Source organism: Aeromonas sp. D3 (assembly GCF_027705025.1).
GTDB classification, from domain to species: domain Bacteria; phylum Pseudomonadota; class Gammaproteobacteria; order Enterobacterales; family Aeromonadaceae; genus Aeromonas; species Aeromonas salmonicida.
On record NZ_JAPDBE010000008.1, the window covers coordinates 1 to 115,343 of the forward strand.

Sequence of the window (115,343 nt, forward strand, 5' to 3'; positions counted from 1 at the left end):
ATGTTATTCACGCTGGCCAACCTGTTTCGGGCGGACCAAATGATACGTCAGTGGGAGAGATCTCACTAAAAACTGGGGATAACGCCTTAAATGGCGAAGAAACGGTCTAAATAGGCTGATTCAAGGCATTTACGGGAGAAAAAATCGGCTCAAACATGAAGAAATGAAATGACTGAGTCAGCCGAGAAGAATTTCCCCGCTTATTCGCACCTTCCCTAAAAGCAGGCTTTGACTGGGCTAATCGTGAGGATTGCCGTATTAAATTTGTCGGCTTGTTCGATACCGTTTGTACTGCAATGTTCAATAAGCGAAACGTAACGTTAGCCCCCGACTGTGCCGAACGGGTAGTCCATCTCATTGCAGCCGATGAGTGGCGCTATTTCTTTGCCTTGACCCGGATCACTGATGATGTTGCTGGTAACCAGATTGCACCCAATTTTACTGAGGTGCTCATTCCAGGATCTCACTCTGATGTGGGTGGTGGTTACTACAGCCGATGGAGTTTGAGCAATCCCAATAGCGATCCCGCGATTACAGAGCAAGTCTCCATCAAGGTTTGTAGAAGTGAAGCATCTGCTATGACATATGACCCTAAAGATAGCAGCGCCTATCGACGAGCTAGGCAGTATGCCGAAGAGCAGGTGGTAAAGGGGTGGGGTAACGAGGTTGTTGACTTACCTAATGTGGCGAGTGCTCCGGTGAGGAATAAGGTCAGCTTGCGAGTGAGGAGCAGCCGACATCCCAAGACAGATAAAATGAGTGTCGAGGTTGAAGTGCTGCTCAATCGCGTAGTCGAAGGTGAATACTCACGAATTCCACTTCACATGATGGTCGCAGCAGCTCAGGATGTTGGAGTGCCATTTATCACATGGAAACCAGATGAACGGGCGCTCATGTTGGAAAGTGGTGCACCTAAACTCCCTCGTACCGATCTGGCCAAACTTGATATGCTCTGGGTCAATGCCGCCAAAGAGCGGGGGGTGTCCAAGGATTTAACTAAGCAACTCGATGCTGAGGCCTACCGCCAACTGCGTTTTGAATATCTTCATCACAGCGCTGATACAGGATTGGTGAATAGGCCACATCACCACCGAGGCAAAGAAGCACGTCATATTTACACTAACCAGGAGGGGGGATAATGAAATTCCGTTGGATCGGCTTGTCACTACTGGTTATGGCTCTACTTGGGTGCAGCAGCAAAGGTATAGCCAATAGCCAAAACACTATGGACTGGCGTTATATGGTGGGTACCAATGCGGATGAAATTTGGAGCAGCAAAGCCAATTTTTATCGAGATGGAAAACCTATTCATGGCTCATCAAATGGGGCGGTATCATCGGTTAGCAAGGAGTCATTGAGGGACAAAGACTACAGTTGGACCATCGGCAAGGGAAGGAGTGCTGAAAATCAACCGATACCCAATGAAGTACAAATAGAGTGGGTCTCGTACCATGATAAAAAGCGCTATGGTATTACTCTGAAACTACCTGTAGACATTGGCACTCAGATGGCCCAGCGTTACTTCATCTCAAATGGCAAAAAACGCGAAGAAACGCAGCGTAATATCATTGCCGTAGGGATGGCTCCGGGCAGTTATGTCGAGGTGTTCCTGACACAATACAACGTCAAACCAGACATTCTGCTTGTTAGGGGTTTAGCCCATGAAGTAACCGATGATTATTATGACAAGCGAGTTCCCTTGAGCAAGCAATACGGGTTTGACGAGTTTTATCAAAAATATGGTGTAGCCTACCAACAGTACCCAATTCCCATGGGCATGGACTGGGTCCCTATCATGGACGCTTACCGCGCAGCACAGCCTAAGACGGATACCAATCCAGTCAATTAATTTGGATAGCGGTTTTAAGAGGTATCAATGAAGCAGTACCAAAACTGGTTGGCCCAGTATCTAATCTGTCGTCGTGATAACGACCATGCCATGGCCGCAGAATTGGCAGAGAGTATCTGTGATTTCTGGCAGGCCAGAGGTGATAAGGCTGAGCATACCAAGTGGCAGAAGGTCTATCAGGATCACCGACAGAAAACCACCTGACAGGCAGGGCTAATGGCCAGGGAAGGCGCCGCATCAGCTTTATGCCCATCAGGTGGCTGCGTAGCATAACGGATCAGCTAGAAAGACAGCAGTGCCTCACCCGTCACTTTTTCACTCAGCGTAGATTCTCCCCATGAAATACCGTGCCTTATGGCTGGTGCTGGCGACCAGCATACTTGCAGCCTGTACTTCCACTACGTCACTCACTGACGCCGAGCTATCCCAAGCCGCAAAGCAGGGGAATGGCCGAGCTCAATATGAGCTGGCCAAGCGCCTAGCCAAGCAACCTGATTACCCCAACGCCATGCACTGGATGCAGCAAGCGGCAGAGCAGTCGGGCCCTTTGGCCGCCGATCAGCAGATCCGCGCCAGCGCCGCGTGGCAAGTGGGTGACTGGTACCAAGCAGGGCTCGGTGAGCCCAAAAGCCCTGTGCTTGCTACACAGTGGTGGCAGCGCTCGGCTCGTCTTGGCAACACCAATGCCAGCTATCGGTTGGGACTAGGCTGTGTTCTCAAAATGCTGGTTTTCTGTTCACCAATAGTTCCCGTAAGTAACGAAGGCAGAAAGCCAGCTTGATAAAGGCTGCAAAACTTCCCGCCAGCTTTTCATACCTCGTTGAGAATCGGCGAAACTTCTTCAGCCATCCGAAGCACCGTTCGACCACATTTCTCCTACGGTAACGAGCTTTGTCTAACACCAGCGGACGTCCCTTATGGTGCCGTTGCTGGTCGCTGCGTTGCGGGATAACCGCTTTTATCTTTCTGCGCCGGAGTTCTGCCCGCAGAGCCCTGCTGCTATAGGCCTTATCTGCGGCAAGATGCGTTGGTCGCGTGCGATAACGGCCTGATGACGTCGGGATCCTTGCCATGGCCAACGCACTTGTCGCATATCTGATTTCCGCTGATTGCCCCGGCGAAAGGCAGAACCCTAGCGGTAAACCATTACCATCAGTGACCAGGTGAATTTTGCTGCCAAAACCACCACGAGAGCGACCAAGTGCTTGATTCACCGGAGTGTTTTTTACGCGCTCCGGCAGCATCTTTGGATGCCCTGACATTGGAGCCGTCAATGCACCACAGGTCGAAGTCGATAAGCCCTTCTTCATTGAGATGCAGTTGCAGCGCCGCAAGGATGGCATCGATGCGGCCTGTGCTTTGCCAACGTCGAAAGGAGTTGTAGACCGAGTTCCATGGGCCGAAACGTTCTGGCAGATCTCGCCAAGGTGCACCGGTGTGAAGTATCCAGAGAATGCCATCAAGCACTTGGCGTGGCTCACGAGTAGGGCGTCCGCTTATGCGGTGATGTGGAAACAGGGGCTCGATAAGCCCCCATTGTGCATCGGTTAACTGATAGCGACGGGACACTATATAGGTCTTAAGCTGCTGAGAAGATGTGAGATTATATCTTCATCACTTTAAGAACACAGCCTAGCAATACTTGTCTTCATTTTGTTTTCACTTAGTTAACCATCAGTCCCAGGGGGTAACCTTGGCGTACTTGTATTTGGCGTAGACGGGATTGCCATTGAAGGAGCTTGGCGGGAAGCTCGGATTGGCACTGATCCAGTTGTTCACAAATGTCTGCATCCTGCTCGTGACAGGACGACTTTCGCGGCGCACGCCTACCCATCTATTCTGGACTCGACTAAATACCTGCCAGGTGACGCCAGCTTCATCAATGTTGAAGGCGTAGCGCTCCATGTTCCAGATGGACATGCCGTACTTGCCTAGATCGATGTCTTGGGGATACTGGCGCCCCTGGATCCAGATGTTGGTATGGAGCAGGTTGGTGCCGCCCATCAGCTCGATGTCGACTTCATAGTGAGAGCTGGTGCCCGCATCACCGGTATAGGTGAAGAATGAGCTGATGGTGCCGGGCACCGATCCTGCCTGCATCTGCACCTCATAACGTCCCTTGCGGGTGTAGTTGTAGGTTCGTAGCTCAGCGCAACTCTTGCTGCCCCGGTCCGATTTTGCATGGAGGATCGCCATGCCGGACTCCATCCATACATTGGCCGCGCGCCAGGTGCAGTCGAATTCCGACCCATCATTGCGCCAGCCGTCAGAGACCTGCCAATCTTGATTGCTCCACCACCATGCAGAAGCCTGGGGTGAATATAATTCACCCGCCATCAGCAACACTGAAATTAGTCCAAAATTACGCATATTCTCGACAATCCTATGTGTTTTTAATTAGTGTTTATATTGATAACTACAAGCAGTATCAGAATAACCATAAATTATTCTCTAAACTAATACTGATATCGCGTCATGACAGTTTCATATTTTTGAAACTACTTGCGAAAAGTATGAAAGATATGATGGAGGAAGGTAAAGCCAGAATAAAAAAGCCACCGTAATATTACGGTGGCAAAAGCACGGACTCCCGATCCGATGAGATGAATATCAGCTGGCTTGGCGGCGATAGATCTCGACCAGTTCGGTGGCCAGCTCACGGCACAGAATGGAGGTCATCAAATGATCTTGGGCATGCACCATGACCAGCGTCATCTTGGTCTTGCCCTCACCCTCATCGGCTTCAATCAGTTTGGTTTGTACGGCATGGGCTGCCTTACCTGCTTCGGTGGCCTGGAGCAGCAAGGCATCCGCTTCGCTGAACTGGCCGGCGCGGGCCTGACGCAGGGCTTCGAAACAGAGACTGCGAGATTGGCCAGCATTGACGATGATGCCCATGACTGCTTCTTCAAGATCCATCATTTATGACTCCTTAAAATCCATTATTACGAGAGACGTCGGCGAACCATTCACCACTCTTCTTGACGGTGCGCTGCTGGCTTTCCAAATCAAGGCTGATGAATCCATAACGGTTTTTGTAGGCATTCATCCAGGACCAGTTGTCAATAAAGGTCCACAGGTGATAACCACGGCAATTACTTCCTTCGGCAATGGCGGTATGAATCCACTGGAGGTGGCCACGAATGAAGTCGATACGATAATCGTCTTTTACCTGGCCGTCTTCACCAATGAATCTGTGTTCCCCTTCGACACCCATGCCATTCTCGGAGATATAGCTTGGAATATTTTCATAGTTGTCGCGCAGGTTGATCAATATGTCATAGATACCGCGCTCATATATTTCCCAGCCACGATAGGGGTTCATTTTTCGGCCCGGCATTTCGTAATTCTCGAAGAACCAGTCCGGCAGGAAAGGGGCGCCCGGGTTGATGGCCGTCATGCGCGCCTTCACTCGCCGCGGCTGGTAGTAGTTGATGCCGAGCAGATCGATCTTGCCGGCGGCCAGCAGCTCGCAGTCGCCGCTTTGCACCACGGGCATCTGATCGTGTTCGCGCAGGATGTCGATCAGCTCCTGGGGATAGACCCCCTTCACTGCCGGGTCGAGGAAGGCGCGGTTGAAGAACAAGTCGGCAATGAACGAGGCCTTCAAATCCGCCGGGTTTGAAGAGCGCGGATAGGAGGGGGTCAGGTTCAAGACGATTCCGATCTGGCCCGGCAGGGAGAGTGCGCGATAGCGCTTCACCGCCAGGCTGTGGGCCAGCATCATGTGATAGGCCACCTGGGCTGCCCGCTTGAAGTCCATCAGGTTCGGGTAGTGGAAGTCATACAGATAACCTCCTTCCACCACCACCACGGGTTCGTTGAAAGTCATCCAGCAGGCGACGCGATCGCCAAACAGTTTGAAGCAGATGTCGGCGTACTCGGCAAAGGCCGCCACCGTCTCGCGGTTCTCCCAGCCACCCTGCTCTTGCCAGTACATCGGCATGTCGAAGTGGAACAGACCGATGAAGGGCTTGATTCCCTTGGCCAGCAGTTCGTCGATCACCTTGTTGTAGAAGTCGACGGCCTCCTGGTTGACAGTACGGCCATCCGGCAGCAGACGGGCCCAGGAAATAGAGGTGCGGAAGCTGTTGTGGCCAATCTGCTCCATTAACGCGATGTCTTCACTATAGCGATCATAGAAGGTCGAAGTGTTGGTTGGGCCTACTTGGCCGTGAAAACGGTGCGGCTCCGTCTCAAACCAGTGATCCCAAATGGTCGGTGCCTTGCCGCCCACGTTTGCAGCTCCTTCCGATTGTGCGGCCGACGAGGCACTACCCCACCAGAAGCCTTCGGGGAATGTGTATTGCATTGCAGTTTCCTCTTGATAACTGGGCTGCGGACATCACTGCATCCGCAGCCTGTGGTGCTTATGCTTGACTCTGAACCGGTGTGATCATTGTTGATTTTTCTGCTTCTGCTTCTGCTTCTGCTTCTGCCTCATCGGCCTCTTGTTTGAGAAGGGTGCGCTCATAGGCCCGAACGAAGGGGTAATACATCAGGGCGGAGATCCCCATGCAGATGAAGCACAAGATGACCGGACTGAATGCCCAGTTGGTGGCCCAGGAGGCACCGATGGGCGCCGGAGTGGTCCAGGCGGTCAGCATCACAACCTTCTCCACCAGACCCAGATCCACGGCGAACCAAGCCAGGATGGCGTTGATCACAGGCACCAGGGTGAATGGCAGAAAGAAGACTGGGTTCATGATGATGGGGGCACCAAACAGGACCGGCTCATTGATGTTGAAGAAACCGGGGACTACGCCCATCCGCCCTATGGTGCGCAGGTGTACGGCTCGGCTGCGCATCAGAAGGAATGCCAGGGGTAGGGTAGAGCCCACACCGCCGATAAACAGGAAGTGATCCCAGAAACCGGGCAAGAAGGTGTGAGGAATGGCTTGGCCGGCGGCCAGTGCAGCCTGATTGCTGGCTAGGTTTGCCATCCAGAATGGGTTCATTATGCCTGTGACGATCATGGTGCCGTGGATGCCGGCAAACCAGAGGATCTGGCACAGCAACACCGCCAGCAGGACGGCAGGCAGACTGTCAGAGGCCGCCACCAGGGGTTTGAGCATGGCCATGATCGCCTCGGGCAGGATCATGCCTGTGGTTTCCTGCAACAGCATATTGAGGGGGTGCAGGGTCAGGATGATCGCCAGTACCGGTATCAACACCTCGAAAGAGCGCGCAACCCCCATCGGCACTTGCTCGGGCAGACGTATGGTGATGTTGTTGCGCTTGAGCCAGGCATACACTTCAGTCGAATAGATGGCGCAGATGAGGGCGGTGAAGATGCCCTGTCCGGAGAAATACTGGGTGGAGATGGTGCCATCTTTATATTGCGCCGCCACCAGCATGAACGACATCAGCGACAGCAGGCCCGTGGTGATGGGGTCCAGGGAGTATTGCTTGGCCAGGCTGGATGCGACGCCCACCGAGATGAAGACCGTCATCAGCCCCATGCTCATGTTGAAGGGCAACATGAGCTCGGCACGATAGGTGTTGGAAAAATCGAGCCAGGCTCTGGCAAAGCCCCAGGTGGTTTCGCTGGAGATGGGGGGGAAGATGAAGACCAGCATGAAACTGCCGACAATCATGAACGGCAGCGCGGCAATGAAGCCGTCACGGATGGCCAGAACATAGCGTTGCTGGCCCAGTTTTCCTGCCAATGGGCCGATCCGTTGTTCGATCAACTTGACCAGCATCCCATAGAGTGAACTCATAGTGTGTGTCCTTCCTTGTGAGCACGCTTAACCGATCAGGGACAGGGCGTAGTCCAGCACCTTGTCGCCGCGCTGCATGCCGTAATCCATCATGTCGATAGGTTGTACCTTGATCCCGTGAGCCGCCGCCTTGGCTTGCAACTCCGGTTGCATGTACTTGATCTGCGGTCCCAGCAAGACCACCTGGTAATGGGGCATCTGGTCATCGAACTCCGATGCGCCAAAGGCCTTGATCTCGGCAGCCAGACCCCGCTTCTCGGCTTCTACCAGCATTTTTTTCACCAGTAGGCTGGTGGACATTCCGGCAGAGCAGCACAACATGATTTTTTTCATGATTATTCCTCAGTTATTAAATTGAGCTCACTATAGAACGATGAAAAAAAATAGGAAATCGATTTCACGTTATGAGGTTTGCAATTGTGATCTCGATCACTTTGGGGGCGACCTACGTAAACAAACTTAAACGTATTGCATTGAATAAAAACACTTTATTTATTTGTTGTTGATTGGTTGTATCGAATGGGTATCAGGCTTGACTCTATGAAATATCGATTTCAAATTTGTCGTGGTTTTCATGCTGTTGCTGCGTCCCTGCCGGGCAGGTTCCCCACATGGTGCACAGAGCACTCTCCCGGCGATGCGCTGACGTGTGGAGGACAAAGGCCGCAAGGCTGGACAACAGATACCCGCCGCTGCGATGTCCTGCGCTTCACTGCTCTCTGCCGTTTGCCGCCCCCCCTTGATGGCAAGGCCCCGTTCCCGGCCAAATCCGTTGACGCGGCCTCTTCTGGGCCATGGCGAGGTGCGACCTGCCAGAAGTAGGATGGTTGCAAGATTTCATCGCAGAGGCTCGCTTGCCCGGAGGCAAAGTCCTGTGCCGGTGGAGACGTTGACCTGGTGCTTGCCGTACAGCCCGAAGGGATGATGACCGTACCGACTTCAGATGCCAGCCACGGCTTCCCTGCTTTCCGGTAGAGCAGCGTTGCACCGCAGGATAGGCTGGAGATGAGCGGCGGTCATATTACGTCAGCAAGCCTAATGGCACGGCATAACGGCAGAAAATCAGAAGTGCACAAAGGTGGATGAGAGGCAATCAGAAAGTATGATTTGGTCGTGGAGGCTGTGGAGAGGGGAAAGAAGCAATAGTTCTAGGAGGCCCTTGTCTGTCCACCCGGTAGCAGTTGCATGATGGCGGGAAACGGGAAACGGGAAACGGGAAACGGGAAACGGGAAACGGGAAACGGGAAACGGGAAACGGGAAACAAAGGACGGACACCGGCCCGGAATCGGCCTTGAGGCAAAGTCGGGGGGGGGGGGAGGGGAAAAATGCTCCGTCAGGGGACGGAGCATCGAGAGGGCACTTAGCGGGTTAATCCGCCTTCATCCAGCACGCTGACAGCCCAGAAGAAGGGAGCATTCCAGTTGATGGTAACTTCGTTCAGTGTCCAGGCTCCTATCTCGTCTTTCCAGCAGGTCTGGCCGGTGCACTTCCCTTTCATAGTGGATGCAACGGGATCGCTGAAGTTGATGGAGTTGGGGCCCCCAGACATTACTCCTGGCGGAACCAGGGGGGACGCGGGATCAGCTGGGTGTGCCCAGAACCTGTGGTGCGGATTCTTCAGCGGACGACTGCCGTAGCCCGACACATAGGACTGGTCGAGCGGGTTGCGGCCCAGCACGTAGTCCATGGCGTCAGACATGGCCTGCAGGTATTTGCGCTCCCCCGTGAAGTCATGCGCCAGCCCGAGGAAGATGCTGCGATTCATCAGGTTGGAGTTGGAGCCCCAGGGGTATTCGGTGGCCTGATAGGGGATAAGGTAACCCTCTGTCGCCACGCTCTTCTGGTAACCGTCGGCGGCGGCGATGATGGCGGCACGCGCCTTCTCCACGTCCTGCTTGCCCAGCTTGTTGGGCACCATGGCCAGGGTGATGGTTCCTGCGCTGCTGAGATCCTGCCAGTAGAGATCACCGCTTGCGCTGCGATCACCCTTGGGGGCGGCCAGATAGAGAGGGGACTGCTGGACGGCCTGCTTGTACTCGGCCTTGCCGGTGGTGGCGAACAGCTCGGCGGCAGCCCAGTAGAATTCGTCCTTCAGGTTGGTGTCATCGTAGGGACCGGATCCCACAAAGTTGTCATAGGCATAGACGTCCGGATGATGGTTGGCCGCCTTCCAGGCTCGCTCGGCTGCCTGCAGGCTGCGCTGTGCGAAGGCCGGATCCAGATCTTTCCATACGCGGGCAGACTGGGCGGCTGTGGCAGCCAGATTCAGGGTCGCAGCCGTGCTGGGGTGGCTCAGGAAACGGGGCTGTGGATCCTTGTGGGGCGGGAGCGGCATCCCGGTCCAGGCTTCATCAGCGACCTTGTGGAAGACCATGCCTGAGGCATCGATCTCGGTCAGTTTCAGGCTGTCGAGCTGCTTGGACTGATCTCCTACCGGTACCCAGGCCTTCTTGCCTTCGGGTACCTGCATGGCGAGGAAGAACTCCATCATCCAGCGGGATTCGTCCAGCAGATCGTTGTGGCCGTTGTGCTGTTCCGGGATTTTAGCCTTGCCGTCGGCAAAGGCGCTCTTGTCACCCTCTTTCGCCAGTTGCTCTCGTTCATAAAGGTTCATCAAGGTCCATACCGAGATGCCGCCATTGACCACGTACTTGCCCTGATCGCCAGCGTCGTACCAGCCGCCGGTCACATCCAGCGTGAAGTCACAACCTGGCCACTGGTTGCCCTTGGCATCCTGTTTGTTGAAGCAGGTCACTTTCTCGGGCTTGTGTCCTGCCGGGCGAGCGAGATCGGGGCGCTGGACATATTTGGCCTCGATGTCGATGCCGCTACGCTGCTGATAGAAGAAGGAGAGGGCATCGAATTTCATGGTGTGATAGATGTCATCACCGATGCTGAACGGGTGGCTCTTCTGGCCGGCGACCTCCAGCACCAGGCCGGTGGCCGGGGCGGTGACCTGGCTGAAGTCGGCGATCTGCACGTTTTCCCCGGATGGGGCATTCAGGCCAAAGGGTGTGGTCTTGCCTTCGGCGATGGCCTCACCCTGGGCATTGCGCAGGGTCCAGGGGAGCGAGTCCTTACTGTCGGTGGCGATGGTCGCACGTTTCAATGCCTTGCTCAGGTAGCCGACTTGGTTGACGCGCACGCTGGCCAGATCAGATTTCTTGACCAGGGATGGACCCGAGAGCGTTGCTTCACCGATGCAGACGGTGGTCGGTGTCTGGGTGCCCATCTGGAGTTGAAACTGGGTCTTCTCGTCCGTGGAGGAGGGCGTGAACTGGATGTCGAAAGGTTTGGGTGTGCTGCTGAGGGCGAGGTCCTGCACCATGTGGTTGGTGTAGGGGGCGCCATCATGCTGGATCAGGGCCTTGACGTTGATGTCGCTCTTGGCCATGGCAGTGAAATGGAGCTTGTAGGTTTGCCCCTGAACCAGGCCGAGGTTGGACTGGCCCAGGATGACATCCCAGGGATTGGATCCCGACTCGGTGAAGGTGATGCAGCCCATCTGGTTCTCGGCGTTCAGGGTGCCCCCAGCCGTCCACCAGCCATCGGTTCCCTGGAAGCCCCCGTTGGTCAGCAATTCACCCACAGGTCCGGTAGATGCCGAGGAGGCACCGGAGCCGGATGCCCCTGCGCTGGGCAGGGAGCAGCCATGCAAGCCAATGACGCAAGACATGGCAAGCGTCAGGGCACTAAGCCGAGATATTTTCATTGTTACCCCTTTGATCACAGACGGAAATAATGGCGTCGATTTTCGCACTCGCGCTGAAAATGACCGAGTCATCCTGCGACCCGCATTTCACTGTCAAGATTTACATACAACCCTTGAGTGGAAATCGATTTCACGAGTTAGGTAATAGTAAAGTTTGTGGCAAATCAAGTTTGCCTTTATGAACTGTGATGTGGGCGACAAATTTTCGTTTATTGATATGTAGATCTACGTGATTTGAATTCTATTGAATCCTTATCATCCTCTCTTCATTTCCCGCCAGTTTAACCAAACGGGTGCCGTTCTCGGTAAAATATGCAGTGGCATGAGATGATGGGTATATTTTATATTTATGATTTTATTGTTTTTTCTCTCCGAGTGCTTTTCCGTGTGCTCCACCCCCTCCTGGATATTTTGCTGGCGCGAAACAGTCTGATCTTTGTGAGCTACATCACTATTTACTCTCTCGGTGGGATTTTTACCGTTGCAGGGCAAAGATACTGCTGGAATGGTGAAGAGATTTCTGTTTACCATTAAATATTCTTGCAATCGATTTCATGTTTGAGCTGTTTTTCAAGACGGATCCCCATGATCGATGCGTCAGGCGATGAATGAGAATATCCGGAGAGTCATAAGGAAAATGCGTAAAACTACAGGTCTCACCAGGTCTATGATCTGCCTATTCGTGGGGTGCGGCATCTGGAGTGCCGGGATGGCGGATGAGCTGTCGACCATGCCCTATTTTGCCACTTGGCCGCAGATCCACAGCGCCATTGCCAAGGACGAGGGGATGGAGCGCCAGATCCAGTCCCTGCTCTCCCGGATGACCCTGGAGGAGAAGGTCGGGCAGATGATCCAGCCCGACTTTCGTGAAGTGACCCCAGAGGAGGTCACTCGCTACAAGATTGGTTCCGTCCTCAACGGGGGCGGCGGTTGGCCAGGCAACAACAAACACGCTTCAGCGGCGGACTGGGCACGCCAGGCCGACACTTACTGGCAAGCGGCGGAAGCGGGCTTTGAGGGCAGGGGCTATCGTATTCCCTTCATGTGGGCGACCGATGCGGTGCACGGCCACAACAACGTCTTCGCGGCGACCCTGTTCCCGCACAACATCGGCCTTGGGGCGGCACGGGATCCGGGGCTCATCTACCGTATCGGCCAGGTGACGGCGCGGGAAGTGGCCGCCACCGGGCTGGACTGGACCTTCGCTCCGACGGTGGCGGTTCCCCGGGACGATCGCTGGGGCCGGACCTATGAAGGCTATTCCGAAGATCCCGCCATCGTCTATCACTATTCCGGCGAGATGGTGCGCGGCCTACAAGGGTCGGCGGCGGATCTGCGCGGCCAACGCCACGTCATCTCGAACGTGAAACATTTCGTGGGGGATGGCGGCACTCAGGACGGGGTCGATCGGGGCCAAAGTTTCTATTCGGAAGAAGACCTGCGCAACCTGCACGCGGTGGGCTACTTCTCGGGGCTGGATGCTGGCGCCCAGGTGGTCATGGCCTCGTTCAACAGCTGGCACAACGAGCTCAACCTCGATGTGTTGCCAGAGGACGGGGTTGAATACAACGGCAAGCTGCACGGTAGCCGCTATCTGCTGACCGACGTACTCAAGGGCAAGATGGGGTTTGATGGCCTGGTGGTATCGGACTGGAACGGCCACAGCGAGATCGCCGGTTGCACCATGGGGAGTTGCTTACCCGCCGTGCTGGCCGGGGTCGACATCTTCATGGTCACGGCGCGCAAGGACTGGATGGAGTTTCGCCAGAACCTACTCGATGGCGTGGCGAACCGGCAGATCCCGATGAGCCGGATCGACGATGCCGTGGCGCGCATCCTGCGGGTCAAGATGCGGGCCGGGCTGTGGGAGAAACCCATGCCGTCGGCACGAGAGCTGGCGGGCAAGCAGGGCGAGCTTGGCGCCGCACAGCACAAGGCGCTGGCCCGGGAGGCGGTGCGCAAGTCGCTGGTGCTGCTCAAGAACGAGGGCAAGATCCTGCCCTTGAGCCGGCAGAGCCGGGTGCTGGTGGCGGGCAGCGCCGCCAATGATCTGGGCAAGCAGGTGGGGGGCTGGAGCCTGACCTGGCAAGGCAGCGAAAACGGGCGTGGTGATTTCCCAGGTGCCCAGAGCGTACTGGATGCGGTCACGTCCACCGTCGGAGCGGATCATGTGCAGGTGGGTACAGGGCCTAGGGAGCTGGAGGGGGCCAAGCCCGATGTCGCCATCCTAGTCATGGGGGAGGATCCCTATGCCGAGTGGTTCGGTGATATTCCCGACAACAAGACCCTCTCCTATGGGGATCTCAAGAACAGCTATCACGAGGATCTGCTGACCCTCAAGCGTCTGAAGGCGGCCGACATCCCCGTGGTGACCGTGCTCTTTTCCGGGCGCCCGCTCTACGTCAACGAGGAGATCAATCTCTCTTCCGCCTTTGTCGCCGCCTGGTTGCCGGGCACCGAGGGGGAGGGAATCACCGATCTCCTGTTCAAGGATGCGAAGGGCAAGGTGGCCCATGACTTCCAAGGGCGGCTCTCCTTCTCTTGGCCCTTTGGCAAGTGCGCCACCACCATCAATCGCACACCCACCCAGATCCCGGGCTGGCAGCGTCCCACCTTCGAGCAATCCCTCGAAGGGGAGAATGCACCGCTCTTCCCCTATGGTTACGGGCTCAGTTACGGCAAGCCTTCCCCTGTAGCGGCCCGGGTCAGTAACCTCAATACCCTGGTCCTGGATAACCGTACCTTCGGCTGCAACGAGAGCGATCCCGCCAAGCTGAGCGCCGCCGACAAGGTGCTTGAGCTGTTCGGGCCCAAGGCGGGTGAAGAGCACCGTCTGCGCATGGGAGATGCCAGCAACTGGACGGGGACCGAAGTCTCCGGCAACAGCGTGACCGAGATGACCTTCATCAAGGTGCAGCCCATCGACTACCTGCGCCAGCAGGATGCGCGCGCGGTCACCTTCCTTGGGACGGACAAGCCGGGTGTTGACTCTGGGGCCACGATCCAGTTGCAGACCACTCAGGTCAAGGGGGCGGATCGTCGCACCTACCTGAAGGGTGAGAGCGAGCTGCAGGTGACGCTGCGGGTGCAGCAGGCACCAGCGGGCAACATGACGCTAGGTCTGCAGTGTGGCTGGCCCTGTGGCAAGTCCATCGAGATCGCACCGGCTTTGCGCCAGTTGCCCCCGCAGAAATGGGTGACCCTGAGCCTGCCTCTGCGCTGTCTCGAAGAGGGCATGGATTTCGCGAAGGTCAACACGCCCTTCATCTTGGGCACTAGCGGCAAGGCACGCATCGACGTGGCGACCGTGCGCTGGGTGCCGGCCTCCCTGTTGGGAGCTGCAGGGGAGGCGGCTCGGCTCGATTGCCAGGGACAGCTGACCCGATAATTCCGTCAGCCAGATGCACCAGGATCCCTGTCGGGCTCCTGGTGCTTTGATAACCGGCTCCGCCCATGTGCGGAGGGAGAGGTGGGAGAGAAGGATGTCGATCGTACAGCGGATCAGATTGGGTTTTACGCTGCTGTTGGTGCTGCTGCTGCTGCTCGGGGCCATCAGCTACCTGAAGACGGCCTCCATTCACGGCCGTTTCCAGCAGGTGACCGAGGAGGCGACGCCCCTAGCCTTGACCGCCAGCCGGTTGCGCGCCGCCTTGCTGATGGTGGACAGAGACAGCCTGGCGCATCTCGCCATTTGGGAGGGCTCGGCGTTTCCCCAGTCCCGCCAACGTTTTGTGAATGACAAGGCCCGTTATGAGCAGCACATCAAGGAGTTCAAGGTCCTGACGCTCGATGCCGAGAGTGAACGGCAACTCTTCCAGGTCACCAACCAGGCCCCTCAGCTGTTCACCATCTCGGAGCAGTTGATGAGCCTGCACGAAGAGTCGGTCGAGCTAGATCGGGGACTTTCCCGGATGCGTGGCGATCTGCTGCGCCTGGATGACAACTACCGATCGGCGGCGGAGCTGCTGGTGCGCTATGCGGCGGGGCGGCGCTCATTGCAGAACAAGGCAGAACTCATCACCAGCGGTATCGCCCGGGATCTCAAGCTGATCCTGCGCGCCGACGGCAATACGGATCTCGTGGCGCTGCAGGCGGTGCTGGCCAAAGACATCGACATTGCTAACCAGCGTCTGGTGCGGATTGTCGTGCCCGACGACGTCAAGACCAGGTTTACCCACCATGTGACGCGCATTCCCCAGCTGGTGTTCGGCGACAAGGGGCTTATCGCCACCCTGGTGCGCCACCAGCAGATCAATCAACAACTGCACAATCTGCGTGAGCAACAGGAGGCCGAGAGCCAGCAACTGGGAGAGGCGCTTGACAGGCTTATCGCCATTAGCAACCGAAGCATGCAGGAGGACAGGCAGAGTGCCGACATCGCAGTTGAAAGCGCCCGCACTTGGATAGTGTTAGTGGCCCTGTGTTCCGTGCTCATCGCACTCATTGTCGCTTGGAGTACGGCCCGCAGCATCCAGGTGCCTCTGGTACGGATCAACCGCGTCCTCTCCCTAATGGCGCAAGGGGACATGACGCTGCGGGTGTGCTACCCGGCTAGAAACGAGCTCGGCGAGGTGGCGAACTCCATTGACCTGCTGGCCCACCACACCAAGGCGCTCTTGATGGAGGTCCAGACCGGGTCTGAGCACCTGGTGAGCGAGACGCGCAAGACTGCGGAGATCGGCGAGCAGGTGATGTCGCGGGTACAGGAGCAGAAAGCTCAGACCGATCAGGTGGCGGCCGCCATCTTCGAGCTGGAGACCAGTGCAACCGAGGTGGCGCGCTCCAGCGATCATGTGCGTCGGGAGGTCGGTGAAGCCAATGACGAGAGCCAGCGTGGACGCCATCTGATGCAGGCAAACCGGGATGGCATCGAACAGCTGGCAACCGACATCGCCGGGGCCATGGCGATCACCCACAAGCTGGAAGGCTACAGCAGCAACATTGGCAACATTCTGGAGGTGATCCGTGGCATGGCTGAACAGACCAACCTGTTGGCCCTCAATGCGGCCATCGAAGCGGCCCGTGCCGGGGAAGCCGGGCGTGGCTTTGCCGTGGTGGCCGAGGAGGTGCGGGCGCTGGCTACCCGTTCACAAGGGGCGACCCAGGAGATCCAGGTGATGATCGACAACCTGCAGGGATGCGCTCGCGATGTGGCGAGCGTGATGGCCCAGAGCCATGAGCAGACCCAGCAGAGCGTGCAGCAGACCCGGGATGTTGAGAGAGCCCTAGCGGGGATCGCCTCGCGTATGGAGGCAATCAAGGAGATTGCGGATCACATGGCTTATGCCGCTGCGGAGCAGATTTCGGTGAGTCAGGGAGTGGCCCAGCACGTGGCGGCAATCGCCGACGTGGCTCACGAGACCGAGCTGGCCTCCAGGGTTTCGGCGAGCAGTGGCGAGGTGTTGTCGGGGCTGGCCAGCCAGCAACAGAGTCTGGTGGCCCGTTTCAAGGTGTAGGAGAGAGGCAATGTGGAAATCAGTGAGTGCCCTGTTGGTCTGTGGGCTGAGTACTGCTGCGGTGTCCCAGGAGCTGGTGCTGGAAACCTGGCGCGTAGATGACGAGCCGCTGTGGAAGGAGCAGTTTCTGCCCCGTTTTCAGGCGCGCCATCCCGAGATCACCCTTAAGCTGCAACCGCAGCGTTCGGCCGATTACGATCAGGGACTCGCCGAGCGGCTGGCGGCGGGAAAGGCGGGGGATCTCATCACTTGCCGTCCTTATGATCAGTCCTTACGGCTGTTCCAGCAGGGGTATCTGCTGGATCTGACGGACCTGCCCGGCATGGAGAACTTCCCGAGCTTTGCCAAGGCGGCATGGCAGACCGACTCCGGGGCCCAGACCTTCTGCCTGCCCATCGCTTCCGTGATCCAGGGTTTTTACTTCAATGTCGACATCTTCAACACCCTGGGGCTGACGCCGCCCCGAACCCGTGCTGACTTCTTTGCCGTGCTGGAGAAGGTGAAGCAGGACGGCCGCTACCTACCGCTGGCGCTGGCGGCCCACGACAGCTGGGTGGTCTCCGAGCTTGGCTACCAGAATATCGGCCCCAACTACTGGCATGGGGAAGATGGTCGCCTGGCGCTGATCAACGGCCAGGCAAGGGCCACCGATGCCCCTTATATGGCGGCGTTTCGCGAGCTGGCGAGCTGGCGACCCTACATAGGCGAACACCCGGCCGATGCCACCGAAGCCCAGGCGGTGAATGCCTTTGCAGCCGGCAAGGCGGCCATGATAGTGGCAGGCTCCTGGTCCTTGGCCCAGTTTACCGGCAAAGTCAATTTCGGCGCCTTCCCGCCTCCCGTCGCGCGGGAGGGAGACACCTGCTACTTCACCGATCACACCGACATAGGGATCGGCATCAATGCTGCCAGCCCCAACAAGGAGGCGGCCCTGAAGCTGGTGGAGTGGATGGCGAGCGCCGACTTCGCCGAGCGCTTCTCCAACTCGGTGCCGGGCTTCTTCTCCCTCTCCAACCACTTCTTCGAGCTCAAGGATCCGGTGGCTAGCACCATGATGGGCTGGCGCGATACCTGTGATTCCACCCTGCGTCTGGGGGCCCAGTTCCTCACCCGGGGAGAGCCCTCGCTCACCATCGAGCTCGCGGAGGTATCGCAATCCGTGGTGCTGGGCACCATGACGCCGGAAGCGGCCGCCGCGCGTATACAGCAGGGGCTGGCAAGCTGGTATCCCCCCCAAAAGGCGGCGGCAAGAAGAGCCCGTCTGTGCGAAGCGGACGAGCCTCTCCCCACGGCGGCGGCCAGCGCTTCCACCGGGGCGGAGACCCCCTTCGCTACCCCTTGACGGTGGCCGTGCCCACCGGGAAAGGCATTGTCCGATGGTGATCTTCATACTTCCCAAGGCGCCTTCAGGGCGCCTTTTTTCATCAAGGCTTATGGCCGATGAGAAGGAGCCAAAGGCTTGTCATTTCACCCAGGGTGGATGCAATGTGGTTCCCCGGTCCTGGCCAATCCAGATTGGGGGCGGTGTCTGGCGGTGTTGGCCGCGTTATGTACCTTTGCGGACCCAAGACAGACTAGGTGGAAGGGACGATATGAAAAGCACGGGGTCCCTTGCTGGGCAGGGCTGTGTCTACGTGACATCGGGGAGGGGAAAAAGAAAAGCGGCCCGCAGGCCGCTTTTATCTCATGTCGGGCGGGGATAACCCCCATCGGCGTTCATCCCTTGTACGGCAGTGTAGTATCACGCACCACTATGCTCAATTCGGGCAATTCGTTCGAGTTTAGTTCCGTATTCTCGATCAATCCCAGAAGGGTCTTGACCATCTTGACCCCCATCTCGTAGATGGGCTGGCGCACCGTAGTCAATGGCGGGTTGGAATAGGTGGAGAAGGGCAAGTCATCAAAACCGATGAGTGAGACATCCTCTGGCACCCGCAAGCCGCAATGCTTGAGCCCCAGAATGGCACCGTAGCAGGTCTGATCGTTGGCGCAGAATATGGCGGAGAATTTTCGACCACTCTCCACCAGTTTCTTCACGGCATTGAGGCCGCCGACCTCGGCGAAATCCCCCTGGATGACCAGGGATGGATCATATTCGATGCCCGCGCTGACTAGGGCCTGGCGATAACCATGATGACGTTCGATGGCATCGTTTTGATCCGGTAAGCCGACAATATGGGCGATGTCACGATGACCCAGATCCAATAAATAGCGAGTAGCCATGTAGCCACCCAGCCGGTTATTGATGCTGAAAGAGTGTACCCGCTCGGTCATGATATTGTGGCCGGTGGCAACAATCGGTATTTGCTGTGAAAACTCGAGCAGCGTTTGTTGATTGACGTGGCCGGTCAAAATAATAAGGCCATCAACCCGACGTGCCACCAGTAGGCGCAACCGTTCGACCTCTTCTTCCGCATTCCAGTGACCGCTGACAATCAGCGGCACATACTCCATGCCCTGAAGGGTATGTTCAACACCACGCAACATTTCGTTGGAAAATGGACTCTCCACATGTTGAGTCAATACCCCAAGGGTCATGGACTGACCTGTTTTCAAATATTGTGCCATCAGGTTAGGACGAAAATTCAATTCTTGAATCGCATCTTCCACAGCCTGGCGTTTATCTGCGGCCACTTTTGCCGAGCCGTTCAATATCCGGGATACAGTGCTTGCCGAGACACCTGCTCGGCGGGCGATATCATAGACAGTGGCTTTTTTCTCCTGAGCTGACTTCGACATCCCCCCTCCGTACTCTACTGTGAAAACACCTGGTCATGGCCAGAATTATATAAATATCTTCTTAATAAATCAGCAAGTTAGGGTACCCCTTTCCCCTGATGGTGACAAGCAATGATGCACCTCTTCAGGGGGAGGGAACACTACTGCTGGGCTGCAAAAAAGACCTCTCTTGCCTTGGTAAATCCGGCCTGTTCGGCGGCCTTGACCCAAGCGAGGGCCTGTTCATAGTTTTTGCTCTCAACCGCTGTGCGAATATGCTGATAATAATCCAGTTCACCCAGCGATTTGTCTGGTATGACCATTACGGGTGATATGATTTTTGCCATTGGTGTCGCATTTTCAGCAGCCTCTGCGTCCAGCGTCAGATATAGGCGTCCGGTGACCGAATGGGGCACTTCCACATTGATGAGGCGGGCGACATCCGTGGTGCGATCATATTGCATGGCGCGCTGGAGATCGTCGGGGTTGAGCCGGGTGCTACCTTGCATGTCCTGCGCCGTGGAATAGATCACCATATAGGCCACCCGTACGCTGCCGATGGGGGCCGGAATGGTGAATTCCCCCTGGATGTTCTGCCCTGAAATTAACGAACGGCCATCGTAACTGAACGTGGAGCTAGGAATGGTTTGAACTGCCTTGTGATTCTCGTCCAGCAACAGGATGCTGGGCAGGAAGACGGTATAATCAACCGGAATGGTTATTTTGACGTGGGTAGCCTGAGTGAGGGCGGGCAATGAGAAGGCCATCACATAGCTTTTACCCGAATCGAATGCATAGACTTGGCTGTCGGCACCCACATCGACCCATAGGCTCTCCTGCCCAAGGGGCTGGAAGCTAAGATCCTTGAATGCTTCGACTACCACTTTGTTCGACAACTGTTCCCGAGCATGTTGAATCTGCTGCTGCAGGGTGGAGGCGGCTGATCTTGGCGGATGTTCCGGGCCTCCGTTGGCGCACCCTGCAACCAGCAGACTGACCAGGAAAGGTAGGTACTGCTTCGTTCCCTTCATCGTGTTTCCTCGTATGCAATGCGGGTCCCCCAAGGGACCCGAGATTATAGTGCTGATAAGTATCTTGGCCTAACTTACCACCACATGTCCGCTTGCACACCGACGAGGAGATCTTCCCGATCTTCCTGCCAAGGCGTCTCGTTATTGTGATCGACATAGGTCGTCAGAATGCGGATCTCCGGTGAGGGACCCATGCCGGTATTGACGGTAAAGGTTGGCACTATGCTGACCTTCTGGGAGGTGCCACCACGCTCGACGTTGTCGATGATCAGATTGTTTTTCACATATCCGACTTCAGTCTGGATGGAGAAAAACTCATTGATTGGGAACACGGGACGCAGGGATGCGGCATACCAGGAATCATGACCACCCATTTCATAGTCGTTGTACTGATATGACAGGGTTGGTAGCAGATGCACATTGGCGCCATACCAGCCGCCCCAGAGGAAGGCGCGATAAGATTGATCGCCCTCCATTACCTTGGATTGATAGGGTTTGTAACCATTTGCCTGGTCCTGCAGGGTCTTTTGGTACAGGGAGCCCTTGCGATACATGGCGGTATTGGTCAGGTTGGCCCCCAGCAAATCGCCGGAACCCAATCCACGGCCCGCCTGGACGATGAACTTGGAGAAGCCGCCCGGCATGAAGAAGAAGTCATCGCGGGAATAGATGACGGTGCCTTCAGCCCCCTTGGTCGCATATTGCTTGTTGTCGCCGGTGAACTCGTTGCTGGGCATCTGTTTCAGCGCGACTTCCATGTCCCAGGCTCCGTACAGGGCGCTGGTATGGAGGGTGTGCATGGTGGCGTCTGTGCCGTTGGCGCGATCTGAGTGGTCGGTATCATTGCTGTTGATATAAGCAAAGTCCCATTTGCCGCCTGCAATCTCCATGCTTTTTACGCCGACGCCGGTACCCGAGTAGTCAGTGTAAAAGTAGTCGGTAGTCCAGATGTAGTTCTCGCGATCGTAATAGCGCAGGCCGCCCCACATAGTACCTGTCGGGGTGATGCCGCCAAGTTCCACATAGGTTTCCGACACGCCGCTCTCGCGGGGGGCAGCACGGGTTTGCAGGCCATCGGCATCGGACTCCACCTTGAAGTGGATGTTGACCGACTTGTTGTTGCCCAGATCCCACAGCTTGTTCAGGCCGGCTTCCCAGCTGTTGTCCAGCTCGGAACCCAGGCGTCCCATGGCCTTGTCCATCTCATATTCGTACCCCGCCTTGGCGAAGTTGTCCTTGGCGTCAAACAACGAGCCGGCACGAATATATCCGTGGAAACCAAAACTCTCGGTAGCATTCGATACGGCGGGTAATGCAAGCCCGCAACATGCTCCGACAAATAAGGCAACAGACTTCAATTTCATGTTATTGCTCCAATCCGTAGAAAAGTCTTCAAAAAGTTATTTGTTTAAAAGTTAAACTTCTTATAAATCAATCTTCTGACAGGGCTGATTGATGTCAAAGTCTGCTGGGATAGCCGTTTTTAGGGCTACGTTGGTGAACGCGAACCTCAGACCAGCCATCGAGTCCCATGCCCCGCTCATGTAGATCGCTTTTTGTACTGAATTGGTATTGGCGCCCGGGATCAGAGCTGCGACCGGCAAGGTGCAGCGGTACCAGCTGTCGTCATCGGGAACGATGTTGCTGTCCATGGTAAAGAAGGTGCCGTAATCCGGGCCTGCGGTGCCATCCATCCTGATCTGGATGTTGGGGGAGTCACCATAGCTAGAGACTTTCAGGTCGATTTGTAGGGTGCCAGCCTGGTAGGCAGAGAGGTCGGCACTTGCACTGTCGGAGCCCAAAAAGACGCCACCATTTCCCGGTAGATCGATGGTGATTATTTGGTTCTCATCGGTCAGGGGGCCGCCAAACCCTGCAGCGGGATAGTCGGTGCTACGATCGACTGCCTGACCCTTATCCCCTGAGTAATAGAGCGCGGTGTCGGTGGTGACCAGTGCAGGGGCGTTGTTGACGCCAGAGCCTGTAACGGGGTCAGTACCAGGATCGGTGTCGGGGTTAGTACCAGGATCGGTGCCGGGGTCAGTACCGGGATCGGTGCCTGGCGCTTCACAGGTGATGGGATCGACAACCGGTTTTGCCGTTGTGGTCAGCAAGTACTTGATATTGGTGATTTCGTAGCTGAAGGCATCCTTCGTAGCCAGATGGAATGGTGTGCCCACGGTGGCGAGGTTGATCGCCGTGGCACCAGGGAAGGGCTTCATGCAGTTGATGGGCAGGGTCAGGGTCTCCCAGTCGCCGGTGTTGGCCAGAGCACTTGCAATGGGCAGGCTACTGCGATTGGGGTATTCGTTGTCGATGGAGACATTCAGGACTTCAGGGACCGTGCTCTTGGTCCGTAACTGAAACTCGATGAAACCGGAAGCATACTTGCTCAGATTCAGCGGGGTGTCGGATTTGAGCATGAAGGTGCCATCACCATCGCCGGGTACCTGTACGTCGGCAGTGTCGTCGGTACCAGCATTGTTGATGAGCACCGCGCTGATGCTAGTCATGGCGACGGGAGTGGCCGTGACTGGCTGAAGGTTCCAGTTATCTTTCTCGGACTGGATATTGGGAGTGACACTTGCGTTCGCCCCAACACCAAACAGCAACAATGCACCATCTCCACCACCTGGCGGTGTTTCACCAGGTGGCGTTTCACCCGGAGGGGTTTCACTGCCGTTGCTAGAAGAAATGTTCTCGTCACCACCGCATCCGCTGAGCAAAGCTGCGGCGATCAACGATGCTAAAAGTCCTTTTTGGGTTGCATTCATACTGACCACTCCAATCAATGGGAAAAATGTCCATCGCGATGAACTGTCGAGACTCAAACAGCTGCCATGCAATCGATGCCAAGGCAAAATCATGCTGTGCTCATTTTCTTGAAATCGATTTCCAATGCAATGTTTATCCCTTGTGATATTCGAAGTTTGTGTTGTGAATCACAAAACAACCATTATTGATTTATGGCTTATTATGCATTTTTGATTACGAGGTAAGAGGGTAATTTATTGATTTGGTGTGTTTGTTTCTGTTTTTACAACAGGGGAGGCTTTTGCTGTGTACTGAGGAAACAGTGAAACTGTCCAAACGATTAGGGGGGGGTATGGATTGGTACGTTGTTCCTACTTGTGTGGATTAGTCTATTTTTGGTTTCGATTTCATGTGTGAGTTATCTGCCTTATGGAGCGCCTCAGCCTCCCCAAAACACGAGTCAACGCAGTCAAAATCGGGGAATGCGCACTCATGGAGAGACAGTTCAGGGAAGTGGAGAGACACCTCTGAGTAGTTCGGGAAAAACGGTCAATTGGATGAGCTTTTTATCTGAGCGGAGAATAAAATGCCGGGGCGTAGACAGGCTAAGAAGTTGTTGAAGCACTGTTTTGGCAAGATGACATCAAACGGTGCTGAAAGAGTTAAAAAATATAGAAGGAAGCGGCCAGATGGCTGCTTCCTTCTTGTTCTGTCAGCTAATAACCATCCACAAAGCTTGCCCATGCATCCATCATGGGCCGACGTTGGTCCAGCAAGTCCGTACGGTGGTACGCAGCTTCTACCTTGTTTTGCACCGTATGAGCTAACGCTCGTTCAGCAAGATCCCGCGCATAGCCTTGCTCACTACACCAGTCTCGAAAGCTGGAACGAAAGCCATGAGCAGTTGCCATTCGGCCAGGAGTACAGCTCTCAGCTTTGGCTCTTCTCAGAAACATCGTCAGCACTGTGTCTGAGAGCGGTACCTGATCTCTAGGGGATGGGAATACCAACTCGTCATGCAATCCCCTTAACCCCATCAGTATTTCGACGGCACGAAGAGATAACGGAACACGATGTTGTTGCTTGGCCTTCATACGCTCGGCAGGTAGGGTCCAGACCCTTGCTTCCAGATCGACTTCAGACCATTTCATTGCTCGGACTTCACCTGAGCGGCATGCAGTCAGGATCAAGAACTCCAGCATGGAGCGTGTCACATCAAAACGCTGGGTCGTTCTTAGATGCTTTTGTACAAATGCAGGGATATCACGCCAAGGCATAGCGGGTTGGTGTTCTATTCGTATGGACTTGCTTGGTTGAGCCGGGAGTAAGTGACTTACCACATCCACAGGGTTTGCAGAGGTATAGCCATGAGCCCATGCCCAAGACATAACGGCATGTAGTCGTTGTTTAACACGACTAGCAGTTTCTGGGATCGTCAGCCAGATCGGCTGCAGAACTGAAGCAATATGAGCAGGGGTAATCGCATCAATGGAGTTAGCGCCAATGATAGGAAAGGCATACTGCTCCAATGTGGTGATCCATTGCTTGCCATGTTTAGGGTTCTTCCAGCCTGGTAGCAAGCTTTCGTAGACCAGTCGGGCAGATGCCTCCAAAGTCGGGTTCTTAGGCTTGTTCTGCTCCTGTAGCCGGATCTCTAGCGGGTCCGAATTATTCGCCAGCTGTTCCCGCATTACCTGGGCGTCTCGAGCAGCATCAGCGATGGAGATCTCGGGGTAACTCCCGAGGCCGGCATTACGTCGTTTCTTCGTCAGTGGACTGACATAGCGGAACACCCACTTTCCTCTGCCCTTGATGGGGGAAGGATGTAGCGTCAACCCGGTGACGCCACCATGAGCAAGGGGCTTATCTTCAGGCTTGATGTTGCGGGCTTTGGTATCGGTGAGGATTGCCATTAGGTAACCTCCTTGAGAAGTGGATATGCCACTCAGTATGCCACCGTGCATGTGCAGTGGTAATATGTGATTGGGATGGATTGGACAATGTTTGTTTCTAATCTGCTGATAATAAAAGGCTTGCTGTATTAGTGTGGAGTTGGTTGGACTTAATAACGGCGGGCACCTCCTCCGCCATTTATTCAGCTCAAAAGGCCATCTGAAAGGATGGCCTTTTTGCTATGTGCCCAAGACCGTGCCCTGTGGACTTTCAACGGTATTTTCATACAGTTATGTCTGAATTTTCAGAATAAACTGTGGGCAGCCTCCGATTTTTTGACAGGTCCAAGTGTGCCATCTATTGACGCTTGTTAACATGCGGTACGTTTCCATGTTTGGCCACCCTATCTTGTGCATGATCCTCATACCGTAGAAATGAACACCCTGCATGCGCTGGATCTCATCGCTCAGTTTGAGATGGCCGATGATGAGCGCACCATAGTGACCCTGTTGCGTGAACTGACAGCGCGCATGGGGTTTGATTATTTCAGGCTCGGCCTGATCTTCCCCAGTACCATCCAGCGTCCCGACGTCATCATCTTCAACGGTTGCCCGCAAGCCTGGGTAGATACCTACACGGCCAGCGGCTTCTTTGCCATCGATCCCATCGTCAAACGCGGCATGACCCAAAGCACTCCCATTCTGTGGGCCGATGTGGCGCGCGATGACGAGAGTTGCGATGAGCAGGGCCGGGAAGTGATGCAACTGGCCAGCGAATTCGGCATTCGCGATGGTGTGACCTTTCCCTGGCACGGTGCCAACGGCCATGTGGGCCTGCTCTCCTTCATCACCAGTACACCACGTAGCAGCCAACAGTGGCTCTCTGCGGTGCCATTTCTCAGCTGGCTCTCCATGCATATCTTCGAGGCGGTAGCCCGGGTCTGTCTGGCCGGTCTGTCACCGCAGGATGCACTGAGCGTGCGGGAGCTGGAGGTGTGCCGATGGGCGGCGGAGGGAAAGCAGGTGAGTGACATTGCCCAGATATTGGGGATCACTCCTCGTACCGTGACGTTTCACCTGAACAATGTAGTGAGCAAGCTGGGAGCCAGCAGCAAGAGTCAGGCCATCTCATGGGCCCTGAAGCAGGGCGTCGTCAGACTGAATGTAGAGATGGCATTGGTTGCCAATGTGGATGAAGGGCAGTGATTCACTTTGTATCGCGCAACAAATTGCGCAATATGCGAAATATTCAGCTGGCAGGGCAACTATTCCCGGTGTAAACGGTGGTCGGGCGCAGCTTATTGCGTCATGTGAGCTGGCTGGTGCAAAGCTATGTTGTTAATGCATTGAAAAATATGAAATAAAAAGAGTGGCATGGTCGCTGCTAATGGTTTCGGTCGAGTGTCATTACCGTTCAACCAATCAGGAGCATACACATGCCAACTCCATGTTATATCAGCATCGAAGGTAAAACCCAGGGCAACATCACCGCGAGTGCCTTCACCTCCGATTCCGTCGGCAACATCTTCGTGCAGGGCCACGAAGACGAGATGCTGGTACAAGAGTTCCAACACGTTGTTACCGTACCGACTGACCCGCAATCCGGTCAACCGGCTGGTCAGCGTGTCCACAAGCCGTTCAAATTCACCGTTGCCCTGAACAAGGCCGTACCGCTGATGTACAACGCCCTGGCCTCCGGTGAAATGCTGCCGAAAGTGACCCTGAAGTGGTATCGCACCTCCGTTGAGGGCAAGCAGGAGCACTTCTTCTCTACCGTGCTGACCGATGCCACCATCGTCGATATCGACTGCCAGATGCCCCACTGCCAGGACCCGGCGAAGTCTGACTTCACCCAGCTGATCCAGGTCTCTCTGGCCTATCGCAAGATTGACTGGGAACACACAGTTGCCGGTACCTCCGGCTCTGACGACTGGCGCGCACCCAGCGAAGCGTAAGCTCCGCTCTCTTATTGACGTTATTCCTTGTTGCACACCCAGGGTTCTGGCACTCGCAGTGTCAGCGGTTGCCAGACCCGTGCAAATTTTCTCCGGCCTGTTCATCTGGATGTGGTCGGAGCTTTTGTGTTTTGCCATATGGCCCAGGATCTCGGCCTTATTGCAAAGCACAACAGAGGCCAGTCGAGATGTGTTCCGCTATTTTATTGCTCGGTGACACAGGCACCGACCACGATGGTTTTCACTCATCCCCAGTGATTGCCGCGAGCCCGGACGTCTTTCTCGATGGCAAGCCAGTGGCCCGTCAGGGCGATCAGCTGGCGCCCCATGACAAGCCCATCGCCGTGACCGGTACCGCCATCGGTTGCGGTGGGGTTGTGATTGGCTCGGGCAGCGGACAGGCAGGATAAGGAACAGCGTTATGGCAGACAGCACAGGATTACAATTTACCGTCAAGGTAGGGGCGCTGCCCGAGAGCACTTTCGTGGTGGCCGAGTTTGCACTGGAAGAGGCGCTGAACAGCCCGTTCCTGTTGCGATTGGAATTGGCCAGCCCCCAGCCGGATGTCGACTTTGCCGATGTGCTGGACCAGCCGTGCGAGCTCATGGTGTGGTACAACGGCGAGTTGCAGCGGCGGGTGTGTGGTGTGGTCAGTGACTTTGCGCAAGGGGACAGCGGTTTTCGCCGCACCCGCTACCAGCTGCGGGTACAGCCGGCGTTGTGGCGGCTTTCGCTTCGTCACAATTCCCGCATCTTCCAGGCGCAAAAGCCCGACGAAATCCTCTCCATCCTGCTGCAGGAGCACGGCATCACCGACTACGCCTTTGCCCTCAAGAATGAGCACGCCCAGCGGGAATACTGCGTGCAGTACCGGGAAACCGACCTTGCGTTCGTCAATCGGCTCGCCGCCGAAGAGGGGCTCTTCTATTTCCATGAATTCGACGCAGGCAAGCACCGCATCGTGTTTGCCGACGATGCGGCGGCGCTGACCGCCGGCCCCGAACTCTTTTTCAATCTCGGCAACCGCTCGCTGGAGCAGGGCCCCTATGTGCGTCAGTTCCACTACCGCGAGGCGGTGCGCCCGAGCGATGTGGAGCTGAAAGACTACAGCTTCAAGACCCCGGCCTACGGGCTCTCCCACAAGAAACAGGGCAGCGAGCTGGAGCACCAGCGCGATAGCTACCAGCACTTTGACTACCCGGGCCGTTACAAGCAGGACGGCAGCGGCAAGGCGTTTGCCCAGCACAGGCTCGATGCGCTGCGCAATGACGCCGTGGCGGGCAGCGGCAAATCCAACAGTGCAGCCCTGCTGCCAGGCCAGTTTTTCTCGCTGACCGAGCACCCGAACGGCAGCCTGAATGCCGACTGGCAAATCGTGCGTATCAGCCACACCGGCTTGCAGCCCCAGGCGCTGGAAGAGGAGGGGGGCAGCGGCCCGACCGTCTACCACAACGAGTTTGGGGTGGTCAAAGCGAGCACCACCTGGCGTGCCCGTATCGGCAGCCCGCAAGCCCCCCACAAGCCCATGGTGGACGGCCCGCAGATTGCCATCGTGGTAGGCCCCGAAGGGGAGGAGATTTACTGCGACGAACACGGCCGGGTGAAACTGCAATTCCCGTGGGACAGATATGGTAGCTCCAACGACCAGAGCTCCTGCTGGGTGCGGGTGAGCCAGGGCTGGGCGGGTGGCCAGTACGGCATGATGGCGATTCCGCGCATCGGCCACGAAGTTATCGTCTCATTTTTGGAAGGGGACCCGGACCAGCCTATCGTGACCGGCCGCACCTTCCACGCCACCAACCGGCCGCCTTACGAGTTGCCCGCCAACAAGACCCGCACCGTGCTGCGCACCGAAACCCATCAGGGTGAGGGCTTCAACGAGCTGCGTTTTGAAGACCAGGCGGGGCAGGAAGAGATTTATATCCACGGTCAGAAAGACCTGAACGTGCTCATCGAAAACGACGCAGCCTGGCATATCAAGCACGACCAGCACACCGACATCGACAACGAACGGGTGACTCGCATCAAGGCAAATGACCACCTGACGGTGGAGGGTGAGAAGCGCGACCAGGTCAAGGCGGACTATTCGCTGACCGTCGATGCCTCCATGCACCAGAAACTGGGTCGGTCCCTGCTGGTCGATGCTGGCAGCGAGGTGCATCACAAGGCTGGCATGAAGATAGTGATGGAGGCAGGCGCCGAGCTGACCCTGAAAGTGGGCGGCAGCTTCGTCAAGATCGACCCAAGCGGCGTCACCCTCAGCGGCGGCTCCATCAAGATGAACTCGGGCGGCAGCCCGGGTTCCGGCTCCGGCTGGGGAGGCCAGATGCCGATCCAGCCCGGTGAGGTTGAAGTGGTAGCACCGCCGCCGCCGATGGAGCCTGTGCGTCAGATTGCGACGCTAAAATCTGCCGAGCCAGTGTGTGAAATTTGTGAGCAGTTGGCCAGGCAGGAAGGGGGCGATTGATGGGAACTATCCCAATCGAGATGGCACCCGATATTGAGCTGGCCAACGCTGAGCGGCTCTATTTGCTGCTCGATGGTGCCCGTATTCCCGAGCTGGAAAGGGTTTTGTTCGAACAGGATGATGCTCCCGTTTATCAGCCTATTTATCTTTATGCTCCCTGGGACAGCCTGCGAGAGGTGAGCCCCTGTCTGGTGTGTGCAACGCCTAATCTGCTCGATTGGTTTATGCAAAACCGTGAACCATCATGGGGTTACCTGCTATCGTCCCAGCTTGGCTTGTTGCCTCTGGCTGAGCGACTGAGAGCGCTAATCGAAGTCGAAAGCCCTTACGGCAGCCGGATCCTGCTCAAACTTGCCATGCCTGAAACCATGTGGCGTTTGTTTATGGATGACGAGCCCTGGCTCTGGCAAGACGTTGAGCAGGTCTGGATCCCGGTGCGGCAAGCCAACCAGCCAGCGTGGTGGCACAAGACAGTGTCACCTGAGCTGGGCGAGCCGGTTGGCAAACGGTTCAGACTCTCGGATGCGCAGTGGACTCGTCTGGGGGAAGTCACCTGGTTGAGCACTCTGGATGCTATCTGGCGCCACATGGATAAATGGTTTCCCGAACGTTTGGCTGAGCAAACAGATGCCCCTCCGTGGATCGCCGAGTGGGCTGAGTGGGGCTATGGCAGGGGGTTCGAAAGCACAAGAGATCTGCTGTTTTTCTTCAATGTACTGGGCTATCTCGGCACGGCCTGGAAGGAGAGTGACGCTTATCCCGCCATCACGGCATTGATCATGCGCATTTCTTCACTCACCCCCTCACAGAGAATTGAGCAAGCCGCCGAACTCGCAGAGGTACAACACAGAATAGGAATTGGGATATGAGTGCGAATCATGATGCTGCTGCTGCCAGCAGTGCCAATGCTCAAGGGGGCGCCAAGGCTTGCCCATTGAAGAGAAACAAGATTCAACTATTGCCAGTTCGCTATGCGCTGGTTGAACAGAAAACGGTCCATCCGGCTATAGCCAGCAGCCATCAGACCAGCATCAAGTACCGCCCCGTCGGGATCCGATTGATTGATGAGACAAGTTATCTTTACCTTATCCACAGCAAGCGTCCCGATATCATCCATGCCTATCAACTGGCGGAGAACGGGGTCGTCGCCAAGCTGGAGCAAAAAGGTCTTACATCCGCCTCGGACAAGGAGGAGTTTGTTTATCAGGAATCGGATTCCACCATAGTGGTCAGCCGTTCCGGCTCTGTGCAGGTGCTTTACAGTCGCACCAAGATCTCGCCCAAGCTGCAAGGCCAGTTGCTGCGGTCCCCCAAATTGCGTCAAAAGATGATGCAGAGCTGCCAGCTGGGTAGCTTCGATTGTCAAAATGGATCTCGACATCTGCTGCCGCCTGAGCAGCTTGAGAACTATCTGGCAGAAGTACACCCGCAGCAAAGCACTCATGCCAAAACCGATCAATGGTGTTGGTTGACCCAAACGCCAAAAACGCGAAGTGCTAGCGTATTGACCAGCAAAATACTGCCTGCTTATCAGGGGGAAGCTGCCATCCTGCTGCTGGAGGATCCGATCGGTCTGATGACCGAGTTGGCCAGCGCCTATCAGTCGATGCTGGAGCAAGAAGAACAATGGATGGCCGAAGGCTATAACCGGGCTGATTACTTTGCCGCCGCTCAGTTGCTCCAGCTCATTGAGATGAGCGATGACCTCTTGTTGATGCAGTCGGCGGACAATCAAAAGTTGGCCGAGTACAGCAAGGCCCATCCCAACGCGTTGGAGAATCGCTATCGCGACTACTGGAAGGCCAAGCAGGACTATGAAGCCGCATTGGAGAAGATGAATCGCCCCAGTGCCTCGCCGTTTGGCGATAAAAAGACGTTCGAAGCCTATCGTTCCGAGCTGGCCAAGAACGACGTGATGGCAAAGGAAGCAGGCGTCTCCAGCCAAGAGTTAAAGGCGATGTTTGACCGCGCCGGTGAGCAGAAGGAAGACCTGCTCTACGGCGAAAGCTGGATGGGCATGCGGGTAGCTCGAGGGATCCTGGAGCGTATCGACGAGGATGCCATGCGCGCCTGGTACGGGCCAGCTCAGGCCAAGATGACCCATTGGCGGGAAACCTGTTTCCAGCTCGAAACCGACAGGGTTGCCATGCTGCCAGCGGCCTACACGGCCATTCCCGTCTATGACAAAGAGGTGCAGGAGCAGTTCAAACGTCGGCTGGATCTGGAGTATCACTGGTTGCTCGGGCTGGGAGACGATCCGGAACACAGGCAGAAAGTCAGTGCATTTTTCGCCACCCTGGGTGAGCAGAACACCCATTTCTGGGTCTCCAACGCCGACAATATCGCCACCGTTGAAGACTATGACGGGCTCGAGGGTGACATCAACAACGCGCTGGGGGTCAAAGACAGCACCAGTGCGCTGATAGATGGCCTGGCTGGCCTCAAGGAGTTTCAGGCGCAGATGGCAGGGGTGCATCTCAAGCTCATAGACAGCGTCCCTGTAGAGTTGCAAGGCTCCATGAGCAGGCTGGCGTCGGAACTCGGTCGTCTGGCGATCCCTGAGCTGCAAAAGATGGCCGAGCGGATACATGCGGCCCAGGGGCAGGCAGATAGCCTGCTGCGCCATGCCAGACCCGGCACCGTCGCCATGCTGCTGGGTCAGGCGAAGAACGCGGCCGTTACCCTGGATGTCGGCGTTCAGAGTGACGCCGATTATGTCAAGTGGCAGCAAAAAACCTTGGGTACGCTGGAGACGTTGCGCAATCGCGCTGAGTCTGCCACCCGCAAATACAACAAGGCGAGCAAGGGCACGCCCACCGATAGCAAGACTCGTGCTAGCGCCAATGCCGAGTGGGCAGCGGTGCAGCGCGAAAGTGCGGCTCTGCGCGAGCGGGTGTTTGCATACAGCCAGCCGGTGGCCCGCCCCGGCGAGCCACACCCCGTATCCCATATCGTGATCAAAGCCAGCGGCGCGACCCTGACCGAGATAGAAGAGCACTTGCGTTTGAGTCGCGCAGCCTTGCGTAATCAGGTGCTGTTTGGCAATGCAGCCAGACCCGCCTTGGGCGGGGCAACCCTCAGTGGCAGCCTGGGTTTGGTGGTGCTGGTAGCCAACTGGTTTAACTTTGCCAAAACATCGGGGGATCTGGCACATAAGAGCGAGAACACTATGACGCAGAACTTTGATGTATGGTCTGCAGCTCTGGGGTTGGTGGGAGCTGCATTGGCCCTCAGTATCGAAGTGGTGCGCACCGCCGCCTATTGTCGCTGGCTTAACGAGGGGGCAGAGAGCAGCCTGAAGGCGGCCGGCCGGGTGGTGACGCTAGGGACCACTCTGGTCGCTGTTTTGGGTACAGGGTCAGCTTTGTTTGATGGTTATAAGCAAGCCTCTCAGATAGGCCGTCATTGGCGCAGGGGGGAGTGGGAGCCCATGGTCGCCTCGGCCATCACCTTGAGTGGTGATGGCCTGCAAGCCTATGCCAGCGGAAAAATAATGTTGGCTGGGACCCGGCTCAGCATGGCCGCTATCGCCGGGGAGATCAGCTGGCAGAGGGCCGCCGCCGTCACGCTGCGCTTCGCGGTGCGCTTGAACCCTTATATGTGGTTGGCCAGCGCCCTGATCTTCGGCGGCGAGCTGGCCTATAACTTCCTCACCTCGACCCCGCTGATGCGCTGGGCCAGCGAGTCCCGCTGGGGCAAGCGCGGCATGCTGCCATTTCTGCATGCCAACCAAGAGTGGGAGTACGATATGCAACTGCGCAAGTGGCAGGAGGTGATGCAGACCCCGCGCCTGAGGATTAAGTACAACTCCGAGACCAAGAAGCAGCAGCGATTGATGGTGGGTACCATCGTCGATGTGCCGGTACAGCAACGGGTGTTGACCCAGCTGCGTATCCTGCTGCCCATGACAGCCCCCGAACAGGTTAAACTCGCCGTCTTGGTGCAAAGCGAGGGCAAGCTGGTCGATTTCACTGACCACTTTTGCCAGACCGCACCTGTGGCTCAGGAGGGGTTGTACACCCGCCTCGATTTCGACTGGCCCCAGGATGATGTCAGCAGACGCCGCATGGCGTGGCTGCATCTGGCGATCTCGGTCACTACAGCGGAGGGAAACAAATTGTTTGAGGAACAGGGGGGGCTGCGCTTTTCCCTTAATCTGCAGCGGCTTCAGGGGCTGGAAGAGGCCACGCTGGCCGGAGACGAGCCGGGCTGGAGCCAAGTGGAGGCACTCGACGAGGATGACAACTTCCCCCTGGCCCGTGGCAAGATAGTGGCCCAGTTGCAACCCCTGCTGAACTGATAACGAGGAAGTATGAAAAACTCAATATTGCCGTTTTTTGCCGGCCAGCACAGACAGGAACGCCTCGGCGCCCGTACCGTATTCAGCCCCCTGCCGGTGATGACCAATGTGCCACCTGTGCGCCGTGCCGACTGGCTGACCAAAAAGCACCCCCACTATATCGAGCTGGGAGGGGCGGGAGGCTCCCTCTTTCAAACTCAAATACTCTATTCGGTCTGGGTGCTTGGCCTACTCATCTTTGCTGGAATGTTTTGGGGGCCTCCTGGAAATGGGATGAGCAACGGGCAAGGCTGGGCTGGCGTCTGGACTGGATTGTATGAGGAGGTCTGGGTCGGGGCGAACCAATGGGTGATGGAGTTTAGCTGGGAGAATCTGCTTGGCACCATTTTATTACTTGGAACGATGCCTGGTTTAGCTTTGTTTTTGACAGTCAAGATACTGAGAGAGCACCAACAGCAACTTCGTCGAGTATTACCATTCCGCTTTCACCGCCAGCGCCGTGAGGTGATGCTGTCGCGCTGGGACAAGCGCACCAAGCGTACCGAAGTCCGGATTTTCCCATGGGAAGAGATGTGCGCCATGGTGGGGGAGGGCTCAGCGGTGTCGGTCAGCGGTGTCATGACCATGGCGAGCCTGTTCTTCGGTATCAACTCGGACGAGCGGCCCGGCCACTTCTGGTCTGGCATGAACGTCGGCACCCTCAGCAAGGAGGTGGGGGCTGGCGAGTGGGAGATGATCCGCCGCTATATGGAAGAGGGCCCCGAGGCCATCGACGAACCGGCCCCGGTCACCTTTGACGGCATGATTGAGGAGTTCTGCCGGGAACGAAAGATACCCCGCAGCGCCTTCTCCCCCCTGCACCGCCTCTGGTGGGAACTGAACGGTACCCGCTTTGGCATACTGCGCATCAATATCCAGAGCCGCTTGCAGCAACGCTTCGCCGAGCGTTACTTCGCCGCCCATCCCGAGCTGGCAGCCTGGAGTGAGCCATTGCCACCCGAGCAGTGGGCCAAACCGAGCGAGCAGCTGATCCGTTGCAACCAGCTGCTGGCGGAACAATATGCCCAGGGCCGCAACATCTTCACCGTGGGTGACGTGCGCGAGTTGCTGGGGGAGGAGATAACCCCGCAGGTCGCTCAGGCGTTGCCACCCTAATGGATACCATCGTTGGGCTGGATGTGACTGCCACCCACCTGGCAGCATCGATATAGAGCACGGATGAAACGCTCTACATTGCCATTTTTTGCCGGCCAGCACCGCCAGGAGCGCCTTGGCGCCCGTACCGTATTCAGCCCTCTGCCGGTGATGACCAATGTGCCGCCGGTGCGTCGCGCCGACTGGCTGACCAAAAAGTATCCCCACTATATCGAGCTGGGGGGGGCGGGTGGCTCTCTCTTTCAAACACAAATCCTGTATATGTTTTGGGTCATGGGATTGGTTGTTTTTGCTGCATTCTTTTGGGGACCCCCGAGAGATGGCATGAGCGATGGACAGGGTTGGGCCGGTGTCTGGGCCGGGCTCTATCAGGAGGTCTGGGTGGGGCCGGGGCAATGGGTCATGGAGTTTAGCTGGATGAATCTGCTGGGTGCCGTTGTGTTACTAGGAATGGGGCCCGGTCTTGCTTTACTTATCACGGTAAAAATGTTGTGGGAGCATCAGCAGCAGCTACGCCGGGTGTTGCCGTTTCGTTTTCACCGACAGCGCCGCGAGGTGATGCTGTCGCGCTGGGACAAGCGCACCAAGCGTACCGAAGTCCGGATTTTCCCTTGGGAAGAGATGTGCGCCATGGTGGGTGAGGGCTCAGCTGTCTCGGTCAGTGGGGTCATGACCATGGCGAGCCTGTTTTTCGGCATTAACTCGGACGAGCGACCCGGCCACTTCTGGTCCGGCATGAACGTCGGCACCCTCAGCAAGGAGGTGGGGGCCGGCGAGTGGGAGATGACCCGCCGTTATATGGATGAGGGGCCCGAGGCCATCGACGAGCCGGCTCCGGTCACCTTTGACGGCATGATTGAGCAGTTCTGTCGGGAGCGGAAGATACCCCGCAGCGCCTTCTCCCCCTTGCGCAGGCTCTGGTGGGAACTTAACGGTACCCGCTTTGGCATATTGCGCATCAATATCCAGAGCCGCTTGCAGCAGCGTTTCGCCGAGCGTTATTTTGCAGCCCATCCCGAGCTGGCAGCCTGGAGTGAGCCATTGCCCCCCGAGCAGTGGGCCAAGCCGAGCGAGCGGCTGACCCGTTGCAACAAGTTGCTGGCCGAACAATACGCCAAGGGCCGGAACATCTTCACTGTGGGTGACGTGCGCGAGTTGCTGGGGGAGGTCATCACTGCGCAGGCGTTGTCGCCTTAAGGCGATAGACCAGCGGGTGCCGCGTGGTGTCTGCTACCCACCCTGACCATGATATGCTTCTCAACTCAGCAGCATGCGAATATTGGCGGTATCACTGTGGTAGTTGTAACACCCGCCCTCTGTTTAATTGATGAGAGCGGTTTATATGTTGATATTGGCCAGCCCCCACCCGGATAGATGGTATGCAGCACTTCGAAGAACATTTGCTATGCGCTAGGAAATTCAATATTTTTGATACTCTCGGATTTCTTTCTGTATTAAATATGTTCGAATCGTGATATCTCAGTCCGTCCGCATCAGACTGCTATTCTCTCTTTCTCCAGTTATCGCATCAAGGAAAGCCATCATTGAACTATTTTATACCCATCTTAATGGTCATCTTCAATATCATGGCATTGCTTTGCTGGTGGTCAGATAACTCTTTGCGTCAGAGAGAAAGGGATGAGGCAATTGCTCGATTGAAGGTGCAGGGCATGACTGCCGATATGTTGTCTGAGGCGGAGCTGGCTTTGCTGAGAAAAGTATATAAGCGACGATTTACCGACGGCGCCATTTATCAACATGAAGGGGTTTATAACATCCGTCAACTGGCGCCTGGGTGGCGACAAAGGTGGCAAGATACCTGTGTTGGTGGCGTGAGGGTGGAATCCATTTATTGGCCGTCAGCTCTTTCCTGCAAGGAAGCATCCAATACTATTGGTATTCGAGGCATTATCTATAAAGATGCGCTTTACGCCATCAGTGTCGATGATACTCTCCTTATCCCTGAAGTCAGTAAGTCAGAGCATCTGTCCAGACAGTGGGTGCCCAGAGAATTTGATGTTGTCTATCTTGAAGCACTGCACTTCATTATGCCGATATTTTCAATATTTACTTTCATTTTTTCTTTGTCGAGCAGCGTTCACATTCTGTTGATATTGCTCACCCTCATTATAGGTATATTGAGCTGTTATTTATGGCTGGTCCAAAAGCTGCATCGCTTGTTCGTGCTTGATGGAAAGTGCTCGCTCTTGCCTGCCAATAGTGCATTTGGTGAAAGAAAAGTCATCAATGGATGTATGGTCAGTGATCCCGCAAAGAAGTTGCTGCCAGGGGAACATTACAGACTCCATTGCTTGCGCTCCCCCCATGAGTTGTTTTTCTCCCCAGAACGACTGGATAACAAAGAGTATGTAGATGGTACTAAATCCCTACTTTTGGGCTCTCGCCAATTAAACTGTGCCCTGGCATTGGGGTTCTTTGTCGCTCATTTTATTTCGCTTCACAGTCTATACCACTCGTCTGCGTACCAAGTTCATGCTGGATTCGCAGAATATGAAAGGGAAAAAGTAATTGATGGGGATCATTTTGCTAAATTATACGATTTGTCGCCAAAAGACTTTATTCACGTAAGCGGTATCTTGGCTATTACCAATGAGGCTGATGATATAGTTTGCCTTCGTGATAAGCATTCGGTGAATGTCGGCGATTTCAAGGATGCCTTTCAGCATATTATTGATATGGACTACAGTACAGGATTGGATTCTGGGGGTGTTTTATCAGAGCTTTATCCTGAGGCTTATGAATATATTGTGAACATAAAAAACAGTAAACAGTCGAGTTGCCCTGTCGCCATGAGTATGACTGGCGCGAATAAAAATATATTTAATACTTCGCCTGCGAATGTTCTCGAATACCTATCTAAAAATTTGGTCGATAATCCTGAGGCTATGGGGAGAAGGATTTATGAAAATTTTTATGGCCATACTATGCTTGACCAATTCCCATCTAAAGAAAAGCAAGAAGTAAAAAAACAATCAGCCCTGCAATTAGCTATGACTTCATGGTAAATAGTATATCAACGTATGTTTATGGTGGTGAAATACCAGATAAAAATTCTATTTCTGGCTTGGTTGTGAGCACGAAAAAAAATCCAGATGGAAATGTAGTTATTTTTTTTTGGATGATGGATTCACGCCAACTCCGGCAGAGGAAATTGAGAGTGTTTACTATAAGATACTGATTAATATCGTCTTGGCTCTAACCTATTTCGTTACGTTTCTGGGTTTCCTGATAGGCTGGTTCAAGGAGTCGGGGTCATCCCCCAGCATGCCTGCTTCAACCTCAACATGACAGCTCACTCGACAAGCCCGCGACCAGAGGAACTAATCAGATGATACCTGTGCGATCCAAAGAAGACCTGGATCGCTATCAGGTAGCCATGTAGCTAAAGATCCTGTATATCACGATGCCATTCCTGAGATGGCCTATACCCCAGTCCTTGGCTTGGTCTGGCTGGGATACACGTCATGATCAGGATAAAAAGTTGGGCGTGCGTGCAATCAAGCAAAAAGCGGCCCGGGAGCAGGCCGCTTTGTCTCTACCTTGTTCAATCAGACTCTGTTATTGCCCCGCCAGGGTAATGTCAATCCTGTGGTGCCCATCGATCAGTGGTACGCGAAATGGTGAGCCGCAAGGCTCCATCAGCACGCCATCGAGTCGGATTGTGTCTGCTTGCAGCCCCGATAACACCTCTGTATTCACCGCTATGTTGTAGTGGGCGGCATCAAGGGTGATGGCTGCGCTAAATCCGGGCCAATGCGCGGGCAAGTTGGGGGCGATGAGCAACAGCTGCCCCTCACGACGGATCCCCAATATGCCTTCGATACCGGCCTGATACATCCAGCCAGACGCCCCCGTGTACCAGGTCCAGCCGCCACGACCGTTGTGCGGCGCGACTGAGTAGATATCCGCAGCCATCACGTAAGGTTCAACCTTGTAACGCTCGACGGCCTCAGGATCCAGTGCATGGTTGATGGGGTTGAGCAGGCAGAACAGGTCATAAGCCTTGGTGCCTTCTTTGAGGCGTGCGAAGGCGAGGATGGCCCAGATGGCGGCATGAGTATACTGGCCGCCATTTTCGCGCAGTCCGGGCGGATATCCGCGAATATACCCCGGATTCTGGGTCAGCTTGTCGAACGGTGGACTGAACAGCAGAGACAAGCCCTGATCGTATTTGATGAGGTGTTGCTCCAGGGATTGCATGGCTATTCTGGCTCGGGTCGGGTTGGCCGCACCGGACAGGACGGCCCAGGATTGTGCGATGGAGTCTATCTGGCATTCGGGGCTCTCTTTTGAACCCAGCCAGCTGCCGTCATCGAAGGTCGCCCGGCGATACCAGGCACCATCCCAGGCTTTGCGTTCCAGCGCGACCCCGACCCGGTTGGCATGAGCCAGCCAGAGCTCGGCACGCTTATCTTGACGGGCGTGGGCCAGAGGGGCAAACAGACTGATGGTGCGCAGTAGCAACCAGCCTAGCCAGACACTCTCCCCCTTGCCTGCACTGCCGACCTGATTCATCCCATCGTTCCAGTCACCCGAGCCCATGAGTGGCAGACCATTGCTCCCGGTGAGCGCCATGGCTTGATCCAGACAGCGAGCGCAATGCTCATACAGAGAGGCTGACGTTTCGGATACTTGTGGCAGGAAGAAGGCATCCTGCTGATCCGTGCTCAGTGCCGGGCCTTCCAGAAACGGGATCTCCTCATCGAGAATGCTGTCATCGGCACTGCTTCGAACGTAGGTGGCCGTGGCGAAGGCCAGCCAGACCCTGTCATCGGAGATCCGGGTGCGCACACCCTGGCCCGAGTGGGGCAGCCACCAATGCTGCACATCCCCTTCAATGAACTGGCGAGCGGCCGTGCGCAACAAATGTTGTCGTGTGCTCCGGGGGTTGGCAAAGCTGAGTGCCATCCCGTCTTGCAACTGGTCGCGAAAACCGTAAGCGCCTCCCGCCTGATAGAAGGCAGAACGAGCCCAGATCCGGCATGCGAGCGTTTGATACATCAGCCAGCCGTTGAGCATTATGTCCATGGCCCTATCCGGGGTCTTGACCTGAACGGCCCCGAGCAGTGTCTGCCATTGAGCCTCCACCTCGTCCAGCACCACATCGAGATCATGACGATAGCGGGTGACGAGGGCACGGGCTTGTTCGGTTGAGCCTGCCTGACCGAGCAGGATCACAAGCTCAAGGCTCTGGCCCGGGGCAAGATCAACATGGGTTTGCAGCGCTGAACAGGGATCAATCCCGGCCCCTGTGCTGCCAGACAAGGCTTTATGGCTTGCCAGCGCCGCAGGAGAGGCGGGTTGACCACGGTATCCCAGGAACTCACTGCGATCGGCGGTCCAGCTCGTTTGCTGTCCCCCCAGATCGAGGAAGGCTACCCGGCCAGGGAAGGCGGCATTCCAGGGGTTGTGTGCCAGCATGGCCCCCGTCTGTGCATCTATCTGGGTCGTGATAAAGGGGGCTGTGACGCTGCGAGAGGCGCCCAACACCCATTCTACGTAACAGGTCACTGAGAGACGGCGGGGGGCATTCGTCTGGTTGCGCAGTGTCAGGCGGGAGATCTTGACGGGATCCGCTACCGGGACATATTGCAGCAACTCGCTATGGATGCCGTGAACCTGATGCTCGAAACTGCTGTAACCGTAACCATGACGAGCGATATAGGTACCGCCATCACGAATGGGCTGAGCGGTCGTCGTCCAGAGATCAAGGGTCTCTTCATCGCGAATATAGATGACTTCACTGACGGGATCCGTCACAGGATCATTGGACCAGGCGGTCAGCTGGTTCTCTTTGCTGTTGTCTGCCCAGGTGTAACCACTGCCTTCGGTGGATGCTTGAAAGCCAAACTGCGGATTGGCAATCACGTTGATCCAGGGGGCGGGTGTGGTGTGACCCGCGCTGAGCAAGGTGACATATTCACGTCCGTCTTTGGCAAACCCACCCAGCCCATTGAAACACTCCAGCTCGGGATGCTGTAAATGTTTGCTGGCGCCGATGTGGGGCGCCCTGAAGACAGGTGAGGGTTGCGGTGACTGGGATGTGTCTGGCAGACGGGCCAGTTGCTCCTGCAGGGAGCCACGGCGAGCGACCAGTACGACCCGCGCCGCCGCATACAGCAGTTGGCAAACCTCGGCATTCATCAGATCGGTGCGCACCGTATAGACGGAGCCGCGGGCCAGCTCGCTATGGAAGCGGGGTCGGGACTGGCTGCTGCGCACGGCTGTCTCTATGCCATTTTGCAGATCCTGCACATAGGTGGCGGCGTGCTCATTGACGATCACCAGGTCGACGGCCAGACGTTTCATGCGCAGATATTCATGGGTCAGCAGCAGTTCGCGTACCTGAGCCAGATCCTCTATGTCATCGATGCGCAGCAGCATGATGGGCAGGTCACCTGAGATGGCGAGCTGCCAGAGGGCGGATTGCAATGCCAGCCCATGCAATATGGTGTTCGATGAGGCGCGAAAGCGCGAGTCTGCGTAGAGCAGGGGAGCTGCGAGCCGCTGGAAGTTGGCCGCATCCGCCGCCTGAATATCCAGATGGTGCAACTGCACCTGTGCCTGGGTCCATGCCAGCGTCTTGGCCCGTTGGAAGGCATGGCGGTTGTGGTGCTGATCGATGAGATCGAGCAAGGCCTGCCGCGATGAAGCCACAAGCGTCCAGAATGCAACCTTGGTACTGCTGCCGGGCAAGACCTGCACCTGCTGGCGCAGCGAGAAAATGGGGTCGAGCACTGTGCCCGTTGTGTTGGACAGGGCAACATCCCGCTGCAAGGCATGGGCCGAGGCCAGAGTTCGACCCTGACCAATAAACCGGGCACGATCGGATTCATATTGAAGCGTACCGGCCAGCTGCTCCTCGACAATGATGAAGTGAGCGGCCCAGATCTCGCTGTCTTCCGGTGTTCTGGGGCGCCGGGTCGCAATCAGCGCGCCCAGCTCCGCCAGAAATTCGGTGACCACAAAGAGCTTGCTGAAGGCGGGATGTGCCCTGTCAGTTTCCGGTGTGGTCAGCACGACCTCGGCGTAAGAGGTGAGCTCGATACAGCGGGTGCTGCGACCACGGTTGTTCAGCGAGATACGTCGTACTTCGCCATCCGCTTCACCGGACACCAGGACTTCCAGTGTGGTGGTAAGGCGGTCGTGATGATGAATGAACTGTGCCCGATCCTCGGCAAAAACAACTTCCCCCTTGTGGTCGGAATTGCCCAGCGGGTGCGCACAAGGAGACCAGGTCTCACCACTGTGAACATCGTGCAAAAAGAGGAAAGAACCCCAGTGGTCCCGAGTAGCATCCTCATGCCAGCGGGTGATGGCAATGTTGCCCCAACGGCTATAGCCGGCTCCCGCACTGGTGAGCATGACGTTGTAGCGACCGTTGGAGAGCAGGTGGGTCACGGGGGCACCCAGGGTCGATGAGGACAAGCGGCGTACTGATCGCACGTCCTGTATGGTCCTGATCCGCGATGCCTTTATCTCGGCGGCACGGGGTCTGACAATGGGCATGTCCTGCGGGATCCGCTCTTGCAGCAGCAGTTCACAAGCCTGAATGATGGGCTCTTCATGAAATCTGGCGCGCATCAGCCCCTGATGCAGGGCATTGGCGAGGGCGACGATCGTCATCCCCTGATGATGGGCCATGAAGTTGTGCACTATGGCCACATCCTGGTTATCGGGCAAACGGGACGGGGTAAAGTCCAGCGCCTCGTAAAAGCCGTAACGCCCACCGCCACCCATGGCAGCCAGCCGTTGATAGTTTTTCAAGGCAGCGCCCGGGTTGACCATGGCGGCCAAACCTGTGGCATAGGGTGCTATCACCCGGTTTTCGGCCAGTCCGCGCTTGAGGGCAAGCTGGGGAATGCCGAAGTTGGAGTATTGATAGGTGAACTCCATGTCCCGGGCGTTGAACGCCGACTCCGATATGCCCCATGGAATGCCCAGCGAGTGGCCATAGCTTATCTGCAAGTCGACGATCAGGCGGTTGGTACACTCCAGCTGAGATCCGATGGGGGCCCTCATGACAAGGGAGGGCATCAGATACTCGAACATGGAGCCGGACCAGGAGATCAGGGCCGCAGCTTGGCCCAGCGGGGTAGCAGAGCGACCCAGCTTGAACCAGTGCTTGGTCACGACATCGCCTTTGGCGATGGCGAACAGGCTGGCAAGCCTTGCCTCCGAGGCGAGCAGATCATAACAACTGTTGTCGAGCCGGTTGTCGGAGAGGGAATACCCGATGGAGAGCAGCTGGCGCTCCGGATCCAGCAAGAATGCGAAGTCCATTCCCATGGCCAGGGTGCGTGCGCGTTCGGCCAGTGCCTGCAGCCGTGGCGCAAGCGCACCGGGCAGGCTGGCGTCATCCAGGCGATGTTCGGCCACCGTCTGACTGAGCGCCTCTGACCAGAAGATAAGCTCGGCCCCCTCTTTGGGATGCGCTGGCAGATCAATACGGTGTGCTGTCTCGACGCCTTGCTGCGCAAGCCGTTCGAGCTCAGCTAGCTGGCTTGTTACGGGCTGCTCGCCATAGAGCTGGTTGCGGATTGCTTTCAGGCAGGCCGTGAGCGCGTTCACCGGCTCGTTGTTTTTCACCGGGTAGGCTTGCAGGGCCTGACGCATCAGCAGATAGGTGTCTTGCAAGCCGCTACGTATCGAGCTGTTGTCGGCGGCTTGTTGCCAGTTTTCGCAGGTGCTCGCGACCACCAGCAGATGGCCCGCAAGATTGCCACTGTCAACGGAAGAGACATAGGCCGGTTCCAGGGTGAGCAGGCGCCGGGTGTCATACCAGTTGAAGAAGTGGCCCTTGAAGCGCGGCAAGTGTTGCATCACCTCCAGGGTGGCTTCCAGCCGTTTGATGACGGCCTCGCGCCCGGCCCAGCCAAAGTCATTGGCAGCCAGGGTCGAGAGCAAATAGAGCCCCATGTTGGTGGGCGAGGTTCTATGGGCAATGACCTCTGTCGGAACTTCCTGAAAGTTGTCAGGTGGCAGCTGGTTGTCGAGATCGGTCACAAAGGTCTCGAAATAGCGCCATGTCTTGCGGGCAATCAGCCGCAGCTCTACCGCTTCCCTGGCACTGCAGGTCATCTGTTTGCTCAGATAACGGGGCCGGCTGGTCCAGTACGCCACCAGGGGGGCCAGCAGCCAAAGGGTGCCAAAAGGCAGTACCAGCGGCCAGGCGGTGGGGGCACTGAACAGCGTCATGGCGCACACTCCCATTCCCAGTACCGCACCGCTCATCATCATTTGGTAAAAGCCCAGGCAGGCCAGTCGCGGTGCGCCCGAGGTTTGAGCCGTTGTGGTCCACTCCAGCAGGTGGCGATGTGACAGGGATAACCGGAACAGAGTACGGACTATGGCATCTGTCATGCGCCAGGTCTGGTCGGCCAGAAAGGTGAGGCTGAGCAGGGTTTGCATGACGGCACGCTGCAGGCTATTGCCAATCCTGCCCACATAATGGTGCCATAAAATATCCTGTTTCCGGGGGAGTATGGTGAAGATGAGGGGCAAAAATATCGGAAGAGCAAGACAGGCAAGCAGCATCAGATCCGCCGCCACGGCCGTGCCCAACGGCAGTTGCCAGGACGCCAGAAAAGCCAGCAGGGCACTCGGTGCCAGCAGTGAACGGCAGAGGTTATCAAACATTTTCCAACGCCCTATCAGGGGCAGTGAGTGCTGGCCGTGTTTGCGCTGGCAGATCCAGGCGAGCAGCTGCCAGTCGCCGCGTGTCCAGCGATGCTGCCGTTTGGCACTGACGTCGTACCGCGATGGAAACTCTTCGACAACTTCAATGTCCGAGGCCAACCCTGCGCGGGCAAAGATGCCCTCAAACAGGTCGTGGCTCAGGTGACTATTTTCCGGTACACGCCCTTCCAGCGCGGAGGTAAAAGCATCGACGTCGTAGATGCCCTTGCCGGTGAAAGAGCCTTCTCCGAACAGATCCTGATAGATGTCCGAAACGGTGGCTGCATAGGGGTCCATGCCGCCAGGCCCTGAGTAGAGCCGTTGGTAATAAGAGCCATCCTGACCCAGTGGAAGAGAGGGGGTGACACGGGGCTGGAGAATGCCATAGCCATGGGTGACGCGCTGCTGCTCGGCATCAAAATGCGCGCAGTTGAGGGGATGCGCCATCTTGGCAATCAGGCGACTGGCGGTATCCCGCGGCAATCGGGTATCTGCATCCAGGGTGATGACATAGCGCACATTGTGGGGGACGGCAGGGGGCTGACCATCGATCACCATAAAACTGGTGTCCGTTGCTCCTCGCAGCAAACGGTTCAGTTCATAGAGCTTGCCACGCTTGCGCTCCCAGCCCATCCAGCACTCCTCGCCCGGGTTGAACTGGCGGTGGCGATGGAGCAGCAGAAAGCGCGCCCCTGACGGCCCGGGGCCATATTTGCTGTTCAAGCGGGCGATGGCCTGACTGGCTTCGCTCAGCAGGGCCGCATCTTCGGGCATGTGTTCCTGGGCTGCATCCATCCCATCGGAGAGCAGGGCAAAGCTGAGGTCGCCACTGATCCCTGACAGGTGATGGATCTCCAGTTGCTCGACTTGTGCCAGCAGATCGGAGTGAGAGGTCAGCAGGGTGGGGATGACCACCATGGTGCGCAGGGATGAGGGAATGCCGTGAGTGAGATCCATGGCCGGCAGAGGCATGGGCACCAGATAAAAACTGATGAGATAGTTGACCAGCGAGATGGCTGCCGCCTTGACCGGCAAGAAGGCAAACAGGATGAAGAGCGGCATCCAGAGGGACCATGGCTCACCGGGCTGTGCGAGCTGCTGGTAGGTGAATGTCAGCAAAAGCAGCGTCAGCAGGGTAATGATGCCGACATAGCCGCCGATCCCGAGTCGGGAATGAAACCGGTGAAGTCGAAGGCGTAACGGGGGGCGAAAACCCAGATCGGTTTCCAGGGCGAGTCGGCCCTCGGCCATCAGATGATAACCGGGATCCTGCACCCTGAGTTTCATGTCATCTGGCAAGGTGTCGACATCTTGTCGGGTCGCCGACAGGACCCGCGCCGTGACATCCAGCTCATCGTGGGGGGAAGAGCGGGCCAGCAGCTCGATTGCCCGGCGATAGAGATTGCGGGTGGGAAAGTCCATCTCGGCGAAGTTGCTGCTGGCTCGTAACTGCTGATCCACCAGACTCATCTTTTCAAATTGCTCGCTCCAGTCGATGTTCGAGATGAATCGCATGCTGGTGATGATGTTGCGAATGGTGACGTTGGAGGCCCCCTGCCGCTGCTGTGCATGCTGGACCACTTCATCGATTGACCCCCCCTGCAGCGTCAGGCGCGCTTCCAGCCAGCCGAGTGCCGGTGTGATATCGGGATCCTGGTCACGCAGTTGTTTGACGAGTTGAGCGGCAAAAATCTCGGACAGTGGGCCTGTGGCACGGGAGGCAATGTCTTCGTTCAGCGCAGACAAGGCGCACCCTGCGGCGAGCAGGCGCGAGCAAAGGAGATCTGCATCGGCTCTGGCCTGGCGGGCCAGCGTGATCTGCTCAACCAGACGCCGCAAGTTTTCAATGAGCACGATCCTGAGGGTGATGGGGACAGCCCATAACTCACCAATGGTCAGCGGTTGCACACGCTGATAGGCCAGGATGAAACGGCTCAAGATCTCGGGGTCGAAGTGGCTGTCGTTGTGGGCAATGAAAGCCCAGGCGATGCCAAAAACTCTGGGATAACCGGCAAAGGGGCCTTCGGCCAGCTTTGGCAACTGGCGGTAGTAGCTGGTGGGCAGGCTGCTGCGGATCTCGTAGATCTGAGCTTCGACCAGGTGATAGTTGTCGAGGAACCACTCGGCCGCATGGGTCAGATCATGCCCCAGTTCGAGTTCAGCTGCATTTGCCTGATGGGCGGATGACAAGACGGCCTCGTTTTCTTTCAGGCGCAGATGCAATGATTGCACCGCCGCCGGTCTGGCGGTGACTGACTGGGCTTCTGCCAGCGTCATGGCGTGGGATTCCAGCCGCTCTATGCCGAACAACTCTTCACGAACGGGCTCCTTGTCCTGCCAAGGGTCATTGGTTGGCTTGAAGCCAAATAACCTAGCGCACCAACCATTCATGGATATCTCCCTGCTTGTTGTTACCGGACCCGGGTCCGCGTTCGTGGAACATCAATCCATCGTTGGATATGGGTAATGTCTCTCTGTTGTCGGCGGCTCGGTTGGAGCCATCTACATGCATGACTGATGAAGGGGCCAGTCTCGCCTGTCGCGCGACAGCAGACAGGCAAGGGCCCAGGTGTTGGGTAGCTAATGAACTGTTCAATGGAAGAACGGGGAAAGGTGAGTCCTGGCGGTTCTTCAAAGGCGGGCATAAATGACCTGCCGCCAGATCTGACAGTCGTGGTAATTAAAATAAAAATGCAGTAGCCGCGAAAACACTATGGCGGGAGGGCGGCGGGCTGTCTGTTCGTTAACGTACATATCAAGGTAGGCCGTACTGGTAAGGTCGAACCGTCCTGTTGCACCTTGCTCAACGATTCACTTGAGTTCGCTCATGCCTCGGGCCACTTCCTTGTCAGGGTTGCCAGTGACAGTCTGGTTGTCTCCTGGTCATGGTTGAAGGACAACGCAGACTAGGGAGTTGATATGACTGACAAGACAGCACCATCCCGTACCGGCACAGTGGTCTCGGTGCGTGGCAGCGTGGTGGATGTTCGCTTCGACACGCAATTACCCCCCATTCATTCACTGCTGAGAACGGGTGATGAGGGGGACATCGTCATCGAGGTTCAAGCCCAGCTTGATGCACAACGCGTGCGTGGCATTGCCCTGACTCCCACCCAGGGATTGGCGCGGGGCACCCTGGTGAACGACAGTGGTGGCCCCCTGTTGGCGCCGGTCGGCAAGGGCACGCTGTCACGAATGTTTGATGTCTTTGGTCAAGCGATCGATCGTCTGCCGCCCCCAACCGTGGATTGGCGTAGCGTACACAACACGCCGCCGGCATTGGCAAGGCGCTCGACGCAGCCTGAGATTTTCCTGACCGGGATCAAGCTGATCGATGTACTCATGCCCTTGGAGCGCGGTGGTAAAGCCGGCCTGTTTGGCGGTGCAGGCGTTGGCAAGACTGTCCTGCTCACGGAAATGATCCACAACATGCTGGGTCAGCATAAAGGGGTGAGCATCTTTTGCGGGATAGGTGAACGTTGTCGCGAAGGCGAGGAGCTCTATCGCGATATGAAGGCCGCTGGCGTGCTCGACAACATGGTGATGGTGTTCGGGCAGATGAACGAATCCCCGGGCGCCCGATTTCGTGTGGGTCACGCCGCGTTGACCATGGCGGAGTACTTTCGTGATGACGAGCATAGCGATGTGTTGCTGCTCGTCGACAATATATTCCGCTTTATCCAGGCCGGCATGGAAGTGTCTGGGCTGATGGGGCAGATGCCGGCTCGTCTTGGCTACCAGCCGACCATGGGCACTGAGCTGGCCCAACTGGAGGAGCGCATCGCCAATACCGATACCGGTGCCATCACGTCGATCCAGGCTGTTTATGTACCCGCAGATGACTTCACGGATCCGGCCGCCGTGCATACCTTCTCGCACCTCTCCGCATCGATTGTGCTGTCGCGCAAACGGGCGAGCGAAGGGCTATATCCGGCCATTGATCCCTTGCAGTCAAATTCCAAAATGGCGACGCCTGGCATCATTGGCGAGCGACACTACACGCTGGCACAGGCGATCCGCCGCACCCTGGCACAATACGCCGATCTCAAAGACATCATTGCAATGCTTGGTATGGAGCAACTGTCGAGCGAGGACCGCAACGTGGTGGCGCGTGCCCGGCGACTGGAACGTTTTCTGACTCAGCCATTTTTCACTACTGAACAATTCACCGGCATGCAGGGGCGACAGGTGAGCCTGGACGATGCCCTGGCGGGTTGCGAGCGTATTTTGCGCGACGAGTTCAAGGATGTACCGGAAAGTGCGCTGTATATGATCGGAGCCATCGATGAAGCGCTCGACAAACAAGCCAACAAAGAGAAAGCGAGTTCCCATGAGACTTAAGATTTTGTTGCCTTTCAAGGTGTTTGCCGAGAAAGCGGATGTGCTGCGCATCGTTGCCGAATCGACATATGGATCCTTTGGTCTGCTACCCAATCGGCTCGACTGCGCTGCCGTACTGGTGCCGGGCATTCTGGTGTTCGAGACGAGTACAGAGCACGAGGTCTGTGTTGCGGTCGATCAGGGGGTATTGGTGAAGACGGGTGACGAGGTGCTGGTGTCCGTGCGCAATGCCATCGGCAACCTGGAACTTGAACAATTGCGTGCCGCCGTTGAGAGAGAATTTTTAACGCTTGATGAGCAGGAAAAAAGCGCGCGAGCTGCGCTGTCAAAACTTGAAGCGGGTTTTGTACACCGTTTCGTGGCCATGCAACATGACTGAGCAAGGACGCAAGCCGGGCGATGGCAAACGCGGGTTCAGCGAGCTGATTGGCAACAAGGCTGAGCGAAAAGTAAAGGCGCAGCAACAAGTCACACGCACCGTCTGGTCGGGTCTGGGCATGATGGGTCTGATTGGCTGGTCGATCGCGATCCCCACATTGCTGGGGGCGGCACTGGGTCTTTGGCTTGATGAGCGATACCCGGGCGGCCAGTCATGGACGTTGGCGCTGCTGGCTGCGGGTCTGACCCTCGGCTGCTTCAATGCCTGGCGCTGGTTGGCAAAAGAAGACAGTGAAATTCACGATAAGGGAAAAAAACATGATGAATGAATGGCTCATTTTGAGTGGCAGCCTGTTTGCCGGCGTCGTGCTGGGCCTGCTCTTTTTTGGCGGCCTGTGGTGGACGGTTCGCCGAGGCGTCGCCTCTGCCCAGATAGCCCTCTGGTTTTTTTGCAGTCTGCTTCTGCGCTCGGCGATCGTGATGGTGGGCTTTTGGCTCGTTGGCGGTGCTGACTGGCAGCGCTGGGCGGCTCTGCTGCTGGGGTTTATCTTCGCTCGGCTTGTTGTCACACGAGTCACTCGCAAGATGCCAGTATTGATCGGTGCTCAATATGCACCTTAGCCCGGACGCCCTTGTTTTCTGGCAATTCGGCTTTGTCAAGCTCAATGCCACCATCGTCTACAGCTGGGGCCTTATGTTCGTATTGACGTTCGGTTCATGGCTGGTGACCCGTCGCTTGTCGAAAGGACTGGACCGTAGCCGCTGGCAGAACCTGTTGGAAATCATAGTCACCGGTATCGTCGATCAGATTGCGGAAGTCGGGCTGCTCAAGCCACGGCTCTACCTCGGCTTTATTGGGACGTTGTTTCTTTTTGTTGCCAGCGCCAACCTGGTCACCATCATACCTGGCTACGAGCCACCTACCGGCTCCTTGTCGACGACCACGGCACTGGCTATTTGCGTATTCTTTGCCGTCCCGATCTTCGGCATTGCCGACAGCGGCCTGACCGCGTATCTGCAAGCCTACGTCAAGCCGACCCTGATCATGTTGCCTTTCAATATTGTCAGCGAATTGTCGCGCACCTTGGCATTGGCCGCCCGTCTGTTTGGCAACATGATGAGCGGAACCATGATCCTTGCCATCTTGCTCACCATAACCCCCTTTATTTTTCCTGTAATCATGAGTGCGTTAGGGCTGCTGACCGGCATGGTGCAGGCCTATATCTTCAGCATTCTGGCGGCCGTCTACATCGCCGCTGCCACCCGGGTCCGTGAACCCAAGCCTGAAGTAGCTCCCGAAACCACCCCCATTTCCCAAAAGGACTGATCATGGACAGTTTGACCCTCATTGCCATTGCTTCGATTATCACATCTGGCTTGACCATCGCCATTGGCAGCATAGGCCCGGCGCTCGGTGAAGGCCGGGCGGTGGCGATGGCGCTTAGCGCGCTGGCGCAACAACCTGATGCATCAGCCACCATCACTCGTACCCTGTTCGTTGGCTTGGCCATGGTCGAGTCGGTGGCTATCTACTGTTTTGTGGTGTCGATGATCCTGATCTTCGCCAATCCGTTCTGGAATCAAGCCATCGCCGCCGTGGCAGGAAAATAGATCATGCTTATCGACTGGTTCACCGTCGGCGCGCAAGTGGTCAACTTTTTGATCCTGGCCTGGCTGCTGAAACGCTTTCTCTATCACCCGATACTCGATGCAATTGACGCCCGTGAGAAGCGCATTGCTACCGAGCTGGCCAATGCAGCTAAACAGCAAGCATCGGCTACAGAGGAGAGAGAAAATTTTGAGCAACGAAATTCCGAGCTCGATCGCAACAAGGCAACACTCCTCAAAGAGGCAACAGAGGCTGCTCATGTCGAGCGCCAGCGGCTGCTTGACGAGGCAAGGCAAGCTGCGAGCGCCCTGATTGCCAAAGGCAAAGCCTCCCTGCAAAGCGAGGCGCACGCACTGCACCATGATATTCGCCAGCGGACCAGCCAGGAGGTCTTTGCCATTGCGGGCAAGGCATTGACCGATCTTGCCGGTATCACGCTCGAGGCCCGTATGGTCGATGTGTTCGTCGCCCATCTGCGTGACCTGAACGACACCGACAAGGCGGCGCTGAGCAAGGCGCTGAAGACCTCCGGGCAGCCACTGGTGGTCAGCAGTACCTTCGCGTTGTCGGACGAGCAGCGCAACTTGCTGGAGACGACTATCCAGCCATTACAAGATAAGGCCCCCGCGTTGCGCTATGAAACTGTGCCGGAACTCGTGTGTGGCATAGAGCTGTGCGCCGAGGGTTACAAGGTTGACTGGAGCATTGCCGAATACTTGGTCAGCCTGGAAAAAAGCATTGATGATCTGCTCAAACCCGCCAGTACTTCACAAGGTACAGCCAATGCCTCCTGATACTCTGCAGCAGGTATTGGCATCGACTTTCTCCGCTATTGAGAAGGGCCGCGACACCTTTGTTCATGGCATAGTGACCCGGGAAGTCGGCTACATCACCCGCGTTGCCGCCGGCATTGCCAGCGTCTCCGGCCTGCCGGGTGTCGGCTTTGAAGAGGTACTTGTTTTCCCCGGCGGCATTCAGGGCATTGCCTTCAATGTCGATGAAGATGAGATTGGCGTTGTGCTGCTTGGAAATTATTGGCTGTTGCACGCTGGCGACCAGGTTGAGCGCAGTGGCCATGTTGTCGATGTGCCGGTCGGGGAGCGCCTGATTGGCCGGGTCATCAATCCTCTGGGCGAGCCTCTCGACGATCAAGGGCCATTGTCGCCTGGGGAGCGCCTGCCGATCGAGCGTCCTGCCGCTGATATCATGGATCGGGCCCCGGTCACAGTGCCCTTGCAAACCGGCATCAAGGTCGTTGATGCGCTCATTCCCATTGGACGCGGCCAGCGCGAATTGATCCTGGGTGACAGGCAGACTGGCAAGACGGCCATTGCACTGGACGCCATTCTCAATCAGCGTGACAAGAATGTGCTCTGTGTCTACTGTGCCATTGGCCAGCGTGCCGCCGGCGTTGCCAAGGTGATTGCGACGCTGCGAGAAAAGGGGGCGCTGGAGTACACGGTTGTCGTCGTTGCTGAAGGAAACGATCCCCCTGGTCTGGCCTATATCACGCCCTATGCCGCGACCAGCATTGCTGAGTATTTCATGGAGCAGGGGCGCGATGTGCTGGTGGTTTACGATGACCTGACACATCACGCCCGTGCCTATCGAGAACTCTCCTTGCTGCTGCGTCGACCGCCGGGTCGCGAAGCCTTTCCCGGTGACATTTTCTACATCCATTCGCGTCTGCTCGAGAGAGCCACCCATCTGTGCAAGGAACTTGGTGGCGGCTCTCTGACGGCCTTGCCCATCATAGAGACCGAAGCTCAGGATATGTCGGCTTACATCCCGACCAACCTGATATCGATCACCGATGGTCAAATTTACCTGTCACCCGTTCTCTTCGAATTGGGGGTGTTGCCTGCGGTCGATGTCGGCCAGTCCGTGTCGCGGGTTGGCGGCAAGGCGCAGCGTGCTGCCTATCGGGCTGTTGCCGGTGATCTCAAGCTGGCCTATGCCCAGTTCGAAGAGCTGGAAACCTTTTCGCGCTTCGGCGCCCGACTCGATGCAGCCACTCAGTTGCAGATCGCGCATGGCCGTCGCATCCGTGCCTGTTTGAAACAACAAGAATTTTCACCCTTCCCCATGGTGCAGCAAATTGCAGTGTTGCTGGCGCTGAGTGCGGGTTTGTTTGATCAGATCCCGCTCGACAGGATGAAAGAAGCCGAGGATGCCGTTTGCGATGCCGCCGACCAGGTCTCGCCAGCGCTCTGCGCCCGCTTGGAAAGCACCGAAACACTCGAGGATGAAGACAGTGCTCAGATTGTTGACCTGGCGCGGCAAGCACTCGTTCAGTTCCAGCCGGTTGACGAGGTAAGCGAATGAGTAAAACAGCCGTCAGTCTGCGTCGCCAGATAGCCAGTGCCAGTGACCTCGAATCAGTTGTGCGGACGATGAAGGCGATGGCCGCCTCGAGCATTGGTCAGTATGAAAATGCGGTGCGTTCCCTGGATGACTATGACCGAACGGTTCAACTCGGCCTGCTGACCTTTTTTCGCCAACAGCAGGGCGACCTGGTTCGGCCCGCAGCGCTCAAGGATGAGGGGCCCACGGGGGTCATCGTATTCGGGTCGGATCAGGGGCTGGTCGGGCAGTTTAACGAATCATTGGTTGAGTTCGTCAGTGAAACGCTGGATAAGCTGCCAGGTCGTAAAATCATCTGGACCGCAGGTGATCGTATCCGCTCCCGCCTCGATGACAGCGCCCTTACCTTGGGACGGGCTTTTCGTCTGCCCAGCGCCATCTCGGCGATCACTCCGCTGGTCAGCGAGATCCTTATCGAGACAGAATCTCTGCGCGAGCGCGGAGAAGTCAGCAATATCCTCTTGTTTCACAACCGCCCAAAGTCCGGCTCGCTTTACGAGCCTGTCTGTCAACCCTTCCTCCCCCTCGATGCCACATGGCAACAGGCCTTGATGACCCGGAGTTGGCCGACCCAGTGTCTGCCAGAGTTGATTGGTCGCAGGGAAAATACCCAGATGGCGTTGGTGCGCGAGTATCTCTTTATCTCCTTGTTTCGTGCGTGCGCCGAGTCGCTCGCGAGTGAAAATGCCAGCCGGCTTGCTGCCATGCAACGGGCGGAGAAAAACATTGGTGAATTGCTGGATACGCTTGAAAGTGAATTTCATCGCCTTCGCCAGAGTGCCATCGATGAAGAGTTGTTTGATGTGATCGTCGGTTTTGATGTGCTGCCGGATGACTAGATCCAAGGCAAGAGAGAGGAGGGTGTATATCACCCGTGGCATGCCCGGTGAGAGGGTGACAATTCATGGCGGTCGCATGCTGGCCTGTCGGTTGGATAACGCCATGAATGCCCATGTTCGTGAACCTCATCAATCCATTTAGGTCGCCTGTCCAACCGGATTGGATGCTGGCCGCATGAGTGTGCCCAGCCCTGCCAACTCGTCCATGGCTCTGACCCCCGCCAGCGTCTCGTTCACATGTGCCTTGTTGTTCTGCTGATGGGATGTCGGCCAGTGCCTGGGGAGGCTCAGCGCCGGCTCGGGATCAGCCCTATCAGGTGCTGCAGGCTTTTCTGGCGTGGATGGCGGCGGGTGGCGAGGCTGATGCGGGTGGTGAGCGGTTCATCGGCGATGGGGTGATAGCTGACGCCGTGGGGGTGCAGCTCGCTCACAGATCGCGGGATGATGGCAACCCCGAAACCGGCCTGCACCATGCCGACGGTGGAGATCACCTGCGGGCTCTGGCTGCCGAGACGGGGGCTGAAACCGGCCCGCTGGCAGCGTTGAGTGATGGCATCGTGCAGGCCCGGCCCCAGTTCGCGGGGGAACAGGATGAAGGGATCCTGCGCCAGGGCCTCGATGGCGATGGCGCCCGTGCTTGCCAGCGGGTGATGCGGGGGGAGGGCGATCAGCATCTCCTCCTCATCGATGAGATGGTGAGTCAGCGCCGAGCTGCTGCTGCACGGCAGGCGCAGTATGGCGGCATCCAGCTCCTCGCTCATCAGGTCGCGCACCAGATTGGGCATGCTGTTCTCGATGGGATGCAGGCTCACCTCTGGCCAGGCCTGGCGAAAGTCGTGGATCAGGCGCAGTACGCTCGGGTGCAGCACAGTGGAGCCGGCAAAGCCCAGGCGCAGGGAGCCAAGCTGACCGCGGGCGATGCGCTGGGCCTTCTGCATGGCCTGCTCGGTTTGCGACAGTATGCCCTTGGCACCCTGATAGAGGCTCAGCCCCGCCTCGGTCAGCTCCACACTGCGGGTCAGCCGGTGAAACAGCGGCGTGCCCACCTCCTGTTCAAATTTGCGGATCTGCTGGCTGAGGGGCGGCTGGGCCATGCCCAGCGTCTCGGCCGCCTTGGTAAAGCTCTGCTTCTCTGCCACGGCTACCAGGTAGCGCAGGTAACGAAATTCCATATCTGGTACGTCTCGAAGCTGATGGGTTTGGATATTGGTATCAAAGTGTGATCTTGGTCACTATTGAATCCTGATTTGCCAACCTAACAGGATTGGAGGTTAAATCCAAATGGAAACCCATACACAGTGTGACTGTGCCATCGAGATCAGCCAGCAGTTTGCTCGCTGGCAAGCCCGTCAGGGTGGTGGCGAGGTCTATCAGAGCTCTTTGATGAGCGCCCTGCTGGCCGGCGTCTATGAGGGCGAGACCACCATGGCCGATCTGCTGCGCCACGGCGACTTCGGCCTTGGCACCTTCAACCGGCTCGACGGCGAGCTGATTGCGTTCGAACGCCAGATCCATCAGCTCAAGGCCGATGGCTCGGCCCGTCCTGCCCAGGCCGGGCAGAAAACCCCGTTTGCGGTGATGACTCACTTTCGACCCTGTCTGGAGCGCCGCTTCGATCACCCCCTCAGCCGCGACGAGATCCATCAGTGGATCGATCAGCTGGTGGGCACCGACAACGTCTTCGTCGCTTTTCGCCTCGATGGTCTGTTTGAGCAGGCCCAGGTGCGCACAGTGCCCTGCCAGACTCCCCCCTACAAGCCCATGCTGGAAGCCATAGAGGCACAGCCCTTGTTCTCTTTCAGCCAGCGGCGCGGCACCCTGGTGGGCTTTCGCTGCCCGCCCTTCGTGCAGGGGATTAATGTGGCCGGCTATCACGAACATTTCATCACCGAAGATCGCAAAGGCGGTGGTCACATCCTCGATTACGCCATGGGCCACGGCCAGCTGCAGCTGTCTGTGGTTCAGCATCTCAACATAGAGCTGCCGCGCAACCCTGCTTTTCAACAGGCTGACCTCAATCCCGCCGATCTGGACCGCGCCATCCGCGCTGCCGAAGGTTAATCCCTTCGCTTACAAGGAGTTATTCTCATGGAAAATCAACACTGGAGCTGCGGGGCCGAGCTGGTCGTACGCCATCTGGAGGCGCAGGGCGTCAAGCAGGTATTTGGTATTCCGGGGGCCAAGATCGACCGGGTATTCGATGCCCTGGAAGATTCCCCCATCGACACCATAGTGGTGCGTCACGAGGCGAACGCCGCCTTCATGGCCGCCGCCGTGGGCCGTCTGACCGGCAAGGCTGGGGTGGCGCTGGTGACCTCGGGCCCAGGTTGTGCCAACCTGATCACCGGCCTCGCGACCGCCACCTCGGAAGGGGATGCCATGGTGGCGCTGGGGGGCGCCGTGCGACGTGCCGATGGCCTCAAGCTTACTCACCAGAGCCTGGACACCGTCAGCCTGTGCCGTCCCGTCACCAAGTTCAGCGCCCAGGTGGGAACCGGATCCGCCCTGTCCGAGGTGATGGCTAACGCCTTTCGTTGTGCCGAGCTGGGCCGTCCCGGCGCCGCCTTCGTCAGCCTGCCCATGGACATCATCAACGAGCCGACCGATGGCGCCATCCTGGTGCCCAGAGCCATACCCGAACCGGGCGCCGCCGATGAGGCCGGCATAGACAGGGCGCTGAGCCTGCTGGCACAGGCCCGCAAGCCGGTGGTGCTGCTCGGTCTGCTGGCCAGTCGGCCGGAAAACTCTCTCGCGGTACGCGCCTTTTTGGACAAGAGCCGGTTGCCGGTGACGGGCACCTATCAGGCGGCCGGTGTGGTGGATACCCACCATTTCGATGACTTCGCCGGTCGGGTCGGGCTGTTCAACAACCAGCCGGGGGACAGGTTGCTGCAGGATGCGGATCTGGTGATCTGCATAGGTTACAGCCCCATCGAATATGACCCTGTGCTGTGGAACGGCACGGGTGAGCGGCAACTGCTGCACATTGATGCCCTGCCTGCGGAGATCGACAGCAGCTACTGCCCGGCGGTTGAGCTGGTGGGCTCCATCAGCGCCAATCTGTATTGCTTGACCAAGATGTTGCACAAGCCGCTGGCACGGGATCCCGCCATCGCCGCCCTGCTCGAGGAGATCCGCACCCAGCGCTATCAGCTGACCCAGCATGCCCAGCATCTGGGGGGCATGCCCATCCATCCGCTGCGCATCGTCAAGGAGCTGCAGGACATCATAGGGCAGGACATGACGCTGTGCGTGGACATGGGCAGCTTCCACATCTGGATTGCCCGCTACCTCTATAGCTTCCGGGCTCGCCAGGTGCTTATCTCCAACGGTCAGCAGACAATGGGGGTAGCGCTGCCCTGGGCCATAGGTGCCGCCATGGTGCGGCCGGGGGAGAAGATCATCTCTGTCTCCGGCGATGGCAGCTTCATGCAGTCGAGCATGGAGCTGGAGACGGCGGTGCGGCTCAAATCCAACATAGTGCACATCATCTGGGTCGATAACGGCTACAACATGGTGGCGATGCAGGAGGAGAAAAAGTATCGCCGCAGCTCGGGGGTGAGCTTCGGGCCCATCAACTTCAAGGCCTATGCCGAGTCCTTCGGAGCGGCCGGGTTTGCGGTCACCAGTGCCGAGGATCTGCGGCCTACGCTGCGCGCCGCCATGGCAGTCGTTGGACCTGCCGTAGTAGCCATACCGGTGGATTACAGTGACAACCACCTGCTGATGGAGCAGCTCAGGCCAGAGTTGTTGAGCTAGCGATCAAGGGGGCAGCCCGAGTTGCGCCCGGCCAATAGCAGAGCGCCCCTTGCCAATCGGCAAGGGGTGCTCTGTCATGACGAGAGGGCATCCGCGATGGCAACAGGGGTCATGGCATGACAGAAGGGGGCATCACCATGGGGCCGGCGACCGCGAGGGCGGTGTCGTCCCCGCGCAGCACCCGCACGATTTCGAGGGCAAATTCGATGGCGGTGCCAGGCCCCTGGCTGGTGATCAGGTGATGAGTCTCATCCGTCACGACCCGCGCCGTGCTGAGCTGGCTGGTGGGCAGTTGGGCCTGCAAGCCCGGGTGGCAGGTCGTGCTGGCATCTCCCAGCAAATCATGATGGTGCAGTACCACCACGGGGGCGGCGCATATAGCCGCCCGCCAGCGGCCGAGCGCCGCCTGTTCCCTGAGCAGATCGATGGCGAGCGGCGTATCGCGGATTGCCTCGCTGCCGGGCAAGCCGCCCGGCACGACGATGGCTTCGAAGTCACGGCTGGTCAGCTCGTCGATATGATAGTCAGCGACCAGCTGTACCCCGCGGGAGGCACGGATCTGGCGCAGACCCGCCGGACAGCAGGAGGCCAGCAGCACCTCGATGCGTGCGCGCACCAGGGTGTCGACGATGGCGACGGTTTCGATCTCTTCAGACCCCGGTGCCACCAATACCAATACTGTCATGCTGCACTCCTTGGTTACCCGCCATCTCGGCGGGCTCAGCTCTTCTCTTTGATGGCCTGATAGAGGCCCTGATTGACCGGCACCGCTATGCCGTGTTTGGCGGCGCAGGCCAGCAGGAAGCCGGTAATGGCCTCGATCTCTGTCTCGCGCCCCTGCTCCATATCCTGGTGCATGGAGGAGTAGTTGTCGGCGGTCAACTCGACCACCGTCATGGCGCGGCGCAGCAGCTCATCGCTGCTGGTGGGCTGGCCTTCGGCCTGCATGACGTCGGCCACTTCCACGCAGATCTGTTGCAGGGCATCGGCGAAGCGAGGGCCGGCCAGCTCGCCATTTTTGAGCTTATAGAGCGCCGTCAGTGGATTGATGGCGCAGTTGATGGCAAGTTTTTGCCACTGGCGAGCCAGGATCTGCTCGTCCCAGCCGGCCTGGCCGAGGGCTGCGGCGAGATCCTCTGCCAGGGAGGCATGAGCCCTGGCCGCTTCATTGACCGGGCCGAGCCAGGTCTCGCCCTTGCCGGTGTGGCGGAACACGAAGTGACCGCTTTGCATGGCGCCGTGGCTGGTGACGCCCGCAATGACAGGATTATGCGGAAACAGCTGCACCACCTGCTCGGCAATGCCCATGCCATTGTGCAGCAGCACTATGGGCACGCCCGCCGCCAGCTTGCCTGCCAAGGGGGTCAGGGCGGACACCACCTGACCTGCCTTGGTCATCACCAGCAGGCGCTTGATCTGACCGGGCTGGTCGACGAAGCCGCGCTCGATGGTGATCAGCTGGGTCTGGCCTTCCAGCGAGGTGAAATCAATCCCGGGGTGCAGGGTCGAACGGTGGCGATCGCGCAGCAAGACGCGGGTCGATTGGCCGCTTTGAGTCAACAGGGAGGCGAAGACGCCACCCAGGGCGCCGCAGCCCAGCAGTGACCATTGGGGGGAGGAGGGCAGTCGGGAACTCTGTAATCCGCTTGGCATGGAGAGACTCAATCAAGGTAGGGTTGCATTCCGATCAACCATTTACCGGGGATAAGTGAAATGTCGCTTGGCGGACACTAACGGGTCTCGCCATTCCTGTGCGCAGGGGATTCTAGCAGAGCAACCCCATCGAAATCAGCAAATTTGCCGGTTTTCTGGTAGATTTGCGCCCTTATAGCGCAACATGAGGAGCCCTGACATGCCGTCATTCGATATTGTCTCTGAAGTCAAAATGAACGAGGTGTTGAACGCCGTCGATAACGCCAATCGTGAACTGGCGACCCGTTTCGATTTTCGTGGTGTTGAAGCCAGCTTCGAGCTGAACAAGGAAGAAGTAAAGCTGGAGGCCGATGCCGACTTCCAGCTCAAGCAGATGGTCGAGATCCTGCGCGCAGCTCTGCTCAAGCGCAACATCGAGAACAGCTCAATGGACGTGGGTGACAGCGTTCACTCAGGCAAGCGTTTCCACCTGAATGTCAAGTTCAAGCAGGGGATCGAGAAAGAGATCGCCAAGAAGCTGGTGAAGTTGATCAAGGATTCCAAGATCAAGGTGCAGGTCGCCATTCAGGGTGATGAAGTGCGGGTCACCGGCAAGAAGCGTGACGATCTGCAGGAAGCCATGGCGCTGGTACGTGGTGCCGAGCTGGGTCAGCCGATGCAGTTCCAGAATTTCCGCGATTGATGACGGGCGGGGAGGGTTCGGCCCTCCCCCTTGTTCGATAGCAAAAGGCTCGATGACAGAGCCATAAAAAACCGGAGCAGCTGCTCCGGTTTTTTTGTGCCCGCATTACCCGTTCGATTAGAACTTGTAGGTAACGGAGAAGTAATGGCTGAAGCCGGTAGATTTGAAGTCGTCAGAGTTATCAATACCGTAGATTTCGTTGAAATACTTCAGGCCATAACCAACGGCGTAACGATCAGAGTGCCAGTAGATACCGTGAAAATTACCTAAGCCGTCGGAGTGGCTGGTATCTTTCATGCCCCAAGTGTAATCCAGATAGCCTTGGTAAGAAACAAAGCTGCCGTTGGAGAAGGTATAGAAAGGCTTGAACCAGTTCATGGAGAACTGCTGACCATTCCAACCTTCTCCTTGACCACTAAAGGTTTCATTGGCATGACGCTTATAGAGGTTCATGCCAACTTTGCCAAACCACGGCACCATGACATCAGCGCCCAAACCAATAAAGGCATCATTCAGACCTTGAATGCCACCAATGTTAAACAGGGTTGCAACATACAACTCTTGCACTGGACCAAAGGACAGATCTTGGCCGGTGATACCATCCAGTGACATCCGCGGTGCAAACTTCATAAAGAGGTTTTCTTGCTTGTGCTTGTCGCTGTGACGGGAGTCAAAGATATCGAATACATCGACATAGCCATACAGATCGAAAATGCCTGAACGACCACCAAACTCCATTTCAAAATAAGTGTCGTTATAACCATCTGGACCATGTGGTTTCTGGTCGATGGTGTGCATGACGTTGAACTGCATCCACTTGTAATCATTCTTGTGGATGTCACCGCTGTAGTCAGCAGCGAAGGCCGGAGTAGCGGCAGCAGCCAGCAGACCGGCAGCGATCAGAGTCTTGGTAAATTTGGCCATTTTATTGGTCTCTTGTGCGTTAGTTGAGGTTTTCCGTAGCCTGCCCACAAGGAGCGGGAGGGATTCTAGCCAAATAAATTCATCGGAGAAACAAGCACCGGGGAACTTTATTCGGAAGTGTGAATCTAATCACCCCCAATTTCACGCAAACGCTTGCTATTTGTCCGCTTCCGAGAGCAAGGCCCTTCCTCGTCTGGCAACCATGACGATCAGGATCAAGACGGGAATGCCGAGCAGGCTGGTGCCGATAAAGAAGGTGCTGTAGCCAAACTGTTCGACGAAGTGGCCGGAAAAACCTGCCAGCAGCTTGGGCATCAGCAGCATGACGGAGCTGAACAGGGCGTATTGGGTGGCGGAGAAGGCCACGTTGGTCAGGCTCGACAGATAGGTCACGAAGGCGGCAGTCGCTATGCCGGCGCTCAGGTTGTCGACCGAGATGATCAGGGTCAGCAGCTGCAGGTTGTGACCCACTTCGTTGAGCAGGGCAAACAGCAGATTGGTGCTGGCGGTGAGCAGGGCGCCGAGGAACAGGATCCGCAAGGTACCAAAGCGCATCACCAGCACGCCCCCCAGGGCAGCACCCACCAGCGTCATGATGACGCCGTACACCTTGGTGATGGTGGCCACTTCTGTCTTGCTGAACTGCATGTCCACGTAGAAGCTGTTGGACATCACGCCCATCACCACGTCCGAGATGCGATAGCAGGCGATGAGCCCGAGGATCAGCATGGCCGAACCACCGTAACGGCGGAAGAAATCGGCAAACGGACACCAGATGGCCTCATAGATCCAGGCACCGACCCCGGCCAGCGAGGTTGGCCAGCCATGGGAGAGCAGCAGCACCTTGCGCGCCTCCTGCTGTTCGTCCTGACCGGCGAGATCGATATCCGGCTCATGGCAGATCAGTGTGGTGATGACACCAAGAGACATGAGTCCCGCCATCAGCAGATAGGTGAGTCGCCAGCCGTTGTAGTCATAGCCGGTGTTGCTGCCAAGCCAGGCTGCCAGCGCCAGTGCCCCCGCACCCGCCATGATCATCGCTAGTCGATAACCTGTCATATAGGAGGCGGCCATGGCCGCCTGCAGTCGCTCAGGCGCCGATTCGATGCGATAGGCGTCGATGACGATGTCCTGGGTGGCGGAGGCGAACGCCACCAGCAAGGCGAACAGGGCCAGCTGGGCCAGCTGGGTCTTGGGATCACAGAAGGCCATGCCCACCAGTGACGCGGCAATCAGTATCTGGGAGAGCAGCATCCAGCTGCGACGCCGCCCCAGCCAGCGGGAGAGCAGCGGCAGTGGCAGTCGATCGACCAGCGGTGACCACAGCCACTTGAAACCATAAGCCAGTGCTACCCAGCTCATGTAACCTATGTCGGTCAGGCTGACATCGGCCTCGCGCAGCCAGAACGACAGGGTGCCAAACACCAGCAGCAGTGGCAGACCGGAAGAGAAGCCCATGGCAAACAGAATGAGGACCCGAGACTCAAGATAGACGGCGAGCGAGTCTCGCCAGCTCGGTGTGCGGACAGTGTTCAAATACCTGACTCCTCTGGGAAAATTGCGCCATTTTGTCAGGTTCGGGGGGGATAGCCAAGGCAAGCCGAGCAGCGCGGACCAGGATTCAGGGGCGGGAACCCATGCAGTGGCGGGGGTAGGGGCCTTCCATGGTCAGATAATTGGCACACGCCATCAGCTGCATGCGCAGCCAGACATCGGCGATGATCTGCTGCTCATCCCACTGATGCAGGCTGTGCAGCAGGAACCAGAAGACACCCTCCTGATCGGTGGCTGCTTGGGTGTTATAGGGATCGTGGGGCAAATCTTGCCAGTGGGAGAGGAGCTGCCAGCTCAAGTCTTCCAACTGCTGATAGGGGATTTCTCGTGCCAGAAAGTGACGAACCGCCCGAGCCAGCGGGACGGCGTATTGGGTTAAGTACTGGTGGTAGATCACCGGAACCTCCTTCTCCTCGGGTGGGCCATGCCCCGGGAAACGGGGCAGGGCCAGAGTATAGAAAGGGGCACCGGTGGCCCGGGCAAAGACGCGGCGGAATGTGATCCGGCTCGCGTTATTTCTCCGCCAGCAACACCACCTTCTTCAGGATGATGGGGCTGGTGGGTACGTCGTTGGCGCGCAGAATGGAGCTGTAACCCGTCTGCACCTGGGCCAGCTTGTCCAGTACATCCATACCCTGCACGACCTGGCCGAATACGGTATAACCGGCGCTGGCATTGGCGTTGAGGTTATTGTTGTCGGTCAGGTTGAAGTAGAACTGGCGGGTGGCGCTGTCCACGGCCTGGGTACGGGCCATGGCGATGCTGCCGCGTTTGTTGGGCAGGCCGCCCTTGGATTCGTTGACCACGGGATCGAAGGTCGGCAGTTGCTGGAACTGCTGGTTGTAGCCGCCCCCCTGCACCACGAAATCCTGGATCACCCGGTGGAACAGGCTGCCGTCATAACTGCCGTCCGCTACGTAGCGCAGGAAGTTCTTCACCGTCTGCGGCGCCTGTTTGGATGCCAGCTCCACCACTATATTGCCGTGGTTGGTCTCCATCCTGACCTTGGGGCCGGCAAACGCCAGCGGGGCGATCAGCATGGCCAGTAACCAGAGTTTCTTCATTGTTTAGCTCTCCTTTCTCAGCTCGGCTGACCCTTGAGGTAACCACGCAGAGCGTCATCCGTCATGATCTGTTGCAGCAGGCTGCCCAATTGCTGGTTCAGGATGGATTCCAGTTCGGCCATGCTCGGCTCCCCCGGACCTTCCTTGCTGGAAGACATGTTGAACTGCTTGGTCAGCTTGCTGCCCTGGAAGTCGGCAATCACCTGCAGGCTGACGCGGGACTTGGTGACATAGGTGAAGGTTTTCTCTTCCACCGTGACGGCGGCGCTGGAGATGGCCAGGGTCAGGTTGGTGGTACCGCTGTTGCCCACTTCCAGTCCCTGACTGCGCAGCCCTTCGGCCAGTTTCTCGGCCAGCAGGTTGTTGAGCGGCTGTTCGCTGTTGACCAGCACGGCTGCCTTCTCTTTCTTCTTGATGGAGAAGACGTAGGCGGCTTCACGCTTGTCGACCCCTTCCAGGGTGATGCGGTTGCCAGAGTAGTACTGCTGGTTGGAGGGGATGACCTGCGGGTTCAGCAGCGCGGTTTCCGGCCAGTGAGTGGCACAACCACCCAGCATCAGGGCGGCCAGCAGCAAGATTGACTTTTTCATCATGGGTTTCCTTTAACCTTATCTTTAGCGTTTGATGGCTTTCAAAATAACGAATTTGCTGTTCGACGCAACGACTTGTGCGTTGGCAAACAGGCGTTTGAGTTTGTTGTGATAATCCAGATGACGGTTGCCTACTATCCAGAGTTCGCCCCCCTGGGGCAACACCCGGTGGGCATCGGTGAACATCTGCCAGGCAATATGATCGGTAATAGCCTGCAGCTGGTGGAAGGGGGGATTGCAGAGGATCCTGTCCGCAGAGCCGACCGCCACACCGTCGAGACAGTTATTGACCATGAAGCGGGCTCGTGGCATGCCGTCTGGCAGATTGTGCTCGACGTTGAGTTGCGCCGAGGCCACTGCCATATAGGACTCGTCGATGAAGGTCACCTCCACCTCGGCATCCTTCGCCAGCAGTGCCAACCCCAGCACACCGTTGCCGCAACCGAGATCGATCACCTTGCGCGCACTGTGGACAGGCAAATTGTCCAGCATGAAGCGGGCACCTATATCCAGGCTGGTGCGTGAAAACACGTTGGCATGGTTGTGGATGAGCATGCCGGTGCCCTCCAGCGGCCAGACCGTCGGATAGGGGTTGGCCAGTTCCGGGTGTATCGCTTGCGGCTCACAATGGATCAGGCGCGCCTTCTTCCAGGCCAGCGAGGTGCGGGTTGGCCCCAGGTATTTTTCAAACAATGCCAGGGTCGAGCTGTGAATGTCCTTGGCCTTGCCGGCGGCAATGACGCGAGTAGCCGGTGTGACCACCGCACGCAGGGCCAGCAGTTGCTGCTCCAGCAGCGCCTGATACTTGGATACCTTGATCACTACCAGTGCCGGGGCAGGGGGCAGTGGCGCGAGCGCATCCTGCAATCTGATGGCGTGAGGATCCAGTTCGTTCTCTGCGAGGTTGGCAAGGGTCGCCCGCTCGCTGATATAGGAGTCGCTGACACAGACAGGGGCGTGAGGATGCAGAAACGCCGCCAGTGTGCCGAAGCCGTCATTCATGATGATGACGGGGCCGGCTTGTTCGAGTGGCGTCTCAGCCAGGGTATTGATCAGATACTCGTCTGCCGCATCCCAGGCTTGCAACGGATCCTGGCTCTGGCGTGGGTAGCGATACAGGGTCAGACGACAATGAGCCGTGTCGAGAAGGGTTTGCATAAGCGAGAGTCCAACGTGATTCATAAAACAGGCGCCGACGGGGCGCAAAGTGGCGCTATTCTAGCGGGGGCGGAGAATTTCACCAGTCCGGCAGCTGTGTGGGCGGGGCAAATTTGCGGCCATTTTCCCACGCCGGGCAATTTCGTCATACCGCCAACTCTGGCTACAATGGCCGGACATCTATTTTGGGAGTGATGCTCGTGACCATGCAACAACAGATAGAGGCCAAGCTGGCCGCTGCCTTGTCCCCCACTCATCTTGAGGTCGTCAACGAAAGCTATATGCACAGGGTGGCACCGGGTTCCGAGAGCCACTTCAAGGTGGTGGTGGTGAGCCCGCATTTCGAAGGTCACCGGTTGCTGGCCCGTCATCGTCAGGTCAATGCCGTGCTGGCCGACGAGCTGGCTGGCGCCATTCATGCACTGGCGTTGCATACCTATACGGAGCAGGAGTGGTTGCAACGGGAACAGGCACCAAAGACGCCGAGCTGTGTCAGCAAAAATGGGCTGACCTAACATTATTGACCAATCAGTTACTTAATCCGCGACCAGTTAACAATTAACAAACGTTTTTTGGGCTGCATCTTGTGTCTGGAAGCAGGGCGCTATTCCCCTGCCCAGACATCAAAATTTCTAATCCATTTTTGAACATAAAAACTATTACCCATTTTGGGGTATTAATGGCTAACTCAACGCAGAGCCTGAGGTTTAGCGAAAAAAACGGCGCGATTAAATTTCGATGATTTTGTGATAGAGCGGGGATTTTCCCCATTTTGCATAGAAGCTGACTTGCCATAAGTGCTAAACTCAAGCGCTTTTGAATGACCCTGTATGTTGCTGATTTGTTTGTCGCTTCGACATTATCCTGCAACATGAACGGGCTCATTCAACAACTCGTCGTGATGTATTTCTCGGCGCTAACCAACCTGTCTTCCCTTAACGGTAGTGCAAGTGAGTATGATTACAATTAAAAGAGGACTGGACATCCCCGTGCTGGGTGCTCCGGAGCAAGTAATCTACGATGGCCCGGCCATCACCCGTGTTGCTACACTCGGCGAAGAGTTCGTGGGGATGCGTCCTACTATGCTTGTCAAAGTAGGTGATCGCGTCATTAAAGGTCAGGAGCTCTTCGAAGATAAGAAGAACCCTGGCGTTAAATTCACGGCCCCTGCCACCGGTGTGGTTTCAGAGATCAACCGGGGTGCCAAGCGCATTCTGCAATCCGTTGTCATCGATATCGATGGGTCCGACGAGCAGGTGACCTTTGAACACTTTGCGTCTGCCGAGCTGGCACAGCTCGCGCGCAGCAAGGTGCAGGAGATCCTAGTCGCATCAGGCCAATGGACTGCGTTGCGTACTCGCCCGTTCAGCAAGGTGCCGGCCGTGGAGTCTTCTCCCCGTGCCATTTTCGTCACCGCCATGGACACCAACCCGCTGGCTGCCAATGCCGAGCTCATCATCAAGGAACAGTCACAGGCTTTCCTCGATGGTCTGGCCGTATTGACGCGCCTGACCGATGGGGCCGTCTACGTCTGTAAAGGCGAGGCCAGCCTGCCGCACGCTTCTCTGGCGCAAGTCAAAGAAGAAGTGTTCGTCGGTCCGCATCCTGCCGGTCTGCCAGGTACCCATATCCATTTCCTGGATCCGGTCAGTGCCAAGAAGGTGCAGTGGTACATCAACTATCAGGATGTCATCGCGTACGGCAAGCTGTTCACTACTGGCCAGATCTTCACCGACAAGGTGATCGCCTTGGCTGGCCCGAACGTATTGAAGCCTCGCCTGCTGCGTACCCGCATGGGTGCCTGTATCAGCCAGTTGACCAACAACGAGCTGCGGGCGGATGAAAACCGCGTCATCTCCGGTTCCCTGCTCAGTGGCGCCAAGGCCGAAGGGGTCCATGACTACCTGGGTCGTTACCACAATCAGGTGAGCGTGCTGAGTGAAGGTCGTGAGAAAGAGTTTCTGGGATGGGTCAACCCCAGCGCCAGCAAGTTCTCCATCACCCGTACCACCCTCTCGCATTTGGTGAAGGGCAAGCTTATCAACTTCACTACCACCACCAACGGTAGTGATCGCTCCATGGTGCCTATCGGCAACTATGAGCGTGTGATGCCGCTCGACATCCTGCCGACCCTGCTGTTGCGGGATCTTGTCTCCGGTGACATCGACAACGCGCAAGCGCTCGGTTGTCTGGAGCTGGATGAGGAAGATTTGGCGCTCTGTACCTTCGTCTGCCCCGGCAAGACAGAGTACGGACCGATCTTGCGTGAGTGCCTGACCAAGATAGAACTGGAAGGTTAAGCGATGAGTTTCAAGCAACTTCTTGAAAATATGGAACATCACTTCGAGCCGGGTGGCAAGTACGCCAAGTACTATGCCCTGTTCGAGGCGGCGTATACCCTGTTTTATACCCCCGGGTCTGTGACCCGCAACGCTGCCCACGTCCGTGATGCGATCGATCTGAAGCGCATGATGATCATGGTGTGGCTGGCCGTGTTCCCGGCCATGTTCTGGGGCATGTTTAACGTCGGCAATCAGGCGATCGCCGCTATTGCCCATCTGGGTACCGTTGCCGGTGCTGATACCTGGCAATATGCGCTGGCGCAATTGCTGGGTGCCTCGCTGGATCCAGCGGTTGCCGGTATCGGCAGCAAGATGCTGATCGGTGCAACCCACTTCCTGCCAATTTACCTGACCGTGTTCCTGGTCGGTGGTTTCTGGGAAGTGCTGTTCGCCATGGTGCGCAAGCACGAGATCAACGAAGGCTTCTTCGTGACCTCCATCCTGTTTGCGCTGATCGTGCCGCCCGCGCTGCCCCTGTGGCAAGCCGCGCTGGGCATCACCTTCGGTGTGGTACTGGCCAAGGAAGTGTTCGGTGGTACCGGCAAGAACTTCCTGAACCCGGCCTTGGCGGGTCGTGCGTTCCTGTTCTTTGCCTACCCGGGCCAGATCTCCGGTGATGCTGTCTGGGTTGCCGTTGATGGCTACTCGGGCGCGACCGCGCTGAGCCAGTGGGCCCAGGGCGGCCAGATGGCGCTGATCAACGGTGCAACCGGCCAGACCATCAGCTGGATGGATGCTTTCCTTGGTAACCTGCCGGGTTCCATTGGTGAAGTCTCCACCCTGATGATCCTCATCGGTGCAGCCATGATCGTCTACATGCGGATCGCCTCTTGGCGCATCATCGCAGGCGTGATGATCGGCATGGTCGCCACTTCCCTGCTGTTCAACGTCATCGGTTCCGATACCAACCCCATGTTCAACATGCCGTGGCACTGGCATCTGGTGCTGGGCGGCTTCGCCTTTGGTATGGCCTTCATGGCGACCGATCCGGTCTCCGCTGCCTTTACCAACAAGGGCAAATGGTGGTATGGCGCGCTGATCGGCGTCATGGTTGTGCTGATCCGTGTCGTGAACCCGGCGTTCCCGGAAGGCATGATGTTGGCCATTCTGTTTGCCAATCTGTTTGCCCCCTTGTTTGACCATTTCGTGGCGCAGGCGAACATCAAGCGGAGGATCGCTCGTGGCGTTTAATAAAGACTCTACTGTCGGCACCCTCACCATAGTGACCGGTCTGTGTCTGGTGTGTTCCATCGTGGTCTCAGTGGCTGCTGTGGGTCTGCGTCCGGCTCAGATGGAAAACAAGGCGCTGGACAAGCAAAGCAATATTCTGTCCGTTGCCGGTGTCGATGTCAGCTCGGTGGCCAAGCGTGATCTGGCCCAACTGTACGGTGACAAGATTGAAGCGCGTCTGGTTGACCTGACTACCGGTGAATTTGTTGACGGCGATGCCGACAACTTCGACACCAAGCTGGCAGCAAAAGATCCGGCCAAGAACATTCGTCTGGCACCTGCCGACGACAAGGCTGGTTTGCGTCAAATCTCCAGACTGATCCCGGTGTTCTTCGCCAAGGATGCCGAAGGCAAGGTCGACAACATTATCCTGCCGATCTACGGCCAGGGTCTGTGGTCTACCATGTATGCCTTCGTTGCCGTGGCGGCTGATGGGGAAACCATCAAGGGCATTACCTACTATGACCACGGTGAAACCCCGGGTCTGGGCGGCGAGATCGAGAACCCGGCCTGGCAAGGCCTGTTCAAGGACAAGAAGCTGTTCGATCAGGACGGCATGCCAGCCTTGCGAGTCATCAAGGGCCATGCCCCTGAAGGTTCCGTGCATGAGATCGACGGCCTGTCTGGCGCGACTCTGACCGGTAACGGTGTACAGCACACGTTCGACTTCTGGATGGGACCCAAGGGCTTTGGTCCTTTCCTGGCCAAGATTCGTGCAGGAGAAATCAACAATGGCTGACAAGAGCGAAATGAAGAAGTTGCTGTTGACGCCTGTGCTCGGCAACAACCCCATCGCCTTGCAGGTGCTGGGTGTCTGTTCCGCGCTGGCCGTTACCAGCCAGATGAAGACGGCATTCGTGATGACGCTGGCCGTGACCGCGGTGACCGCCTTCTCCAACCTGTTCATCTCCCTGATCCGCAACCAGATCCCGAACAGCGTACGGATCATCGCCCAGATGGCGGTGATTGCCTCGCTGGTTATCGTGGTTGACCAGGTGCTCAAGGCATATGCCTATGAGATCTCCAAGCAACTGTCGGTGTTCGTGGGCCTCATCATCACCAACTGCATCGTGATGGGTCGTGCCGAAGCCTATGCCATGAAGAGCGCCCCGCTGCCCTCCTTCCTGGATGGTATCGGCAACGGTCTGGGCTACGGCGCCGTGCTGCTGACCGTGGCCACGGTGCGTGAAATCCTGGGCTCCGGCACCTGGTTCGGTATCGAGCTGCTGCCGCTGGTGAACAATGGTGGCTGGTATGTGCCTAACGGCCTGCTGCTGCTGCCGCCGAGTGCGTTCTTCATCATTGGTCTGATCATCTGGGGCGTTCGCACCAGGGATCCCAAGCAGGTGGAGGCGAAGGATTAAGGTATGGAACACTATCTGAGTCTGTTGATTCGTTCGATTTTCATCGAAAACCTGGCCCTCTCCTTCTTCCTGGGGATGTGTACCTTCCTGGCTGTGTCCAAGAAGGTCAAGACCGCCATGGGTCTGGGGATTGCCGTTATCGTGGTTCAGACCGTTGCCGTTCCGGCCAACAACCTGATCTACAACTACGTCCTCAAGGATGGCGTGCTGGTCTCCGGCCTGGATCTGAGCTTCCTGAGCTTCATCACCTTTATCGGTGTGATTGCAGCCCTGGTGCAGATCCTGGAAATGGCGCTGGACAAGTACTTCCCTGCGCTCTATAACGCGCTCGGTATCTTCTTGCCGCTCATTACCGTGAACTGCGCCATCTTCGGTGGCGTCTCCTTCATGGTGCAGCGTGACTACAACTTCGTGGAGTCTGTGGTCTATGGCGTGGGGTCAGGTGCTGGCTGGATGCTTGCCATCGTGGCGATGGCGGGGATCCGCGAGAAGATGAAGTACTCCGACGTGCCGCAAGGTCTGCGTGGACTGGGCATCACCTTCATCACCGCGGGACTCATGGCGCTGGGCTTTATGTCCTTCTCTGGTATTTCCCTGTAATCGGAAAAGGAATAATAGATGGAAATTATTCTGGGTGTGGTCATGTTCACCGTGATCCTGCTGGCTTTGGTGGCAGTCATTCTGTTCGCAAAGTCCAAGCTGGTGACCGCAGGTGACGTGACAATCAGCATCAACGGCGACCCGGCCAAGGCTGTCACCAGCCCGGCGGGTGGCAAGCTGCTCGGCGTGCTGGCCGGCAGCGGCATCTTCGTCTCCTCCGCCTGTGGCGGCGGTGGCTCCTGTGGTCAGTGCAAGGTGCGGGTGAAAGCTGGCGGCGGTGATATTCTGCCGACCGAGCTGGATCACATCAGCAAGGGTGAAGCCCGTCATGGAGAGCGTCTGGCCTGTCAGGTCACAGTGCGTTCCGACATGGATATCGAGCTGCCGGAAGAGATCTTCGGGGTGAAGAAGTGGGACTGTACTGTTATCTCCAACGATAACAAGGCCACCTTCATCAAGGAGCTCAAGCTGCAGATCCCGGATGGCGAGAGCGTGCCGTTCCGTGCCGGTGGTTATATCCAGATCGAAGCCCCTGCTCACCATGTGCAGTACAAGAACTTCGATATTCCCGAGGAGTATCGCGGGGATTGGGATCGCTTCAAGATCTTCGAACTGGAGTCCAAGGTCAACGAGCCGATCATTCGTGCTTATTCCATGGCCAACTATCCGGAAGAGTTCGGCATCATAATGCTGAACGTGCGGATCGCGACCCCGCCGCCCAGCAACTGGACTGCGCCTCCCGGCCAGATGTCCTCCTATATCTTCAGCCTCAAGGCTGGCGACAAGGTGACCATCTCGGGTCCGTTCGGTGAATTCTTCGCCAAAGACACCAATGCCGAAATGGTGTTCGTCGGTGGTGGTGCGGGTATGGCGCCGATGCGCTCCCATATCTTCGACCAGCTGCGTCGCCTGAAGACCCAACGCAAGATGAGCTTCTGGTACGGTGCCCGTTCCAAGCGCGAGATGTTCTATGTCGAAGACTTCGACATGCTGGCGGCCGAGAATGACAACTTCCAGTGGCACGTCGCCCTGTCTGATCCGCAACCGGAAGACAACTGGGATGGCTACACAGGCTTCATCCACAACGTCTTGTTCGAGAACTATCTCAAGAACCACGAGGCGCCGGAAGATTGCGAGTTCTACATGTGTGGACCTCCCGTCATGAATGCTGCCGTCATCAACATGCTGAAGAACCTCGGTGTTGAAGACGAAAACATCCTGCTGGATGACTTTGGTGGTTAATCAATGCACAGTGTTGTAAAGACCTGGCTAGCCTTAGGGCTAGCCTTTTTCTTGACTGGGTGCGGTCAGGAAACGGTCCAATCCAAGCCGGAGATCCACATCACCGGCAGCACCATGGGTACCTACTATTCCATCAAGGTCGCGGATGAGATCATCCAGGATCCGGCCAAGTTTCAGGCTGAAGTAGACATTCTGCTGGAGCGGGTCAACGACCAGATGTCGACCTATCGCCCCGATTCCGAGTTGTCCCGTTTCAACCAGCACAGAAGCTCGACCCCTGTAGTGGTCTCTCGCGATACCGCCCGGGTGGTGACTGAATCCCTGCATCTGGGCCGTGAGAGCCGGGGGGCGCTTGACGTTACCGTCGGTCCTCTGGTCAATCTGTGGGGCTTCGGGCCGGATGCGCGTCCGACCAGGATCCCGTCAGAGGAGCTGATCACCCAGACCCGTCAGAAGACTGGTCTGGGCAATTTGCATGTGATCACCTCCGCCGATGCAGATACGTTGCAAAAAGATATTCCGGACCTCTACGTGGATCTCTCCGCCATTGCCAAGGGCTTCGGGGTGGACAAGGTGGCCGAGTATCTGGAGTCCATGGGGTCTCGCAACTATCTGGTGGAGATCGGTGGCGAGCTGCGGATCAATGGCGTCAACGGCAAGGGGCACCCCTGGCGTGTGGCCATCGAGAAGCCGACCGCCAATGCCGGCTCGGTGCAGGAAGTGATAGTGCCGGGGGACAACGGGGTTGCCACTTCAGGTGAATACCGCAATTACTACGAAATGGATGGTCAGCGTTTCTCCCACACTATCGATCCCATGACGGGCAAACCCATCCAGCATCGGATGGTGTCGGTGACCGTCATTCACCCCTCCTGCATGACCGCAGACGGGTTGGCGACCGTGTTCATGGTGCTCGGGCCCGAGAAGAGCCTGGCGTATGCCAAGGAGCGCGGACTGGCGATCTTCGTGATCACCAAGACGGCCGATGGTTTTGACGAAGCCTATTCAGATGCGTTCAAACAGTACCTGGTTAGAAAGTAAGGGGCACCAGCATGCAGATTTTTCTGATCACCTTCGGGGTATTTCTGGTCGTTGTGGTGGCCATGGCCATAGGTTACATCTTCCAGAAGAAGACCATTTCCGGCTCCTGTGGCGGACTGGGCACTATAGGTATCGAAAAAGAGTGCGATTGCCCGGAACCCTGTGACAACCGCAAGAAGAAGATGGCCAAGGAAGAGGCCCGTCGCAAGATGCTGACCGATAACCGGATCATCTGAGCGAGCCAGGGCTTTCGAGTTGTACTCGGGCCAAGGCTGAATGGCAGGCGGGCTGACCTTGGGGTCAGCCCGCCTTTTCTTTGGCGGAAGGGTGATTCAGTAGTCGTATTGATGACAGGCTTTCTTTTTGAACTCGGCCTTCCAGCGCGCCAGTTCCTCCCGTGTTCCCAGCTCATCCCCTTGCTTGATGGCCTTCTCCAGTGTCTCGATGCGATCATGCAGCCAGCTGCATTCGGCGGTCGGGTGGTCCTTGGTACTGCCAAACAGCGGCAGTAGACAGAGTCCCAGTCCTACTCCCAACCAGAGTGCTCTCATTCCCTTCCTCCTTGTCAGTTGTTGTGGTGAGTGGTGCCTTAAGAGTCTATGCCTGCTCGTTGTTTCATGCCGATGGCAGAAACGGGTGTGCTGGGTTAGCATGGGTGAGTTAACTGTTTATCCGTACAGTGGTATGCGCAAAATCATTCACATCGACATGGACTGCTTTTATGCGGCGGTAGAGATGCGGGACAATCCGGCTCTGCGGGACGTACCCTTGGCGATAGGGGGCTCCTCCGATCGGCGGGGGGTCATCTCGACCTGTAACTATGTGGCGCGCCGTTTCGGGGTGCGCTCCGCCATGCCGAGTGGCCTGGCCAAGAAGCTCTGCCCGCCGCTCGTACTCATACCGGGACGAATGGCGGTCTACAAGGAGACCTCCCGTCAGCTGCGCGCCATCTTCCTGCGTTACACCGAGCTGGTGGAGCCGCTTTCGCTGGACGAAGCCTACCTCGATGTCACCGACAGTAATTGCTGTGGTGGCAGTGCCACCCTGATGGCGGCCGAGATCCGCCAGGCCATAGTGACCGAACTGGGGTTGACCGCTTCGGCCGGGGTGGCACCGAACAAATTTCTGGCCAAACTCGCGTCGGAGCAGCGCAAACCCGACGGCCTGTTCGTGATCCGGCCAGAGGAGGTGGATGAGTTCGTGCGCCAGCTGCCTTTGGCCAAGTTGCCGGGGATTGGGCGCAAGACCGCCGAGCGGCTGGAGTCCCAGGGACTCTATTCGTGCGAGGATGCAAGAGTGCTCAGCAGTGATGAGCTGATCGCCCGGTTTGGCAAGTTGGGTGAGATGCTGACGGGCCGGATCTGGGGCCGTGATGATCAGCCGGTGCAGGCACAGCGGATCCGTAAAACCATTGGCGTGGAGACAACGCTGGACAGCGATGTGCTGGATGAAGCCGCCTGCTGGCAGGTACTGAGTCAGCTTATTCCCGAGCTGGAGCGTCGTTTTGCCGCTGGCTATGCCAGGGAGCAGTTGATGGGGCAGGGGATCAAGCTCAAGTTCGCCGATTTTCAGCAGACCACTGTCTATCGCCGTGGCGGCTATCAGCCCGAGCTGTTTCACGATCTGCTCCATGAGGGGCTGCTGCGGGCGCAGGGCAAACCCATTCGATTGCTCGGGCTGGTGGTGGGCCTGCCTCGTGACGGGGAAGTTAACCAGCTGAGCCTGGATTTCGCTTGATTAGGTTAAGTTTTTGTATCCAAAACCGATACACTGATCACATCTGTATGAGCTAGGAATGGTGGCATGAGTTTTCTTTCTGTTCAGGGGCGGATCACCCTGATCGCCGGTTGTTGTTTATTGGCCAGTGCCGGAGCCCTGGTTGCCTCTTCTCTTTATAGCGCCGCCCGGATGCAGGATCAGGTGCTGACCTCCACCACTGAGGAGGCGCAACGCTCGGCCGAAAACTGGATGAAGGCGATGGGATCCGAGCAGGCGGCCAAGGTCACCAGCTATCTGGATGAGGCCTATTTCCGTACCACTCTGCTGGCTCAGAGCATATTGTTTCAGCGCAAGAATGCGGCCGACAATTTTGGCTCCTCCGAGGCGCTGCGTGGTGCCGTCAATCAGCAGCTGCACGATGCGGCGGCGGCTTCCGCCAACCTGCTTGGTGTCTATGCGGTGTTCGAGCCCGATCAGCTGGATGGGGAGGACAGCAACTACCACGGTTCCAGCGAGCTGGGTGCTAATGACAAGGGACGCTTCTCCACTTACTGGGCCCGGGTAGACGGCAAGATTGAAGCTGAGGTGCAAGACGAATCCGTGCTGGCGGACGAGAGCCCCACGGCAGCAGGTGGCGTGGAGAACGACTGGTATCGTTGCAGCATTCGCAGCAAGGCGCTCTGCCTGCTCGAGCCCTACCTCGATGATGTGGGGTCGCAGAAGGTGCTGATGACCTCGGTGACAGTCCCTCTGCTGGAGCAGGAGACCCTGCTTGGCATGGTCGGGGTCGATATCTCGCTGGCGACCCTGCAAAGTCTGGTCAAGGAGATGGATCAGGCGCTGTACGACGGACAGGGCAAGGTATTGCTGGTCAGTCACGAAGGGCGAGCCGCCGGGGTGGATGGGTTTGACGTCACCCTGGGCAGCCCGTTGGGGCAGCAATATCAGGCGCTGGCTGGCGATCTGAAAGGCTGGATCGGCCAGGGGCAGACAATGACACGCTGGAGCCCTGACGGGACTCTGCTGCAAACTTTCGTGCCGGTCAGCATGCGCGGCACCGAGCACAAATGGGGCATCTATATTGAGCTTCCCCGCACCGTTGTGCTGGCCTCGGCCCGCCAGTTGCAAGACGATCTCTCCAACCAGGCCAATGGTAGCGTGATCACCCAGTTGGTGATTGGCGGCGTGATTTCGGTAGTTGCCTTGCTCTGCATCTGGCTGATGGCTCGTCAGATAGTAGCCCCCATTCGCGCCGTGGTGGCTCGCCTCAAGGACATAGCCACGGGGGAAGGAGACCTGACCCAGCGGATTGACCTGCATCGCGATGACGAGATTGGCGAGTTGGCCAAGTGGTTCAACAGCTTCCTCAACAAGTTGCAATCTACCATCAGTCAGGTAATTGATACCGTTGCGGGCACCCGCGCCAGTGCTGAGCAGGCGGCTCAGGTTGCCGAGCGCACCAGTGCCGGCATGCAGGCCCAGTATCAGGAGGTGGATCTGGTGGCGACTGCATTCGAGGAGCTCAGTGCTACTGCCTTGCAGGTGGCGGGCAACGCCAACTCGGCGGTGGCGGCGGCCAACCAGGCAGATACCTCGGCGCAGGAGGGCAAGTATGTGGTGGCCGATACCCAGGAGGCCATGCGCAAGTTGATGGCGGTGATCAGCGATGCCAAACCTGTGGTGGAGCGACTCGCCGCCAACAGCGACAACATCAACGACATACTGGTGGTGATCCAGGGGATCGCCGAGCAGACCAACCTGCTGGCGCTGAACGCCGCCATCGAGGCGGCGCGGGCCGGTGAACAGGGCCGTGGCTTCGCCGTGGTGGCTGACGAGGTGCGCAATCTGGCGGGGCGTACCCAGAATGCCATCGTCGAGATCCAGACCCTTATAGGGCAGCTTCAGTCCGGTACCGAGGCCGTGGTCAAGGCGATCATGACGGGTCACAGCCAGGCGGATGTGACGCTGACAAAAGTGGATCTGTCGGTCAGTGTGCTGGAGCAGATCATCCATGCGGTGGCGACCATTCATCAGATGAACGAGCAGATTGCCAGGGCGGCGCAGGAGCAGAGCGGGGTGGCGGACGAGATCAATCGCAACGTCAGCAACATTCGCGATGTGAGCCATACCATACGGGCCGAGGCGGCGACCTCCGCCGAAAATGGGCGCGAGTTGTCGGCGCTGGCGGACAAACAGCAGCAGCTGGTGGGGCAGTTCAAGGTATAGGATAAGAAAAAAGGCGCCATCCAACCGGAGGCGCCAAACACATTCAGATGACAGACTGGGTTAAATCGGTCCGATTTAAGCCCCTCTTCCCGCAGAGGAAGAAACACAACACCACAATCGCAGACCACTGACTCACAAAAATCACATGTAAACCAACATGGAAGAGAAAAAGTGAGCCATATGACAACGGATTGCGAAGCGAATTATGTTTATTCACTGGTCGACCCGCAACCGACAAATTATAATGCGGCCCATTAGAAAAACTCATCGTCGGCTGGTCTCATGTCTCGTCGTTTACCCCCGCTCAATGCCCTGAAAGCATTCGAAGCCGCGGCTCGTCACTTAAGCTTCACCCGGGCAGCGGAAGAGCTGTTTGTGACCCAGGCTGCCATCAGTCACCAGATCAAGGCGTTGGAAGAGTATCTCGGCATCAAGCTGTTTCGCCGCAAGAACCGCTCCTTGCTGTTGACCGAAGAGGGGCAGGGTTACTTCCTCGATATCAAAGACATCTTCACCTCCATCTCGGAGGCGACCGACAAGCTGTTGGCCCGCAGTGCCAAGGGGGCGCTCACCGTCAGCTTGCAGCCAAGTTTTGCCATCCAGTGGCTGGTGCCCAGACTAGTGAAGTTCAGCGAACGTCATCCGGACATAGACGTACGGATCAAGGCGGTGGACATGGACGAGGGGTCGCTGACCGACGATGTGGACGTGGCCATCTACTACGGCCGTGGCAACTGGCCTGGACTGCGTGCCGACAAGCTGCACACCGAATACCTGATCCCTGTCTGCTCGCCGCTGTTGCTGACCGGCCCCAAGCCACTGCGCACCCCGGATGACCTGATCCGCCACACCTTGTTGCACGATACCTCCCGCCGTGACTGGAAAGCCTGGTTTCGCCAGCTCGACATCGATGCGCCCAACGTCAATCAGGGGCCCATCTTCAGTCACTCCACCATGGTGATCCAGGCGGCGATCCACGGTCAGGGGGTGGCACTTGGTCACAGTGTGCTGGCCCAGCCAGAAATCGAAGCGGGGCGCCTTATCTGCCCGTTCGAGCAGGTGCTGGTGAGCAAGAATGCGTTCTACCTGGTATGCCAGGAGCAGCAGTCCGATCAGGGCAAGATAGTGGCCTTCCGCGACTGGATGCTGGAGCTGGTGGAGCAGGAAGAGGCTCGTCGCAGGGCACGGCTCGCCGATGCCTGATGTGATGAGAGAGGGGGCGAGTGATGCCCCCGTTCGCATTCTGCTGGCCCATGGCGCCGGGGCCGGCATGGAACACGCCTTTCTTTGCGAGCTGTCACGCCTGCTGGCGGGGCCCGATATCGAGGTAGTGCGTTTCAACTTTCCCTACATGACCAAGCGGGCCCAGGATGGCAAGCGCAGGCCGCCGGACAGGCAGCCGGTATTGCTCGACCATTGGCGCCAGATGGCGCAGCTGTTCGCTCACCCAAGGCTGTTCCTGGCGGGCAAGTCCATGGGGGGACGCATGGCGGCAGAGCTGTATGGCGAAGGTGGGGACGAGATGAATGCTGCAGGATTGCTCATTCTCGGGTATCCTTTCCACCCCCCGGCCAAGCCCGACCGCTGGCGGGGCGAGGTGCTCAAGCAGATCAAGACGCCGACCCTGCTGTTGCAAGGGGAGCGCGACACCTTCGGCACGCGCGCCGAACTGGCAGATTTTCCCTTCTCACCCCACGTATCGGTCCACTGGCTGACCGATGGTGACCATGGCTTCAAACCGCGAAAAGCCAGCGGCGTGAGCGAGCAGGAGAACCTGCAGCAGGCGGCTGATCATATCAGGTGCTTCATCGCGGCGACGCTGGCACAGGGCTGACGGTCGCGACGGAGAGAACGAGGAGGGTAAGAATGCAGATCCATCGACATTGGCTGGTACTGGCGGGTTTTTTTGGCCTGACGGCGACCATGCTGGGGGCTTATGGCGCCCACGGTCTGGCGGCGAGCGGTATTACGGCTTCGCAGCTGGCGGCGTTCAACACCGCCGTGCATTATCAGTTTTTTCACGCATTGGCCCTGCTGGTGCTGGGTTGGTGCGGTGTGCGCAGCAAGGTAATCACCTTCGCTGGCACCGCATTTTTGCTGGGGATCCTTGGATTCTGCGGCAGTATTTACGCCATGGTGCTGCTTGGCAGCAAGGGGCTGGGGCTCATTACCCCGGCTGGTGGCCTCTGTTTTATGTTGGGATGGGCGGCTCTGATATGGGCTGGCTGTCGTCTTGGAGGAAAAAATGAATAATCTGCTGCTTTATTGCCGCCCCGGTTTTGAGAAAGAGGCGGCGGCAGAGATCACCGAGCGTGCCAGTAACATGCAGTGCTACGGTTTCGCCCGGGTCAAGGACGACAGCGGTTATGTGATATTCGAGTTGTATGACGAGGAGCAGGCCGATCTGCTGGCGCGCAAGTTGCCATTCAGAGAGCTTATCTTCATCCGTCAGATGCTGGTGGTGACCCACGAGCTGAAGGATCTGGATGTGGCTGATCGGATCTCGCCCATCATAGAAGCGACTCGCGAATACACCATCTGTGGCGATCTGCGAGTTGAAACCGCCGATACCAACGAAGCGAAAGAGCTGTCGGCCTTCTGCCGCAAGTTCACTGTGCCGCTTCGTCAGGCCCTGCGCAGCAAGGAGCTGCTGACCAAGAAAGAGACGCCGCACCGTCCGGTGTTCCACGCCTTTTTCATGGCCAACGATCACCTGTTGCTGGGGTATTCCTACTCGTTCAACAACTCCGAATTCCACATGGGCATTCCCCGTCTGCGCTGCCCGCCGGATGCACCGAGCCGATCCAGCCTCAAGCTGGAAGAGGCCTTCTATGTGTTCGTACCGCGGGAAGAGTGGGACCTGCGCCTCACCTCCGGCATGAAAGCGGTCGATCTGGGCGCCTGCCCGGGTGGCTGGACCCATCAGCTGGTGCGTCGCGGCATGATGGTGACAGCGGTGGATAACGGCACCATGGCCCAGTCCTTGATGGATACCGGTCAGGTGAAGCACCTGCGTGATGATGGTTTTGTGTGGCGCCCCAGCAAGAAGAATATCTACTGGCTGGTGTGCGACATGGTGGAGAAGCCGGCGCGGGTTGTTCACATGATCGCTGACTGGTTCCGCGAGAACGACTGTCAGGAGGCCATGTTCAACCTCAAGCTGCCGATGAAGAAGCGTTACGCCGAAGCGGTACACAACATAGAGGTGTTGCGCGGCCTGCTCAAGGAGGTAGACAACGCCTTCGTCATTCAGGCCAAGCAGCTCTATCACGATCGCGAAGAGATCACGGTACACGTCTACAACAAGTACTGGGTCTCCAAGCTGGAAGCCAAGGAGTGACATCCGGCCCCTTGCCGTGAGCAGAAAAAAGACCGATGGCAGCGATGCCGTCGGTCTTTTGCTATCTGTGCCATGCAGCCAGTGTCAGAAGCGGTAGTCGAGACGCAGGGATGATTCGTCATCCGTGACTTTGAGCTCTATCTGCAGGGGAATGCTCTTGTCGACCGGATTGAACTGCAACTTGACCCCATCCCCTCTGAGTTTGATGGCCGTATTCATGCCAGCAGCCTTGAACTTGATCCTGGGTTTGTGGTGCTCAAAGGAGAGGCTCACGCTCTTCTCTGCCGTCAAATTCAGCTTCTGGTATGCGGTAACCTGCTGGTTGCCGTCGCTGTCCGTCATGATGTCTACCCCGAAGGAGAGCGGTTTGGGCGCCTTGAGCAGATCATTGGTATCCAGACTGGAACGCCATACCTGACTGACGGGCTGCGACTGGGCTGCCGGAAGCTGCTTCCAGGCATTTTCGACCGGTCTGTCTACTGCCATGACGCTGCTGCTGATCAGCAACAGGGGAAAAATAGCGCGCATAATGGATCTCCTTATCCCTTATGCATTGAACATAGTAGCCAATTGACTAGGCGGGTAGCGTGCCGCGAGATAAAACAAGGGGAGCCTGAGCTCCCCTTTTAAATCAATGAATTAAGATGAATTACAAACGGTCTATGATGGATTGGATGAACTCGCTGGTAGAGGCGGTCCCCCCGAGATCACGGGTCACGCGATCACCGGATTCGATGGTGGCGCGCACTGCCTCACGGATGCGCTCAGCCTTGTCCTGCATGCCCAGGTATTCCAGCATCTGGATGGAGGCGAGGATCACCGAGGTCGGGTTGGCGATGTTCTTGCCTGCGATATCCGGCGCAGAGCCATGCACCGCTTCGAAGATGGCGGCGCCATCGCCGATGTTGGCACCAGGTGCCATGCCCAGACCGCCCACCAGACCGGCGCACAAATCCGAGAGGATGTCGCCAAACAGGTTGGTGGTGACCATGACATCGAACCGCTCCGGGTACATCACCAGGTTCATGCAGGCGGCATCGACAATCATCTCTTCGCTCTGGATATCCGGGTAGCGAGCGGCGACATCGCGGGCCACTTCCAGAAACAGGCCAGAGGTGGACTTGAGAATGTTGGCCTTGTGGATGATGGTCACTTTCTTGCGTCCTTCCTGGCGGGCCAGTTCGAAGGCAAACTTGACGATGCGTTCTGCCCCGTCGCGGGTAACGATACTCATCGCCTCGGCGCTATTGTTGTCATCACTGCGCTTCTGGCCGGCGCCCGAGTACATCCCTTCGGTGTTCTCGCGCACTGTGATGATATCGATGTTCTCGTAACGACTCTTGGTGCCTTTGAAGGAGATGACGGGGCGGACGTTGGCGTAGAGGTTGAATTTTTTGCGCAGGGAGACGTTGATGGAGGTGAAGCCGCCGCCGACCGGGGTGGTGAGCGGGCCTTTCAGGCTGACCTTGTTCTTCTCGATCAGATCCAGGGTTGCCTGGGGCAGCAGCTCGCCGTGCTTCTCCAGCGCGACCAGACCGGCATCCGCATACTCGTATTCGAAGTCACAACCGGCGTGGGTCAGGATCTGGATGGCGGATTCGATGATGCTGGGGCCAATGCCGTCGCCCGGGATGACGGTAATCTTTCTTTTTGACATGAGAGGTATCCACTTCTAGGGAACAGAGGGGGAGGATTCGGCCGTTTTATACCATTTATACAACTAACCATCCATGTTTCTTTACATTCTATCTGTTTTTGTCAACAGCAAGGGTGAGTCCCGTCATGATTGGCAGGATTGCTGGTCAATGGGGGAAGCCGCTGTCATGCCTCTCTCTCGGGTGCTGGGGGATAGCGTATTTCCCGCAAGTTGAAACCCAGGGGAATATCACGCTGCAGCCGGACCAGACGCTGGGCCAGCAGAGCATCGTCCTGATACTGGCGCAGCTTGAGCAAGGGCTTGCTGGCCTCCTCCTGTTGGCAGGCTGCGAGCAGCGCCGACAGGCTGCCATATTGCTGCAGCAATTGGGTCGCCGTCTTGGGGCCTATGCCGGGCACCCCCTTGATATTGGATCCGCTGATGCCGGTCAGGGCCCAGAAATCCACCAGCTGGGCCGGTGCCACGCCATATTGTTGCTCGACGAAGGCGGCATCCAGCCAGCGTTTGTTGAAATAGTCTCTGATCTGGATCTGCGGGCAGATGAGCTGACAGAACCCTTTGTCGGTAGAGATGATGGTGGCCCTTGCCCCGTTCTGGGCGATGCCGCTGGCCAGGGTGGCGATGAGATCGTCCGCCTCATCGGTCTGGGAGAGCAAAGCGTCTACGCCACACTCCCAGAAGGCATCCTGCAGCGTGTTCAGACCTTCACGCAGCTCCACCGGCATGGGGGTTCGCCCCTCCTTGTAGGCCGGGTAGACCTCTTTGCGCCAGCTGTGTATCTCGCCGTCGAATACCGCTATGACGTGGGTCGGCTCGCTGCCCGTCAGCAGCTTGCGGCAGGTATTGATGAGATTGGCACGGGTGGCGATGAGCGCCTGGGCCGGGGTCAGCGCCTGCTGAGCTTGCACCGCGTGCAGACGGCGGATGAGGTTGAGGGCATCGATGATAAGCAGGTGTGGCATGGGGGACTCTTGGCAGTCAGGACGCGCCATTGTAACAACTGGCAGCCTTGATGACAGTGTTCAGGTGGTGCCAGAGCGTCAGAGGCTCATACAGATGGCAAAAGGAAGGGGCGCTGGTGCGCCCCTCGTGTCATGTTGTCGCTGGTCACCGGCGACTAACAGCCCTTAACGAACTATCTCGTAACAGGGTACGTATTGGGTGCCAGGCAGTTTCATGCGCTGTTGTTTGACGAAGCTCTCCAGCAGCTTGTCCATCAGGTGCATCAGTTCCTTATCGCCGTGCAGCTTGAAGGGGCCCTTCTTCTCGATGGCGCGTATGCCCCCTTCCTTCACGTTACCGGCGACGATGCCGGAAAAGGCACGGCGCAGGTTGGCTGCCAGCAATTGGGGCGGCTGGTTGCGATGCAGATCCAGGCTGGCCATGCTGGCGTGATCCGGCTCGAACGGCAGCTGGAACTCGGGCTCGATCTTGAGGGACCAGTTGAAGGAGTAGGCATCGCCGACCGATTTGCGATATTCGCGAATTTTCGGCATCGCTTCCTTCATCGCCCGGGCCACTTCCGGCGCATCGCCGACGATGATCCGGTAGAGGCTGGTAGCGGGTTCGCCCAGGGTAGCCTTGACGAAGTCATCGATGGCGCGGAAGTAATCGGCGCTCTCTTTCGGACCGGTCAGGATAATCGGCATGGGTTGGCGCTCGTTGGCCGGATGCATCATGATGCCGAGCAGATAGAGCAGCTCTTCGGCCGTGCCGACCCCGCCCGGGAATATGATGATGCCGTGGCCCAGACGCACGAAAGCCTCCAGCCGTTTCTCGATATCCGGCAGTATCACCAGCTCGTTGACGATGGGGTTAGGCGGCTCGGCGGCAATGATCGAAGGTTCGGTCAGACCTATGTAGCGGCCATTGCGTACCCGCTGCTTGGCGTGGCCGACGGCGCCCCCCTTCATGGGCCCTTCCATGGCACCCGGACCGCAACCGGTACAGATGTTGAGCTCGCGCAATCCCAGCTCGCTGCCGACCTCGCGGGTGTACTGGTATTCAATGGGGTTGATGGAGTGGCCGCCCCAGCAGACCACCAGATTGGGATCCGCCCCCGGCAGGATCGCCTTGGCGTTGCGCAGTATGGCGAACACCACGTTGGTGATATGGGTGGAGCTGGTCAGGTTGACCAGTCGGTTCGACTCCAGCTGGGTCGACACATAGAGGATGTCGCGCAGCACGGAGAAGAGGTGCTCCTGAATGCCACGGATGATCTCGCCATCCACAAAGGCATGCTCGGGGGCATTGAACAGTTCGAGTTTGACCCCGCGCTCGCGCCGGATCACATGGATATCAAAGGATTTGAAACGCTCCAGTATCTCTTTGGAGCTGTCGGTATGGCTACCTGAGTTGAGCACCGCCAGCGAGCAGTTGCGAAACAGTTGATAGATATCGCTGGAAGCAGTCTGTTTGAGGCGATCCACCTCGAGTTGTGACAGCAAGTCCATGCTGCCCACAGGATTGATGTGCGTAATCATAAGTTCCCCTTTCACTCGCTTGTTATCGTTGTGCTTTTCCCTGGGGAGAAAACGGGATGCCATGTGGCATCCCTTGAATTTGATAGTAGATGTAAGCGGTAGGGCAGGGGAATAGGGGAGAAGTGCGTTTGCTGCTTTTTTAGCCGCAGCTCAGCCCGCATTCAGGCCAGGTTGACCTGATCCCGACCCGAGTGCTTGGAGCTGTAGAGCGCCTTGTCGGCTCGCTCGAACGCATCCGTGGTGTGATCCCCTTCCCGAAACAGGGTGGCACCGATGGAGATGGTGATCTCGACCCTGGCATCCCGAAAACGGAACGGAATGCTCTTGATGGTCTGGCGCAGTGTCTCCAGCGGCTTCTGGTATTTGTCCGGGTTGATGTTCGGCAGCAGCACCACGAACTCCTCACCGCCAAAGCGGGCGATGAAGTCGGTATCGCGCAGGGCGCCCTGCAGTGCCTTGGCCACCACTTTCAACGCCTTGTCACCGGCCATGTGGCCATAGTTGTCATTGATGTTCTTGAAGTGATCAATGTCTATGATGGCCAGACAGAGCGGGGTGTTGTAGCGCAGCCAGCGCTTGTATTCGAGTTCGAGCCGCTCGTCCAGCGCCGCCCGGTTATGCACCTGGGTCAGACTGTCGAGGAACAATTTGTGTTTCTGGATGGTGAGCCGCTTCTTGTACTCTGCGGTCTCCTCCTTCATCAGCCGCAGCTTGGCCTCCATGGTGGAGAGGCGGGTGAGCAGGTGGCGCTCACGGGTAGCCATGGCTTCCCTGTCCTGCAGCAGCATGTTGATGGCACCCATATGGCCCGAGATGGCATCCTTGAGCTCGCCGAAGGTGTCGTGGCTGGCCAGGGTATGGTCGAGGGCTCGCAGTTCCTTGTCGATGGCCTGACGGGTATCGTGAGTGGCGCTTTGCAGGGCGCGCCCTTCGTCGAGGGATTCGGTGAAGCTGAAATGCACCGCAGAGAGGCTCTCGTTGAGGGTGCTCAGGAAAGCCTGGGAGGATTTTCGCTCCTCGCGGGTGCCCTCAATGATGAGCTCTATTACCTGCAGGCAGATCTCCGCCAGCAGCGGCGGCGTGATGCCATTGAGCAACTGGCGGCGGATATCCGCCAGACTCTCGCCAACGGCGCCGGCAAAATCCAGCTCTGTGATGAGCCGCTGCAACTCGTCGGCGATATGGGCGTGAGCCTTGGCGTCAAACGGGATAGCAGGCTCAGGGGACGAGAGCTCTGTGATGGCCATGGCCTGCACGCTGGCGGCGGGCGCCGGGGCTAGCAGGGGCTGGGTCGGCAGCAGCTGGATCTTGATGGCCTGCTGGTAAAACTCCAGCAAGCGGATCACTTTCTTTTGATGGTCGCCGATGCCATAGCCATCCGGGCTTGCCAGAAACTCCTTGAGGGACTTGCGGGTATCCTCCGGGAAGCCCTTGATGGATTTGAGTTGTTTGGTGCCAAGGTCGATGGCGGACTTGGTCAGGCTGATGGACTCTTCCAGCGCATTGCCATGTTGCTGCAACAGCTTTTCGATGACGGCGAGGTCGGCATCCAGCGAGGAGAGCGGCGGATTGCCGTCGAGTTTTTGCTTGAGCTTGGCGAGCTTGTTGTCCAGCTCCCTGTCATGGCCACGACAGGCTTGCATCAATTTACCGATGAACTGGATGCTGCGGGCTCGCTCTGCATCGGAAAAAGTGACTATGCCGTCTAGCTCCAGCTGCTTTTGCTGAAGGGATTCCCTGAGTCTGGCCAATTGTCCTGCTACGGCAGCGATATCATTCATTATTCAGGTCGCCCTGTTGTCATTATCGTTTTTGTGTTGGATAGCAACGGCGGTCGAACCCAGTTCCAGACCCAGTTGATTATCTATAGGGTTATTGGTTATCCGGTGCTTTCGTCCGTGAAAGTCGAAGCCAATTAACCCATTGCTTTTCATGAGAAGAATTTACTTTTACCAGTCCCTTGTCAATTGCCATCAAGCAGCATTGCCACACATCCCCATTAAAAAATGCGGCCTGTTGGCAATCGATGGCGGCAAGCTCCAGCCAGACGCTTTGCTGGTATTTTTCGCTGAGCTGAATGGCTCCGGCCAGTGCCAGATAGCAGAGGTCGAACAGGCCGTGGTGATCGAGGGCGGTCGCCGCCTTGGGCAGGAAGGGGTGGCTGACGATGCCGAGGCTGATGTGGCGATCCAGCGAGTGCTGGCAGGGGAAAGCGGCAAAGGCCGCGAGCAGATCCTGAGCCAGCTTGTGCAGATCCTCCACGTGGCGCTGGGGCACCACGTAGAGCAGATGGCCTTCGCGCAAATCATAGATGCGGCCATCCTGCGGTGTCAGCCCCTTGATATAAGCGCCGAAAGCCTGCTCTACCTCTCGGCTCACCTGATAGCCGTGCTGCTCCAGGCTGTTCACCAGGAAGGGCACCCGAAACAGCAGGTAATGCAACTTGTCGTCGAATTCGCTGGTGGGCCGTTCGCTCAGATACCAGCGTTCTGATTTTTGCTGGCGTCTTGCCATCTCCCGCGGCCAGCGGCTCATCAGCCGCTGCCAGTTGGCAAGGCCGGTGCGTGGCTCGATCAAGATGGCCTCACCCAGTTGTTTGCCCTGCAGGCGTGCGACCCTGAGCTTGAGCCAGAGGGTGAAGAACAGATAGATGAACAGGGTCAGCAGCAGGCCCGTGATCACGCTCGACCAGAGGTAGCGATCCTGCTGATGCTGGCTGGTATCCAGTTGTTGCTCCAGCTCCTTGATCTGCTGTTCCCGCTCTACCTGGACATAGTTGTCGCGGATCGCCTCCTGCTCCAGATCGACCTGCTGCTGGCGTACCTGCTCGCTGCGCTGGTGGAAATTCTTGTAGCTGTCCAGCGCCTGCTTGAGGTAGCCCTTCTGTTCGTAGGCCACCGAGAGCAGACGGAAGATCTCGAACTGGCGCTGAGCGTCGCCAATCTGGTTGGCCAGCGCCAGCGCATTTTCCAGCTGAAGGATGGCGATGCCTGCCTCCTTCTGCTTGAGGTGCAGCTCACCCAGCAACAGCAGGGTGTCGATCAGCGGCTCCTTGTCGTCCCCCAGTTCGTGGGATTGACGGGCCGCCGTGAGGTAGTTGCGGGCCAGGGTCAGATTGCCGGTCTGCAGATAGGTTTTGCCTATCTCGTACTTGAGATTGGCGATGCGGGTGCGGTTATTGCCCTCGTCCAGCAGATCCAGCGCATTGAAGAAGTAGACCAGCGCCATGTTCATCTCGCCCTGATCCCGGTTGAGGCGGGCCAGCACGATCAGTGCATCGCTGAGCAGGGAGGGGTTGCCGAGGGCGTGGAAGTAGTTGGCGGCCTCATTGGCATATTGCAGTGCCTTCTGTGGTTCCTGCTCCGCCTGATAGAGGTTCACTATCTGGTTCGACAGCAGGCCGAGGAAGAGGGGATCCTGCAGTCCTCTCGCCTGTTGCTGGGCATCTATATAGTCACCAAGAGAGAGCTGGGGCTGCTGGAGGGCATGGTAGAGATCGCCACTCACAGCACTGACCCAGGCGCTGGCCAGCGGGTTCTTGGCCTGATCTGCCCAGCGCCGTGCCTCTGCCAGCTGGCGTTTGGCCTCGTCAAACTGGTGCGCCTCTATGCTGGCGTTGGTGCGCAGCAAGCGGCTGTATACCTGCAACTGACTCTCTTTGAGGCTGGGGGTGCTGAGCAGGGTCTCGAGCTGGCCGAGCAGAGTGGCACTGGCGCCATGGGAGTGCTCCTGCAGATTCTGGCTGCGGATCTTCAGATAGAGGCCGTGGGCCTGCAACTCCAGCTGCTGCTCCTTGGTGGCCATGGCAATGCCTTGATCAAGCGCCTTCTGGGCCGCCTGGAACTGGCCCAGTTGCAGCAGGCATTCCCCCTTGAGCAGGTGGGCGCCCGTGGCCTGGGCTGCCGTGCCATAGCTCAGCAATGGCTCGCGATAGCCATACTCCTGGCGATTGCTGATGATTTGCTTGGGATTATTGGCTGTGCGTGTCAGGAAGGCAGAGGTGATTTGGACACATCTGGCAGGATCGGTCAGTACCAGGGTTTGGGCCTGCTGCAGATCGATAGACAATTGCTCCTTGGCCAGATCCAGATCAGGAGCCGACAGGGAGGACATCATCATTGCCAGAAAAAACAGTTGATTCATTGGATTAAGGACAGCACAGGGGTGTGGGCATGTTATCCAAGCCCCCCCCTGCACGTCCAGAGTTTACTGACAGATACGATATCCAGGGGCCTTCTCTGTCAGCCAGGACCCCAACTTTACTGCCGGATCAGCCGCAGGTTGGCGGGGGGAAGCTCCCAGTCGCTGCGAAACGGGTTGATATCCAGCCCGCCACGGCGGGTGTATCGGGCATACACTGTCAGCTGGCTCGGGCGGCAGAGGAGCTTGAGATCGGTAAAGATGCGCTCGATGCACTGTTCATGAAATTCGTTGTGCTGGCGAAACGAGATGAGGTAGCGCAGCAGTTTTTCCCGATCCAGCCGTGGGCCGCGATAGTGGATCACCACTGAGCCCCAGTCGGGCTGGCTGGTGACCAGGCAGTTGGATTTGAGCAGGTGACTGTGCAGTGTCTCTTCCACCTCTTCGTTGCCCGCGGCCCCTTGCAGCAGATTGGCATCGAATTCATAGCAATCAACCTCTATATCCTGCTCATCGATGCACTCACCCGGCAGGGCGGCAATCTGGTGTGGAGCCTGTGCCAGGGGGAACAGAGTCACGCTTACTTCGCTGCCGGCGCAGGCACTCAGATCCTTGACCAGCATGGCTTGTACCGCTTCCAGCGAGTCGCAACGGGTCTGGTTGAAGGAGTTGAGATAGAGCTTGAACGACTTGGATTCGATGAGGTTGGCGCTCACTGCGGGCACGGACACCTCACCCACAGCCACCATGGGTTTACCCCTGGCGTTGAGCCAGGAGAGCTCGTACAGAGTCCAGATGTCGCAACCCTGGAAAGGCAACTCGCCGGTCAAGCCGAGGTCGTCGCGATTGAGGCTGCGCGGCACAGGTTGCAGCAGGGCAGGGCTGTACTGACTGATGTAGGCAGATTGCTGACCCAGGCTCAGCCCTTGCAAGGCGCTGGCACCGGCGTATTTCTCTTGTTTGCTCATTGTGTTTATGGATCCGGACGTTGAATGGGCCATTGCGCCGGCAGCGTCAGGGGCGCTTGCCCCTACCTGGATATTGCAGGGGATCGCCACCGGATGGTGACGTCTCATGCTTCACCTTGTCTGCTCGTGGGTTTGATGGTGCAATAGCGGACTTTGGCAGCAATTGTGGGGAATTTCGATGTCGGATCAAGTCTTGTCTGCCCTGGAACACTTTTTTTTGCGCTGGCAGCGTGATGGTGAGGCAAGGCGGGGATTGCCCCTGTGTGAATGGGAAGCTGACTGGCGCTCGCCTTGCGAGCTGGATGAGCCCAGAGAGGGGCGGGTCGCCTGGCGCCCTCACCAGCGCCAGCAAGCGGCCGATTTTTCGGCCATGGCCAATGCGCTGGAGCTGGTGCTGCATCCCGCGGCCCAGGCGCTGTTTGGTCACTGGTTCAGTCGCCCCATCCCCTGTTCCTACAAGGGGCTGCGCCTTGAGCTCGTCTTGCCGTGGAACGAGGCGGATCTGGACCTGCTCAGGGAAAACCTCATCGGTCATCTGCTGATGCTGCGCAAGTTAAAGCGCACGCCATCGCTGTTCATTGCCACCACCCGCAACGAGATGACCCTGGTGTCGCTGGACAACGAGAGCGGTCAGGTATGGCTGGAGTGGCTCGATTCCGGTCGCCGTCTCACCTTGGCCCCCTCGCTGCCAGCTTTCCTCGCGCGGCTGGAAACCCTGCCCCATTGATCCTGTCCCTGTGAGACGAGAAGGGCCTTGCCATCCGGCAAGGCCCTTCTGCTATCTGGACACAAGGTAGAGTCATCTCAAGGGAGGAGGCTCAATCCTTGAAGTCCCAGGAGAGGTTGGAGATCAGCCGACAGGGATCGCACTTGAAGTCGAAGATATCGTGCAGCGGCGCTGTCAGTGCCCACTCACCGCCGCAGCCCGGACAGGGGCGGTTTCTCTCTTCGGCTACGCTCAGCCCGCCGACCCGGTAGAGGTAGTAGTAAGTGGGAATGCCGCTCAGGGCCTCCAGCCGCTTGACCAGATCGCTGCCGCGCCGATGGAGGCGGCTGCCCACTTCGCCTATCTCGTGCAGTGCCGCGTGTTCGGCGATGGAGCCGTTCATCTGCAGCTGATCGCACGCCTCCCAATCCTCCTGCCACTTGATAATTTGCTTGTGATCACCGTTGGCGACGGCAGGCAGCCGGTAGAGCGGTATGGGAGCGAAGTGGTCACCGCAGCGCAGCGGCGAGCAGGTGTGCAGGAAACTGGTATAGAGCAGCATCCAGCTCGGCCGCTCGCCGGTGTGACCGCAAGGGTCTGTGCTGTCGGAGAGCAAATCCATCCCTTGCAACTGGAGCTTGGGTGCGAGCAGACCCGCCTGATTGAGCTGCTGTTCAGCCAGCTTGACCTGTTCGCTCTGGTTGTCCGGATGCAGGCTGTCCTGTTCGGGGCAGACCACCCGGCTGATGAAATGCCCTTCATGCATGCTGGTGGGAAACTCCCGTCCCAGGATCTGGCCCTGATAGCGCAGCATGTCCAGGTAGTTGACGATGGCCCGTTCGGCCTCACCGAGGGAGGTATCGCGATAGCACTCAAAGCAGAGTTCGAGAATATACATGGGGGCTCAGTCTGGTTGGCGTTGGAGCAGCAGGGTGGTCAGGCGGTCGACTTTCTGCTCGAGCCGGTTGAGCTGCTCGCTCAACTGCTGCAGGTTGATGGCATCGGCCTGCGTGCCGGTATCGGCAGCGGCTGGGGTGCTCGCCGGGGCCGGTTCTGTGGGTTGGGGCTGCTGCTTCCACTGGCTCAACACCTTGAGCAGTTCGGCCATGGGAACGGGCTGACTGAGGCGGGCCTTGACCATGGCAGTGGAGGGGGTGATCCCCTTGGCGGCCAGTTCGTTGGCGATGCGGATGATCTCTTGGGCGGACATGGGGGCTCCTGCGCAGTAGGGCTGTGATACGGGCTTGACGGGGCACAGAGCTTAACCAAACCGCTCTCCTCTGGAAAGCGGGTGGTAAAAGAAGGGATCAGTCGGTCTGGCGCAGCAGCACATCCAGCTGGTCTATGGTTTCCGACCAGTCCGAGTCATTCCAGAGGGCATCGCGCAGGAAGCCAGCCTGGGATGGGGTCCAGAAGCTGGCTTCGGGCAGCAGGGTCTGATTGTCCAGTTTGTGTTCGTGGATGAAGCGGTGCAGGCTCAGCTCGTCATTGGGCAGGCCCAGCTGGGCGAACAGGGCAGGCAGGTCGTGGGTCAACAATTCCATCTTGATCTCTCCCGGGGGACATCCCTGAACATTATAGGTTGTGATCCGCCGCGTCTTGTTTACTGGGATGGCATACGTCCGGGGGATAGGGCCGCTCTGGCCTCGTATCCGGCTACCGGGGGCCTTATTGGGCGGGGATGCGATGGGGCGGCAGGTCGACGCCGACTATATGCAGTCCCTGCATGCGCAACTGTCCCTGATAATGACTCTCGCCATCGCTGGAAAATTCAAACTCGTAATAGGTCAATAGTCGCAGCGGCCTGTGTGCCAGCGCGCGGTGGCTGCGTGCCAGAGACAGCAGTTGCAGATCGTGATGCTGGCAGTAGCGGCGCATGTATTGCCAGGCGAGCTCCGCTTGGCGGCGCTGATGCCAGAAGGCGCCCCCGACGAGGATAAGCAGCAAGATACCGAGCATTTCACCCATCAAGGGCTCCTTGTGTGATCTGGAGTTGTCTTTGCCAGGCGGCAGCCCACCTGGCCGTTATTCCATTAACCGTTACGCCGAGGCAAACAGACGTCCGATAGCCTGACCGAGTGCATTGCTGCGCTCAGGATCACGCAATCTTGCCAGCATATCATTGCGCAGGGTCGGCAGGGTCACCAGTTCGGCAAACACCTGATTGAAGAACTGGGTCGGCTGCAGCGCCAACTGTTCCAGGAACAGGCTGAGCAGGCTTGGCTCTTTGAGATCGGGCCAGAGGCGCCCTGCGATGGCGAGCAACAAGGCCGGGCTTGGCTGGGTTTGCAGCAGGGTCAGCAGCTTGTTGGTGCGCATCGCATTGCCGTTGCAGGAAGCCAGCGCCCGACACAGGTAGGCCAGGGTTTCGGTATTGGGCTCGGCAGTTTCCTGTTCCTTGCCGATCCGCTCGAACAGGGCACCTTGCACGGCCGGCGGCAGCGGGACATTTTCCAGGCTCTGACACAGGGCGTAGAGCGGGGCCTGGGGCAGCTTCGGCAGGGCCTTGCACACCAGCGCCAGATTGCGCTCGTCCTGCAGCCGCTCCGCCATGTCGGCAAAACCTTGCAGTCCCAACGCCTGCCAGCCCTCGTCACCCGGCGCAGCCAGATAGTGGCACAGGCCCTCATAGTAGGCGGAAGGAGCCTGTTCCAGCTGGCGAGCCAGCTTGGCGTGCAGGCTGGCCATCTTGGCTTCGGCAGGACGGAAAGTATAGGGATTGTCGGCCAGTCGCTGGGCCTTCTCTTCATCCAGATCGCCGGTCAGCTTGTAGCCGAGGGTCTCGACCACTTGATCCATAAAGAGCTTGGGGCCGCTGCTGATGAGCAGGCCACGTTCATCGAGTGCAAACTTGAGGAACCAGAGATAGTGTCGGGATTCTGCCGGCTGGAAGAAATGAACGCCGAGCCAGGCGTGCTGCTGCAGTGGCCAGGGATAGGGCTCTTGTTGCTGCTCTATGCGTTCGAAGACGTCGCTTGCCAGCGGCCGCACCTGGCGACCCATGTCAAACAGTTGAAACTGGGTATCGGCCTGGGTCAGAAACTCGGTCAGCGTATTGATGGTAGACATGATGTGATCCGGCTAAGAGTAATGCGGGCCGATTATAAAGCGGTTGTATCAGATAGCCAGTGGGGGCACCAAGGCCACCTTGTGACGAGCTGAAAAAGACGCATCAGGGCGCTGCGGGTCAATCTGTATAAAGCGGTTGTATCAGATAGCCAGCAGGGGCTGGGTTCTGCGTTCCGCTTGCCAATGGAACATGGCAGAGGGGGAGGGGGACGGTGTATAGTAGCGCCCTTTTTTGAGGAACCCGGCCAGCCGTTATCTGCCATGCAGATGAGCGTCAGGCCGGTATCGCAGTAATGAGGAAGAGAACGAGATGAATCAATATCTGCTGGTAGCCGGCCTGCTGGGTGAACTCACTGCCGAGTTGCAGCGCCTGGGGCGCTGGCAAGACGAGCATCCTGGCAAAGAGGCTCTGGCGAGCGAGCTGCCGTTTTGTGTCGATACCCTGAGCTTCGATCAGTGGCTGCAATTCGTGCTGATCCCGCGCATGGAGCAGCTTGTCATGCTGCAAGCCCCCTTGCCTACCAGCGTCTCCCTCTATCCCATGGCGAGCGAGGTCTACAAGAACGAGCTGGCCGAGATGGCGAGCCTGCTGCGTCTCATCGGTCGCTTCGATCTGCTGCTGACCGGTAAAGTGGTGGAAAAATGAGTCTGACCTTGCGCTTTCAGAGAGAGACGCAGCCGAGTGACGACGTGGTGATGCAATGAAACTGACTCTGCTCTATCAGGATGATTGGTTGGTAGCGGTCAACAAACCCTCCGGTCTGCTGGTGCACCGCAGCTGGCTCGACAAGGCCGAGACCCGGTTCGCCATGCAGATGACCCGAGATCTGATCGGAGGCCGCCATGTCTACCCCGTGCATCGCCTCGATCGCCCCACCTCGGGCGTGCTGCTGTTTGCTCTGGATCCTGCCGTCGCCCGTATCCTGACAGAGGCCTTTGCAGCCCGGCAGGTACACAAGGAGTATCTGGCGCTGGTGCGGGGCTGGGCCCCGGAGCAGGGAGTGATCGACTACCCCCTCAAGGAGCAGCTGGACAAGATCGCCGATGCCATGAGCAATCCTGATCGCCCGGCCCAGGAGGCGGTAACGGCATTTCGTTGCCTGCATCAGGTCGAACTGCCCCATGCAGTTTCCAAGAAGCACCCCACCAGTCGCTATAGTCTGGTCAAGTTGTTCCCGAAAACCGGTCGCAAGCATCAGTTGCGCCGCCATATGGAACATCTTTTCCACCCGATAGTGGGCGATACCACTCATGGTGATGGTCGCCACAATCGCTTCTTTCGTGAACACTTCGGCTGCGAACGCCTGCTGCTGGTAGCCCGAACCCTCAGCTTCGAGCACCCGATCCTCAAGGTCCCGATGCGGATCCAGGCGCCGCTGGGTCCTGATCTATTGCAGCTGTTCGCCGAGCTGGGCTGGCCTGGCAGTGAAAGTGACTACTGATCATCCTCTCTATTCCCTCATCCTGACAGGGTGTTGCCTTTGACGGCGCTGTGGCATGCTGTGAAGCCATACTCGTCAAAGGAATCCGTTATGGCTCAGATAGATCTTGTAGTGGGAACCGTCTATGGCTCAGCCATGCTGGTGGCCGAGACGCTGGCTGAACATCTGCAGCAAGCCGGACATGCATGTCAGATTTTCGATGAGGCCGTGCTGGAAGACCTGGACGCCTCCCGCTTCCTGCTGGTGATCACCGCCACCACGGGGCAGGGCGATATTCCGCCCAATCTGCAACCCTTAGCCGCCGCCCTGGCCGATCGGGCTCCCTATATGAAAGGGTGGCGTTATGCGCTCATCGCCATGGGTGACAGCAGCTATGAGCACTTTTGCGGTGCCGGCCGTCAGCTTGACGGCCTGTTGCAGGAGCTGGGGGCCAGGGCTCTGTTGCCCCGTCTGGAGATAGATGCCACCGTCGACGATGAACCGGAAAAAGTGGCGCTGGCCTGGCTAACCGGCTGGGAAAATACACTCTAGTTTTCCCCTCCTTGTGTTCTTTATTTGTCCCCCGTTGGTTTGCCCATGGGGGATGTTTATTTCCGGGCCAGACCAGTCTCAACTGACCATATTTCCCACTTTTTATCCGGTTATTTTTCTGGCATCCCTTCGTTTGGCCGAGCATTTATTTCTGTCATGACCGACATGCAAGAAAATTAAAAGTTCCGCATTGAAAGCGATTTCAGTCATGTTTTTGTCATTGATTTGGGTATTTTCAACTTAATCAGCGAAGCGAATTAATGTTTGATAGCGATTTCAAGCCATGTTTTTTGCTTGTTCGTGTTTTTAATTGGTGAGTTATTGCTAATTTATTGCTTCTCATGTCCTATAAAACCCTCTTGGGTGTGGGGTGGGCGATTTGTCGCCATTTTGTGAATCAGCTCATGTTTGTCCCGAAATTGGCTACCTATAATCGGCCTCGGTTATCACCTAAACGTTTTTATGGTGATAAGAACTTGGATATTCAGGATCACACTCCTCTCAGCGGGAATAAGGAAAATGAAAATGAAAATGAAAGCAAAGTGGCTCCCGATCGCTGCAGCAGTAACCGCAGCTCTGGCTTCCCAAGCAGCCTTCGCCGTTGATTTCCACGGCTACTTCCGTTCAGGTGTCGGTGTCTCCAAAGATGGTGACATGCAGACTGTTATTAAAAAGGAAAAGGTTGGTCGTCTGGGTCACGAAGATGACACTTACGGCGAAGTTCAGCTGGGTCAGGAAGTATTCAACAAGGATGGCAAGACTTTCTACGTTGATTCCATGGTTGCTATGACCTCTAATGGCTCTAACGATTGGGAATCTACAGAGTCTCGTTTTCAGTGTACTGCTGCTGATGGTGTTCTGACAAAATGTGACAATAAAGAAGATGCCACATTTGCTTTGCGTCAGTTCAACGTGCAAGCCAAAGGCTTGCTGAGCTTCGCGCCGGAAGCCACTCTCTGGGCCGGTAAGCGTTACTATCAACGTCACGACATCCATATCTCTGACTTCTACTACTGGAACATCTCCGGTGCCGGTGCCGGTATCGAAGGCATCCAAGCCGGTCCTGGCAAGGTTTCCTTCGCTTGGGTTCGTAATGATCGTAGCGGAACAGATGATGGTTGGAACTACAATGATGATCTGAATGTTAATACCCTTGATCTGCGCTATGCAGGCATTCCATTGTGGCAAGATGCTTCACTGGAAGTCGGTGTCGACTACGCGATTGCCAATCCGACTGATGCTCAGAAGGATTCAGCTAATGCACAGTATAAGAATGCCAAAGATGGCGTCATGTTAACTGCTGAATTGACAGCTAGTGTATTGGGCGGCTTTAACAAATCAGTTGTTCAATACGGCACGGAAGGTTACTCGAAAGCTTTTGCTTTCTGGGGTGATGGCTCTTGGTACGGTGCCGAAGCCAAAGACGGTGCTGACGGATTCCGTCTCATCAACTGGGGTGTTATCCCAATGGGTAACAAGGTCGAGATGGGTCATCAGCTGGTCTACGGTGTAGGCAACGAGATGTGGGATGGCAACGACAAGTGGGAAACCATGTCTGCCGTTGTTCGCCCCATGTACAAGTGGGATGACTTCAACAAGACCATCTTCGAAGGCGGCTACTTCAAGGACAAGAACAAATCCACTGATGGATCTTCTCTTGAGGACTCTGGTTACAAGCTGACTCTGGCTCAAGCCTGGTCCGCCGGTTCCAGCTTCTGGGCTCGTCCTGAAATTCGTGTGTTTGCCTCCTACGTTGGGCTTGACGATAACGATATGGCTGGTAAGCCTTTCGATAGTAAAACTTCTAAAGACACTTGGAACTTTGGTGTTCAAGCGGAAGCTTGGTGGTAAGCACTTCTTTCAGTTAAGTTAGTCACTGCCCCCGTATGGGGGCAGTTTTGTTTCGCCGGGTAACGGCAACCGGGTTATGGAGATAAGAAGAATGAAACTGGTAAAGATGTCTATCGCAGCCGTGGTTACTGCGCTGTTGGCCGGTTGTTCCGGTAGCATGGTGGTCCCCATGCAGGATCACGCATCCATTCTGAGCAATGCCGAACAGGCCAAGCAGGCGCTTTCACAGGCGACCAGCTGCTGCAATGCTTTCAACGACTTCAACTATGTGACCTTGCCGGAAGGCGATACCCTGCTGGCCCTCGACGGCAAGCAACCCAGTTTTCAGTTTGACGAGGGGATGAGCTACTTTGCGGCTTATCGCCTGCCAGCCAACACAGGCAACCTGGCCATCAAGGTCGCATCTCAGGTAAGCAAGACGGTACTGGTGCCGCAAGTGATCATGCTGGATGCCCAGTTCAAGGTGACACGGGTGCTGGGTGAGTCAGTGTTCAGCTACCAGCCAGCCCACCTGCTGAATAACGATCGGATTGAAGGCAATATCTTTGTCGATCGCAGCATGCCGGGCAATCCGGCTGCCGAAACCTATATGATTGTCTATGCCCCGGCCAGCGAGCTGGCGGGCAGTACCACCATATTGCACCCGGCGAAAGCCTTCGCCCGTGCCAACCAAACGGTTGAGCCAGCAGTGCCGGATCCCGTGATCCCGCATTCACCATGGGGGCTGGTACAGATCGAGGTGGTCGATATGGCCAAGGGGCAGGGCCTTGAGGCTGTGTTCAAACCCGAGTACGCAGACAAGGTCGCGATGAGCCAGGCCGCGCCAGCAACTGCCGCAGTGGCTGCCAGTGCGGTGACGGCAACTGCGGTTGCTGCCAAACCCGTGCCCGCCATGTTGACCGAGACCGAAGCCTTCTATCAGTCCCAGATTGAGAAAGCGGTGAAAGCCGGTGATATCGACAAGGCCATGCAACTGGTCAGTGAGGCCGAGCGTGCCGGTTCAACCAAGGCTAAATCCATTTTTATTGATGCGGTCAAACGTTCGCAAAAAGGCTGAATATTTTCCAGCCTTTAAATTGTAATATTTATTTGAGGCCTCCCTTGTTGGAGGCCTTTTTAATCGGTAGACTAAAATAGAAAAAACAGCAAATGGTTACATTAAGTTACATTGCGTTTCTTTCGGCATTAATATGATTGGTTAAAATACAATGCGAAACAGCACTTTTCATATTTGTGGCGTAGCATGAGAATGCCGAAATATATCTGTAATCTCCCCGAATTTCCCCTCAGAATTATCTTGTGATCTCCCCTCCAAATTTTTTATTCCTTTGCGCCTGATGGAAGAAATTTCAGATCTGCTGGGTTATATTCAACAGGTCAAAATAAACAACCCCCAATCGAATTCATGCCGATGAAGATGATGCTCGTGATCGTCTATCAATTGGACTGAACCGTTTACGGGAAGACAATTCATTCAGGAGCGCACACATGTTTAAAAATGCTTTCTCTAATCTGCAAAAGGTCGGTAAGGCGCTGATGCTGCCAGTATCGGTCTTGCCAGTTGCAGGTATTCTGCTGGGGGTGGGCGCCGCTCACTTCAGCTGGTTGCCAGAAATTGTCTCCCAATTGATGGAGCAAGCTGGTGGTTCCGTATTTGGTCAGATGGCCCTGCTGTTCGCAGTGGGTGTTGCCCTCGGCTTTACCAATAACGACGGCGTATCTGGTCTGTCAGCCATCGTTGGCTACGGCATCATGACCGCTACTCTGAAGGTGATGGCACCTGTGATGGGTGTTGAAACCATCGAGACCGGCGTACTGGGCGGTATCCTCGCCGGTGGTGTGGCTGCCTGGGCGTTCAACCGTTTCTACAAGATCCAGCTGCCTGAGTACCTGGGCTTCTTCGCTGGCAAACGTGCTGTGCCGATCATCACAGGTTTCGTTTCCATCGGTCTGGGTGTGATCCTGTCCGTGATTTGGCCGCCAGTTGGCTCTGCCATCGGTGCCTTCTCTGACTGGGCTGCCAACCAGAACCCGGTACTGGCCTTCGGTATCTACGGTGTGGTTGAGCGCTCCCTGATCCCGTTTGGTCTGCACCACATCTGGAACGTGCCTTTCTTCTATCAGGCGGGTACCTGTGTCAACGGTGCCGGTGAAACTGTCCACGGTATCATGACCTGCTTCCTGACCGCTGATGACGCTTCCCGCGCTGCCGGTAACGGCTTCGGTCAGCTGGCTGGTGGTTACCTGTTCAAGATGTTCGGTCTGCCTGCTGCTGCGTTTGCCATTGCCCACGCTGCCAAGCCGGAAAACCGCGCCAAGATTGTTGGTATCATGGCCTCCGCTGCCCTGACCTCTTTCCTGACCGGTATCACCGAACCGATTGAATTCTCCTTCCTGTTCATCGCACCTGTACTGTACGCCATCCACGCCGTACTGGCTGGTCTGGCTTATGTGCTGACCAACATGCTGGGCGTTGTACATGGCCATACCTTCTCCAACGGCTTCATCGACTTCGTGGTTCAATCACCCCGTGCCGACAACATGCTGCTGCTGGTAGGCCTGGGTCTGGTTTACGCTGGTATCTACTACGTGGTCTTCAGCTTCGTTATCCGTGCCATGAACCTGAAAACCCCGGGTCGTGAAGACGAGACTGCTGAAGAGACTGTCAGCCAAAGCAAGGACGGCATGTCTGAAGCTCTGGTGACTGCCTTCGGTGGTAAAGAGAACATTGCCTCTCTGGATGCCTGCATCACCCGCCTGCGTGTTGGCGTGAAGGATGTGGCCAAGGTTGACCAGGCTGGTCTGAAGAAACTGGGTGCTGCCGGTGTGGTAGTCTCTGGCTCCGGTGTTCAAGCCATCTTCGGTACCAAGTCCGACAACCTGAAAACCGACATGGATATCTGGATGAAGAGCAACTAATCCTGTTGCCTGGATTTCAGAGTTCCGAAAAGGGAGGCGCAAGCCTCCCTTTTTGCTGGCCGCTCTTTGATCTGGTAAAGAGCTTGGATAAGGAATATTCAGGCATCTTGGCTTGCTGTATCGAAAAGTGCTTCAAGGGAGCAGTGCGCAGGCGTGAGGTGCCAACACCTGATATCAGCGTCATGAGCCAGTGGTGTGACACGTATTCAAGCCAAAAAAAAGGCGCCAGATGGGCGCCCTTGTTGTTGCTGGTGCTGGCTTACAGTTTTTCCAGATCCCGCTCTATTTCGCTGATCTTGTTCTGCACCACTTTTTCCAAGTGGCGCAGGTCACGCAGTATCTTCTGTTTGATATCCGGGTCTGCCTGGATATGTACGCCCTGAGTCAGGTTGTCCAGCTCATCCACCACGTACTTGAGATTGGCGTTGATCTCGGTGACATCCTTGTACTCATGAGTACCCGAGTCGACCAGCATGGTCTTGCGCTGGCGAGGGTATTTGAATTTGACACTCTTGGCGAAGAACTCGCCCTTCTGCTTCTTGAAGTAGATCTTGAGGATGTCGTGATTGGCTTCCTGGCGCAGGGTATAGCTGTCCACTGAGGTGGGTTCCTGGATCCCCAGGCTCTTCAGATTCTCGTACATCGGGCTTCCTCGGTTTGAAACGATCCTGACCAATCTATCTTAACCGAGTCGATGTGGCTTGCCTGTGACAGGGGCGCCAAAATCAAAAGGGCGCCATCAGGCGCCCTTGTTCTCAATGGTGAGAGGTATTACTCGTCAATGGAACGCAGCAGGGCATTGATGCCGACCTTTGCACGGGTTTTGGCATCCACCTTCTTGACGATGACGGCGGCGTAGAGACTGTACTTGCCACACTTGGAGGGCAGGGAGCCAGAAACGACCACTGAACCCGCCGGCACGCGGCCGTAGTGAATTTCGCCGGTTTCGCGATCATAGATGCGGGTGGACTGGCCGATGAAGACGCCCATGGAGATGACGGAACCTTCCTCGACGATAACCCCTTCAACCACTTCGGAGCGGGCACCGATGAAGCAGTTGTCTTCGATGATGGTCGGGTTGGCCTGCAACGGCTCCAGCACGCCGCCAATGCCGACGCCGCCTGAGAGGTGCACGTTCTTGCCGATTTGGGCGCAGGAGCCCACAGTGGCCCAGGTATCGACCATGGTGCCTTCATCGACGAAGGCGCCTATGTTGACGTAGGAAGGCATCAGCACAGTATTGGGGGCGATGAAGGAGCCTTTGCGAGCCGTCGCAGGCGGCACCACACGCACCCCTGCTTCCTTGAACTGCTCGGCGGTGTAGTCGGAGAACTTGAGAGGAACCTTGTCGTAGTACTGGGCATCGTCGCCCTTGATGATGCCGTTGTCATTGATGCGGAAGTAGAGCAGCACCGCCTTCTTCAACCACTGGTGTACCACCCACTCGCCGGCAAGCTTCTCGGCGACACGGGCCTTGCCGGCGTCCAGCAGGTCTATGGTCTGCAGGATGGCGGACTTGGTGGCGGCATCGACGGAGCCGGGAGTGATGGAATCACGGCGCTCGAAGGCCGCTTCGATGATCTGTTGCAACTCGGTCATGACAGGTTTCCTTTAAAAAATTCGGTTTGTTGTATCACACTTTTCCAATTGTTTTTAAGGGCTCAAGCCGATTTCTTCAGGAGAATGGCGATTTATTATACTCAGGTGGCCCAACCACTTGTTCTATTTGAAGAATCAGGATGAGGAAAGGCGCCTTGTGAGGCCTGTCAACGGCTCGCCGTCAGGGGCTTCATCCGCCGATTCCTGCGGGTTGAGCTGGCTCACCAGTCGATCCTCCAGCGCCAGCTGTTCGGCCTGGTTCAGCGGCTCCCCCGCCAGTGTGGTGAGGCTGAAAAAGTCCTCCACTCGCTCGCCTATGGTGGTGATCTTGGCCGCGTGCAGGGAGAGGCCACACTGCTGGAACACGGCGCCGATACGAGCCAGCAGGCCAGGGGTATCCAGTGCCGTCAGCTCCAGCAGGGTGTGACGGGTTTCGCCCTTGTGGGGCAGAAACACCACCCGGGTCGGTACGCTGAACTGACGGTGGCGCCGCGACAGCGGCTTGTTGCGCAGCACCAGCTTGCCCGGTTCCTGCAGGGCTTTCTCCAGCGCCTTTCTGATGGTGGCTGTGCGGTTGGGGCTGATGGGCTCACCGCTGGGTTCCAGCACCACGAAGGTATCCAGCACATAGTCGCTGCGGGAATTCATGATCTGGGCATCATGGATGTTTAGGTTTTTCTGATCCAGTGCCGAGGCCACGGTGGCAAACAGATTCGGTGTGTCGCGGCAGTAGATAAATACCTCGCTGCCACCACGGGTCGGGTGCTTGCCGATGATCACCAGCGGCGCCGGATTGTCGCCGTGCTCGATGATCTTGCGGCAATGCCAGGCGATCTGCTCAGGGGTGTGGCGCAGGAAGTAGTCGGCCTTGAAGTCGCTCCACAGCTGGTTGATGGCCTCTTCCGGCACGTCCCGCTGGGCCAGAATTTGCTTGGCCTGGCGCTGGTTCTCACGAATGCGCAGTCGCATGTCGGGCGGGTTTTCCAGCCCCTGACGCAGGGCTTTCTGGGTGGCGAAATAGAGTTCGCGCAGCAGGGTGCCTTTCCAGTCGTTCCAGAGGGTGTCGTTGGTGGCGCAGATATCGGCCACCGTCAGGCAATAGATAAGGTCGAGGTGCTGCTCGTCGCGCACCTTCTGGGCGAAGTCGGTGACCACGTCCGGGTCGTAGATGTCGCGGCGCTGGGCGGTGACCGACATCAGCAGATGGTGGCGCACCAGCCAGGCCACCAGTCGGCTCTCGTAGCGATCCAGGCCATGCAGCTGGCAGAACTCCAGCGCGTCCACGGCGCCTAGCTCTGAGTGGTCCCCGCGCCGGCCCTTGGCGATGTCGTGGAACAGGGCCGCTATGCTGAGCAGTTCCGGCTTGCGCAACCGGGTAAACACCTCGTGGCAGAGCGGGTGGGTCTGACGGCTGGCCGGATTGGGAAACTGATGGATGTTCTTGAGCAGCCTGTGGGTGTGCTCATCGACCGTATAGGCGTGGAACATGTCGAACTGCATCTGGCCGACGATGAGGTTCCACTGGGGCAGGTAGGCCGCCAGTATGCCGTACTTGTGCATCAGGGTGAGGGGCTGGCCGATGCCGTTGGGGTGGCGCAGCAGCGCCATGAACAGGCGGCGGCAATCGGGCAAATCCTGCAGCCAGCAATTAAGTTTGCGCCTCGCCTCGCGCAGCTGGCGCAAGGTGGCGGAGTGAATGCCGGCAATCTCGGGATGCTGGGCTATCTGGTAGAAGAGCCGCAGTATGGCAGCAGGCTCACGGCCAAACAGCTCTGAGTCCACCGCATCGATGAGGCGGCCACGCAGCTGGAACTCGTCGCAGAGACGACGCACGTCCATGGCGGTGTTGCCGAGGATCGCCTCGTCAAACAGCTGCAGCAGCATCTCGTTGAGCTCGGAGACTCGCCGCACCGTCTGGTAGAAGCGCTTCATCATCTGCTCGACCGGGCTGTTGCCTTCCCCCTCGAACCCCAGCATCTGGGCCACGGTACGCTGGCGGTCGAACAGCAGCCGGTTGTCACCCTTGTTGATGGCCATGTGCAGGGCGAAGCGCACCTTCCACAGGAAGTTCTGACAATCGAGCAGTTCACGGTACTCCGCCCGGTTGAGAAAGCCGTGGCTGGTCATCTCGAACAGGGTGGTGGCGCCGAAGTGGCGGCGGGCGACCCAGGCCAGGGTCTGAATGTCTCTCAGTCCGCCAGGGTTGCTCTTGAGGTCGGGCTCCAGCTTGTAGGCAGTGCCAAGAAATTGCTGGTGGCGCAGGGCCTGCTCTTCGCGCTTGGCCTGAAAGAACTGCTCGCTCGGCCAGAAGCGCTCGGGACGCGTGGCCAGGGTGAGCTGCTCGAAACCGGCTTTGCGGCCTGTGATGAAACGAGCCTCTATGAGGTTGGTGGCGACCGTGATGTCGGCGCGGCCCTGCTCGATGCACTCGGCCACGTTGCGTACCGCCTGACCCACCTCCAGCTTGAGATCCCACAGCAGGGTAATGAATTCACCGATGCGCAGCCCCAGTACCTCGTCCAGCTCCTCCCCTTCATAAAGGATGAGCAGGTCGATGTCGGAGTGGGGATGCAACTCGCCGCGGCCATAGCCGCCGACGGCTATCAGGCTGAGATCTGTCTTGTCGAAGCCAAACTTCTGCCACAGTCGGGTCAGCAGCGCATCCATGTATTCGGAACGGGTCGCAACCAGCTCTATGATGTTGTCGCCGGCATCGAAACGGGCGTGCAACCAGCCGAGAAAGCGGCCCAGATACTCTTTGCAGTTCTCGCGGGTGAGCTGATCGTCGGGTAACAGATGGGGGGAAAGCAGGCTGGCATCCATGGCATCTCACGCTCTTGTCGCACGCATACACAGCGGCTGATAAAAACAAACCCCGGTGCCTTCTCGCTTCGGCGCCGGGGTTTTTGATGTTAACCGTGTTTGATATAGCGGTCGATAGTGTCATCGGGGCGCAGGGTAAGCACCTCGCAGCCATCGTCGGTTACCAGCAGTGTGTGTTCCCACTGGGCGGAATCGCCGCCATCCTTGGTGGTCACTGTCCAGCCATCTTTCGGGTTGATGCGGCAGTGATATTTCTTGCTGTTGACCATGGGCTCTATGGTGAAGCACATGCCCGGTTTGAGCTCCTGCTTGCCGCCATTGCGGTAGTGCAGGATTTGCGGCTCCTCGTGGAATTCGCTGCCGATGCCGTGACCACAGTAGTCACGCACCACGGAGAAACCGGCCTTTTCGACGATGGGCTGGATCAGGGCGCCTATCTCTGTGATGCACATGCCGGGGCGCACCTGCTTGATGGCAGCGTAGAGGCTCTCCTGGGCGACCTTGCACAGCTGGCGACGCAGCGGTGTGGTCTCACCCACGATGAACATGGCGGAGGTATCGCCGTGGTAGCCATCCTTGATGACTGTGATGTCCAAGTTGATGATGTCCCCTTCGCGCAATTTCTTGTGGTTGGGGATGCCATGGCAAATCACGTCGTTCACCGAGGTGCAGATGGACTTGGGGAAGCCGTGGTAGTTGAGCGGAGCCGGAATAGCCTGCTGCACGTCGACAATATAGTCGTGGCACAGGGTGTTCAGCTCATCTGTGGTGACGCCTGCCTTGACGTGGGGGGCTATCATGATCAGCACATCGGCGGCCAGCTGGCCGGCAACGCGCATCTTTTCAATCTCTTCCGGTGTCTTGATTTTAATGGACATGGGATCTCTCTTGGGGCCTGACTGCGCATCCTGTCGATGCCCAACAATCAGGTAATGAAAAATAGATGCGTTTGCAATCAGGCCAAAATTTTATCCCCAACCCCCGTTTACTTCCAGTGTGATTGTCATCACAACGTCAAATCCTCTGGTCAGCATTGCGCGCAGGGATCCATTTTTAGCACTGTGGTCGGTGGTGTCCTGAGCAAAGGTATGGTATAAAGCGCGCCGGAATGGGGAACTTGCGTCCACATTTCATCACCCTTAATCAATAACACACACACATCGACACCTGTACCGGGGTGCCCCTTTGGGGTCGGTTACATGGGATGTGTGGAGGCCTAACCCCAATACAGAGGTATATAATGGCTAAAGTTTCTATGCGCGACATGCTGCAAGCTGGCGTTCACTTCGGTCACCAGACTCGTTACTGGAACCCGAAAATGAAGTCCTACATCTTCGGTGCCCGCAGCAAGGTTCACATCATCAACTTGGAAAAAACCGTTCCGATGTTTGACGATGCCATGAACTTCATCAGCTCCGTAGCTGCCAAGAAAGGCAAGGTACTGTTCGTAGGTACCAAGCGTGCCGCGTCTGAAGCCGTAAAAGATGCCGCCGGTCGTTGTGACCAGTTCTATGTCAACCACCGCTGGTTGGGTGGCATGCTGACCAACTGGAAAACCGTTCGTCAGTCCATCAAGCGTCTGAAAGATCTGGAAACCCAGAGCCAGGACGGTACCTTCGAAAAGCTGACCAAGAAAGAGGCGCTGATGCGTACTCGCGAAATGGACAAGCTCGAGAAGAGCCTGGGTGGTATCAAGAACATGGGCGGCCTGCCTGACGTGCTGTTCGTTGTCGATGCCGACCACGAGCACATTGCTATCAAAGAAGCCAACAACCTGGGTATCCCGGTAGTTTCCATCGTTGATACCAACTCCAACCCGGACGGCGTTGATTACGTCATCCCGGGTAACGACGATGCTATCCGTGCCGTACAGCTGTACCTGAATGCTGCTGCTGACACCGTACTGGAAGCTCGCGCTCAGGACATCGTTGTTCAAGCTGAACAAGATGGCTTCGTTGAAGCTGAGTAATTGATAAGGACTGTAAAGCCCTTATTAACCAAGCTGATGTAATTGGTTAGCAGGGGCCCTTGTGGCCCCTGTTTCTTGTCAATTCAAGACCGAGGATACTGGACATGGCTAACGTTACTGCCGCCCTGGTAAAAGAACTGCGCGAGCGCACCGCCGCTGGCATGATGGATTGCAAAAAAGCGCTGGAAGAAGCCGCTGGTGATATCGAGCTGGCAATCGAGAACATGCGCAAATCCGGTCAGGCCAAGGCCGCCAAGAAAGCAGGCCGTATCGCTGCTGAAGGCGTGATCTTTGCTCGTACCGAAGGCAACGTTGCCGTCATGATCGAGCTGAACAGCGAAACCGACTTCGTCGCCAAAGATGCCAGCTTCATGGCAATGGGCCAGAAGATCGCCGATATCGCTGCGACCCAGAAGATTGCTGACGTTGACGCACTGAAAGCGGCTGACTTCGGTAACGGTGAGTCCGTCGAACTGACCATCACCAACCTGATCGCCAAGATCGGTGAGAACATGAACCTGCGTCGCGTGATGCTGGTTGAAGGTGACAACCTGGGCACCTACGTTCACGGTTCCCGCATTGGTGTTATCACCAAGCTGACCGGTGGTACTGCCGAGCTGGCCAAAGATCTGGCCATGCACGTTGCTGCCAACAGCCCGCAGTTCGTCAAGCCTGAAGACGTGTCTGCTGAAGTCGTTGCCAAAGAGCGCGAAATTCAGATCGACATCGCCATCAACTCCGGCAAGCCGAAAGACATCGCCGAGAAGATGGTTGAAGGCCGCATGAAGAAGTTCACCGGTGAGGTTTCCCTGACTGGTCAGCCGTTCGTGAAGGATCCTTCCATGACCGTTGCCGAGCTGCTGAAGAAAGAAGGCGCTGACGTTGTCTCCTTCACCCGTTTCGAAGTGGGCGAAGGCATCGAGAAGCAAGAGACCGATTTCGCTGCTGAAGTAGCAGCCCAAATCGCGGCCGCTCAGAAGGCCTAATCGAACCGGTTTTTCCGTTTCCCCAGACCGCGACTTATGTCGCGGTCTTTATATGACCAGGAATCAGTGACATGAGTACCAATCCCAAGCCTGCATACAGACGTGTTCTTCTGAAGTTGAGTGGTGAAGCCCTGCAAGGATCCGAGGGTTTTGGCATTGATCCAGCTGTGCTGGAGCGGATGGCCCAAGAGATCAAGGAACTGGTTGAGTTGGGTGTTCAGGTCGGTCTGGTCATCGGTGGCGGCAACTTGTTCCGTGGCGCCGGTCTTGCCAAAGCGGGCATGAACCGCGTGGTGGGCGACCACATGGGTATGTTGGCTACCGTGATGAACGGTCTGGCCATGCGTGATGCCCTGCATCGTGCTTATGTGAATGCCCGTCTGATGTCTGCCATCTCCCTGCAGGGTGTCTGCGATTCCTATAGCTGGGCCGAGGCCATCAGCCAGCTGCGCGCCGGCAAAGTGGTGATTTTCTCTGCCGGTACCGGCAACCCCTTCTTTACCACCGATTCTGCAGCCTGCCTGCGTGGCATCGAGATCGAAGCCGATGTTGTGCTCAAGGCGACCAAGGTCGATGGCGTATTCAACGAGGATCCGGTTAAGAATCCGGACGCCGTGCTGTATCATGAGCTCAGCTACAACGAAGTGCTTGAAAAAGAGCTCAAGGTGATGGATCTTGCAGCCTTTACTCTGGCCCGTGACCACGATCTGCCGATCCGCGTGTTCAACATGAACAAACCGGGTGCATTGCGTCGGGTTATCATGGGTGAGCCGGAAGGCACGCTGATCCACCACATCGGCAAATAAGATAAATATGATAGACACGAGCCGTGTGATGGCTCGTTCGCCAAAAGGAAAACCACTGTGATCAACGAGATTAAAAACGACGCCAAGGACCGTATGGCCAAGAGCGTAGAGTCGCTCAAGACCCAGATGTCCAAGATCCGTACCGGCCGTGCTCACCCGAGCCTGCTCGACGGTATCCAGGTTGAGTATTACGGTGCTGCCACTCCTCTGAAACAGTTGGCCAACGTGGTGGCAGAAGATGCCCGCACCCTGTCCATCTCCATTTTTGACCGTTCAATGATCCAGGCGGTAGAAAAGGCCATCCTGACCTCCGATCTGGGCCTGAATCCGTCCAGCAACGGTCAGACCCTGCGTGTGCCCCTGCCGCCGCTGACCGAAGAGCGTCGCCGCGATCTGACCAAGATCGTCCGTGCTGAAGCGGAAGGTGCCCGTGTGGCCGTGCGTAACATCCGTCGTGATGCCAACGCCGATCTGAAAGCACTGCTCAAAGACAAAGAGATCTCCGAAGACGATGACCGTCGTGCCCAGGAAGAGATCCAGAAACTCACCGATTCCTTCATCAAGCTGGTGGATGACGCCCTGGCCGCGAAGGAAAAGGAGCTAATGGAAATCTAAGCCTCTGACAGGTATATTACGAGCGCCGTGTAGTGCCCCTGCACGGCGCTTTTGTCTTTGTGGGAGAAATGAATGTCGCTTTTGGCAGCGTTAGGTGATTGTGCCAATTCGTCCTTGCCTCGTCATGTGGCCATCATCATGGATGGCAACGGGCGCTGGGCTCAGAACCGTGGCAAGATGCGGGTCTATGGCCACAAGGCGGGCGTGAAGTCTGTTCGTGAGGCGGTGACGTTTGCCGCGCGCGCCAAGATAGAGGCGTTGACCCTGTTTGCGTTCTCCAGTGAGAACTGGCGGCGTCCGGAAGGGGAGGTCAGTGCCCTGATGGAACTCTTCATGACAGTGCTGGGCCGCGAGGTCAAGCAACTGCACAGCAACGGGATCCGGCTCAAGGTGATCGGCGATACCGCCCGTTTCAGCGAGCGCTTGCAGGCCAGGATCGCCAAGGCCGAGGCTTTGACTGCAGACAACAAGGGGCTGACCCTCAACATTGCGGCCAATTACGGTGGTCAGTGGGATATCGCCCAGGCGGCCCGCAAGCTGGCCCGAGCCGTGGCGGCAGGCGAGCTGGATGCCGATGCCATCGATGAGTCCCTGCTGGCCGAGCAGGTCTGCATGGCTGATTTACCACCTGTGGATCTGCTGATCCGGACCGGCGGCGATCATCGCATCAGCAATTTTGTGTTATGGCAGCTCGCCTATGCCGAGCTCTATTTTACCCCGGTATTGTGGCCCGATTTCAACGAGGCCGAGTTCAGTGAGGCCGTTGCCTCTTTCGTTGCCCGCGAGCGTCGCTTCGGGTGTACGGGTGAACAGATACGGGAATTGATCGCCGAGCATCAGACCGGCTAAATCCCCTCCCAAGAGAGAGGTTTCTTTTGCTAAAACAACGAATTATTACCGCATTACTGCTTGTTCCCCTGGTATTGGGAGCGCTATTTTTCCTGCCGTTGAAATTCTTTGCCCTGTTGGCAGCTCTGGTGTTTCTGTTGGCCAGCCGCGAGTGGAGTGGCTTCGTCTCTGCCCAGCCGCAGCAATGGTTGCCGCTGGTGTTCTGTCTGTTGCTCGGTGCCAGCCTGTTCTGGCTGCCGGTCGATCAGCTCTGGACTCCCCATCTGCATCCGCTGGTGATGGGCGTGCTCTGGACCGCCGTCAGCTGGTGGCTGCTGGGGCTGCTGCTGGTATTGCGCTATCCCCGGAGCGCCAGGCTGTGGAAAGAGTCCATCTGGCTCAAATCCTTGTTTGGTCTGGTGACCCTGGTGCCCTTCTTCTGGTCTCTGGTGGCCATTCGTGGTTACAACTTCTATCACGACCCCATGATGGGGGCCTGGATCCTGTTGTTCGTCATGGGGCTGGTCTGGGCGGCAGATTCTGGCGCGTATTTTTTCGGCAAGGCCTTTGGCAAACACAAGCTGGCGCCGGCCGTCAGCCCGGGTAAAACCATCGAAGGCATGTGCGGTGGTCTCTTTACCGCCAGCCTGCTGGCGGTCGGTGTGACTTGGTTCATGGGCTTCGTGCCGGTCAAGATGGCGATAGTGCTGTTCTGCTCCTTGCTGGCCGTGCTGGCTTCCGTGCTCGGCGATCTCACCGAGAGCATGTTCAAGCGGGAGGCAGGCATCAAGGATTCTGGCACTCTATTGCCCGGTCATGGTGGTATCCTCGACCGGATCGACAGCCTGACCGCGGCCCTGCCAGTCTTCCTGCTCAGTTATCTGTTACTCAGTCAGGAGTTCTGATGCACATCTTGCTGATGGTTTTGAGAGCTTCCGGCTCCATTGGTTTGTTACTCAAGCAGGAGTTCTGATGCATAACCTGGTGATCCTGGGGGCTTCCGGCTCCATCGGGCAGAGCACCCTCAAGGTGCTGCGCCGCAATCCCGGGCGTTGGCAAGTACTGGCGCTCACCGCAGCTCGCAGCGTGGATGCCATGGTGCGGGACTGTCTCGAGTTTTCCCCCCGCTTCGCCGTCATGGTGGATGAGGCTGCCGCGACCGCACTGGCGGGCCAGCTCAAGACCCACGGTAGCGCGACACGGGTGCTGTCCGGTCAGGCTGCCCTGTGCGAGGTGGCGGCTCACCCCGATGCACACAGCGTGATGGCGGCCATCGTCGGTGCGGCGGGTCTGGCACCGACCATGGCCGCAGTGCGTGCCGGCAAGCGGATCCTGCTGGCCAACAAGGAGGCGTTGGTGATGTCCGGGGCCTTCTTCATGGAGGCTGTGCGCGAGCATGGCGCCGAGCTGCTGCCCATCGACAGCGAACACAATGCGATTTTTCAGTGCCTGCCCGAAGCCATTCAGCGCCAGCCCGGCTACTGCGATCTGGCGGGGGCGGGCATCAGCAGGATACTGCTGACCGGCTCAGGCGGTCCGTTTCGTTATACCGATATCAATGCGCTGGCACAGGTCACGCCGGCCCAGGCCATCGCCCACCCGAACTGGTCCATGGGAGCCAAGATCTCGGTCGACTCCGCCACCATGATCAACAAGGGGCTGGAGTACATAGAGGCGCGCTGGCTGTTCAATGCCGCGCCCGAGCAGATCCAGGTGGTGATCCATCCCCAGTCAGTGATCCACTCCATGGTGCAGTACAAGGATGGCTCAGTGATGGCTCAGCTTGGCAATCCGGACATGTGTACCCCCATAGCGCACGCCCTGGCCTACCCGGCTCGAGTTGAGTCCGGAGTGGAACCTTTGGATTTCTTCAGTGTCGGAGAGTTCAGCTTTATCCGGCCCGATTATGAGCGTTATCCCTGCCTGGCACTGGCCATGAGTGCCTGTCAGCAAGGGCAGGCGGCGACCACGGCGCTCAATGCCGCCAATGAAGAGGCCGTTGCGGCTTTCCTTGCAGAGCGGATCGGTTTTATGGATATTGCCAGAGTCAATGAGGCCACCATGGTGGCGCTGGGGAGTTCCCCTGTGGGTTCGCTGGATGATTTGATTGCGCTGGATGGTGCGGCCCGTGCCCGTGCTCACAATTTGATTGAGGAGCTTAGCTAATGAGTGGTATTTCGTGGCATTGTGCTGCCTTTATCGTTGCCTTTGGGTACCGGACCATGCATGAAATCGAGGTAACTGGCTGATGAGTGCTGTGCTGTGGAATGACAAACCTGCCTTTGTTACTGCCTCCTTCGGTGATTCGAATGGATGTGATCTCGAGGTGATCGGCTGATGGGCGGCGTGCTGTGGAACATTGGTGCTTTTATCATCGCCCTCGGATTGCTGGTTGCGGTGCATGAATTTGGCCATTTCTGGGTGGCCCGCCGTTGCGGCGTCAAGGTCGAGCGCTTCTCCATCGGGTTTGGCAAGGCTATCTGGCGCCGGATGGGCAAGGATGGCACCGAATATGTGCTGGCACTGATCCCGCTCGGCGGTTACGTCAAGATGCTGGATGGTCGGGTCGATGAGCTCAAACCCGGCGATGAGCAATTTGCTTTCAATCACAAGAGTGTCTGGGCGCGGATGGCCATAGTGGCAGCGGGCCCCATGGCGAACTTCGTGTTTGCCCTGTTTGCCCTCTGGCTGATGTTCATGATCGGCGTCCCTGCCGTCAAACCCGTGGTGGGGGAGGTGCGTCCCGCCTCCATAGTGGCGGTGGCCGGGATTGAACCCGGCATGGTGATCGTCGGTGTCGGCGACAAGGCGACCGGTGACTGGGAGAGCGTGACCTATGCCCTCATCAGCCACCTGGGCGATGAGGCCGTCCAGCTCAAGCTGAAGGCGCCAGGCGCCAGCTACGCCGTCGACAAGACGCTGATGCTGGATAGCTGGACCTTCGATCCGGACAAAGAGTCCCCCGTCGGCAGCCTGGGGATAGTGCCCCTCGGCGGCAAGGTACTGCCTGTGGTCGAGGCCATAGTGCCTGCGAGCGCCAGTGAAAAAGCCGGCCTGCAGGTGGGCGATCGCATCAAGCGGGTGGGCGAGCAGGAGGTCACCGAGTGGACCCAGTTCGTGCACCAGGTCCAGCAGTCCCCCGAGCAGCCATTGCAGGTCGTGGTGGAGCGGGCTGGCAGTGAACTGACCCTGACCCTGACTCCGGATGTGAAAAAAGTGCGTGGCCAGCTGGTCGGTTTTGTCGGCTTGTCACCGCAATTGGTTCCATTACCGGATGAGTATCGAATTCTGTTACAGTATGGGCCTTTGCAGGCCCTGTGGCAGGGAGCCCAGAAGACCTGGAGCCTGACCACGCTGACCTTTGACATGATTGGCAAGCTGATTGGTGGCATCGTCTCCCTGGATAACCTGAGCGGTCCCATCTCCATTGCCAAGGGGGCAGGCAGCAGTGCCGATTACGGTCTGGTCTATTTCCTCGGCTTTCTGGCGCTGATCAGCGTCAACCTGGGGATCATCAACCTGTTTCCCCTGCCTGTGCTGGACGGAGGCCATCTGGTCTACTTCCTCATCGAGGCAGTCACCGGCAAGCCGGTATCAGACAAAATTCAGGAAGTGGGTTTCAGGATCGGCGCCGCCATTCTGATGTTACTGATGGGCATTGCGCTATTTAATGATTTCGCTCGCCTCTGAGGCCAGAGCATCAACAAGGACACACAAGAACAAAATGGCTGTTAAAAAAGCATTGGTGTTGAGTTGCCTGCTGGGTGCCAGTTTCCTGGCCCAGGCGGCCCCTGCCTCTTTTGTGGTGCAAGATATCCAGGTCGACGGCTTGCAGCGTGTAACGCTGGGGGCCGCCCTGTTAAACCTGCCGATCCGGGTTGGCGACACCGTCGATTCCGTGACCCTGGCCAACGCCATCAAAAAGCTCTACTCCTCCGGTAACTTCGAGGATGTGAAGGTTTACCGTGATGGCCAGGTGTTGCAAGTGGCGGTCAAAGAGCGGCCGACCATCTCCAGCATCGAATTTTCAGGCAACAAGGATATCAAGGAAGAGCAGCTGACCCAGAGCCTGGAGTCCTCCGGCATTCGGGTGGGTGATCCGCTGGATCGTACAGTGCTGAGCTCCCTCGAGAAGGGTCTGGAAGATTTCTACTACGGCGTGGGCAAATACTCCGCCAAGGTCAAGGCCATCGTCACCCCGCTGCCGCGCAACCGGGTCGACCTAAAGTTCACCTTCGTGGAAGGGGAAGCGGCCAAGATCCAGCAGATCAACATAGTCGGCAACAATGTGTTCCCGGAAGAGAAACTGCTGGCCCAGCTCTCCCTCAAGGACGATGTGCCCTGGTGGAACTTCACCGGTGACCAGCGTTACCAGAAACAGAAACTGGCCGGCGACATCGAAACCCTGCGCTCCTACTACATGGACCGCGGTTATATCCGCTTCGCCCAGGAGTCGACCCAGGTCTCCATGACACCTGACAAGAAGGGTGTCTACGTGACCCTGAACGTCAAGGAAGGAGATCAGTACAAGGTCTCCGGCGTCCAGCTCAAGGGCGATTTGATCGACCGTGGTGGCGAGATGAAGGGCCTGATCCCCATAGAGGCAGGCAGCACCTACTCCGCCAGTCAGGTAACCCACACCGAAGAGGTGCTCTCCAAGTTCCTCGGTCGTTACGGCTATGCCTACCCGAAAGTGGTCACCTTCCCCCAGGTCAACGACGAAACCAAGGAAGTGGAGCTGATCGTCAACATAGAGCCGGGTCCCCGTGTCTATGTGCGCAACATCAACTTCAGCGGCAACGTCACCACCCAGGACGAAGTGCTGCGCCGCGAAATGCGTCAGATGGAAGGCACCTGGCTCTCCTCCGACAGCGTCGAGCAGTCCAAGACCCGTCTCAACCGTCTCGGCTTCTTTGAAACCGCGGAAGTGGACACCAAGCGGGTACCGGGCAGCGATGACCAGGTTGATCTCGACTTCAAGGTCAAGGAGCAGCCAGCTGGCTCCATCAACGCCGGTGTGGGTTATGGTACCGAATCGGGCCTGAGCCTGCAGGCAGGCCTGCAGCAGGACAACTTCATGGGTACCGGCAAGAAGATCGGTATCTCCGCCAGTACCAACAAGTACTCCAAGAGCGTCGACCTCAGCTACAACGATCCTTACTTCACCGTGGACGGTGTCAGCCTGGGCGGGCGCCTCTACTACAACCAGTTCAGTGCGGC

The 115,343-nt window shown here is 57.3% G+C and carries 97 protein-coding genes and 2 pseudogenes (1 of these 99 running past the window's edge); 59 read left to right on the forward strand and 40 right to left on the reverse strand.

The genetic code is table 11. The features are described 5' to 3' along the window. Positions 1-236 precede the first annotated feature (236 nt). The 4 genes and pseudogenes from OKC28_RS06965 to OKC28_RS06980 all read left to right on the forward strand — a co-directional run. Positions 237-1,139 (forward strand): annotated as a pseudogene (locus OKC28_RS06965) (T6SS phospholipase effector Tle1-like catalytic domain-containing protein); the annotation flags it as partial. Further along, on the forward strand, positions 1,139-1,849 hold the full coding sequence (locus OKC28_RS06970; RefSeq protein ID WP_270688374.1) for a DUF2931 family protein: 711 nt from the start codon (positions 1,139-1,141) through the stop codon (positions 1,847-1,849). The pseudogene OKC28_RS06965 and the gene OKC28_RS06970, both read left to right, overlap by 1 nt. A 27-nt stretch (positions 1,850-1,876) precedes the next feature. Next, positions 1,877-2,053: a hypothetical protein gene (locus OKC28_RS06975; RefSeq protein ID WP_270688376.1), complete on the forward strand. Its 177-nt coding sequence runs from the start codon at positions 1,877-1,879 to the stop codon at positions 2,051-2,053. Between the two features lie 133 nt (positions 2,054-2,186). After that, positions 2,187-2,561 (forward strand): annotated as a pseudogene (locus OKC28_RS06980) (tetratricopeptide repeat protein); the annotation flags it as partial. 4 nt (positions 2,562-2,565) lie between these two features. Here OKC28_RS06980 and OKC28_RS06985 read toward each other — a convergent pair. The 7 genes from OKC28_RS06985 to OKC28_RS07015 all read right to left on the reverse strand — a co-directional run bounded on the left by OKC28_RS06985 (position 2,566) and on the right by OKC28_RS07015 (position 11,285). Beyond that, positions 2,566-3,418, reverse strand: a protein-coding gene (locus tag OKC28_RS06985) for an IS5 family transposase (RefSeq protein WP_270688378.1) whose coding sequence is annotated in 2 segments (ribosomal slippage) — positions 2,566-3,076 and positions 3,075-3,418 — 855 coding nt in all. Because the reading frame shifts where the segments join, the coding sequence is not laid out codon by codon here. Positions 3,419-3,523: 105 nt separating this feature from the next. Next, the gene (locus tag OKC28_RS06990; protein ID WP_125729702.1) at positions 3,524-4,219 is read right to left on the reverse strand and encodes a family 16 glycosylhydrolase; all 696 of its coding nucleotides are present in this window, start codon (positions 4,217-4,219) and stop codon (positions 3,524-3,526) included. Positions 4,220-4,459: 240 nt separating this feature from the next. Further along, positions 4,460-4,771: a PTS lactose/cellobiose transporter subunit IIA gene (locus tag OKC28_RS06995; RefSeq protein ID WP_201276436.1), complete on the reverse strand. Its 312-nt coding sequence runs from the start codon at positions 4,769-4,771 to the stop codon at positions 4,460-4,462. Between the two features lie 10 nt (positions 4,772-4,781). After that, positions 4,782-6,161, reverse strand: coding sequence for a glycoside hydrolase family 1 protein (locus OKC28_RS07000; RefSeq protein WP_125729701.1), 1,380 nt, complete (start codon positions 6,159-6,161; stop codon positions 4,782-4,784). A 58-nt stretch (positions 6,162-6,219) separates the two neighbouring features. Then, positions 6,220-7,572 carry a PTS sugar transporter subunit IIC gene (locus OKC28_RS07005; protein ID WP_125729700.1) on the reverse strand — a complete coding sequence of 451 codons (1,353 nt, stop codon included), beginning with the start codon at positions 7,570-7,572 and terminating at the stop codon, positions 6,220-6,222. A gap of 27 nt (positions 7,573-7,599) precedes the next feature. Further along, a complete protein-coding gene (locus tag OKC28_RS07010) occupies positions 7,600-7,905 on the reverse strand; it encodes a PTS sugar transporter subunit IIB (protein WP_010673339.1) in 306 nt (101 codons plus the stop codon). 1,028 nt (positions 7,906-8,933) lie between these two features. Continuing rightward, complete coding sequence (locus tag OKC28_RS07015) at positions 8,934-11,285, reverse strand: glycoside hydrolase family 9 protein (protein WP_270688381.1); 2,352 nt, start codon at positions 11,283-11,285, stop codon at positions 8,934-8,936. A 667-nt stretch (positions 11,286-11,952) separates the two neighbouring features. Here OKC28_RS07015 and OKC28_RS07020 point away from each other — a divergent pair. From OKC28_RS07020 to OKC28_RS07030, 3 genes are all read left to right on the forward strand, one after another. Continuing rightward, positions 11,953-14,673 carry a glycoside hydrolase family 3 protein gene (locus OKC28_RS07020; protein ID WP_270688383.1) on the forward strand — a complete coding sequence of 907 codons (2,721 nt, stop codon included), beginning with the start codon at positions 11,953-11,955 and terminating at the stop codon, positions 14,671-14,673. Positions 14,674-14,767: 94 nt separating this feature from the next. Further along, positions 14,768-16,741 carry a methyl-accepting chemotaxis protein gene (locus tag OKC28_RS07025; RefSeq protein ID WP_270688385.1) on the forward strand — a complete coding sequence of 658 codons (1,974 nt, stop codon included), beginning with the start codon at positions 14,768-14,770 and terminating at the stop codon, positions 16,739-16,741. A 10-nt stretch (positions 16,742-16,751) separates the two neighbouring features. After that, complete coding sequence (locus OKC28_RS07030; protein WP_270688387.1) at positions 16,752-18,083, forward strand: ABC transporter substrate-binding protein; 1,332 nt, start codon at positions 16,752-16,754, stop codon at positions 18,081-18,083. Between the two features lie 374 nt (positions 18,084-18,457). Here the strand turns inward: OKC28_RS07030 and OKC28_RS07035 are convergent, their stop codons facing one another. The 5 genes from OKC28_RS07035 to OKC28_RS07055 all read right to left on the reverse strand — a co-directional run bounded on the left by OKC28_RS07035 (position 18,458) and on the right by OKC28_RS07055 (position 25,157). Then, positions 18,458-19,480: a LacI family DNA-binding transcriptional regulator gene (locus tag OKC28_RS07035; protein WP_270688389.1), complete on the reverse strand. Its 1,023-nt coding sequence runs from the start codon at positions 19,478-19,480 to the stop codon at positions 18,458-18,460. A gap of 140 nt (positions 19,481-19,620) precedes the next feature. Next, positions 19,621-20,490, reverse strand: coding sequence for a MalM family protein (locus OKC28_RS07040; RefSeq protein WP_270688391.1), 870 nt, complete (start codon positions 20,488-20,490; stop codon positions 19,621-19,623). Between the two features lie 74 nt (positions 20,491-20,564). After that, positions 20,565-21,854 carry a carbohydrate porin gene (locus OKC28_RS07045; protein ID WP_270688393.1) on the reverse strand — a complete coding sequence of 430 codons (1,290 nt, stop codon included), beginning with the start codon at positions 21,852-21,854 and terminating at the stop codon, positions 20,565-20,567. A 60-nt stretch (positions 21,855-21,914) separates the two neighbouring features. Then, on the reverse strand, positions 21,915-23,264 hold the full coding sequence (locus OKC28_RS07050; RefSeq protein ID WP_270688394.1) for a putative glycoside hydrolase: 1,350 nt from the start codon (positions 23,262-23,264) through the stop codon (positions 21,915-21,917). A 696-nt stretch (positions 23,265-23,960) separates the two neighbouring features. Continuing rightward, positions 23,961-25,157, reverse strand: a complete 1,197-nt coding sequence (locus OKC28_RS07055) for a tyrosine-type recombinase/integrase (RefSeq protein ID WP_125729693.1) — start codon at positions 25,155-25,157, stop codon at positions 23,961-23,963. Positions 25,158-25,571: 414 nt separating this feature from the next. On the opposite strand from OKC28_RS07055, the gene OKC28_RS07060 reads away from it, so the two are divergent. The 9 genes from OKC28_RS07060 to OKC28_RS07100 all read left to right on the forward strand — a co-directional run bounded on the left by OKC28_RS07060 (position 25,572) and on the right by OKC28_RS07100 (position 38,039). Then, the gene (locus OKC28_RS07060) at positions 25,572-26,342 is read left to right on the forward strand and encodes a LuxR family transcriptional regulator (RefSeq protein WP_270688396.1); all 771 of its coding nucleotides are present in this window, start codon (positions 25,572-25,574) and stop codon (positions 26,340-26,342) included. Between the two features lie 230 nt (positions 26,343-26,572). Next, entirely contained in the window at positions 26,573-27,091 is a 519-nt protein-coding gene (hcp1, locus tag OKC28_RS07065) for a type VI secretion system effector Hcp1 (protein WP_021140316.1), read from the forward strand. Positions 27,092-27,279: 188 nt separating this feature from the next. Beyond that, the gene (locus OKC28_RS07070; protein WP_270688398.1) at positions 27,280-27,501 is read left to right on the forward strand and encodes a hypothetical protein; all 222 of its coding nucleotides are present in this window, start codon (positions 27,280-27,282) and stop codon (positions 27,499-27,501) included. A gap of 11 nt (positions 27,502-27,512) precedes the next feature. Next, a complete protein-coding gene (locus OKC28_RS07075; protein WP_270688400.1) occupies positions 27,513-29,558 on the forward strand; it encodes a type VI secretion system Vgr family protein in 2,046 nt (681 codons plus the stop codon). Further along, on the forward strand, positions 29,558-30,427 hold the full coding sequence (locus tag OKC28_RS07080) for a DUF4123 domain-containing protein (protein ID WP_270688402.1): 870 nt from the start codon (positions 29,558-29,560) through the stop codon (positions 30,425-30,427). The genes OKC28_RS07075 and OKC28_RS07080 overlap by 1 nt, the downstream gene beginning before the upstream one ends. After that, positions 30,424-33,858, forward strand: a complete 3,435-nt coding sequence (locus OKC28_RS07085) for a toxin VasX (RefSeq protein WP_270688404.1) — start codon at positions 30,424-30,426, stop codon at positions 33,856-33,858. The genes OKC28_RS07080 and OKC28_RS07085 overlap by 4 nt, the downstream gene beginning before the upstream one ends. A gap of 423 nt (positions 33,859-34,281) precedes the next feature. Then, entirely contained in the window at positions 34,282-35,013 is a 732-nt protein-coding gene (locus OKC28_RS07090; RefSeq protein WP_270688406.1) for a hypothetical protein, read from the forward strand. Between the two features lie 63 nt (positions 35,014-35,076). Further along, positions 35,077-36,210, forward strand: a complete 1,134-nt coding sequence (locus OKC28_RS07095) for a hypothetical protein (protein ID WP_270688408.1) — start codon at positions 35,077-35,079, stop codon at positions 36,208-36,210. A 347-nt stretch (positions 36,211-36,557) separates the two neighbouring features. Beyond that, positions 36,558-38,039 carry a hypothetical protein gene (locus OKC28_RS07100; protein ID WP_270688410.1) on the forward strand — a complete coding sequence of 494 codons (1,482 nt, stop codon included), beginning with the start codon at positions 36,558-36,560 and terminating at the stop codon, positions 38,037-38,039. Between the two features lie 553 nt (positions 38,040-38,592). Here the strand turns inward: OKC28_RS07100 and OKC28_RS07105 are convergent. Beyond that, positions 38,593-47,103 (reverse strand): GH36-type glycosyl hydrolase domain-containing protein, encoded by an 8,511-nt coding sequence (locus tag OKC28_RS07105; RefSeq protein WP_270688412.1) that lies wholly within the window; start codon positions 47,101-47,103, stop codon positions 38,593-38,595. Between the two features lie 528 nt (positions 47,104-47,631). Here OKC28_RS07105 and atpD point away from each other — a divergent pair. Genes atpD through OKC28_RS07150 form a run of 9 tightly spaced genes read left to right on the forward strand, consistent with a single transcriptional unit; the run spans position 47,632 to position 54,243 of the window. After that, entirely contained in the window at positions 47,632-49,053 is a 1,422-nt protein-coding gene (gene atpD / locus OKC28_RS07110) for a F0F1 ATP synthase subunit beta (RefSeq protein ID WP_265433001.1), read from the forward strand. Further along, positions 49,043-49,432, forward strand: a complete 390-nt coding sequence (locus OKC28_RS07115) for a F0F1 ATP synthase subunit epsilon (RefSeq protein ID WP_270688414.1) — start codon at positions 49,043-49,045, stop codon at positions 49,430-49,432. The genes atpD and OKC28_RS07115 overlap by 11 nt, the downstream gene beginning before the upstream one ends. Beyond that, on the forward strand, positions 49,425-49,760 hold the full coding sequence (locus OKC28_RS07120; RefSeq protein WP_219593511.1) for an AtpZ/AtpI family protein: 336 nt from the start codon (positions 49,425-49,427) through the stop codon (positions 49,758-49,760). Before OKC28_RS07115 ends, OKC28_RS07120 begins: the two co-directional genes overlap by 8 nt. Beyond that, the gene (locus OKC28_RS07125; protein ID WP_265432999.1) at positions 49,750-50,052 is read left to right on the forward strand and encodes an ATP synthase subunit I; all 303 of its coding nucleotides are present in this window, start codon (positions 49,750-49,752) and stop codon (positions 50,050-50,052) included. Before OKC28_RS07120 ends, OKC28_RS07125 begins: the two co-directional genes overlap by 11 nt. Continuing rightward, positions 50,042-50,758 carry a F0F1 ATP synthase subunit A gene (locus OKC28_RS07130; protein ID WP_270688417.1) on the forward strand — a complete coding sequence of 239 codons (717 nt, stop codon included), beginning with the start codon at positions 50,042-50,044 and terminating at the stop codon, positions 50,756-50,758. The genes OKC28_RS07125 and OKC28_RS07130 overlap by 11 nt, the downstream gene beginning before the upstream one ends. A 2-nt stretch (positions 50,759-50,760) precedes the next feature. Continuing rightward, positions 50,761-51,042, forward strand: coding sequence for a F0F1 ATP synthase subunit C (locus tag OKC28_RS07135; RefSeq protein ID WP_099991851.1), 282 nt, complete (start codon positions 50,761-50,763; stop codon positions 51,040-51,042). 3 nt (positions 51,043-51,045) lie between these two features. Further along, positions 51,046-51,834 (forward strand): F0F1 ATP synthase subunit B family protein, encoded by a 789-nt coding sequence (locus OKC28_RS07140; RefSeq protein ID WP_270688420.1) that lies wholly within the window; start codon positions 51,046-51,048, stop codon positions 51,832-51,834. After that, the gene (locus OKC28_RS07145; RefSeq protein ID WP_234576406.1) at positions 51,824-53,365 is read left to right on the forward strand and encodes an alternate F1F0 ATPase, F1 subunit alpha; all 1,542 of its coding nucleotides are present in this window, start codon (positions 51,824-51,826) and stop codon (positions 53,363-53,365) included. Before OKC28_RS07140 ends, OKC28_RS07145 begins: the two co-directional genes overlap by 11 nt. Further along, entirely contained in the window at positions 53,362-54,243 is an 882-nt protein-coding gene (locus OKC28_RS07150; protein ID WP_270688422.1) for a F0F1 ATP synthase subunit gamma, read from the forward strand. Before OKC28_RS07145 ends, OKC28_RS07150 begins: the two co-directional genes overlap by 4 nt. A 287-nt stretch (positions 54,244-54,530) precedes the next feature. Here the strand turns inward: OKC28_RS07150 and OKC28_RS07155 are convergent, their stop codons facing one another. Next, on the reverse strand, positions 54,531-55,415 hold the full coding sequence (locus OKC28_RS07155) for a LysR family transcriptional regulator (protein ID WP_270688424.1): 885 nt from the start codon (positions 55,413-55,415) through the stop codon (positions 54,531-54,533). A 109-nt stretch (positions 55,416-55,524) separates the two neighbouring features. Between OKC28_RS07155 and budA the strand changes: the two genes are divergently transcribed. Both budA and alsS read left to right on the forward strand, forming a co-directional pair. Continuing rightward, complete coding sequence (budA, locus tag OKC28_RS07160; protein WP_005311953.1) at positions 55,525-56,304, forward strand: acetolactate decarboxylase; 780 nt, start codon at positions 55,525-55,527, stop codon at positions 56,302-56,304. 27 nt (positions 56,305-56,331) lie between these two features. Beyond that, positions 56,332-58,002 (forward strand): acetolactate synthase AlsS, encoded by a 1,671-nt coding sequence (gene alsS, locus OKC28_RS07165; protein WP_270688436.1) that lies wholly within the window; start codon positions 56,332-56,334, stop codon positions 58,000-58,002. 109 nt (positions 58,003-58,111) lie between these two features. Here alsS and OKC28_RS07170 read toward each other — a convergent pair whose 3' ends face one another. Together OKC28_RS07170 and OKC28_RS07175 are read right to left on the reverse strand one after the other, a co-directional pair. Then, on the reverse strand, positions 58,112-58,687 hold the full coding sequence (locus tag OKC28_RS07170) for a DJ-1 family glyoxalase III (RefSeq protein WP_270688438.1): 576 nt from the start codon (positions 58,685-58,687) through the stop codon (positions 58,112-58,114). Positions 58,688-58,722: 35 nt separating this feature from the next. Then, positions 58,723-59,655: a ketopantoate reductase family protein gene (locus tag OKC28_RS07175; RefSeq protein ID WP_125606280.1), complete on the reverse strand. Its 933-nt coding sequence runs from the start codon at positions 59,653-59,655 to the stop codon at positions 58,723-58,725. A 199-nt stretch (positions 59,656-59,854) separates the two neighbouring features. On the opposite strand from OKC28_RS07175, the gene OKC28_RS07180 reads away from it, so the two are divergent. Continuing rightward, the gene (locus tag OKC28_RS07180; RefSeq protein ID WP_005311958.1) at positions 59,855-60,337 is read left to right on the forward strand and encodes a YajQ family cyclic di-GMP-binding protein; all 483 of its coding nucleotides are present in this window, start codon (positions 59,855-59,857) and stop codon (positions 60,335-60,337) included. A 117-nt stretch (positions 60,338-60,454) separates the two neighbouring features. Here the strand turns inward: OKC28_RS07180 and OKC28_RS07185 are convergent, their stop codons facing one another. The 6 genes from OKC28_RS07185 to OKC28_RS07210 form a co-directional block, all read right to left on the reverse strand. Next, a complete protein-coding gene (locus OKC28_RS07185; protein ID WP_058393512.1) occupies positions 60,455-61,261 on the reverse strand; it encodes a nucleoside-specific channel-forming Tsx family protein in 807 nt (268 codons plus the stop codon). Between the two features lie 156 nt (positions 61,262-61,417). After that, positions 61,418-62,797 carry an AmpG family muropeptide MFS transporter gene (locus OKC28_RS07190; RefSeq protein WP_270688443.1) on the reverse strand — a complete coding sequence of 460 codons (1,380 nt, stop codon included), beginning with the start codon at positions 62,795-62,797 and terminating at the stop codon, positions 61,418-61,420. An 85-nt stretch (positions 62,798-62,882) separates the two neighbouring features. Further along, complete coding sequence (locus OKC28_RS07195) at positions 62,883-63,212, reverse strand: hypothetical protein (RefSeq protein ID WP_270688445.1); 330 nt, start codon at positions 63,210-63,212, stop codon at positions 62,883-62,885. A 115-nt stretch (positions 63,213-63,327) separates the two neighbouring features. Further along, a complete protein-coding gene (locus tag OKC28_RS07200) occupies positions 63,328-63,879 on the reverse strand; it encodes a peptidylprolyl isomerase (RefSeq protein WP_270688449.1) in 552 nt (183 codons plus the stop codon). 17 nt (positions 63,880-63,896) lie between these two features. Continuing rightward, a complete protein-coding gene (locus OKC28_RS07205) occupies positions 63,897-64,469 on the reverse strand; it encodes a YajG family lipoprotein (protein ID WP_021139376.1) in 573 nt (190 codons plus the stop codon). 24 nt (positions 64,470-64,493) lie between these two features. Then, positions 64,494-65,627 carry a methyltransferase gene (locus OKC28_RS07210; RefSeq protein ID WP_270688451.1) on the reverse strand — a complete coding sequence of 378 codons (1,134 nt, stop codon included), beginning with the start codon at positions 65,625-65,627 and terminating at the stop codon, positions 64,494-64,496. Positions 65,628-65,821: 194 nt separating this feature from the next. Between OKC28_RS07210 and OKC28_RS07215 the strand changes: the two genes are divergently transcribed. Beyond that, positions 65,822-66,142, forward strand: coding sequence for a BolA family protein (locus OKC28_RS07215; RefSeq protein WP_059112151.1), 321 nt, complete (start codon positions 65,822-65,824; stop codon positions 66,140-66,142). 43 nt (positions 66,143-66,185) lie between these two features. On the opposite strand, the gene OKC28_RS07220 is transcribed toward OKC28_RS07215, so the two are convergent. After that, entirely contained in the window at positions 66,186-66,500 is a 315-nt protein-coding gene (locus tag OKC28_RS07220; protein WP_270688453.1) for a hypothetical protein, read from the reverse strand. An 83-nt stretch (positions 66,501-66,583) separates the two neighbouring features. On the opposite strand from OKC28_RS07220, the gene OKC28_RS07225 reads away from it, so the two are divergent. From OKC28_RS07225 to nqrM, 8 genes are read left to right on the forward strand one after another with little or no spacing between them, the layout of a single operon-like run. After that, positions 66,584-67,927: a Na(+)-translocating NADH-quinone reductase subunit A gene (locus OKC28_RS07225; protein ID WP_058393508.1), complete on the forward strand. Its 1,344-nt coding sequence runs from the start codon at positions 66,584-66,586 to the stop codon at positions 67,925-67,927. A gap of 3 nt (positions 67,928-67,930) precedes the next feature. Further along, on the forward strand, positions 67,931-69,160 hold the full coding sequence (locus OKC28_RS07230) for an NADH:ubiquinone reductase (Na(+)-transporting) subunit B (RefSeq protein ID WP_005311979.1): 1,230 nt from the start codon (positions 67,931-67,933) through the stop codon (positions 69,158-69,160). Continuing rightward, entirely contained in the window at positions 69,150-69,938 is a 789-nt protein-coding gene (locus tag OKC28_RS07235; RefSeq protein WP_017412496.1) for a Na(+)-translocating NADH-quinone reductase subunit C, read from the forward strand. Before OKC28_RS07230 ends, OKC28_RS07235 begins: the two co-directional genes overlap by 11 nt. Continuing rightward, entirely contained in the window at positions 69,931-70,563 is a 633-nt protein-coding gene (locus tag OKC28_RS07240; protein WP_005311984.1) for an NADH:ubiquinone reductase (Na(+)-transporting) subunit D, read from the forward strand. Before OKC28_RS07235 ends, OKC28_RS07240 begins: the two co-directional genes overlap by 8 nt. A 3-nt stretch (positions 70,564-70,566) precedes the next feature. Then, complete coding sequence (nqrE, locus tag OKC28_RS07245; protein ID WP_005311986.1) at positions 70,567-71,163, forward strand: NADH:ubiquinone reductase (Na(+)-transporting) subunit E; 597 nt, start codon at positions 70,567-70,569, stop codon at positions 71,161-71,163. An 18-nt stretch (positions 71,164-71,181) separates the two neighbouring features. Next, positions 71,182-72,405, forward strand: coding sequence for an NADH:ubiquinone reductase (Na(+)-transporting) subunit F (nqrF, locus tag OKC28_RS07250; protein ID WP_059112146.1), 1,224 nt, complete (start codon positions 71,182-71,184; stop codon positions 72,403-72,405). Between the two features lie 3 nt (positions 72,406-72,408). Next, the gene (locus OKC28_RS07255) at positions 72,409-73,446 is read left to right on the forward strand and encodes an FAD:protein FMN transferase ApbE (RefSeq protein ID WP_021139367.1); all 1,038 of its coding nucleotides are present in this window, start codon (positions 72,409-72,411) and stop codon (positions 73,444-73,446) included. 11 nt (positions 73,447-73,457) lie between these two features. Next, entirely contained in the window at positions 73,458-73,682 is a 225-nt protein-coding gene (nqrM, locus tag OKC28_RS07260) for a (Na+)-NQR maturation NqrM (RefSeq protein ID WP_005311992.1), read from the forward strand. Between the two features lie 96 nt (positions 73,683-73,778). On the opposite strand, the gene OKC28_RS07265 is transcribed toward nqrM, so the two are convergent. After that, on the reverse strand, positions 73,779-73,997 hold the full coding sequence (locus tag OKC28_RS07265) for a hypothetical protein (protein ID WP_212540296.1): 219 nt from the start codon (positions 73,995-73,997) through the stop codon (positions 73,779-73,781). A gap of 133 nt (positions 73,998-74,130) precedes the next feature. Here OKC28_RS07265 and dinB point away from each other — a divergent pair, with 133 nt between their 5' ends. From dinB to rlmM, 6 genes are all read left to right on the forward strand, one after another. Next, positions 74,131-75,183, forward strand: a complete 1,053-nt coding sequence (gene dinB, locus OKC28_RS07270; RefSeq protein ID WP_270688459.1) for a DNA polymerase IV — start codon at positions 74,131-74,133, stop codon at positions 75,181-75,183. Between the two features lie 66 nt (positions 75,184-75,249). Continuing rightward, on the forward strand, positions 75,250-77,391 hold the full coding sequence (locus OKC28_RS07275; RefSeq protein ID WP_270688461.1) for a methyl-accepting chemotaxis protein: 2,142 nt from the start codon (positions 75,250-75,252) through the stop codon (positions 77,389-77,391). 282 nt (positions 77,392-77,673) lie between these two features. Then, positions 77,674-78,594 carry a transcriptional regulator GcvA gene (locus OKC28_RS07280; RefSeq protein ID WP_005312000.1) on the forward strand — a complete coding sequence of 307 codons (921 nt, stop codon included), beginning with the start codon at positions 77,674-77,676 and terminating at the stop codon, positions 78,592-78,594. Next, positions 78,587-79,225: an alpha/beta fold hydrolase gene (locus OKC28_RS07285; protein ID WP_058393503.1), complete on the forward strand. Its 639-nt coding sequence runs from the start codon at positions 78,587-78,589 to the stop codon at positions 79,223-79,225. Before OKC28_RS07280 ends, OKC28_RS07285 begins: the two co-directional genes overlap by 8 nt. Positions 79,226-79,257: 32 nt before the next feature. Then, positions 79,258-79,644 (forward strand): DUF423 domain-containing protein, encoded by a 387-nt coding sequence (locus OKC28_RS07290; protein WP_005312004.1) that lies wholly within the window; start codon positions 79,258-79,260, stop codon positions 79,642-79,644. After that, entirely contained in the window at positions 79,637-80,731 is a 1,095-nt protein-coding gene (gene rlmM, locus OKC28_RS07295; protein ID WP_059112140.1) for a 23S rRNA (cytidine(2498)-2'-O)-methyltransferase RlmM, read from the forward strand. Before OKC28_RS07290 ends, rlmM begins: the two co-directional genes overlap by 8 nt. An 84-nt stretch (positions 80,732-80,815) precedes the next feature. Here rlmM and OKC28_RS07300 read toward each other — a convergent pair whose 3' ends face one another. From OKC28_RS07300 to queF, 7 genes are all read right to left on the reverse strand, one after another. Next, the gene (locus tag OKC28_RS07300; RefSeq protein WP_270688464.1) at positions 80,816-81,259 is read right to left on the reverse strand and encodes a hypothetical protein; all 444 of its coding nucleotides are present in this window, start codon (positions 81,257-81,259) and stop codon (positions 80,816-80,818) included. 121 nt (positions 81,260-81,380) lie between these two features. Beyond that, the gene (locus OKC28_RS07305) at positions 81,381-82,388 is read right to left on the reverse strand and encodes an isocitrate dehydrogenase (RefSeq protein WP_270688466.1); all 1,008 of its coding nucleotides are present in this window, start codon (positions 82,386-82,388) and stop codon (positions 81,381-81,383) included. 164 nt (positions 82,389-82,552) lie between these two features. Beyond that, the gene (gene xni / locus OKC28_RS07310) at positions 82,553-83,350 is read right to left on the reverse strand and encodes a flap endonuclease Xni (RefSeq protein WP_270688467.1); all 798 of its coding nucleotides are present in this window, start codon (positions 83,348-83,350) and stop codon (positions 82,553-82,555) included. Positions 83,351-83,515: 165 nt separating this feature from the next. Then, a complete protein-coding gene (gene ppnN / locus OKC28_RS07315) occupies positions 83,516-84,871 on the reverse strand; it encodes a nucleotide 5'-monophosphate nucleosidase PpnN (protein ID WP_270688469.1) in 1,356 nt (451 codons plus the stop codon). Positions 84,872-85,032: 161 nt separating this feature from the next. Next, a complete protein-coding gene (locus tag OKC28_RS07320; protein ID WP_270688471.1) occupies positions 85,033-86,652 on the reverse strand; it encodes a GGDEF domain-containing protein in 1,620 nt (539 codons plus the stop codon). Between the two features lie 91 nt (positions 86,653-86,743). Then, positions 86,744-89,014, reverse strand: coding sequence for a hypothetical protein (locus OKC28_RS07325; protein ID WP_270688473.1), 2,271 nt, complete (start codon positions 89,012-89,014; stop codon positions 86,744-86,746). Between the two features lie 116 nt (positions 89,015-89,130). Continuing rightward, positions 89,131-89,979 (reverse strand): NADPH-dependent 7-cyano-7-deazaguanine reductase QueF, encoded by an 849-nt coding sequence (queF, locus tag OKC28_RS07330; RefSeq protein ID WP_021139354.1) that lies wholly within the window; start codon positions 89,977-89,979, stop codon positions 89,131-89,133. Positions 89,980-90,157: 178 nt separating this feature from the next. On the opposite strand from queF, the gene syd reads away from it, so the two are divergent. Next, on the forward strand, positions 90,158-90,706 hold the full coding sequence (gene syd, locus OKC28_RS07335; RefSeq protein ID WP_021139353.1) for a SecY-interacting protein: 549 nt from the start codon (positions 90,158-90,160) through the stop codon (positions 90,704-90,706). 91 nt (positions 90,707-90,797) lie between these two features. On the opposite strand, the gene OKC28_RS07340 is transcribed toward syd, so the two are convergent. The 5 genes from OKC28_RS07340 to OKC28_RS07360 form a co-directional block, all read right to left on the reverse strand. Next, positions 90,798-91,583, reverse strand: coding sequence for a Zn-ribbon-containing protein (locus tag OKC28_RS07340; RefSeq protein WP_021139352.1), 786 nt, complete (start codon positions 91,581-91,583; stop codon positions 90,798-90,800). Between the two features lie 6 nt (positions 91,584-91,589). Further along, on the reverse strand, positions 91,590-91,895 hold the full coding sequence (locus tag OKC28_RS07345) for a hypothetical protein (RefSeq protein ID WP_021139351.1): 306 nt from the start codon (positions 91,893-91,895) through the stop codon (positions 91,590-91,592). 97 nt (positions 91,896-91,992) lie between these two features. Further along, positions 91,993-92,229, reverse strand: coding sequence for a DUF2789 domain-containing protein (locus tag OKC28_RS07350; RefSeq protein ID WP_005312027.1), 237 nt, complete (start codon positions 92,227-92,229; stop codon positions 91,993-91,995). Between the two features lie 124 nt (positions 92,230-92,353). Next, complete coding sequence (locus tag OKC28_RS07355) at positions 92,354-92,653, reverse strand: DUF3301 domain-containing protein (protein ID WP_005312029.1); 300 nt, start codon at positions 92,651-92,653, stop codon at positions 92,354-92,356. 72 nt (positions 92,654-92,725) lie between these two features. Further along, positions 92,726-93,754 carry a DUF3549 family protein gene (locus OKC28_RS07360; protein ID WP_265432982.1) on the reverse strand — a complete coding sequence of 343 codons (1,029 nt, stop codon included), beginning with the start codon at positions 93,752-93,754 and terminating at the stop codon, positions 92,726-92,728. A 310-nt stretch (positions 93,755-94,064) separates the two neighbouring features. Here OKC28_RS07360 and OKC28_RS07365 point away from each other — a divergent pair, with 310 nt between their 5' ends. The 6 genes from OKC28_RS07365 to ptsG all read left to right on the forward strand — a co-directional run bounded on the left by OKC28_RS07365 (position 94,065) and on the right by ptsG (position 100,497). Beyond that, positions 94,065-94,400, forward strand: a complete 336-nt coding sequence (locus OKC28_RS07365) for a YqcC family protein (RefSeq protein WP_005312033.1) — start codon at positions 94,065-94,067, stop codon at positions 94,398-94,400. A gap of 55 nt (positions 94,401-94,455) precedes the next feature. Then, positions 94,456-95,196 (forward strand): tRNA pseudouridine(65) synthase TruC, encoded by a 741-nt coding sequence (truC, locus tag OKC28_RS07370; protein ID WP_059112127.1) that lies wholly within the window; start codon positions 94,456-94,458, stop codon positions 95,194-95,196. A 90-nt stretch (positions 95,197-95,286) separates the two neighbouring features. After that, positions 95,287-95,727, forward strand: a complete 441-nt coding sequence (locus OKC28_RS07375; RefSeq protein ID WP_270688480.1) for a flavodoxin — start codon at positions 95,287-95,289, stop codon at positions 95,725-95,727. A 531-nt stretch (positions 95,728-96,258) separates the two neighbouring features. Further along, entirely contained in the window at positions 96,259-97,578 is a 1,320-nt protein-coding gene (locus OKC28_RS07380) for a maltoporin (RefSeq protein WP_309295041.1), read from the forward strand. Positions 97,579-97,669: 91 nt separating this feature from the next. Beyond that, the gene (locus OKC28_RS07385; protein WP_021139742.1) at positions 97,670-98,635 is read left to right on the forward strand and encodes a MalM family protein; all 966 of its coding nucleotides are present in this window, start codon (positions 97,670-97,672) and stop codon (positions 98,633-98,635) included. 431 nt (positions 98,636-99,066) lie between these two features. Next, the gene (ptsG, locus tag OKC28_RS07390; RefSeq protein ID WP_256687726.1) at positions 99,067-100,497 is read left to right on the forward strand and encodes a PTS glucose transporter subunit IIBC; all 1,431 of its coding nucleotides are present in this window, start codon (positions 99,067-99,069) and stop codon (positions 100,495-100,497) included. Between the two features lie 259 nt (positions 100,498-100,756). On the opposite strand, the gene OKC28_RS07395 is transcribed toward ptsG, so the two are convergent. The 4 genes from OKC28_RS07395 to map all read right to left on the reverse strand — a co-directional run bounded on the left by OKC28_RS07395 (position 100,757) and on the right by map (position 105,797). Further along, the gene (locus OKC28_RS07395) at positions 100,757-101,140 is read right to left on the reverse strand and encodes a DUF3461 family protein (RefSeq protein WP_005312064.1); all 384 of its coding nucleotides are present in this window, start codon (positions 101,138-101,140) and stop codon (positions 100,757-100,759) included. A 128-nt stretch (positions 101,141-101,268) separates the two neighbouring features. Continuing rightward, positions 101,269-102,096: a 2,3,4,5-tetrahydropyridine-2,6-dicarboxylate N-succinyltransferase gene (dapD, locus tag OKC28_RS07400; protein WP_256687729.1), complete on the reverse strand. Its 828-nt coding sequence runs from the start codon at positions 102,094-102,096 to the stop codon at positions 101,269-101,271. 135 nt (positions 102,097-102,231) lie between these two features. Continuing rightward, positions 102,232-104,919: a bifunctional uridylyltransferase/uridylyl-removing protein GlnD gene (glnD, locus tag OKC28_RS07405; protein WP_059112123.1), complete on the reverse strand. Its 2,688-nt coding sequence runs from the start codon at positions 104,917-104,919 to the stop codon at positions 102,232-102,234. An 89-nt stretch (positions 104,920-105,008) separates the two neighbouring features. Beyond that, entirely contained in the window at positions 105,009-105,797 is a 789-nt protein-coding gene (map, locus tag OKC28_RS07410; protein WP_005312070.1) for a type I methionyl aminopeptidase, read from the reverse strand. 362 nt (positions 105,798-106,159) lie between these two features. Between map and rpsB the strand changes: the two genes are divergently transcribed. The 9 genes from rpsB to bamA all read left to right on the forward strand — a co-directional run. Beyond that, positions 106,160-106,888: a 30S ribosomal protein S2 gene (gene rpsB, locus OKC28_RS07415; RefSeq protein WP_005312073.1), complete on the forward strand. Its 729-nt coding sequence runs from the start codon at positions 106,160-106,162 to the stop codon at positions 106,886-106,888. Positions 106,889-106,992: 104 nt separating this feature from the next. After that, a complete protein-coding gene (gene tsf, locus OKC28_RS07420) occupies positions 106,993-107,874 on the forward strand; it encodes a translation elongation factor Ts (RefSeq protein ID WP_005312074.1) in 882 nt (293 codons plus the stop codon). Positions 107,875-107,945: 71 nt separating this feature from the next. Next, positions 107,946-108,680, forward strand: a complete 735-nt coding sequence (gene pyrH, locus OKC28_RS07425) for a UMP kinase (RefSeq protein WP_005312076.1) — start codon at positions 107,946-107,948, stop codon at positions 108,678-108,680. 57 nt (positions 108,681-108,737) lie between these two features. Beyond that, positions 108,738-109,295 (forward strand): ribosome recycling factor, encoded by a 558-nt coding sequence (gene frr / locus OKC28_RS07430; RefSeq protein ID WP_005312078.1) that lies wholly within the window; start codon positions 108,738-108,740, stop codon positions 109,293-109,295. A 72-nt stretch (positions 109,296-109,367) separates the two neighbouring features. Continuing rightward, complete coding sequence (gene uppS, locus OKC28_RS07435; RefSeq protein ID WP_005312081.1) at positions 109,368-110,144, forward strand: polyprenyl diphosphate synthase; 777 nt, start codon at positions 109,368-109,370, stop codon at positions 110,142-110,144. A 26-nt stretch (positions 110,145-110,170) separates the two neighbouring features. Next, a complete protein-coding gene (locus OKC28_RS07440) occupies positions 110,171-111,028 on the forward strand; it encodes a phosphatidate cytidylyltransferase (RefSeq protein ID WP_096118000.1) in 858 nt (285 codons plus the stop codon). 67 nt (positions 111,029-111,095) lie between these two features. Further along, positions 111,096-112,289 carry a 1-deoxy-D-xylulose-5-phosphate reductoisomerase gene (gene ispC, locus OKC28_RS07445; protein ID WP_005312085.1) on the forward strand — a complete coding sequence of 398 codons (1,194 nt, stop codon included), beginning with the start codon at positions 111,096-111,098 and terminating at the stop codon, positions 112,287-112,289. A gap of 171 nt (positions 112,290-112,460) precedes the next feature. Further along, the gene (rseP, locus tag OKC28_RS07450; protein ID WP_270688491.1) at positions 112,461-113,813 is read left to right on the forward strand and encodes a sigma E protease regulator RseP; all 1,353 of its coding nucleotides are present in this window, start codon (positions 112,461-112,463) and stop codon (positions 113,811-113,813) included. Positions 113,814-113,847: 34 nt separating this feature from the next. Next, positions 113,848-115,343 carry the 5' portion of an outer membrane protein assembly factor BamA gene (bamA, locus tag OKC28_RS07455; protein ID WP_270688493.1) on the forward strand. It continues 928 nt past the right edge of the window, so the window shows 1,496 of its 2,424 coding nt (coding positions 1-1,496); it begins with the start codon at positions 113,848-113,850; the stop codon falls past the right edge of the window.

Bases quoted from the DNA above. Each gene is read 5' to 3' on its own strand.
- OKC28_RS06970 (WP_270688374.1), top strand. From the start codon at position 1,139: ATGAAATTCCGTTGGATCGGCTTGTCACTACTGGTTATGGCTCTACTT.
- OKC28_RS06975 (WP_270688376.1), top strand. From the start codon at position 1,877: ATGAAGCAGTACCAAAACTGGTTGGCCCAGTATCTAATCTGTCGTCGT.
- OKC28_RS06990 (WP_125729702.1), bottom strand. From the start codon at position 4,219: ATGCGTAATTTTGGACTAATTTCAGTGTTGCTGATGGCGGGTGAATTA.
- OKC28_RS06995 (WP_201276436.1), bottom strand. From the start codon at position 4,771: ATGATGGATCTTGAAGAAGCAGTCATGGGCATCATCGTCAATGCTGGC.
- OKC28_RS07000 (WP_125729701.1), bottom strand. From the start codon at position 6,161: ATGCAATACACATTCCCCGAAGGCTTCTGGTGGGGTAGTGCCTCGTCG.
- OKC28_RS07005 (WP_125729700.1), bottom strand. From the start codon at position 7,572: ATGAGTTCACTCTATGGGATGCTGGTCAAGTTGATCGAACAACGGATC.
- OKC28_RS07010 (WP_010673339.1), bottom strand. From the start codon at position 7,905: ATGAAAAAAATCATGTTGTGCTGCTCTGCCGGAATGTCCACCAGCCTA.
- OKC28_RS07015 (WP_270688381.1), bottom strand. From the start codon at position 11,285: ATGAAAATATCTCGGCTTAGTGCCCTGACGCTTGCCATGTCTTGCGTC.
- OKC28_RS07020 (WP_270688383.1), top strand. From the start codon at position 11,953: ATGATCTGCCTATTCGTGGGGTGCGGCATCTGGAGTGCCGGGATGGCG.
- OKC28_RS07025 (WP_270688385.1), top strand. From the start codon at position 14,768: ATGTCGATCGTACAGCGGATCAGATTGGGTTTTACGCTGCTGTTGGTG.
- OKC28_RS07030 (WP_270688387.1), top strand. From the start codon at position 16,752: ATGTGGAAATCAGTGAGTGCCCTGTTGGTCTGTGGGCTGAGTACTGCT.
- OKC28_RS07035 (WP_270688389.1), bottom strand. From the start codon at position 19,480: ATGTCGAAGTCAGCTCAGGAGAAAAAAGCCACTGTCTATGATATCGCC.
- OKC28_RS07040 (WP_270688391.1), bottom strand. From the start codon at position 20,490: ATGAAGGGAACGAAGCAGTACCTACCTTTCCTGGTCAGTCTGCTGGTT.
- OKC28_RS07045 (WP_270688393.1), bottom strand. From the start codon at position 21,854: ATGAAATTGAAGTCTGTTGCCTTATTTGTCGGAGCATGTTGCGGGCTT.
- OKC28_RS07050 (WP_270688394.1), bottom strand. From the start codon at position 23,264: ATGAATGCAACCCAAAAAGGACTTTTAGCATCGTTGATCGCCGCAGCT.
- OKC28_RS07055 (WP_125729693.1), bottom strand. From the start codon at position 25,157: ATGGCAATCCTCACCGATACCAAAGCCCGCAACATCAAGCCTGAAGAT.
- OKC28_RS07060 (WP_270688396.1), top strand. From the start codon at position 25,572: ATGAACACCCTGCATGCGCTGGATCTCATCGCTCAGTTTGAGATGGCC.
- hcp1 (WP_021140316.1), top strand. From the start codon at position 26,573: ATGCCAACTCCATGTTATATCAGCATCGAAGGTAAAACCCAGGGCAAC.
- OKC28_RS07070 (WP_270688398.1), top strand. From the start codon at position 27,280: ATGTGTTCCGCTATTTTATTGCTCGGTGACACAGGCACCGACCACGAT.
- OKC28_RS07075 (WP_270688400.1), top strand. From the start codon at position 27,513: ATGGCAGACAGCACAGGATTACAATTTACCGTCAAGGTAGGGGCGCTG.
- OKC28_RS07080 (WP_270688402.1), top strand. From the start codon at position 29,558: ATGGGAACTATCCCAATCGAGATGGCACCCGATATTGAGCTGGCCAAC.
- OKC28_RS07085 (WP_270688404.1), top strand. From the start codon at position 30,424: ATGAGTGCGAATCATGATGCTGCTGCTGCCAGCAGTGCCAATGCTCAA.
- OKC28_RS07095 (WP_270688408.1), top strand. From the start codon at position 35,077: ATGAAACGCTCTACATTGCCATTTTTTGCCGGCCAGCACCGCCAGGAG.
- OKC28_RS07105 (WP_270688412.1), bottom strand. From the start codon at position 47,103: ATGAATGGTTGGTGCGCTAGGTTATTTGGCTTCAAGCCAACCAATGAC.
- atpD (WP_265433001.1), top strand. From the start codon at position 47,632: ATGACTGACAAGACAGCACCATCCCGTACCGGCACAGTGGTCTCGGTG.
- OKC28_RS07115 (WP_270688414.1), top strand. From the start codon at position 49,043: ATGAGACTTAAGATTTTGTTGCCTTTCAAGGTGTTTGCCGAGAAAGCG.
- OKC28_RS07120 (WP_219593511.1), top strand. From the start codon at position 49,425: ATGACTGAGCAAGGACGCAAGCCGGGCGATGGCAAACGCGGGTTCAGC.
- OKC28_RS07125 (WP_265432999.1), top strand. From the start codon at position 49,750: ATGATGAATGAATGGCTCATTTTGAGTGGCAGCCTGTTTGCCGGCGTC.
- OKC28_RS07130 (WP_270688417.1), top strand. From the start codon at position 50,042: ATGCACCTTAGCCCGGACGCCCTTGTTTTCTGGCAATTCGGCTTTGTC.
- OKC28_RS07135 (WP_099991851.1), top strand. From the start codon at position 50,761: ATGGACAGTTTGACCCTCATTGCCATTGCTTCGATTATCACATCTGGC.
- OKC28_RS07140 (WP_270688420.1), top strand. From the start codon at position 51,046: ATGCTTATCGACTGGTTCACCGTCGGCGCGCAAGTGGTCAACTTTTTG.
- OKC28_RS07145 (WP_234576406.1), top strand. From the start codon at position 51,824: ATGCCTCCTGATACTCTGCAGCAGGTATTGGCATCGACTTTCTCCGCT.
- OKC28_RS07150 (WP_270688422.1), top strand. From the start codon at position 53,362: ATGAGTAAAACAGCCGTCAGTCTGCGTCGCCAGATAGCCAGTGCCAGT.
- OKC28_RS07155 (WP_270688424.1), bottom strand. From the start codon at position 55,415: ATGGAATTTCGTTACCTGCGCTACCTGGTAGCCGTGGCAGAGAAGCAG.
- budA (WP_005311953.1), top strand. From the start codon at position 55,525: ATGGAAACCCATACACAGTGTGACTGTGCCATCGAGATCAGCCAGCAG.
- alsS (WP_270688436.1), top strand. From the start codon at position 56,332: ATGGAAAATCAACACTGGAGCTGCGGGGCCGAGCTGGTCGTACGCCAT.
- OKC28_RS07170 (WP_270688438.1), bottom strand. From the start codon at position 58,687: ATGACAGTATTGGTATTGGTGGCACCGGGGTCTGAAGAGATCGAAACC.
- OKC28_RS07175 (WP_125606280.1), bottom strand. From the start codon at position 59,655: ATGCCAAGCGGATTACAGAGTTCCCGACTGCCCTCCTCCCCCCAATGG.
- OKC28_RS07180 (WP_005311958.1), top strand. From the start codon at position 59,855: ATGCCGTCATTCGATATTGTCTCTGAAGTCAAAATGAACGAGGTGTTG.
- OKC28_RS07185 (WP_058393512.1), bottom strand. From the start codon at position 61,261: ATGGCCAAATTTACCAAGACTCTGATCGCTGCCGGTCTGCTGGCTGCT.
- OKC28_RS07200 (WP_270688449.1), bottom strand. From the start codon at position 63,879: ATGAAGAAACTCTGGTTACTGGCCATGCTGATCGCCCCGCTGGCGTTT.
- OKC28_RS07205 (WP_021139376.1), bottom strand. From the start codon at position 64,469: ATGAAAAAGTCAATCTTGCTGCTGGCCGCCCTGATGCTGGGTGGTTGT.
- OKC28_RS07210 (WP_270688451.1), bottom strand. From the start codon at position 65,627: ATGCAAACCCTTCTCGACACGGCTCATTGTCGTCTGACCCTGTATCGC.
- OKC28_RS07215 (WP_059112151.1), top strand. From the start codon at position 65,822: ATGCTCGTGACCATGCAACAACAGATAGAGGCCAAGCTGGCCGCTGCC.
- OKC28_RS07220 (WP_270688453.1), bottom strand. From the start codon at position 66,500: ATGTTGCAGGATAATGTCGAAGCGACAAACAAATCAGCAACATACAGG.
- OKC28_RS07225 (WP_058393508.1), top strand. From the start codon at position 66,584: ATGATTACAATTAAAAGAGGACTGGACATCCCCGTGCTGGGTGCTCCG.
- OKC28_RS07230 (WP_005311979.1), top strand. From the start codon at position 67,931: ATGAGTTTCAAGCAACTTCTTGAAAATATGGAACATCACTTCGAGCCG.
- OKC28_RS07240 (WP_005311984.1), top strand. From the start codon at position 69,931: ATGGCTGACAAGAGCGAAATGAAGAAGTTGCTGTTGACGCCTGTGCTC.
- nqrE (WP_005311986.1), top strand. From the start codon at position 70,567: ATGGAACACTATCTGAGTCTGTTGATTCGTTCGATTTTCATCGAAAAC.
- nqrF (WP_059112146.1), top strand. From the start codon at position 71,182: ATGGAAATTATTCTGGGTGTGGTCATGTTCACCGTGATCCTGCTGGCT.
- OKC28_RS07255 (WP_021139367.1), top strand. From the start codon at position 72,409: ATGCACAGTGTTGTAAAGACCTGGCTAGCCTTAGGGCTAGCCTTTTTC.
- nqrM (WP_005311992.1), top strand. From the start codon at position 73,458: ATGCAGATTTTTCTGATCACCTTCGGGGTATTTCTGGTCGTTGTGGTG.
- OKC28_RS07265 (WP_212540296.1), bottom strand. From the start codon at position 73,997: ATGAGAGCACTCTGGTTGGGAGTAGGACTGGGACTCTGTCTACTGCCG.
- dinB (WP_270688459.1), top strand. From the start codon at position 74,131: ATGCGCAAAATCATTCACATCGACATGGACTGCTTTTATGCGGCGGTA.
- OKC28_RS07275 (WP_270688461.1), top strand. From the start codon at position 75,250: ATGAGTTTTCTTTCTGTTCAGGGGCGGATCACCCTGATCGCCGGTTGT.
- OKC28_RS07280 (WP_005312000.1), top strand. From the start codon at position 77,674: ATGTCTCGTCGTTTACCCCCGCTCAATGCCCTGAAAGCATTCGAAGCC.
- OKC28_RS07285 (WP_058393503.1), top strand. From the start codon at position 78,587: ATGCCTGATGTGATGAGAGAGGGGGCGAGTGATGCCCCCGTTCGCATT.
- OKC28_RS07290 (WP_005312004.1), top strand. From the start codon at position 79,258: ATGCAGATCCATCGACATTGGCTGGTACTGGCGGGTTTTTTTGGCCTG.
- rlmM (WP_059112140.1), top strand. From the start codon at position 79,637: ATGAATAATCTGCTGCTTTATTGCCGCCCCGGTTTTGAGAAAGAGGCG.
- OKC28_RS07300 (WP_270688464.1), bottom strand. From the start codon at position 81,259: ATGCGCGCTATTTTTCCCCTGTTGCTGATCAGCAGCAGCGTCATGGCA.
- OKC28_RS07305 (WP_270688466.1), bottom strand. From the start codon at position 82,388: ATGTCAAAAAGAAAGATTACCGTCATCCCGGGCGACGGCATTGGCCCC.
- xni (WP_270688467.1), bottom strand. From the start codon at position 83,350: ATGCCACACCTGCTTATCATCGATGCCCTCAACCTCATCCGCCGTCTG.
- ppnN (WP_270688469.1), bottom strand. From the start codon at position 84,871: ATGATTACGCACATCAATCCTGTGGGCAGCATGGACTTGCTGTCACAA.
- OKC28_RS07320 (WP_270688471.1), bottom strand. From the start codon at position 86,652: ATGAATGATATCGCTGCCGTAGCAGGACAATTGGCCAGACTCAGGGAA.
- OKC28_RS07325 (WP_270688473.1), bottom strand. From the start codon at position 89,014: ATGAATCAACTGTTTTTTCTGGCAATGATGATGTCCTCCCTGTCGGCT.
- queF (WP_021139354.1), bottom strand. From the start codon at position 89,979: ATGAGCAAACAAGAGAAATACGCCGGTGCCAGCGCCTTGCAAGGGCTG.
- syd (WP_021139353.1), top strand. From the start codon at position 90,158: ATGTCGGATCAAGTCTTGTCTGCCCTGGAACACTTTTTTTTGCGCTGG.
- OKC28_RS07340 (WP_021139352.1), bottom strand. From the start codon at position 91,583: ATGTATATTCTCGAACTCTGCTTTGAGTGCTATCGCGATACCTCCCTC.
- OKC28_RS07345 (WP_021139351.1), bottom strand. From the start codon at position 91,895: ATGTCCGCCCAAGAGATCATCCGCATCGCCAACGAACTGGCCGCCAAG.
- OKC28_RS07350 (WP_005312027.1), bottom strand. From the start codon at position 92,229: ATGGAATTGTTGACCCACGACCTGCCTGCCCTGTTCGCCCAGCTGGGC.
- OKC28_RS07355 (WP_005312029.1), bottom strand. From the start codon at position 92,653: ATGGGTGAAATGCTCGGTATCTTGCTGCTTATCCTCGTCGGGGGCGCC.
- OKC28_RS07360 (WP_265432982.1), bottom strand. From the start codon at position 93,754: ATGTCTACCATCAATACGCTGACCGAGTTTCTGACCCAGGCCGATACC.
- OKC28_RS07365 (WP_005312033.1), top strand. From the start codon at position 94,065: ATGAATCAATATCTGCTGGTAGCCGGCCTGCTGGGTGAACTCACTGCC.
- truC (WP_059112127.1), top strand. From the start codon at position 94,456: ATGAAACTGACTCTGCTCTATCAGGATGATTGGTTGGTAGCGGTCAAC.
- OKC28_RS07375 (WP_270688480.1), top strand. From the start codon at position 95,287: ATGGCTCAGATAGATCTTGTAGTGGGAACCGTCTATGGCTCAGCCATG.
- OKC28_RS07380 (WP_309295041.1), top strand. From the start codon at position 96,259: ATGAAAGCAAAGTGGCTCCCGATCGCTGCAGCAGTAACCGCAGCTCTG.
- OKC28_RS07385 (WP_021139742.1), top strand. From the start codon at position 97,670: ATGAAACTGGTAAAGATGTCTATCGCAGCCGTGGTTACTGCGCTGTTG.
- ptsG (WP_256687726.1), top strand. From the start codon at position 99,067: ATGTTTAAAAATGCTTTCTCTAATCTGCAAAAGGTCGGTAAGGCGCTG.
- OKC28_RS07395 (WP_005312064.1), bottom strand. From the start codon at position 101,140: ATGTACGAGAATCTGAAGAGCCTGGGGATCCAGGAACCCACCTCAGTG.
- dapD (WP_256687729.1), bottom strand. From the start codon at position 102,096: ATGACCGAGTTGCAACAGATCATCGAAGCGGCCTTCGAGCGCCGTGAT.
- glnD (WP_059112123.1), bottom strand. From the start codon at position 104,919: ATGGATGCCAGCCTGCTTTCCCCCCATCTGTTACCCGACGATCAGCTC.
- map (WP_005312070.1), bottom strand. From the start codon at position 105,797: ATGTCCATTAAAATCAAGACACCGGAAGAGATTGAAAAGATGCGCGTT.
- rpsB (WP_005312073.1), top strand. From the start codon at position 106,160: ATGGCTAAAGTTTCTATGCGCGACATGCTGCAAGCTGGCGTTCACTTC.
- tsf (WP_005312074.1), top strand. From the start codon at position 106,993: ATGGCTAACGTTACTGCCGCCCTGGTAAAAGAACTGCGCGAGCGCACC.
- pyrH (WP_005312076.1), top strand. From the start codon at position 107,946: ATGAGTACCAATCCCAAGCCTGCATACAGACGTGTTCTTCTGAAGTTG.
- uppS (WP_005312081.1), top strand. From the start codon at position 109,368: ATGTCGCTTTTGGCAGCGTTAGGTGATTGTGCCAATTCGTCCTTGCCT.
- ispC (WP_005312085.1), top strand. From the start codon at position 111,096: ATGCATAACCTGGTGATCCTGGGGGCTTCCGGCTCCATCGGGCAGAGC.
- rseP (WP_270688491.1), top strand. From the start codon at position 112,461: ATGGGCGGCGTGCTGTGGAACATTGGTGCTTTTATCATCGCCCTCGGA.